Here is a 115343-nt window from a genome sequence, read left to right as displayed (position 1 = left end):
TAATGCTTTTATTCGGAAAATCAACTACATAGATTTGATATTTTGATTTCATCTGTGGTTAAAAAAACAAGGCGACTACGCTATATTTGCGCAGTCGCCTAATTTTTTTATGAGTTTGAGCTCTATTTCGAAGCAGTCGCTTTAAGCAGTTCGGAAGTCTTTTGTGCATTGTTGATCACTTCCAGGGTCTTCTTGATCTCCTTGTCGTTTTTCAGTGTCTGGGCGATTTCACCCTTCTGGAAATAGTAACGTTTGGCAATCTCGATTTCCAGCATATTGCGGATATCAGTTGAGAATTTATTCAAAGATTTATCCAAATCGTGAGTGAGCTTTGCTTCCAGAGCCTTGAATTCCGGTTCGGCACTTTCGTAATATCCTTCAAATTTAGCTACCTCTTTCAATTCTTTCAATGCTTTATCACTTTGACGATCGTAGGTGAAGTTTTTAGACTTTACAAAGGCCTTAAAATCGTTGAAGTCAGCATCCGTTAGAGCAAATTTGCCTGCGATATCAATTTTATCGTGTTTTCTAACGTATTGCGTTGCGTAGTCAAACAACAGGTAATCGCTTTCGAGGTAGTACACAATGTTCGGTATTTGAACCTCCTCGGTCGTCACATCGGGGGTGATACCGCCACCGTCACGAACCGGGCGTCTGTTTTTTGTATAGAAAACCGTGGTGAGGCTATCCGGGGTTTTACCTACACTGCCATCGGGATTCCGGTTGCTGTAATCAATCGCCTGCACACATCGTCCGCTTGGGGTGTAGTATTTAGCGGTTGTTACCTTTATGCTTCCATTATAGCTGATCGGACGTGTCGTTTGCACCAGACCCTTGCCGAATGTGCGACTGCCAATAATCACGGCACGATCCAGGTCCTGAAGTGCTCCGGATACAATCTCTGATGCGGAGGCCGAACCACGGTTGACCATTACGGCTATAGGAATTTGGGTGTCCAATGGTTCGGCGGGTGTTTTATAGACGCGATCCCATTGTTTTACTTTGCCTTTTGTGGAAACAACCTCCACTCCTTTCGGTACAAAGTAGTTAATCACTTTGATAGCTTCCTCCATGATGCCACCGCCATTGCCGCGCAGGTCAATGATGAGAGAAGTAATTTTTTTATTGTTTTTCAAATCCAGAAATGCGCTTTTAAACTCTTCTCCGGTTTTGTCGGTAAAACTGCTGATGAGAATGTAGCCGGTATTATTTCCGACCACGGTGTAATAGGGGACAGAGCTGACCGTAATTTTAGAACGGGTAACTGTTACTTCTTTCGGTTTATTTTCGTCTCTTTGGTATTTAATTTTGATGATGGTGTTGGGTTGGCCTTTTAACCATTCGCTAACTTCGTTGATGGCTTTACCTTTTACGCTTTTCCCATCAATCTCCAGAACAACATCTCCGGCTTTCAATCCGGCTTTGGCAGCAGGCATATTTTCATAAGGCTCAGAGATGATGATATTGCCATTGCGTGAACCAATGATTGAGCCGATGCCGCCATATTCCCCGGTTGTGATGAATTTAAAGTCCTCCATTTCATCCTCGGGGATGTAGTTGGTGTATGGGTCAAGGCTCCCCAGCATGGCGTTGATGCCTGTGCGGATCACTTTCTCCGGCTTGATAGAATCCACATAAAACAGGTCAAGCTGTTTATAGATACTATAGAAAACGTCCAGATTTTTAGTGTTGTCGAAATTGTGTTTTTCGTCGCAATAACCTGAAACGGCGATATTGGATAGGAGCAGGGTGGCTGCAATAACTGCATTTCTGCCTAATCTAAATCTTTTCATAAAGTAATGGTGTAATGGTTGTTTCTTTATTCAGTCAAAATCGAGGCTAAAATTAGAGAGAGTTTTTTGTTAAAACAATATTTTGCTCCGGGATACTTTGCCGGATTTTCTTTTTTTATATAAAGAAACGGGATAGAACGGTCAGGTATGAAAAAGTGAGCTCTGTTATGGGTGGTGTGGCTTACTTTATCACTTAGGAAAAGTATTTTCCTAAGTTTCGTGTAATTATTCCGAAAAACAAGACATAAATCAAAATTGTAAGCCACGAATTAACTTCGTTGATCTTCGATTCACAAATTGAGTTTGCTCCGAAAAGTTATTTTTGCCACGAATCCACGAATATCACATTTATACTACGCTGAAGATTAACAATCTGAAAACTGAAATTTCGCGAATCTCCGAAAAACTTCGTTTTCGGAGTGGACTCAAATTAATTTAGAGAGGCTAGCTTGCTGAAATCATGAATAAATAAAGACCGAATACCACAAATGCTTTTTCAAAACCGAAAAAGAAAAGATACTTTCTTATTCGTGGATTGCCTTCGTCGAACTACGATTCGTGGCAAAGATACGCACAAAGCGTTATAGATCTAAAAAAGGGAGCCTGCAGAGACTCCCTTGTGTATCTTTAATTTGGGTATTAGTTGTTGCCCAGAGTGATTTGGGAGACGCGGTCTTTGATTGCGTCCCAACGTTCCGCGTCCATTTTTGCACCAATAACTTCGATAACGTTGCCCGAAAGTAATGATCCGATTTGACCGCAAACCTGTAACGGATGATTATGGATTAGTCCGTAAAGGAAACCAGCAGCATAGAGGTCCCCGGCTCCGGTTGTGTCGAGGCATGAAGCTTCGATGGCCTGAGCAGTAGCGATTTCTTCTCCCCGTTTAATTAATGAGCCTTTCGCTCCGACTTTCACAACTGCAATTTCGCAGAGTTCACCGAGTATTTCCAATGCTTCTTCCGGTTCTTTACCGGTAAAGGCATAGGCTTCTTCCTCATTGGCAAAAACGATGTCGGTATATTCCGTCAATAATTCGCGGAAGAAATCAAGATTAGCTTCAACCACATTGTAGCTTGCCATATCAAGAGCGATTTTGCAACCTGCCGCTTTAGCCAGTTTGCATGCTTTGCGGATCAGTTCCGGATTTTGGATCAGATATCCTTCTATATGGAAGTATTGATAGTTTTCGAATATTTCAGGTTTAATATCGTCGACCTCCAGGGTGGCGGCAGCTCCCAGGTAGGTGCCGAAGGTACGTTCACCATCCGGAGTGATCATGGCCATTGCACATCCCGATGCCATGTCGTTTTCGAGCAAATGAGGAATAACATTGTTCTTTTTTAATTCCTCTGCATATAGTTTGCCGTAATGATCGGGGCCTGTTTTACCGATAAAACCAGAATAAATACCCAGCTGAGCTAAGCCGCAAATTGTGTTTGCTGCCGATCCACCGGAGGCATGTTTGCTTTCAAATGACTTTATTTCGTCGATAATTGAAAATAATTTCGCTTCATCGATTAATTGCATACTGCCTTTGGGAAGACCCATAACGTTCAGAGAATCATCTGATTTAAGTTGTGTAAGCACGTCCACAAGGGCATTGCCCATTCCAAGTACTCTCATTTTTTTGTGATTTTATTGTGCAAAGATATTGCATAATTGCGAATAACCTATTACTTTTGCACTGCATTTTCAAAGGAGGTGCATCACTCTTCAGTAGCTCAGTCGGTTAGAGCATCTGACTGTTAATCAGAGGGTCGTAGGTTCAAGTCCTACCTGAAGAGCAAAAGTTTTATTGGTTATACACTCTTCAGTAGCTCAGTCGGTTAGAGCATCTGACTGTTAATCAGAGGGTCGTAGGTTCAAGTCCTACCTGAAGAGCAAAAGTTTTATTGGTTATACACACTCTTCAGTAGCTCAGTCGGTTAGAGCATCTGACTGTTAATCAGAGGGTCGTAGGTTCAAGTCCTACCTGAAGAGCAAAAGTTTTATTGGTTATACACTCTTCAATAGCTCAGTCGGTTAGAGCATCTGACTGTTAATCAGAGGGTCGTAGGTTCAAGTCCTACTTGAAGAGCAAAATAAGGTCATCGAAGTTTCGGTGGCCTTTTTTTGTTTGTGTTCAGTTGTTATTTGTTTTTTGCCGTGGATTGAAATAAAAAAACGTCTGGCTCATCATTGAGCCAGACGTTAATATGATATTCTGTAAATAAATCAGAGTTTAGTGGTTCTGTTTATCAGATAATGGTCGAAAATAACCATGGCGGCCATTGCTTCTACGATGGGTACTGCGCGGGGCAGCACGCAGGAGTCGTGACGACCTTTGGCTTTTAAAGTGATTTCGTTGCCTTCATTATCTACTGTTTCCACATTTCTCAATAGGGTAGCAATGGGTTTGAATGCTACACGGAAGTAGATGTCCTCTCCGTTGGAGATTCCCCCCTGGATACCTCCGGAATGGTTGGTGCGCGTGCGGATGGTGCCGTTGTCATTGTAGAATGCATCGTTCATCTCAGAGCCACGAAGCCCGACTCCGGCAAATCCCATTCCGTATTCGAATCCTTTTACCGCATTTATGCTTAGCATGGCATTCCCCAAAGCTGCATGTAGTTTGTCAAAAACCGGAGCTCCCAGTCCTACGGGCGTACCTTTGATTACACACGAAATTACACCGCCGATCGTGTCGCCTTCTGCTTTCATCTGGTGGATGAGCTCAATCATCTTTTCTGCCACTTCCGCGTCCGGACAGCGAACGGGGGTGTTTTCTATGGTTGAAAGGTCGTAATCTTGGTACGAGCCTGTCAGGGCTACGGACCCCACTTGTGACGTGTAAGCGATAATTTCGATACCTAGTTGTTTGAGAGCCAGCTTGGCAATTGCACCTGCTACAACGCGGGAGATGGTTTCGCGGGCAGATGAGCGGCCACCGCCACGATGGTCCCGATTGCCGTATTTGGAGGCATAAGTGAAGTCAGCGTGAGATGGTCTGTATAGCTCTTTCAGATTATCATAGTCTGAAGAGTGCTGGTTTTCATTATAGATGACGAAACCGATTGGGGTGCCGGTTGTCTTGCCGTCATAGATTCCCGAAAGGAACGAAACTTCGTCATTTTCTTTGCGGGGGGTGGTGATTTTGGATTGGCCGGGTTTGCGGCGGTCTAGCTCGCTTTGGATAAAAGCCATGTCTATTTCTATTCCGGAAGGAACTCCGTCGATTACACCGCCGATGCCTTTACCGTGTGATTCACCAAAAGAGGTTAGTTTGAAAATATTTCCGAATGAATTCATTGGGTCTGATTGTGCTTGTTAGTTTGAGTCAAGTGAATTACAGTAGAATACCTAATGTAAAAACACCCAATATGATCACGCAAAATTACTCAAAAACGATTGTATCGCCAAATTAGCCTTCGAACTCTGCTTTAAGCTGCTCCAGTATTTCGAATACAGCCGGGCAGGTCTGTGCATTACGGATGGTCAATTGATGGATTTGAAAAAACTTCTTCCGGTCGGTATGCGGATATTCGCGACAAGCCTTGGGTCGGTTTTCGTAAATGCTGCAATAATTATCCGGCATCAGAAAAGGGCAGGGCATTGATTTAAAAACATAATCGTTGTCCTCATCTATTCTAAGGTAGGAGGCAACGACTTCATGTGGCTTTAGCCGAAGAGCAGAAGCAATTTTTTCAATATCCCGGTCGGTAATGCGGGGGCCAAGGCAACGGCAACAATTGGCACATTCCAGGCAGTTTGTCTCTTCGAAAACCTCTTCATGAATGTCATGAATCGTGTCATCCAAATCCCGGAGCTGGTTCTTCTTCAGTCCTTTGAAAAAGAGCTTAAACTGCTTTTCCTGTTTTTTAGCTTTTTCCGCCAGTTGGCTCAAATCTGTCATGCTTTGAAATTTGTTGCAAAAATAGTCCATTCAGGGTGAATATTCTTTGTTGTTCGAAATAAACAATATTAATAGCGCTCTTATTTGTTCGGGAATTTGTTATATTTTTGTGGCTCTTATCGTAAATTAGGGTAAATGTAGACACGCATGTCTGTTTTGTCTTTTTGTTGAGTTAACAACTTGAAAATAAGAATTACCCAACTTGCGATTTTGAGTAGTAAACCATAAAAATCAGACCCGAAAAATTAAGAGATTTATGCTTGATTATATTTCCGGAGAAATTGTAGAACTTACGCCCGCAAGTGTGGTTGTTGACTGTAACGGCCTGGGGTATTTTATTAATATATCGCTCAATACTTATCAAAATATGTCGGTAGGCCATCGTATAAAACTTTACGTTTACGAGGCCATTCGTGAAGATGCGCATCTGCTTTATGGCTTCCGGGATAAGCATGAGCGGGAGATTTTTCTTCTGCTGATCTCCGTTTCGGGGGTCGGGACCAATACTGCAAGGGTGATTCTTTCCTCGATGACCGTAGCGGAACTGGAATCAACCATTGCATCCGGTAATTCCAAACTGCTTAAAACAGTGAAAGGTATCGGTGCTAAAACAGCAGAACGTATTATTGTTGACCTGAAAGACAAAATAAAAGCCTCGGGAGACTCGTTAATTATGGGTGCATTGGCTCATTCCGAAACGGAAAATGAAGCAGTTGCTGCATTAATCATGCTAGGCTTTATGCAGGCTGCATCGGCTAAAGTGGTACGCAAGCTGCTCTCTGAATCGCCTCAAATGACGGTGGAACAGGTGATTAAGTCAGCTCTTAAGTTACTGTAATTTGTTCATTCAAAAACTTCTATGTTTTGAAAAATAAAATCCAACCTCTTTTATCTCTTGCTCTGGTTGCACTGGCAGGCGGATTTATCAGTGTATTTGCAAAGACCGGAGGGGAAAAACAAATACCCAATCAGACGGTAAAATCAACAAGCCAGGATTCTACCGCAAAATCGCGCTACCCGGTTGCGCAGCTTGCACCTGCTTCTGCGACTGAGTATCGCCAAAAGAACCCGATTGATCTTCCTAATCCCAAAAATGTTAATACCTCAGTTGAATTTGATACGGATACACGTAATTATATCATTCGGACCAGGATGGGGGATGTGGATATAGCGACTCCGATTTTGCTGACTGAAAAAGAGTATATGAACCAGACTTTTTATCAGTCCCTGCAGTCATATTACAAGTCCAAAAATGCAGAGGCTCTGTCTAAGGGAAAAGACAATCTCGGATTTTTGAATGTGAAAATCGGTCTCGGCCCTGCAGATAAATTATTTGGCCCCGGAGGAATTGATATTCGTACACAGGGATCTGCCGAGATCGGGCTTGGGATTAAGCGTAACGTAATTGACAACCCTTCATTGCCGGAGCGTTCCCGCAAACGTACATACTTTGATTTCGACGAGAAGGTACAGTTGAATGTCAATGCCAAAGTAGGTGATAAAGTGAACTTTAACCTGAACTATGATACGGAGGCAACGTTTGATTTTGACTCTAAGAAAATCAAACTTCAGTATCAGGGAAAAGAGGATGAGATTATTAAAAACATTGAAGCCGGGAATGTTAGTATGCCGGCTACCGGTTCATTGATAAAAGGTTCTCAGGCGCTGTTTGGGGTCAAATCCACATTGCAGTTTGGAAAACTTAAGGCTACAGCTATTCTGGCTCAACAAGAATCCCAGTCAAAAACGGTCAATGCAAAAGGAGGAGTTCAGACGACTTCATTTGAAATTAAAATTGATCAGTATGACGAAAATCGCCACTTCTTTCTTTCTCACTACTTCCGGGATAATTACGATAAGTGGATGAGCAAATTGCCATATATTTCTTCCGGAATGGTTATTAACCGGATGGAGGTATGGGTGACAAATAAAAGAGGTAATTATGATCAGGCCCGTAATATTATAGGTTTTACCGATTTAGGGGAACATAATGCCAAGGATTTGTCTGATAATAAATGGACACCCGGAAGTAAAGAAGTTCCTGATAATGAGTCAAACTCATTATATAAAACAATTACTTCCTGGACAGATCTACGTGAAATCAGCAAAGCAAGCCAGATATTGGAAGGCCAGATTGTGGGAGGAAAGGATTATGAGAAAATCGAGAGTGCACGCAAGCTTGAATCTTCGGAATATACCTACAATAGCCAGTTGGGATATGTTTCCCTGAAATCGGCGCTTCAACCGGATGAAGTATTGTGTGTGGCTTACGAATATACCATGAATGGTACTGTTTATCAGGTGGGGGAATTTTCGTCGGATAATACAACTGCCGGTAAAACATTGTATGCTAAGTTGTTGAAAAACACCTCGTTCTCGCCGGATTCAAAAATGTGGAATTTGATGATGAAAAACGTGTATGCACTCAATGCTTACCAGATTCAGAAAGATAAATTCCGTATGGATATTGTTTACCAAAGCGATTCTACCGGTAACTACGTGAACTATTTGCCTGAAAGTAAGAATGGAAAACAAGTCCTGCTGAAAACCATGAATCTGGACCGTCTTGATTCTAAAAATGAGAATTATCCTGACGGATTCTTTGACTATGTTGAGGGATTTACCGTTAATTCACAAACCGGACGCATTTACTTTCCTGTTGTAGAGCCATTTGGCGCCCACCTTGCGAAACAGTTTACTGACGCTAACAAGGCGAGTAAATATGTTTTCCAAGAACTCTATGATTCAACTAAAACGGTTGCCCAACAACTTGCCGAAAAGAATAAGTTTTTGTTGAAAGGAGAATATAAATCCTCATCAGGTTCGGAAATCAGACTGAATGCAATGAATGTGCCGCGGGGATCGGTAAAAGTAACAGCCGGGGGAGCAGCGTTGACTGAAAATGTCGATTATACGGTAGATTATGCGATGGGTGTGGTGACCATTCTCAATAGTAATATATTGGAATCAGGAACTCCGGTGAGTGTATCGCTTGAGAATCAATCCACATTTAGCATGCAGCGCAAAACGTTGACAGGGTTGAATCTGAATTATGAGTTCAATCCGAATTTCACCGTGGGTGGTACGATTATGCACTTATCTGAAAAGCCATTGACACAAAAAGTCAATATGGGTGAGGAGTCAATCAGCAATACAATATGGGGCTTCAATACTTCGTACCGTAAGCAATTCCAGTGGTTGACAGATCTTGTAAACAAAGTTCCTTTTATCAATGCAAAGGCACCGTCTTATCTTACTGTTAATGCAGAATTTGCGAAGTTAAATCCCGGTCATGCTAAAGAACTGGGAAACCAGGGAACTTCTTATCTGGATGACTTTGAGGCGACACAGACAGGATACAGTTTGCGTGAATATTATCCCTGGACGATTGCTTCAACACCTTCGGAATTTGCTGAGTCAAAATTGTCAAACGACATAAGCTACGGGAAAAACCGGGCTCTTCTGGCCTGGTATCAGATTGATGGGATCTTTACGCGGACCAGCTCATCTTTGATGCCGGCTCACATTAAGGCAGATAAAGAGCAACGTCAGAATAACTTTGTTCGAGAAGTAACTGAACAGGAGATTTTCCCGAATAAATCAAGGGTGTATGGCGAAACATCAATAATACCGGTGCTTAACGTTGCCTATTATCCAAAAGAAAGAGGCCCTTACAACCTGGATGTCAATCCAACAAGTTATTCATCCGGTATCAACCCCGATGGTACTTTAAGGGACCCGGCCAAACGCTGGGGGGGGGTGATGCGTAAACTTGATATTACAGACTTTGAAAGCTCTAATATCGAATATATTGAGTTTTGGATGATGGATCCATTTGTAAATGAATCCGATGCTCAAAAGGGAAGTAATGGAGAATTGGTATTCAATCTCGGGGAGGTTTCTGAAGATATCCTCAAGGATGGGAAAAAGTCTTTTGAAAATGGCTTTACAGGCGATAAAAGCATTGTCGATTCTACAAATTGGGGGTACATCTCAAAAAGACAATCTCTGACTTATGCTTTTGATAACACTACCGGACTTCGGAAGTTACAAGACATCGGATTGGATGGGCTTTCAACAACAGAAGAAAAATCGTTTTCGACCTATGCCAGTTATTTAGCTTCCTTAAAAGGTTACCTGACTGATGCTGCGTACGAGAAGATTAATAATGACCCGGCCGGAGATAATTATCACTATTTCCGAGGTTCTGATTTTGACAAGGATAAAGTAAGCATTCTAAATCGTTACAAACGCTATAACGGTACAGAGGGAAACTCAACAGCATCATCAGATTCTCCCGAGAAATATGATGTGGCAGCAAAGAATGTACCAGATGTTGAGGATATTAATCAGGATAATACTTTGAATGAATATGAACGCTACTTTGAATATCGCGTTCAAATCAACCACAAGGACACAACTATCGGTAACAACTTTATAACAGATAAACGAGTTGCTTTGGTTAATAATAAACCTGTAACCTGGTATCAGTTTAAAATTCCGGTCCATGATTATAATAAAGCAATAAATAATATCAAGGATTTTAAGACCATACGTTTTATGCGTATGTATCTTACCGGTTTCCAGGATTCTGTAATTCTTCGTTTTGCAACTTTAGAATTAATTCGCGGAGAATGGCGTGCTTATACTCAAACCCTGAATAAACAAAATGCGGCATCAAGCAATGGGTCGCTGGTACTTTCGGCAGTCAATATCGAAGAAAATGCAAACCGAAAACCGGTGGCTTATGTATTACCTCCGGGTATTAGCCGTGTGATTGACCCAAGTCAACCTCAGTTGACCCAATTAAATGAACAGGCACTTTCGTTGAAAATTACTGATTTGGGCGCCAGTGATGCGCGTGCTGTTTACAAAGGTTCAGGCATAGATCTTCGCCAGTATAAGCGTCTGCAAATGTACTCTCATGCGGAGAAAATCGCTGAAGATGATAAGACACCTAAATCGGGAGATCTTTCCGTTTTTATTAGATTAGGTTCTGACTATAAAAATAACTATTATGAATATGAGATTCCTCTCACACTGACTGAATGGGGGGAATATCTTGCAAATTCGACAAAAAGTCGTTTAGAAGTTTGGCCGGTTACGAATATGTTTGATTTTCCGCTTTCTGTTTTGACCGATACTAAGACGAAAAGAAACACAGAAAAAAACAGAGCCGGCACAAACGTGACCTTTATTACACCATATACATTGTCCGATCCGGATAACCCTGCAAACAAGATTACGGTTGTGGGAAGCCCTTCTTTGTCAGATGTCAAGACTATTATGATCGGGGTGCGTAATAATTCTACTAATTCAAAATCTGCTGAGATATGGGTGAATGAATTGCGAGTAACCGGATTTAATGAAGATGGCGGATGGGCATTAACCGGTAACGCCAATCTTGCAATATCTGACATTGCCAGCTTGAATGTGAGCGGATTGAAACAGACAGCAGGCTTCGGTTCTATAGAACAGTCTGTATCAGAACGACTGACCGAAGATTATCAACAAATGAACGTAGCCGCAAATGTTGAGTTGGGGCGTTTAGTTCCTGAAAAAGTAAAACTCAAAGCACCGCTTTTTTATTCATATTCAGAACAGGTAACCAGCCCGAAATATAGTGCGACTGATCAGGATTTATTATTGCAAAATGTTCTGAATACCTACAATACACAGGAAAAGAGAGATTCAATCAAAGATCTTTCCCAAACCTTGGTTAAGGTCAGAAGCTTCAGTGTATCAAGCCTGAAATTCGATATTCAGAGTAAAAAACCGATGCCATATGACCCGGCGAACTTTAGTGTAGGATACGCATATAACGAAAGTAATAAGCACAATCCGACTACTGCGTGGGAGATTAGCCGTGACTATCGCGGAATGTTTACCTATAACTATTCTCCAATGTTGAAGGCCTGGGAGCCATTTAATAAGGTGAAGGCAAAATCGCTTAAAGTAGTAAAGGATTTTGGTATTAACTTTTTGCCAAATAACTTCGGATTCAATACGAATATTACACGCAATTACTATGAAATGTTGTCGCGTGATTTGAATAATCCCACAACAGGAAAACTAGAAATATCGGATCCGTTATTATCCTGGAAAAAAGATTTCTTGTGGGATCGCCAATTTAGTCTGCGATGGGATTTTACCAAACAGATCAAATTCAATATTAATGCGGCAACGAATGCCCGTATTGATGAGCCGAATGTTCCTGTGAACCGTCGTCTGTTCCCTGAGCGATACGAGGACTGGAAAGATACAGTCAATATGAACTTGCGGAAGTTAGGTCGTCCTCTGACATATTCTCAAACGGCGAATTTAACATGGACTTTACCTCTAAGTAAAATCGGATTCCTCGACTGGACTACCGCAGATGTGAAATATAATTCATCATATAACTGGGACAGAGGTGCATATATCGATGCAAATACCGAGTATGGAAATACCATCCGTAACCAGATGCAGATAGGTTTTGATAGCCGGTTAAACCTGGAACAGCTGTATAATAAGTTCAAGTTTCTGAAAGATGCGAACAGGAAATTTTCCTCCCTGCAGCAGAGTCAGGGAATGCCGCGAAGAAATGATGTTATGGCAAAGAAGGAATTCAAGCAGACCATTTCCCTACGCAAGGATACGACCCTGACAATTTACCACAACCTGAACAGCCGCAATGTAAAAGTAATTGCCCGAAAAGCGGATAATAGCTTGTATGAGGTGAGTTATAAGGTAATTGACAATAATAAGATCGTCATCAACAGCAGAGGCGCCTTATCATTGCAGTTAACGGTTACTCCGGGCCCGAGAATGGAAGATTCTCCAATCTATGAAATTGGGCAATACATTGCCCGTGGATTAATGTCAGTGAGAAATATATCTATCGGTTATCGTAGGATAAATGCCATGTCATTACCATCATTCCAACCTGAAGTCGGTGCGTTCTTTGGACAAGGAAGGGAGGCGGGCTTAATGGCTCCGGGATTAGATTTTGCTTTTGGTCTGACAGATAAAAGTTATATTGAAAGAGCTAACAATAAAGGCTGGTTGTTAGGTGTAGGTAATGATTCAACCAAATTAGTAACTCCTGCTACTTATAACATCAACGACGAATTGCAGATTCGGGCAAATGTTGAACCTATTCGCGGATTGAAGATAGAGCTAAATGCAACCCGGAATACTAACAACAATAAGCAGATTCAGTTTATGTATGAGGGAATGCCTGAAATATTTACCGGTAGTTTTACAATGACTACCATTGCAATCTCGACTTCCCTGAGATCTGTAAATGCGAAGAGGGGATATCAATCAGATGCATTTGATCAATTTGTAAAGAACGTACAGACCATCACCGGTCGGATTGAAGGTAAGTATCAGGGTGTGATTTATCCAAATAGCGGTTTTAACAAGGATAATATGACCTATCCAACATACTATGATTCAAAATACGGCGGTGTAAATTCAAGTTCTGCTGATGTCTTGATTCCTGCATTTATAGCCGCTTATACCGGAAAAGATGCTAATAACATCGAGCTATCAGCTTTCCCATCATTGAAAAGCCTTTTGCCTAACTGGCGTATTACTTATGACGGGTTGAACCAGTTGCCGTTTATCAAAAGTGCATTGAAGGCGTTGAGTCTGAATCACGCATACCGTTGTACATACAGTGTCGGATCGTATTCTTCGTTTACTAACTGGATTGCCGGAATAGGTGCAGGAGATGACCTTGGATTTATACGTGATGTTCTGACCGGAAATCCGATTCCGTCATCACCATACGACATTAGTTCGGTAGCGATAACGGAAAGTTACAGCCCGCTTATCGGTGTGGATGCGACTTTGAAGAATAACATGTCTATTCATGGTGAATACAAAGACTCACGAAATGTAGCTTTGAATATTTCATCCAACCAGATTGTCGAATCACTTGCTGATGAGTTTGTGGTAGGGCTTGGATATAAAATAGCAGATTTCAAGATCTTTGAATCGAATGAGAAAAGTAAGTCGAACTTCAAGAATGACCTTAATCTACGCGGGGATATTTCCTACCGACTCAATCAGGCATTAATCCGTAAGATTGCTGATAATTTTACCCAACCTACCAGTGGAACAAGTAACATTACGGTAAAACTTTCGGCTGATTATGCAATGAGCAAAGCTCTGACATTACGGGCTTTCCTGGATAAGCAGATAAATAAACCATTGGTTTCATCGTCGTCTTATCCGGTTTCAAATACCAATTTTGGTATCAGCATGAAGTTTACATTGACAAGATAAACAACAATGAAATAATGGTAAAACGGCAGGTTGGAACATTTCAATCTGCCGTTTATATTTTAGGGAGATGGCATGTGATATTTTGCCAAATGGATTACATTTCGAATGAAAATAGTGAAAAATGGCTGCAAAAAAGTCAATTCCAGATTATATAGCGGAAATGCTCTACTTTTGTATTCAAATTGACAAACCAAAGTGCTATGGCCAAAAGAGATGAAAAGGAAATAAAGGAGTTAGGCGTATTGCTGCTTGAAATAGGAGCTTTGCTGATGAGTAACGGAGCGAGTACGGCTAGGATTCGAATAATCGTGAATCGAATTGCTGAAGCATATGGGTATTCGATGGATTTGTTTATCACACACCGGGCTCTTACGATAAATCTCCATGACGAAGAAGATGAAAACCTTTATCACGGACTCAAAAGAACCTCACCGCATGGCGTAAACTTCAGGATTGTTTCCGGTATTAGCCGAATGAGCTGGCGGGTTGTTGAAGATGGCTGGACGCTTCAACAGATACGACAGGAAATTGATCGTTTGGTTGCATTACCTCATTATCCGCGTCTGCTGATATTGGCATTGGTAGCATTGGCCGGAAGTGCTTTTTGTCGTTTGGCCGGTGGAAATGCGATTGAGATGATGATTACTTATCTTGCAACCTTTACCGGACTTTTTATCCGCCAGGAAGCCCATAAACTGAAATTCAACTTATACCTGTGCGTATTTGCCGGAGCTGCAACAGCATCGTTGGTTGCCGGATTTTTTACCCAACTGAATATGGATTTTACAGTGGAACACGCCCTGGCTACCAGTGTTCTTTTCCTTATTCCCGGAGTGCCGTTTATCAATACTTTTACCGACCTGTTTGACGGAAATACACTGAATGGCATTCTGCGCTGGACCCACGGTCTGATTCTGGCATTTATGATTGCGCTTGGCATGTTGTTTTCAATCTACATTTATCACATTTAAGCTATGGAATGGTTTACTATTATAGAAAAAGCTTTCTGGGCGGGAGCTGCAGCAATAGGATTCGGGGTTTTGTTTAATGTGCCGGTTCGCACCCTGTTTTTTGTATTTGTGCTTGGTGTATGTGGCAGCTTTGTGAAATTTACCATGATTGAATCGGGAAGCAATGTGGTTATTGCTGCTTTTGCCGGAGCGACAGTGGTGGGGTTTCTGAGTATCTGGACTTCGTTGAGCAAACATGCTCCTCCGCTTGTTTTTTCAATACCGGCAGTTATCCCGATGGTGCCGGGGATTTTTGCCTATCGGACGATGATCGGTTTAATCAATCTGACTGCAACAGCAGACGCTAACTATATGCAAGTGCTCGCAGAGACGTGCAACAACGGTGCCAAAGCGTCATTTATACTGATGAGTTTGTCTGTGGGGGTAGGTATTCCTCATTTGATTACCCGGAAAGATTCTGCAAAGGAAATGGTCATTGAGACCAAACGTCGTATCGTTGTTAAAGCAAAAAAGAAAAGAAGATAACCTTGAAATAAAGAGACGAATATGCGTATCTATAAAGCTGTTGTAGCCTTTGTTGGCGTTTTAATATTACATAGTACCATGGATGTAAAAGCAGGAACAAATCCAGAAGACATTAGAATAAGCAGACGGGATGCGATTTTGAAAAATATTGTCCCTCCGGCAATTTCTGAATACTCAGCCTCAATTTTATCTTTCGGAGCAAAGGGGGATTCACTGACAGACTGCAAGCCTGCTTTTGATAAAGCGATGAAAGCAGCTCAGAAGCGAAACGGCATGAGATTGGTCGTTCCCGCAGGAACCTATTTCCTTAACGGCCCGATTCATCTGGTGAGTAACGTGTGTATTGAGTTGCAAAAGGGGGCACGTTTGAAGTTCACCTCTGAGGCTGCCCGGTATTTGCCGGTGGTGCTTACCAGTTGGGAAGGTACTTTGCTTTATAACTACAGTCCTTTTATTTATGGTTATAAACTTGAAAATATCTCGATAATCGGCGAAGGAACCATTGATGGAAATGCTGCTGAAACTTTCAATACATGGAAAAGCAAACAGGACGAAGCTCAAATGCTCAGCCGTGATATGAATCACAATGGAACACCATTGAAGGAGCGTATTTTTGGCAGGAATCACTACCTTAGACCTCAGTTGATACAGCTATTTGAATGCAGGAATATTCTGATTGAAGGAGTGAAAATAACCAATTCGCCTTTTTGGTGCGTGCATTTGCTGAAATCGGAGAATATCACCGTTCGCGGGGTTCGTTACGATGCCAAAAACATCAACAATGATGGAATTGACCCGGAGTATTCCCGCAATATTCTTATCGAAAATGTTGAGTTTGATAACGGAGATGACAATATTGCAATAAAGTCTGGCCGGGACCACGAAGGCCGTTCTACAGCTATGCCTTCGGAAAATATTATCATCCGTAATTGTAAGTTTAAGGGATTGCATGGAGTGGTAATCGGTAGTGAAATGTCAGCCGGTGTGCGCAATGTATTTGTGGAAGATTGCACCTACGGCGGTTATTGCAAACGGGGCATTTACCTGAAATCAAATCCTGACCGAGGTGGTTTTATCACCGATATATTTATGAATAATGTCACCTTTGATAAGGTTGAAGATTGCTTCTTTATAACCTCTTATTATCATGGGGAGGGAAAAGGATATGCAACGGACATTCATAATGTCTTCGTCAATGGAATGAAGTGTCGGGAGGCTACCAATGCCGGGTTGGTCATTCAGGGGTATCCGGAGAAAAAGGTGACAGATATCTATTTCAAGAATGTCAATATAGAGAAAGCGCCCATTGGAGTCAGTTTTACAAATACGGACAATGTCGTAATGAGCGATGTAAATATTGGAGGAGTCGTCAATATTCCTTGTTCGGCCAAATAAAGAAGAACCAAACAGCAATGAGCCTGTTTGGTTTTTCTTTTTCAAATACTTCCATCAAATGCTTTTCGCAGGTTATTGATGTCGAGCTTCTTCATTTCAAACATCGCACTCATTACCCGGTCGGTCTTTTCGGAGTCAGGGTGGCTCATCAGCGTTGCCATTTCAGATGGGACAATTTGCCAGGATAATCCATATTTATCCTTGAGCCAACCGCATTGCTGAGCTTCGGGGTCACCACCTTCGGAGAGTTTTTCCCAGTAATAATCAATCTCTTCTGCCGTATCGCAATTGACGATAAATGAAACAGCTTCGTTAAACTTGAATATAGGTCCGCCGTTGAGCGCTGAAAAGGATTGCCCCATAATGGAAAACTCCACCATCATGACCGAACCGGCAGGTTTGTGATGATATTCAAAACCGAGCTCGCCATAACGGGAGATTTCACCCATCTGGGAATCGGGGAAGATAGAAGTATAGAATTTCGCAGCCTCTTCTGCCTGGTCATCAAACCATAGATTGGTAGTGATTCTGGACTTTATCATATCGGGTGTTTTAAAAGTGATTACTCTAAAAACATTGTCCGTCATCCATTAGTTTAACGAGAGCTCTTTGTGCAATAAAAAAAGCCTGACAGAAAAATTCCATCAGGCTATATCGTCTATGCTAATCAGGCAAACAATCAGAACTTTTTGAATCCCATGATTTCGCGAACTTCTGCTACCGTTTTGCTGGCACTCTCGCGGGCTTTTTCTGCACCCATTTTTACCACCTTACGCAGGTATTCTTCATCCTTCTGTATTTCAAGGATGCGTTCGCGGATAGGTGCGGTTACAGCCACGATATCTTCAGCCAGTTGTTTTTTCAGGTCTCCGTAACGAATTTCGCAGTTGTTGTATTTTTCTTCGAAGAAAGCTACAGTGTCGGGGCTTGAAACCACTTTGAGGATGGTAAAGAGGTTTTCCACCGGCTCTGCTTTCACGCTATTGGGTTCGGTTGGACCCTGGTCGGTCACCGCTTTCATCACCTTTTTGCGGATAGCAGTCGGTTCATCGAAGAGATAAACGCCGTTGCCTTCCGATTTACCCATTTTACCACTACCGTCAAGTCCCGGAATTTTGATTAGCTCCGAGCCGAAGTTGTAAGCTGAGGGTTCCGGGAAATATTCCACATTATACATCGTATTGAAGCGACGGGCAAATTTGCGCGTCATTTCAAGGTGCTGTTCCTGGTCTTTACCTACGGGCACTTTGTTTGCTTTGTGAAGCAGGATGTCGGCAGCCATCAGGGTAGGATAGGTCAGCAATCCTGCATTTACGTTTTCGGGTTGCTTGCGCACTTTTTCTTTAAAAGAAGAGGTTCTTTCGAGCTCACCGATATAAACGTGCATGTTCAGTAGCAGATAAAGTTCGGTCACTTCAGGTACATCGCTCTGAACGAAGATGGTAGAGACTTCCGGGTCAAGTCCGGCAGCAAGATATTCTGATAAAACCTGACGCACATTGCTGTGTAGGTGCGCAGGGTCAGGGTGAGTAGTCAATGAGTGATAATCAGCGATAAAGAAGTAGCAATTGTTTTCGTGCTGCATCTTGATAAAGTTGCGCAACGCTCCGAAATAATTGCCCAGGTGGAGGTTTCCGGTCGAACGGATACCGCTTACTACTGTTTCCATGCGTTATATTGTTCTGTGTTTTTTATTTTGGATGCAAAAGTAGTAATTAATATCGAGAAACATAAGGGAATAAGCCCATGAGGGGGAGAGGTAGTGTGAAAAACCGCTGTACTCTCATCCCTGTATTTCCTTTTTATTGCACGATGTAAAGGTTAAATGCAAAAAAGGTTGTATTTTTGCACGGATTATATTCAAATGTGCAATAGTAATAGAGTTATGCCGATATCCCGTACCCGAGATTTGCTGGTAGATGTGGCCAGACAGTTGTTTGCCCGCATTGGAGTTGAAAATACTACCATGAACGACATAGCCGTGGCCTCCCAAAAAGGACGTCGCACTCTTTACACCTATTTTAAAAGCAAAAATGAGGTGTACATGGCCGTTGTCGAGACCGAATTGCAACAGTTGATTCAGTCGCTTGAAGAGGTTGCCAACCGCAACATCCGTCCAGATCAGAAGCTGACCGCTTTTATCTTCACACGGCTCGAAGCGGTAAAAGAGACCGTTTTCCGCAACGGAACCCTTCGCGCAGATTTCTTCCGGGACATCTGGCGCGTAGAGAAAGTGCGGAAACAGTTTGATATCAAGGAAATAGAGCTGTTGCGTAAGATTCTGACAGATGGAGTAAACGAAGGCGTTTTCGAAATTCCTGATGTTGAGTCGATGGTAATGGTGCTCCACTATTCTTTAAAAGGATTGGATGTGCCTTACATCCGGGGTGTCTTTAACGAAGGAGGCATCGAACGTTCGCAACTGAAAGAAGATATAATCAAGCTACTATTTAAAGGATTACTTAAATAAACCTACACAAAAACTATGTTTATAAATGCGACCGGGGCGTATGTCCCAGCCGAAAGAGTCCATAATGACTATTTTCTCAATGTAAACGGCCTTACCGACGAATGGATTCTCCAGCGTACAGGTATTTCTACCCGTTCCAAAGCTGCTGCTGATGAAAATACCAACACAATGGGTATTGCAGCAGTTAAAAATGCTCTCCCTAATCTTCCTTATAATGTTGAAGAAGTCGATTTAATTATCGGCGCATCTTATTCTCCTTACGATACAGTTGCCACTTTGGCGCACGTAGCGCAGAAGGAGTTCGGTATTGCCAATGCAAAAGGCTTTTATCTTTCATCGGCCTGCTCTTCATTTGTAAATGCGGTTGAAGTTGCGGAGTGTTTCTTTGCGGCAGGCAAGGCTACCAAGGCCCTCATCATCGCGTCGGAACACAATACTGCTTATTCTAACGAAGCAGACCCGCAATCGGGACACCTTTGGGGTGATGCAGCTGTTGCCGTATTTGTTTCAAAGGATAAAATGAAAGACGGTGAAGCTGAAATCATCGATGTTTTCTCCCGCAGTCTGGGTACTGTAGGCAAAAGCACTGAAGGCGTATATCTTCGTCCCCGCACCGAAGGACTGGTTATGCCTGACGGACGTGACGTCTTCATCAATGCAACCAAGTACATGTGCGAAGCACTAAATACTATGACTGCTAATCACGGAAAAACCACCGATGATTTGACCTATATCATTACCCATCAGGCTAACAAACGCATCGTAGCGAATGTGGCCAACCATTTGAATGTATCGTTGGATAAATTCATCAATAATATTCATGAATTGGGGAATACCGGTTCGCCGAGCGCAATGATTGTCGTTTCCCAGAATTGGGATAAATTCAAGCAAGGAGACCTGCTTGGTTTGACCGTATTCGGAGGGGGATATTCCAGCGGCGGTTTGCTTATTCAATTCTGATTCATTTACTTTGCACGAAATTTCGTTCAAAAAACTATACATTTCTAATCCTAAAAATTTTTCACAATGAAATTGTTAGAAGGAAAAGTAGCCATTGTAACCGGTGCTGCACGCGGTATTGGTAAAGCAATCGCTCTTAAATTTGCTCAGGAAGGCTGTAATGTAGCTTTCACCGATTTGGCTATCGACGAAAACGCTAAAGCTACTGAAGCTGAATTAATCGCTTTGGGTGTTAAAGCTAAAGGTTTTGCTTCAAACGCTGCAAACTTCGAAGATACTCACAATGTGGTTGCTGAAATCCAGAAAGAATTCGGTCGTATCGACATTTTGGTAAACAATGCAGGTATCACCCGTGACGGTCTGATGATGCGTATGACTGAGCAGCAATGGGATATGGTAATCAACGTGAACCTGAAGTCTGCATTCAACTTCATCCACGCTTGTACTCCTATCATGATGAAACAAAAAACAGGTAGCATCATCAACATGAGCTCTGTAGTAGGTGTTCACGGTAACGCTGGTCAGGCTAACTACTCAGCTTCTAAAGCGGGTATGATTGGTTTGGCTCAGTCAACTGCTAAAGAATTGGGTTCTCGCGGTGTACGTGCCAACGCTATCGCTCCTGGCTTCATCATCACTGATATGACTCACCAGTTGTCAGAAGAAGTCCGCAAACAGTGGGAAGCCAGCATTCCTGTACGTCGTGGCGGTACCCCTGAAGATGTGGCAAACGTTTGTTTGTTCCTTGCTTCAGATATGTCATCTTACGTTACCGGCCAGACTATCCACTGTTGCGGCGGTATGTACATGTAATCTGTGTTTTACTAAAGCATTACATAAAAAAGTCGGATCCTATGCAGGGTTCGGCTTTTCTTTCAAATAACCCAATCAACCCATAAAGAAACAGCTCATGCAAGTTGTTTATGAAGACAACCACGTCATTGTGGTCAATAAAACCTGTTCCGAGATTGTCCAGGGTGACAAGACCGGAGATAAGCCACTCTCTGAAATCGTAAAAGAGTGGTTGAAGGAAAAATACAACAAACCCGGCAACGTTTTTTGCGGGGTGACGCACCGTCTGGACCGTCCGACAAGCGGACTGGTGCTTTTTGCCAAGACCAGCAAGGCATTGACCCGCCTCAATGAGATGTTTAAGACTCACGAGGTGAAGAAAACTTACTGGGCGATTGTAAAGAATTGTCCCAAAGAAACCGAAGCTGTTATCACGCACTACCTTGTGCGCAACGAGAAACAAAACAAATCCGTCGCTTACGATACGGAGAAAAAAGATTCGAAAAAAGCCATCCTACACTATAAGGTGATTGCCCGTTCGGATAACTACTTCCTGCTGGAAATAGACCTGAAGACCGGCCGCCACCACCAAATCCGTTGCCAGCTGGCCAAGTTGGGTTGTCCGATTAAAGGCGACTTGAAATACGGAGCAGAGCGTTCCAATCCAGATGGAGGTATCAGTCTGCATGCACGCCGGTTGAGTTTCATTCATCCGGTTTCAAAGGAATTGGTCGATGTTACAGCTCCTGTGCCGGAAGACCGGCTTTGGCAGTCGATGGAGAAGTTGGTAGGAGAGTCGTGAGTTTTATATCACAGAAACGTAACACAGAGAGCCACAGAGTTATTTACAGCTCTGTGGCTCTCTGTGTAAAAACCCTTTTTATTCTGATGCTAAATAATGATTTTTCCTGCTTGCTTAAATATGCCAATGCCACGAACATAATGGTCGAGAATGGCATTATTTAAATCACACCTTAATACCAAAGTTATGAATCAACCTTTGTCAGAAGCATTGAATAAATTGATGTCTTTATATCAATCACGTAAGCATCCGCTTGATTACCATAATCTCTATCAACTGGTGGTGATGGTCGTGTTATCCGCTCAGGATTCGGATAAACACATCAATCAGTTGGCGCCATCTTTTTTTGAAACATACCCTACGTTTGAAACTCTTTCCCTTGCCCAACCGGAAGATTTGCACAGTTACTTGAATTCGGTTCGTAATTTCGGGAACAAGTGTATTTGGCTGACTAAGATTGCGGCGATAGAAAAAGCTTTGGAGAATCTGCCATTAGACCTCCCGTCACTTGTTCAGTTACCCGGAATAGGCCGGAAGTCGGCAAATGTGATTCTTCGAGAAGCCGGGCGTCCAGCCGAAGGAATAATTGTCGATTTACATGTATTGCGTGTTGCGCCGAGAATCGGTATTGCTGAAGGTAGTCAACCTGAAAAGGTAGAGCAGCAATTAATGCGCCTCATTTCAAAGGAACGGTGGGGAGAGATTGGTATGGCAATCTCCTTTTTGGGGCGTGAAGTCTGCCGTCCAACCAATCCCAAATGTGAAGTTTGTGTGATGAATGCCGTCTGTTGTTTTTATAACGGAACCCATCCGGACAACAGAATTTTTTCGGACCCTTCTTTGTTTGATTAGCATCGAAGTTGTTTTATTTATTGTAAAACCAGAGAGCCACAGAGAAATAATAAATCTCTGTGGCTCTCTGTGTAATAACTCTGTTGTCCTCTGTGATACAAACAACCTATTTCTCCGCCCTGTAATAGAGCGTGGAGCAATTCTCCGGTCGGAAGATTTTACAGGCCGTTTCTTTCAGCTTATCGGGCGTGATGGCCTGGTATTTCAGCACCTCAGTATTGATATTTTCCGCCTGGGAAAAGAGTTCATAATAAGCCAGGTTGGTCGCTTTGTTGAGGTAGTGGATGTTGGAGAAGAGATCCTGCGACTCAAACTTGTTGATTACCTTCTGCACTTCGTATTCGCCGATCAATTCAGTTTTTAGCACCTCCAGTTCTTCCACCAATGCTTTTTCAGCCACTTCTAGCGAGATTCCCGGAGCCGGTTTTCCCGTTACAAAGAACAGTCCTTCTTCGATATCGCCCGTGATATGGGCATTTACCTCGGTAAAGAGTTTTTTCTCCATCACCAACCGCTGGAACAGGCGTGCGGAACGTCCACTGGCCAGGATATCCGACAGCAGGTCGCAGGCGTGATAGTCGGGCGATGTGCGGGCGGGCATGTGATAGGCTTTGGTGATCGAGTCGAGCGGAACGTTACGCGTCACTTCAAGGAAGCGAGGCTCGATTTGTGTCGGCTCTTTAGGTAAGTTGCGTACCGGTACGTTACGCCGTTCAATCGGACCGAACCATTTTTTGGTCAATGCCTTTGCCTCTTCCCAATCAATGTTTCCCGTCACAGAAAGAATAGCGTTGTTGGGAGCATAATAGGAGAAGAAGAACTCTTTTACATCCTCGAGGGTCGCCTTTTCGATATGCGAAACCTCCTTGCCGATGGTTGACCAACGGTAAGGGTGAGCCTGATAAGCCAGCGGGCGAATCAACAGTGAAATATCGCCGTAAGGCTGGTTGAGATTGCGTTGTTTGAACTCTTCAATGACCACACTTTTCTGCACATCGAGGCTTTTCTGTGAAAAGTCGAGGCTCAGCATCCGGTCTGACTCCAACCAAAAGGCCAATTCCACGTTCTGCTTCGGCACCACATCGTAATAGTTGGTGCAGTCGTTGCTCGTCCAGGCGTTGTTCTCGCCACCTGCATCCTGCAACGGGCTATCGAAGTCGGGGATATTGACGCTACCACCAAACATCAGGTGTTCGAACAGGTGCGCGAAACCGGTCTTTTCCGGATTCTCGTCTTTCGAACCTACGTTGTAGATCAGGTTCAGAGCCACCATTTGCGTGCTGTCGTCTTTGGAGTGCAGCAGTCGCAGTCCGTTATCGAGCGTATGTCTGTTGATTTCTATCATAATAGAGGGCGACCCATAAATCCCCAGTACCGATAGCTATCGGGAGGGGACTTTGGATGGGTAAGGTTATAGATTTTACACCGTAAGTGCTTGTTGTTTGTCGGTCTTAACTCCCTCCCTTTCGGGGAGGGTAGGGGGGGCTTTTTACTGGATCACCGTAATCTTCATCTTCACGTCTTCCTCCGGACGGTCACCTGAACCGGTTTTCACGTTTTGGATTTTCTCCACGATGTCGAGTCCTTCGACCACTTCACCGAAAACAGTATAGTCGTTATCCAGAAAAGGAGTACCACCGACGGTAGTGTAAGCCGTACGTTGCTCTTCGGTGAATTTGAACGGATAGGCTTTGGCCTCAGCGCCTGACTTGGCGATCAGTTCGTCCTGAAGTTTCATCAATCCTTCCTGGTCGCGGTTTTTGCGGAAAGACATAATTTTATTTTTATGTTCAGCAGCCATACGATCGAAGATTTTCTTTTGCAAACCCTGGTTCAGCTGAGTTTCGAGGCCGTTAAGTTGTCCGTCGCTCATCACATTTCCCCAAACGATATAGAATTGCGAACCGCTCGAACGTTTCTCCGGATTCACGGAGTCAGCCTGACGGGCAGCAGATAAAGCGCCGCGTTTGTGGAAATATTTCGGGTAAACAAATTCAGCCGGAATAGTATAGCTTGGTCCACCGGTTCCCAATGATTTGCCGGCAGGTGCATTTTTAGAATTCGGGTCACCGCCCTGGATCATAAAATCTTTGATGACGCGGTGGAAAAGAGTTTCGTTGAAATAACCCTCTTTGGCCAGCTTGATAAAGTTGTTGCGGTGTTGGGGAGTTTCGTTGTAAAGGTGTACTTTGATATTTCCCAAAGTGGTTTCGATAAGCACTAAAGTGCTGTCTTTCTGAGCATCCATGTTTTGAATCGTTGTTGTGAAAAGGATAAGTATTAAATAGAATATTTTCTTCATAAATCTCTCGGAATTGGTAGTGCAAACTTACTACTTTTTAAGGAGTAAGGCAAATGGCGATTAGCATTGGTCCAACTTAATAAAGGCGTTTAAACGGTGATTAATCATCATTTAAACGCCCTCTGATTACTTTTCAACCGGCTTACCCTGACCGGTCCAGTCATTAAATCCGCGGTCCAGCTCAATAACTGCAAAGCCCTTTTCGGAAAGCTTTTGAGCTGCAATTTTGCTCCGGTGTCCGCTGCGGCAATAGACTGCTACCGGACTCTTCTTCTTCAATTTAAGAATCTGATTGTCAAAATCCGGATTCTTGACATCAATGTTTAACGCGCCTTTGATATGTCCGCTTTTGAATTCTTCAGGCGTACGGACATCGACCAGCTGTACCTTCTTTTGCTTGATAGCCTTTTCAAAGTCATTTACCGAAAGCGATTGAATTTTTCCATTCTGAGCCATTGCTGTTCCTAATCCGATAAACAGCATGAGCATACTAATCCATTTCTTCATTGCATTCTGATTTTAGTTGAATAATTGATATTCTATTAAAATAAATTGTATGCTATAACAAAGCAAGTTAGCGGATTGTTTTTAATGTGTCATGGGATAAATTCTTTTTCAGAAAACCTTTGTGCTAAACCAAACTGAAGTTGTATATGAAAGCAAAAGTAATACTGTTCTGCATTCTGGGTATAATTTCGTTTCTGACTGTAAATGCCCAAGGCCCCTCTGTAGATGCTTTACCTCCCTCACGTAAAGCGGATACCCTGACTATCGACTCACTTTTTACCGCCATTTTCCCGATAAACCTGTATGATGCGAGAAAAAGTCATATTTTGAGTCTTTTTAAAACCCCGTTTCATGAGAATATCACTGAACTCACAGATATACGGGTGCATACTTTTACACAAGGAAATAATGTTCTGAGGCTAAATTACATGCTGAATGACCAGGGATATGTACTTGATTCCTTAAGCCTTCATGATGATGTGGTGCGACTGGGGATGGGTTTCCGGATTGGTATGACCAGAGATATCTTTAATAAAATAGTTAGGGTAAATACGACTCAGGATGTTGTGGTTGTATTCAATGATTATCAAACCATGCGCTGTCTGTTTTTCTTCAAGGAGAATAAGTTGATACATATAATAATCTCTCCTGAACAATATGGTCGTTCAGTTTGGTGGTCGGAAATTTTGACAGATATTCATGGGGTGAATCAGGGTTTGTAGATATATTTATGTCAAAATGGCTGAAATGTATCCTTTTTTTGCCTTGGTATCTTATTTGTGGCTAGATAAGTGAAGGTGTGGTAATCAGGCGGTAGGCAGGATTGGAAAGGCCGCCATTCAAACCTCTTAAAGCAAGATAAAGAAAGGAGAACAAGATATGAATCTGAACAATTTCACGATTAAATCGCAGGATGCGATACAAAAAGCGGTTCAACTGGCTGCTGGTAAAAATCAGCAGGCGATTGAACCTGCTCACATTTTGAAAGGAATCATGACCGAAGGCGAAAGTGTGGTCAACTTCCTCTTCCAAAAGCTGGGCGTGAATATTGCCAATATACAGACAATTATTGACCGCCAGCTGGATTCTTATCCTAAAGTCTCGGGCGGAGAGCCCTATCTCAGCCGCGAGTCGAACGCCGTTTTGCAAAAAGCGATTGACCTATCCGGCCAAATGGGTGACCAATTCGTGTCGCTCGAGCATATCATTTTGGCGCTACTGATCGAGAAGAGTACTGTTGCCTCCATCCTGAAAGATGCCGGGGTAACGGAGAAAGAGCTTCGTGCCGCCATTGCTGACCTGCGTAAGGGAGAGAAAGTCAACTCTCAATCGGCTGAAGATACTTATAATTCCCTGAGCAAATATGCTATTAATCTGAATGAACGGGCACGTAGCGGTAAGCTCGATCCCGTGATTGGTCGCGATGAAGAGATTCGTCGTGTGCTGCAAATCCTGTCGCGCCGTACCAAAAACAATCCGATCTTAATCGGTGAGCCGGGTACAGGTAAGACAGCTATTGCCGAAGGGCTGGCACACCGTATTGTGCGGGGTGATGTCCCTGAAAACCTGAAGTCGAAGCAGATTTTCTCCCTAGATATGGGAGCGTTGATTGCCGGCGCTAAATACAAAGGTGAATTTGAAGAGCGCTTGAAATCGGTGGTTAACGAGGTGGTCAAAGCCGAAGGTGAGATTATTCTCTTTATTGATGAGATTCATACGTTGGTAGGTGCCGGAAAAAGCGAAGGAGCGATGGATGCCGCCAACATCCTGAAACCGGCACTGGCCCGTGGCGAACTGCGTGCCATTGGTGCAACTACACTGGATGAATACCAGAAATATTTTGAAAAAGATAAGGCGCTCGAGCGTCGTTTCCAGACCGTGATGGTGGAAGAGCCGGACGAACTGAGTTCCATCTCCATTCTGCGCGGACTGAAGGAGCGTTACGAGAATCACCATAAGGTGCGGATCAAAGACGAGGCGATTATCGCTGCCGTACAGCTTTCGCACCGCTATATTACTGACCGTTTCCTGCCGGATAAGGCGATCGACCTGATGGATGAAGCTGCAGCCAAGCTGCGTCTGGAGGTGGATTCCGTGCCGGAAGATCTGGACGAAATCACCCGCCGTATCAAGCAGCTGGAAATCGAACGGGAAGCGATCAAGCGAGAGAATGATCGGGAAAAACTGGACATTCTCAATAAAGAGATTGCCAACCTAAAAGAGGAAGAGAAGACTCTTAAGGCAAAATGGGAATCAGAACGTTCGCTAATCAACAGCATTCAGCAATCGAAAATCGAGATCGAAGATCTGAAGTTCCAGGCTGATCAGGCAGAACGCAACGGTGATTACGGTAAAGTTGCCGAAATCCGTTACGGTCGCCTCAAAGAGAAAGAGTCGGAGATTGTCAGAGCGCAGGACGAACTGCATCAGATGCAGGGCGCTGCTGCGATGGTGAAGGAAGAGGTGAGTGCCGATGATATTGCAGATATTGTTTCCCGCTGGACCGGAATTCCTGTGCATAAAATGCTGCAAAGCGAGCGCGAAAAACTGCTTCACCTCGAGGAGGAGCTGCACAAACGTGTAGTAGGGCAGGAGGAAGCCATCACCGCGGTGGCCGATGCTGTTCGACGCAGCCGTGCCGGGCTGCAGGATCCGCGCAGGCCTATCGGTTCGTTTATTTTCATGGGAACTACAGGGGTTGGTAAGACCGAACTGGCGAAGGCGCTGGCGGAATACCTTTTTGATGATGAGAATATGATGACCCGCATTGACATGAGCGAGTATCAGGAGAAATTCAGCGTGACGCGTCTGATCGGTTCACCTCCGGGATATGTAGGATATGATGAAGGCGGCCAGCTGACCGAAGCGATTCGTCGCAAACCTTATTCTGTCGTCTTGTTTGATGAGATCGAAAAGGCACATCCGGATGTCTTCAATACTTTGCTTCAGGTGCTGGATGATGGCCGCCTGACCGACAATAAAGGCCGGGTGGTGAACTTTAAAAATACGATCATCATCATGACTTCGAATATGGGTTCACCGATCATCCGCGAGAACTTTGAGAAGATCACCCACGACAACCGTGAGCAGATCATCGAACAAACGAAGTTGCAGGTGCTTGACTTGCTGAAACAAACGATTCGCCCCGAGTTTCTAAACCGCATCGACGAGGTGATTATGTTTACCCCGCTGGACGAATCGGAAATCGCCCACATCGTGGAGCTGCAACTGAAATCAGTAATAGACCTGCTCGCCGGCAACGGACTGACGCTGACCTACACTCCGGCTGCTTTGCAGTTTATCGCCACCGAGGGCTTCGATCCGCAGTTTGGGGCCCGTCCGGTGAAGCGGGTAATCCAGCGCTACGTGCTTAATGAGCTCTCGAAAGCTATCCTCTCCGGTTTGGTGGATAAAGCCAAACCGATCGAGATTGATGTTGAGGGTGGAGAGTTGATTTTTAGGTAAGATGAATTGATGCTACAGTAAACTTTTCCAAAGTTCTGAAACTTTGGAAAAGTTGATAACTTTAGAGAGGAATAAGAATATTTCCAATAGTAATTTTGGACAGTATAGAATTGTCCATAAGGAGGAATTTTGTGCATCAAGGAAAAGAAATGGCAGCAATTCATAATTGAATTGCAGCCATTTCTTTTTTTTACATATCAGTTTGAATATAAAGGATTCGTATATGAGTAATAGTAATAGTTTGACAGAAAATTATATTTTACCTGAATAGTCTTTGACGGTTTCTGATTCAAAATATTTGTCAGATCAAAAGATGTGAGATTGTAATATGTTGTTGTCCCCGTCTCCCCATTTTTATCAATCCTGTATTCCAGCTTTAAAGTATCGCTATTGGTTTGCTGTGCGTCATTATATATCAGTACAGGTGTATGATCTTTACTTGAACCCACATAATAAGAGTAAAGTGTCAGATAGATATTACTTCCCTGGGTAGAAATATAATGAGCTTCCATTCCAGCTAAAGGGTCTTTAGAGAAAACAGTGTCAGCAGCATCATTTTCAATTTCTGTAATATTCAAAAGGGGAAACTTGCTTGCATTTACCTCTGTTACTGTGTAATACGAACTGCTTACCTGATTGTCATAATTAACCGTAAAGGAGGCCATTAATCTGTCATTGACCTGATAGCTATTGAACTCGGTCGATTTAAACAGATATCCGTTATCTGACCTGAAATACTTAATGCCGTCAATTGCAATAACGCTACCGGTTAATCCCTGCATCGTCTGATAATTTCCTTTTCCTTCGAGACAGGAAGTCGCAATAAACAGTAATGATGAAAATAGTAATAGATTAATGGCTGAACGCAATACTTTCATAGTGGTTATATGTGTTTAAGAGATTAATGGCTATCGAAAACGGCTCTTAGTCCGGCCTGCAATGTTATATCTAAACGTTGCTGTTTGTGAATATTGTCGATGTTGCTGTTATTGTCAAAATAATAGGATAATGCCGGTTCAAGGTATAACCTCATTCGTTGGGATAGTTTGTAATTTGCACCGCCACCAATATAGGTTGACCATTGAAGCTTATTCTCGAGGTCGTGTTGCACTTTAGTGTAAACAACATTACCATCCTTCTGAACTCGGTCTCTCCATCGCCCACCAATATTCTTTTCGACCATTCCGCCTGTTTTAATATAGAATGAGAAACGTTCGTTTTCTGCAAATTTATAAGCGATACTCAACGGGAGACCCAGATAGTAAAGCTCCTGGATTTCATCTGTAAAGTAGAGAGAGGTGTTTGATGTCTGCGTACTTCTCAAATAGGTTCCGGTGATTCCGGTTTGTAGTGCAAACTTATTGCTGATCTCATTTTCCAACGAGATACCCAGGGAAATGGGCAAATCATGCACAACAGTCGTGTTAGATGTCTCTGTTGATGTTTGATTGTCAGAGATAATCGACATCAGTTGATCCATTTTTGCAGTAGTTCGAAGTGAAGAGAATTCACTTTTGCTCTGACTGCCTTCGGGACCGGTTAATGCTAGCTGTAATCCCAGACTGCTATGCAGGTCAGACGTGTTTTGATCTGTATTGGATGCCATTTCATTTCCGGCTTTGGCGAAATCGTCGATTTCACTTTGGGTTGCGACTTTGGTTGCAACAGCTTCTGGATTACCATTTTCAGCAACATTCGAATTATCCCGGACAGTTGGAGTGTTTGTCGCATTGTTATCGGTAAATTCTTCTTTAGCTATATTGAATTGAGTGTTAGCGCGATGTTTTTTTGTTACTGCAACTGCTTGATGGTTTGTTGTGAAATCTTGTTTCCCGGCTTTTTTGTCCTGTTTTTGAACGGCATTATTCGCCGCAAATATTATGTTTTCAGCCGCATTATGAAATATTGCTGTCTTAGATTTATCTGAAATAACCGATGCTGTTTGGTTCGGAGTTTTACCAATAAAAGTCAGATAGCCAATGGTTCCGACCAGAAATAGCCCCACAGCCGCCACAGCCACTCTTCCCCAAAGTGGAATTATGGGGCGCGACTTTCTCTTTGGCAATGCCTGTTCTATGGCATTCCAGCAGGAATCCGGAAGATCAGTCTCCAGATTAGCCAGCTTTTGGCTAAAGAGTTTGTCAATATGGTTGTCGTTTATCTTCATATTTATTTGCTAATCAAAACTGTTGCGATATAGGTATATCTTTTATCTGAATAAATATCCGGTTGGCTAAGCTTTACCAGTTTTATATAGTAATTTTCCAAAATAGTATCTGTCCTGAAAGCAGTTATCGTATTTAAAGTGAATGAGTGCTTAACATTTCCCTTTGTAAATGTAAAAGCAGCAACAGCATTTCCCTGCCAGATGCACATTGCCCCTACAGGACATCTTGAATCGTTGGGTACGGAGTCAAGTTTTAGTGAAATATTCTCACTCAGGTTTTTATAAGAAACTCCCTGCCAGATACATGTAGTGTCATTTACTCTCAGGTAGTTGGAGTTGATAACCTGCTCATTGTTCCGGCAACTATTCACAGATAGTATTAAGATTATCCATAATGCAATCAGCCCCTTTGATTTGAGTTTTGATTTCATAACCTGATTTCTTATAAAAGCTCGTTAATCCTTTTCTGTAAAAGCATTCGCGCCCGGGTTAACTGTGAGCGAGAGGTACTTTCCGTAATTCCGAGTATATCAGCGATTTCTTTGTGAGAATACCCCTCGATTGCGTACATGTTGAATACGGTTCTAAAACCGGGGGGGAGTTCACTGATTATTTTCATCAGATCTTCTGCTGAAAGCTCTTCAATGACTGTATTTTCTGTTTTTACATTTACCGAGATATTTGTGTCTATATCAAGAGCTTCACGGAGCAAATCATTACGTCTAAGGTATTCGAGAGAGGTATTCACGAAAATCTTTCTGACCCATCCCTCAAATGAACCGATAAACTGATAGGCATTCAGATTTGAAAACACCCGGATAAATCCCTCCTGAAGGAGATCTTTTGCCAATTCATATTCACCGGCATAACGAAAACAGACTGACATCATTTTTCGCGCATAGGTATCATATAGCTCTTTCTGAGCTTTACGATCTCCCTTAATGCACGATTCAATCAGTTGCTTTTCGTTTATCATCTTGTGATACAAAATTATAGATGCAGGGTTTTTCCTATTTGCTGCAAGTATCGGCAAAATAAATAAAAAATCGCGGTTTGGGCAATCATTTGATTATAATTGTTAAATACTTTCGTATAACCGAATGAGTAAGGATTTACCCTTCCTGTAAATAAAAAACTCCCGCAATCAAAGAAAGCAGGAGTCTGTATAAACGAAAATAATTTTCTTAGTTCAATTTGTGGATTACCAATCCTGAGCGAAGTTTAGGTTCAAACCAGGTAGTTTTAGGAGGCATGATGTTATCTGTATCGGCAATATCCATCAATTGTTTCATAGAAACCGGATAAAGAGCCAATGCTGCTTTCATCTCACCGCTGTCTACACGTTGTTGTAGCTCTCCTAATCCACGGATACCGCCTACGAAGTCCACACGTTTAGACGAGCGAAGATCTTTGATGTCGAGAACCTGATCCAGGATCAGGTTTGAAGATATAGTTACGTCCAGAACGCTGATAGGATCGTTATCGTTGTAAGTACCCTCTTTGGCAGTCAGTGAATACCATTTACCACCTACATACAGTGCAAAGTTGTGCAATGCATTAGGTTTATAGATTTCAGCACCTTTCTCTTCTACGATGAAGTTTTCAGAGATTTTAGCGATGAATTCTTCTTCGCTCAAACCGTTGAGGTCAGTAACCACGCGGTTGTAGTCGATGATATTCAACTGGTTGTCAGGGAAACAGACAGCAAGGAAGAAGTTGTATTCTTCGTCACCGGTATGGTTTGGGTTTTGTTTTGCTTTTTCAGCACCCACCAATGCAGCGGCCGCAGTACGGTGGTGGCCATCAGCGATATACAGGTAAGGGATACCGGCAAACAGTTCGGTGATGCGGGCAATCGTTGCATCGTCTTCGATTTTCCAGAAGTGGTGACCGAAACCATCAGGTGCAACGAAATCGTATTCAGCAGGACCCGCTACGGTAGCTTTTACGATTGCGTCTAATTCTTCCTGATATGGAAATGCGAAGAATACCGGCTCGATGTTTGCATTGTTGATGCGAACGTGGATCATACGGTCTTCTTCTTTATCACGACGGGTCAACTCGTGTTTTTTGATTTTGCCGCTCAGGTAGTCTTCTACGTTAGCGCAAACTACCAGTCCGTATTGAGTGCGGCCGTTCATGGTTTGAGCGTACACATAGTACATCTCTTTTTCGTCTTGTACCAACCAGCCTTCTTTCTGGAATTTAGCGAAGTTTTCTACCGCTTTATCGTAAACAGGCTGAGTGTGTTCGTCAGTTCCCGCCGGGAAGTCGATTTCAGGTTTGATGATGTGGTACAGCGATTTGTCGTTACCGGCAGCTTCTGCACGGGCTTCTTCTGAGTTTAACACATCATAAGGGCGTGAAGCCACTTCTTCTACCAATGCCTGAGGAGGACGTACTCCTTTAAATGGTTTGATTTTTGCCATTGTAGTTATATAGGTTTAATTAAACGCAAAGAGACGAAGACGCAACGGTCTTTCGTTTGTATTGTAAATTTATTTGCCGTGATTTATAAGCAAAACTGCTCTTTTTAAAAGCGGTGCAAAACTACAAAATATCTGAGAGATACCCAATTGCTGATGTAAATTTGCAGTAACTATCTCCCCTCCCTCCGTAGGGGCGGAGGAGGTTACTCCAATTCCACCACCGTAATGCCCGCTCCACCGAATTGCACATGTTCATCCCGGAATTTCTTCACACCATGTACTGTTTTCAGGTAATCGCGGATGATTTGACGCAAGGCACCTGTCCCCGTTCCATGCAGGATGCGGACTTGTGCCACACCTACCAATATTGCATCATCAATGAAATAGACCACGGCCTGCAACGCTTCATCGCCGCGCATCCCACGTACATCAATCTCCTGTTTGAAATTCATCTTTCGCTCATAGATGTCATCGGCAGTCTGTTGGCTGACGAAAGTCGATTTGGGAGTCTCTTTCTTAATCTGATTTTTGCTCATTTTTTCGAGTCGTTCAAGCTGAACGGTTGATTTGAGCATTCCAAATGCAACCAGCGCATTTTTACCACTGACTTCAAGTACTTCTCCAATGGTTGTTTGCCCTTTCAGACGGACAGCATCACCTGTCTCAATTATTTCCGGACGGAAGACTTTCTTCTGACCTTCAACCGGCTTCTGTGGTTTGCCCTGCTTCTTACGCTCTTCCCGCTCCTGAATCTTTTTGATTTTGCGGGCAATCATATCATCGTTGGCCGCCTCTTGTTCAGCCAGCTTCGCTTTGAATTCCTCCATCTCTTTGCGGGCGAGACGGGTAGATTCTTTTTCGGCCTGAGCCTCCTTGATTTTCCGAATGGTATTTTCTACCATGGCATTGGCTTCCGCCAAAATGCGTTCAGCATCGGCTTTAGCTTTTGCCATCAGCTCTTTGCGCTGGGCAGCTATTTTATTGAGGTCTTCCTCGTATCGTTCCGACAATTCTTCCAGTTTTTTCTCTTTCTGGCGAATGGTCTGGCGTTTGCTTTCCCAATAACGTTTGTCACGCACAATATCCTGGAGGTATTTGTCCATATCGATGTAGTCTGAACCCACTTTTTCCGAAGCATCGGCAATCACATCCTCCGGCAATCCGATTTTGCGTGCAATCTCCACGGCAAATGAGCTTCCCGGATTTCCAATGGAAAGCTTAAACAGTGGTTGCATCAGGTGGCGGTCATAGAGCATGGCGCCGTTGATGATTCCTTCGTGGTCTTCGGCAAAATGCTTCAGATTCTGATAATGGGTGGTGATGACGCCGTATGACATATTGCGGTTGAAGCGGTCCAGCAGGGCTTCGGCAATTGCACCACCAATCTGAGGTTCGGTACCGCCCCCGAATTCGTCAATCAACAGGATTGAGTTTTCGTTGCAACGGCGCACGAAGTGCTTCATGTTGGTGAGGTGCGAGCTGTAGGTACTCAGGTCGTTTTCAATGGACTGTTCGTCACCGATATCGATAAAGATATCGTGGAAAATACCGGTTCGTGAACTCTCATAAACCGGAATAAGCAATCCGCTCTGCAACATGTATTGCAGTAATCCCACTGTTTTGAGACACACCGACTTGCCACCTGCATTCGGCCCGGAAATCAGTAGAATACGATTCTTTTCATCCAGTTCAATATCGAGCGGAACGACCGATTTATTCTGTTTCTTATGAGATAAGTAGAGTAGGGGGTGAATGGCCCGTTGCCAGTCAATCTGGCGTTTGTTCTCGAAGGTTGGCAGGATACCGTTAATTTCAATGGAGAATGAAGCCTTCGCCCGGGTAAAGTCTATTTCACCTAAATAATCGTATGAGCCGAGGATGTCTTCGGCAAAGGGGCGTATTTCGTCTGCCATTCTCACCAGAATGCGGATGACCTCCCGACGCTCTTCGCCTTCGAGTTCGCGGATTCGGTTGTTGGCTTCCACCACTTCTGCAGGTTCGATGAAAACCGTTTTACCGCTGGCAGACTCATCGTGAACGATTCCTTTGATTTTCCGCTTGTAAGCGGGTGCTACCGGAATCATCAGTCGGCCATCGCGCATGGTTGGGGCCTGGTCTTTTTCCACAATACCTTCAGCCTGAGCCGCACGCATTATGGATTGTAAACTGCGAGAGATAGAGCTCGAAGTATGGATAATTTCCCGGCGGATACGAGCCAGTTCGGGCGAAGCATTGTCTTTTACACGACCGAACTTATCCAGAATTTTATCTATGGAAATAAGAATCTGCGGAAATAGCATGACGTTAGCCGTCATTTCTGTCAGATACGGATATCTGGCTTCTCCTTCCTTCTCGTTTTTGAAAAAGCGGGCAATGTCGCGTATGGTCTCCAGCGAACGACGCAGGTCAAACAGCTCCGGCTCGTCGAGGAAAGTTCCCTCCACACGAATGCGTTTCAGTGGAATGCGGACATCAAAAAAGTAGTTGGCGGGAAATTCGTCCTCCAGTTGCAGGATACGCACCATCTCTTCTGTGCATCCGAGGCGGGTTTTCACCTCTTCGTAGTGGATGGAAAAATCCATCTCATGCACTTTGTCTTTGCCCAGCAGACTGAGGCATTTATCGGATATCAATTGGCGGATTTTGTCAAATCCGATTTTCTCTTCGAAATTATTGGGATAAATCACTTATGATTGGGGATTATTTTCTGAAATGAAAGATTTGGGGTTCCTGGCGGATTCGAACCGGATATTAGTAGTCCAGTTAAATTACTGATATTTATTTCAAGAGTTCTTCTACTTCAGCGTTGAGAATAGGCAAATGGTTTATGATGATAGCCCAAATGTTTACAGGTTCTATACTGTCATAACCATGGATAATTTTATTTCGGGCATCTACAATCCGGCGGGCATTCGTAATTTTGATGTCCGGTTGTATTTTTAATAGTTGATTTATAGCTTCTCCGATAATCTCAAGGTTTCTTTCCACCGCATCCTGCAACATCTCATTTTTCAAATACGCCTGATATATCTTCGGTTCTCCGATGTATTTGTCAATATTGCTGATGCAAGACTGGATGTCGAACAAGTATTTTTTTACGGCATTAACCATAAATCAATTGTTTAGTCTGGTTTACTTCTTCGATAAAGTATGGATTTTTAAGTGAATTCTCAGTAACCAGGTCAATTTCCCGATGAAAAAGTTCTCTCAACGTGTCATAGAGAGACCACCAGAGTTCACCTTTCTCCAGAGGCTCAAGGTCATCCTGAAAAGTGACAAGGAAATCAATATCACTTTCAGGGTTAAATTTATCCGATAGAACGGAGCCGAATATATAAGCCTTAATCACTTTATGAGATTGAAAGACTGGCTTCAGTTTTTTGAGTTGAGTTTTGATTAATTTATCCATACCAGATATATTAAGTCCCTCCTTTGGAGGGATAGGGGAGGTCCCTTATTTTATATACTCCTGCATCTGACCAACAATCAGAGCGTTTGCCGCAATGATGCAATAGTTGGGCTCTTTGCGGAAACGAATCACCTGACCACCGGCCTCTTCAATAATGACCGTGGCAGCAGCTACGTCCCAGTCTTTGAGGTTCATTTCCCAGAATCCGTCAAAATATCCAGCCGCAATGCAGCAAAGGTCATAAGCTGCTGAGCCCAGGCGGCGAATGTCACGGCAATGCGGGAGAATGCGGGCGATGTTATCAGTGTTATTGTCCGGATTGGTTCCGTGGTCGTAAGGGAAACCGGTACAAAGCAGGGATTGGTGCAGTTCGGTTTTGTTGGAGACGTGGATGGGTTTTCCGTTGTGGAATACACCCTGGCCTTTTATTGCGTAGAAGAGTTCATCCATAAACGGTGCATATACAACGCCCATGATGCCTTTACCTCTGTATCTCAGGCCAATGGAGACCGAAAAGATAGGAATGCCCTGTGCAAAGTTGGTGGTGCCATCTACAGGGTCGATTACCCAGCAAAAGTCAGAGACCATTTCGTTCAGTCCGCTCTCTTCGGCCAGGACCTGATGGTCGGGGTAAGCGTGGCGGATTTGCTCGACGATGTACTCTTCGCTCAGTTTGTCGGCGATGGTAAGCAGGTCGTAAGAGCTTGACTTAGTTTCGATGGAAAGCTCTTTTTTGCGGAAATATTCGAGATGTATTTTGCCAACCTCTTTTGCCCAGGTAATAGTCTGAGCGAGGCATTCATTGATGTCAAACTCTTTGTACATATTAAATCAGAATTAATTTGCTGAATGTCGCAAAGGTACGAATTTATTCAGCGTAATCAGGCTGTTTTACTCTTCTCCCTCCAGGTCGCAAATAGGAATCTGGCGGCGAAATGCTTCCTTGAACGAGATCAGGGAAACCGTACGCGAAAGCCCCAGTGGCTGCAGTTTGTCGTGGATGAGATTCAGCAGGTCGTTATTGTTTTTGGCATATATCTTGATGAAGAGGTCGTATTCGCCGGTAGTATAATGGCACTCAACCACTTCCGGTATGGTTTGCAGGGCTTCTACCACGTCATTGAAGTGGACGGGATCTTTGAGAAATAACCCCATATAGGAGCAGGTGTCATACCCGATTTTTGTAGCATCGATGATGTACTCCGACCCTTTGATGATGTTGAGTGAAGTCAGTTTTTGTACACGCTGGTGGATTGCGGCTCCGGATACGTTACATTCACGGGCGACTTCAAGGAAGGGGATACGGGCATTGCCTGCGATCAGCTTTAGGATTTTGATGTCCAGACTGTCTAATTGATGTTGTGCCATTGCGGATAAAGTGTGTGAGTTGAAATTACTGTCTTACAAAATTATCATTTTTCGGGGAGAATTGAGTCGAACTTTCTTCTTTTTGTTGTAATTTGTAGCCAGATTGTATGTCCTGGCTATAAATTGAAATAAAATCGTGCCGAAAATGATTCAGATAGAAACCTTAACGATAATAACAGATTGTTATCAGGAGTTTGTGGAACAGCTCTATATATCATCATTTCCACCGGAGGAGCGGCGGAATTTCAAAGATTTAATGCAATTGTGTCAGTCTGAATCACGGCAAACTTTTAATTTGATAGTGAAGGGTGGAAAGCCTGCCGGTTTCCTGATAAACTGGCATCTGGATGATTTCGTTTTTCTGGAGCATTTTGCTGTTGATCATCATTTGCGCGGACGCGGGATAGGGAAGGAGTCGATACGACTTTGGCTTTCCATGCAACAGCTGCCGGTTGTGTTAGAGGTGGAGCCTCCGGTTCATGCCGATCAGAAAAGACGGATTCAGTTTTATGAGCAATTGGGATTTTGTCTATATGATGTGGATTATTGGCAGCCTCCATATTCTCCGGAGAAAAGCGCTGTCCGCTTACTTTTGATGGGATATGGTGATATTGATGTAGTTGATGTGCTTGATCATATTACAGCGAAATTAAAGCGGTTTGTCTATCGTTGAATTCTGCTAAGATATTTTAATGTGATTTTAAGGTTGGTTTTAAGTTCTGTTTAATGTTGGTGTTGTAATCTTTGTAACCTGAAGATGCAGCAATCTTCATCTCTTCAATGCGAAGAACAACAAACAACAGCAAAATACAAACCAAACTTTTGGAATCTCTGTGAAGAGTCAGATCCTCTGCCTGAACAAGGCAGAGGATTTCAAAGGTTTCTCTCTTCTTCCCTTTTTACATAAACAACAATCTTTTTTATCTGAATTCAAGTTTGGAAACTTCATTAAAGTTCTCTTTACTGTGTTAATGTCGTAGGGTTACGTTGGTGATTGATAAACCAAAATCGGATTTGAATGTTTTAGTACCCGTGAGTTTTTTCTTATCAATGATGGGATCAGCATAATCGGATTCACGAAATATGCGTAAAGATATTTAGCAATCGTTATCAGGCCTGATGAAAAGCCGTTTTTACAATCGGGGTTAAATCGCTATCTTTGCGCACTGATTTTTAAAACAGCACTTTTGCACTAAAATATGTATCATACTATCACTAAATCATACGACAATCTTAAAGCTGCACATCGTCAATGGCGCCATTGCGGGCATTGTGCATTTGCACATGGCGAAAACTGGCGCATCGACATCTCCTTTCGTGCAAAAGAGTTGGACCATCAGCATTTTGTTTATGATTTTGGAGCATTGCGTCCGCTTAAAGCACAACTGGAATACTATTTTGATCACACCCTGTTGATTGATGAGGACGATCCGGAGCGTGCTTTCTTTGAGGATATGCATGCCCGTAAGTTGGCCGATGTGCGCATTGTGCCTTCTTGTGGGGCTGAAGGATTGGCTGAGTTTGTTTTCGGACTTGCCGATAAGTTTATCCGGGAAGAGACCGGTGGACGTGTTTTCTGCTCAAAGGTTGTTGTATATGAAGATTCCAAAAACAGTGCCGCATATGAAGGATTTACAGAGTAACAGCTCTGCTTCATTGCCGGTTTACGAGACCTTTTACGCTTTTCAGGGAGAGGGTACACACATTGGTCGTGCTGCATTTTTTATCCGGACTATCGGTTGCCCGGTGCAATGTAGTTGGTGTGACTCTATCGGAACCTGGCACAAAGATCATCTTCCCTCAAAAATAGAAAAGATTCCTGTAGTCGAACTGGCCCAGATGGCGCGCATGAGTGGTGCTTCGTTTGCCGTAATCACGGGTGGCGAGCCTGCGATTTATGATTTGACAGCGTTGACTACCGCATTACATGATCAGGGATTGCAGACCCATATAGAGACCAGCGGCGCCTATTCTATCCGTGGAGATTTCGACTGGATAACCGTGAGTCCGAAGTGGAATATGCTTCCGTTGGCTGAGAATGTACAGAAAGCCAGCGAGATAAAGATTATCATGGAAAATGCTGATTCGGCGGAAGAGTGGTGGAATGAGATTGGTGAATATTGTCTTCCTAATGAGGTTCGATTATCAGCTCCTGATATTTGGTTGCAGCCTGAGGCAAACAGCCTGAGCGTTGAATTATTGGATGGTATTACCCGTGCTGTAAAGTCGCATCCCCGTCGTTACAGGGCCGGAGTGCAGTTGCACAAGGTGTATAACTGTGATATGCTCGACCCGAATAGTAAAGCGCCGATAAGTTTGAAATGAAAGATATTAAGGGTATTAAGAAATTAAGATAATTAGCTGGTAGTCAGATCGGACTATGTGCTGATATTGCACGCAGTTTCATTGACTGAAGAATATATAGAAGTGTCATTATTTTCGGATAGTGGCGCTTTATTTTTTTTGTATTTAAAAGGAGTAAGGGGCAAGAGGGTGATAAAAACAAAAAAGCGCTGGAAAAATTCCAACGCTTTTTGAGGTTCCTGGCGGATTCGAACCGCCGTAAACGGTTTTGCAGACCGGTGCCTAACCACTCGGCCAAGGAACCATTTCGTGATTGCGAGTGCAAAGATAGAGCTAAATTTGATATTTGCAAAGCCGAAATGCATATTTTTTATATGAAAGCCCGTCTGGTAGGGCTTTTTCTCTTGTTGTCAATGAATTACGCGGGTGAGAAAATTCTGTTTTTTTTCACCGTTTCATATCTCTGATATCGCATTTCCATTTATCCCAACATCTTTTGCAGCAGGTCAACGGCCTTTTCTACCGAATTAATCTGGGATAATACCATTGAGCGCTTTCCGTTTTTATCCCGTAACTGGCAAATTTTGTGGTTTTCGGTCATAAAGGCCAAGACTTTACCAAACGCTTCCGATTGATAGTAGGGGGAATCATTGTCCGAAACGAAATAGGCAAAGGCTCGTTCGTTTTTCAATACCAGCTTTTCGATACCCAGGCGTTTGGCCAGACGACGCAGACGAACGATGCGTATCAGCTCTTTTCCCTGTTGAGGAACGCGACCGAAGCGGTCTTCGAGGCGGGCAATGAATGCCTGGATTTCGCTCTCTTCCTCCATGCTGTCCAGTTCGCGGTAAAGCGAGATGCGTTCTGAGTCATTCGGGATGTACTCATTCGGGAAGAGCAGTTCCATATCCGACTCAATCACCGTGTCGGTGACAAAGAAACGCTCCTTGCCGTGACGCACCTCTTCGGCTTCCACCTCCTCATACAGGTCGCTGAACTCTTCGTTTCGGAGTTCCGTGACGGCTTCCTGAAGAATTTTCTGGTATGTCTCATATCCGAGGTCGGCGATGAATCCGCTTTGCTCGGCACCCAGCATATTCCCAGCCCCGCGGATGTCGAGATCCTGCATGGCGATGTGGATGCCGCTACCCAGCTCGGAGAAGTTTTCGATGGCTTGCAGGCGTCGTCTTGATTCCGCCGAAAGCATGTGTAACGGTGGGGCAAAGAGGTAACAGAAGGCTTTTTTATTGCTTCGACCTACGCGTCCGCGCAACTGGTGCAGGTCGCTCAGTCCGAAGTTTTGCGCATTATTGACAATAATCGTGTTGGCATTCGGAATATCCAGACCCGATTCGATGATGGAGGTCGCAATCAGTACGTCGAATTCATAATTGGCAAAATCAAGAATGATTTGTTCCAATGTATGCGGGTCCATCTGGCCGTGACCCACAACGATGCGCGCATCCGGTACGAGCCGTCTGATGGTATTTTCCAAATCATAAATGCTGCTGATGCGGTTGTTGAGGACAAAGATTTGGCCGTTGCGGCTCATCTCAAACTGGATGGCTTCTTTTAATATCTCCTCATTGAAGGCGTGAACCTCCGTCTGGATTGGGTAACGGTTGGGTGGGGGAGTCTGGATAACCGATAAGTCGCGCGCTCCCATCAGGGAAAACTGCAACGTCCGTGGAATCGGGGTTGCTGTCATGGTTAGCGTGTCTACGTTGATCTTCAGCTGGCGCAGTTTCTCCTTCACTGATACGCCGAATTTCTGCTCTTCGTCCACAATCAGCAGCCCCAGGTCTTTGAACTGGATGTCCTTGCTGATGAGCCGGTGAGTTCCCACTAATATGTCAATTTTACCTTCGTGCAGGTCTTTGATGATTTGCCTGATATCTTTTGCGGTACGGGCACGACTGACGTAATCGACCCGGCAAGGGAATTCCTTCAGGCGTTCGCTGAAGGTTTTATAGTGTTGCAATGCCAAAACGGTAGTCGGTACCAGTATAGCAACTTGTTTACTGTCGGATACCGCCTTGAAAGCCGCACGCACAGCCACTTCCGTTTTTCCAAAACCTACATCGCCGCAAATCAGACGGTCCATCGGACGCATGCTTTCCATATCCCGCTTGACGTCGGCGGTTGATTTCAGCTGGTCAGGGGTGTCTTCGTAGATAAACGATGCCTCCAGCTCCTGCTGCATATAGGTGTCGTGCGAAAAACTGAATCCTTTCTCCTCCCGGCGTTCGGCATAGAGCTTGATGAGGTCACGTGCAATGTCTTTAACTTTGGCCTTGGTACGGTCCTTCATCTTCTCCCAGGCACCCGTACCCAGTTTGTTTACGCGGGGTGGTTCGCCCTCTTTTCCGCGGTATTTGGAGAGTTTGTGCAGTGAATGGATGCTTACGAAGAGGATATCCTCATTCTGAAAAATGAGTTTGATAACCTCCTGCATCCTTCCGTTGATTTCGGTACGGATAAGGCCGCCGAATTTACCCACACCGTGGTCGATGTGCACGATGTAATCTCCGTTTTCAAACTGATTCAGTTCTTTGATGGAGAGGGCAATCTTTCCTGAGCGGGCTTTATCAGACTTCAGGTTGTATTTATGGAAACGGTCAAAAATCTGGTGGTCGGTCAGACAGGCAATTTTCAGGTCATGGTCGATGAATCCTTCGTGGAGTGTCTTCAGTACCGGGATGAATGGGATGTTGTCGCCCCGTTCCTCGAAGATGGATTCCAGACGCTGGGTTTGCTTAATGCTGTCACTGAGGATGTACAGTTTATAGCTGTCGGCCAGTACGCTGTGGCAAAACTCCGCCACGAGGTCGAAATTCTTGTGGAAAGGAGGTTGAATGTTGCTGTCGAATGTCAGTACGGATGGAGCTTGTGCCAGTGTTTTGGCACCGAAATCAATTCGGCGGAAACGAAGCAGGTCCCGGGCGAAGGTTTTCGGGTCGACCAGCTTTTTCGTCAGTTGCTCATCGTAATCTTCCGATTGGATGGCCTGCGGGGAGATGCCTTCCGCTACGATGCCTTCGACACGTCCCTGTATCCAGGCGAGGTCCTGCACGCCCAGGATGCAATTTTCAGGCAGAAATTCCATCAGGGAGACACCTTCCATTTCGTCACTTTCCAGATTCGGAATAATGAAAATCTCCATCAGCTTCTCTTTGGAAAGCTGGCTTTCGACATCAAACGTCCGGATACTTTCCACCTCATCACCGAAGAAGTCGATGCGGTAGGGGAATTCATGTGAAAAGGAAAATACGTCCAGAATACTACCGCGCACAGCATATTGCCCCGGTTCATAGACATATTCTACCCGTTCGAATCCGTATTCGTATAGCACATCTGCCACGAAGACGGAGTCAACCGACTCATTTTGGGCAATCCGCAACGTCTTCGAGCTGAGTGTCGTATCCGAAACTACCTTTTCGGCCAAAGCATCCGGATAGGTCACGATAACAGATGCACCGTTTGCCTGGCGCAAGCGGTTGAGCGCTTCAGTGCGCAGAATGGCGTTGGCGTGGTCGATTTGTCCGTATTTAATTGCTCTTTTATAAGAAGATGGGAAGAAAAAGACATCGCTTTCCCCACAAATCTGGGTCATGTCGTGATAAAGATAACCCGCCTCTTCGGCATCGTTCATCACCACCATGTATAGTTGGTTGGTGGTCTTTGTAAGTGATGAGAAGATAATTCCCACTAATGAGCCCTTTATACCTTCGAGGCGAATCACCTGCGATTTGTCATCATTAACTAATGAGGCTAATGCTTTTAAGTTCCGATGGTTAGGGTATAACTCAAATAACTCGGTAAGTTCCAAAATGAATTGATTTAGTCTGTCGATAGCTGCAAAATTAGCTTTTTTCAGATTATTAATAGCCGCTTCGTCCGCCCAAATCAATTTATATTGTTATTTTTGACCTGATTTTAAAATGAGTATGAGCGATAGCATTGTAATTATTCCTACCTATAACGAGCTCGAGAATATTGAGAATATTATTCGTGCCGTATTCAGTCAAAGCCACCCTTTCGATTTATTGATTATAGATGACGGTTCTCCCGACGGAACGGCCAATGTTGTGAAAAAGCTTCAGGGCGAATTTACTGACCGCCTTTTCATTATTGAGCGTAAAGGAAAACTGGGGCTGGGTACCGCTTACATTTGTGGATTCAAATGGGCGATTGAAAAGAAGTATGAATACATTTTCGAGATGGACGCCGACTTCTCTCACAATCCGAATGATCTGATAAAGCTTCATGACGCATGTAAAGATGGTGCTGATGTCGCTATCGGTTCACGTTACATTACCGGTGTGAATGTGGTCAACTGGCCGATCGGACGAGTGTTGATGTCTTATTTTGCTTCTAAATATGTTCGTTACGTAACCGGTCTTCAAATCGCTGATACCACTGCCGGATTTAAATGCTACCGCCGCAAGGTGTTGGAGACTATCAATCTGGATAAAATCCACTTCAAAGGCTACGCTTTCCAGATTGAAATGAAATTTACCGCTTTCAAATGCGGATTTACCCTGAAAGAGGTGCCTATCATTTTTATCAACCGCGAATTGGGTGTTTCCAAGATGAACGGCGGTATTTTCAGTGAAGCTGTTTTAGGCGTTTTGAAGCTCAAATGGTGGAGCCTGTTTAAGAAATATCCTCAGAAATAATTAGAGCCTGTTTGAATTTTACCGAAACATTTTTCATAAAGGAGAAGAGCCTCCTTTCTTTGCTCCTTTTTTAGTCTCTTTTGGGCATATTTTTCACTTTTCTTTCTTGATTTAGCCCGCTAAATCTGCGAAATAAAAGCCAAAAATCTACCTCAAAATAGTCCTAAAAAAGTATCGCAATAAAATTTAAACAGGCTCTTAGTTACATTATATTGCCACTTTGCAGAATAGCTTAGTGGCATTTTTTTTACTTAGTAATATAAATACATGCTTATATAATGTGTAATTATTATACCTTTGTGGCAAATTTAGAAACATCACTTTTCAAAACCAACTTTAGATGAAAATAGTCATAGTAGGAGGCGTGGCCGGAGGAGCTTCTGCGGCAGCCAGACTTCGGCGTATGAATGAGACCGCCGAGATAATCATGTTTGAAAAAGGGAATTATATTTCGTATGCCAATTGCGGATTGCCTTATTACATTGGTGATACGATTAATGAGCGTGAAAAGCTTTTTCTCCAGACTCCGGAATCGTTTGGTAAGCGCTTCAATATGGAAGTTCGCGTAAATAGCGAAGTGCTCAGCATTGACCGTGAAGCCAAAACCGTATCGGTGGTTAATCATGATAATGAAGAGGTTTACACCGAAACTTATGATAAACTAATTCTTTCACCGGGAGCCGAACCGGTGCGTCCGCCGTTGCGGGGTATTGACCTGAACGGTATTCTGACTCTGCGTAATGTACCTGATACCGACCGCATCAAAAACTACATTCGTGATAATAAGGTGAAAAACGCTGTGGTGGTTGGAGCCGGATTTATCGGACTGGAAATGGCGGAAAATCTGCACCAGTTGGGGATTAAGGTGTCAATCGTGGAGATGGCTCCGCAGGTGATGACACCGATTGATTTCCCGATGGCGGCTATCGTACACCACCACCTGAGTTCGCATGGTGTGGAGCTGTTTCTCAATGAAGCGGTGGAAGCATTCGAGCCTGCCGGAAAAGGGCTGAAAGTAATGCTGAAAAGTAAAAAGGAGCTGACTGCCGACCTGGTGATTCTATCCATCGGTGTCCGTCCCGAAACCAAACTGGCCAGGGAATCCGACCTGAAACTGGGCGAAACACAGGGCATCTGGGTAAATGAATATATGCAGACTTCCGATGCTGACATCTATGCGGTAGGGGATGCTGTGGAAACCATCAACCCGATTACCGGAAAAGCGTCACTGCCTTATCTGGCCGGACCAGCCAATAAGCAGGCCCGTATCTGTGCGGATAACTTGTTGTACGGTAATAAGCACAAATTCAACGGTTCTATTTCGACAGCAATCGCTAAGGTATTTGACCTGACTGTAGCCGCTACCGGTGCATCGGCAAAACTTCTGAAAAAGAACAATATTCCTTATATTGAATCGACTACTCACTCGGCTTCTCATGCCGGTTATTATCCCGGAGCGATTCCAATGAGTGTCAAGATTACCTTCAGTCCGACTGACGGAAAGTTGTTTGGTGCACAGATTGTGGGACACGATGGGGTGGATAAACGCATTGATATGGTGGCTACCCTGTTGGGTAAAAGCGGTACCATCTATGACTTGATGGAGATTGAGCACGCTTATGCTCCTCCTTATTCATCAGCCAAAGACCCGGTGAATATGGCTGGTTTTACCGCTGAAAATATTCTGTCTGGTCGAATGCAGATTTGCCATTGGGATGAAATCGAGAATGAGAAAAAAGCAGGCAGCATCTTGCTTGATGTACGTACAAAAGCCGAAAATGAGTTGGGTAGCATTCCCGGTTCGGTAAATATTCCTCTGGATGAACTTCGTACCCATCTGGATAAACTGTCAAAGACTCAGCGCATCGTGATTTACTGTGCAGTGGGTCTGCGTGGTTATATCGCAACAAGAATCCTTTTGCAAAATGGATTTACAAATGTGGTAAATCTTTCAGGAGGATATAAGACCTACGATGCTGCGGTTACGACACCGGAAACCGCCGAGCATCAGGAACCGGAAGTGGATACCGATACCCAGCAGGAGATAAAGCATGCTAAAACTATCAAGGTGGATGCTTGTGGCCTGCAATGTCCGGGTCCGATTATGAAACTGAAATCTACTTTCGATGAGCTTCATGTCGGGGAAAGAGCGGAAATTCTGGCTACAGACCAGGGCTTCTTGAAGGATTCTCAGTCCTGGGCGAATATTACCGGCAACAAGGTAATTGCATTGGAGCAAAAAAGCGGTATCATCCGTGCTGTGATTGAAAAGGCAATGCCGAAATCGAAAGAGGCGACTAAAGCGGCTAATGATGGTAAGACGATGATTGTATTCAGTAATGACCTGGATAAGGCGCTGGCTACGTTTATTATTGCCAATGGTGCGGCATCGACAGGTAAAAAGGTTTCGCTCTTCTTTACCTTCTGGGGATTGAGCGTAATCCGCAAACAGGCACCGGTGAAGAAAACATTGATAGAGAAGATGTTTGGCATGATGTTGCCGGGAAGCAGCAAAGCGTTAGGGCTTTCCCAAATGCAAATGGCCGGAATAGGTCCGAGAATGATTCGCTGGGTGATGAAAAGCAAACAGGTAGAAAGTCTTGAAACGCTTATGCAGCAGGCGATAGCTAATGGTGTGGAACTGATTGCCTGCCAGATGTCGATGGACGTGATGGGCATCAAGGCTGAGGAACTGATTGACGGGGTTCAGATTGGTGGTGTGGCTACCTATCTGGAACGTGCTGAAGATTCTAATGTCAACCTGTTTATCTAAACAACAGGCTCATTGATAAATATTCAAAAGGAGAATGGCAGTTCGTCATTCTCCTTTTGCTTTTCAAACCATACTCATTCCTTGCCTGAAATTGATTACCTTTGTGTTCGCTTAAACAATTGTCGAACATAAATTCATTTTACGATGGGTGCATTTTCATTTAACCATAATAATATCAATGTTTTTGACCTGGAGAAAAGTCTGAAGTTTTACAATGAAGCTCTGGGTCTGACCGAAGTAAGACGCAAAGAGGCGGCTGATGGCAGTTATATCATCGTATTCCTTTCTGATGGAAATACAGCGCACAAACTTGAATTGACCTGGTTGCGCGACTGGGAGAAACCATACGAGTTGGGAGACAATGAATTTCATTTGGCTCTAACAACCGAAGACTACGAAGCAGCGTTGAAAAAACACAGGGAGATGGATTGTGTATGCTTTATCAATGAAGCGATGGGCATCTATTTTATCGAAGACCCCGATGGATACTGGGTGGAGATTGTTCCGGCAAAGAGATAATTGCATTTATTTGAAATATCGCGGATTGTATATTCACATTTTCCGTGTTAAATCTAAACTTTGTGTAGGGGGGCAAAAATCAAAGGTGTTGATAAAAATAACTTCGTTCTATTTTTTTAAAGTGAGCGAATCTTCGCACTGTCATCCCGTGCTTGACACGGGATCTCAAAACCGCAGAATATTCCATTTTGCTCGTAACAGAGTCATTATCTGACTGAGAGATCCCGCATCAAGTGCGGGATGACAACGCTATCTTTTGTGCAAAACACATCCATTGGAGGTTTTGGGAACGAAAATACATTTACAAACATCAACATTTTTGACACCCCACCTGTCAGGTTTGCGCTCTTTTAGACCATCTTTTTTTCAGTCTGTAAATCCTTTACTTCATGTCAGGAACGCTGATTCTTTCCATTATTGCCATCTATTTTGCCGTTTTGCTCACCACCTCAGTTATAGTAGGGAAAAAGGGGAGCAACCGGACCTTCTTTTCCGGAGATAAAGAGTCGCCGTGGTACATTGTGGCTTTCGGGATGATTGGTACTTCGCTGTCGGGTGTGACGTTTATTTCCGTTCCGGGGATGGTTCGCAACATCGACATGACTTATATGCAGACGGTGTTGGGTTTTTTTGTGGGCTACCTGTTGATTGCCAATGTCTTATTACCACTTTACTACCGGCTGAACCTGACTTCCATATACGGTTATCTGTTCCAGCGAATTGGTTTCAGGGCCTATAAGACGGGAGCTTCTTTTTTTCTGTTGTCACGTACTATCGGGGCGGCGGTAAGGCTCTATCTGGTGGCGTTGATATTGCAGACCTTTGTGTTTGATCCGTGGGGAATCCCGTTTGTGGTCAATGTGGCGATTACATTGTTACTGATTTTCCTTTACACATTTCGTAGCGGAATCAAGACAATTATCTGGACCGATACTTTTCAGGCAATCTGTATGGTGACGATGCTGGTGTTGTTGATTCGCCAGATTTCCACCCATCTCGATTTGGATTTTACCGGGGTAATAAATACCGTTAAAGACCATGCCCATTCGCGAATCTTTGTGTTTGATGACTGGCAATCCAAACAGAATTTCTTCAAACAGTTTTTCAGCGGGATATTTATCACCATCGTTATGACCGGTCTTGACCAGGATATGATGCAGAAGAACCTCACCTGTAAAAGCCTGAAAGAGGCCAAAAAGAACATGTATTGCTACGGATTTGCTTTTATTCCGGTCAATCTCTTATTCCTGACCCTGGGCGTTTTGCTGCTGGTATTGGCTCAACAAACCGGAACTGTTTTGCCCGAATCGGGTGATGGAATCCTGCCGATGTTTGCCACAAACGGCATGTTGGGAACTCCGGTTTTGATTTTCTTTACCATCGGTATAATTGCGGCATCGTTTGCCAGTGCGGATTCCGCGATTACGGCGCTGACCACTTCATTCTGTATTGATATCCTTAATGTAGAGAAGTATCATGCCGAAAAAGCAAAGAAAATCCGTATCCGTTCGCACCTATTCATTACAGCGCTGGTAGTTGTTATTATTTTGATTTTTAAAGAACTGAATAGCAAAAGTGTGATTGATGCCATTTACACGATTGCTTCTTACACCTACGGGCCATTGCTGGGCTTGTATGTGTTCGGATTATTTACCCGGAGGGATACGCGCGACCGCTTTACGCCGTACATTTGCGTGATTTCTCCATTTATTACCTATCTGATTGATACATTGGTGACGGCATATACCGGATACAAATTCGGTTACGAGTTGCTGATGATTAACGGATTAATTACATTCACTGGACTAATGTTATTTTCTTATGATTATCAAAGACGCACAATTCTTAGTTAGTAATACCGATGTGAGAAAATGCCCCGAAGGCACAATGCCGGAATTTGCCTTTATCGGGCGTTCCAACGTGGGAAAATCATCGCTTATTAATATGCTGACCAACCGAAAAGGTTTGGCCATGACATCATCCACACCGGGTAAAACCATGCTGGTTAACCACTTCATTATCAATAATGACTGGTATCTGGTGGACCTTCCGGGATATGGTTATGCCCGCCGCGGGAAAGAGGGGCGCGAGCAGATTCGGACCGTTATCGAGAATTACATTCAGGAACGTATGCAACTGACCTGCTTATTCGTGCTGATTGATTCCCGTCTCGAACCGCAACAGATTGACCTCGAATTCATTGAGTGGCTGGGAGAGAACGGTGTTCCATTCTGCATTATATTTACCAAAATCGATAAAATCGGTAAGGGTAAACTGACCTCAAACCGCCATCTGTTTGAGCAAAAATTGCTCGAAAACTGGGAAGAGCTTCCTCTGATGTTCGAAACATCTTCAGAGCATCGTTTGGGCAAAGAAGAGGTGTTGGGATACATCGAATCGGTTATCCGGGAGGTAAGGAAATAGGACTCCTAGCGCTAAATATTTTAAGAATAACCAGCTTGTATTGTGAATAACTGTATCGCTATAACTTGCTGGGTTAAATAGGATTAAATGTTAAGTGTTTCTTGTACATTTAATTTGGATGGAGAGAAAAATGCTTTACCTTTGTAATGTTTTTCATGGTATTAGATTTAAGGTTAACAAAAAGGTTGAGGTTGTCGGGATGACAACCTTTTCTCGTTTATAGAGGTTCCTGTTTTTTTTAATACATTACTTCTCATTTTGCTCCTTTCGCTCCGTTTATTTGCTCACCTGATTCAAATTTGCTAATTTCAGCACTCCAACATTTTACAGTGGAAATTATGAATAAAATCAACGTTTGTATTATGGCTGCAACCTTAGCCGTTACGGCTTGTAACGGAAATAAAAACGGTGATGGCGAAATCATCGGCAAGAATAGTCCCAAAATCGAAAATGGGTTAATGACCCCTGAAGTCCTGAACAGCTTCGGACGAATTACCGATTTGCAGGTATCACCCGACGGCAGAAAGCTCCTGTATGGTGTTTCCTACATCAGTATTCATAAAAACAAGAGCAACCGCGAGCTTTTTACCATCAATGCAGATGGCAGTGAAAAGATGCAAATCACCGAAAGTCCCAAAAGTGAAAATAATGCCCGCTGGATAGATGGCGGAAAAAAGATTGCCTTCCTTTCGGCGGAAAGCGGCTCTTCCCAAATCTGGGAGATGAATGCCGACGGCAACGACCGCAAGCAAATCAGCGAATACGAAAAGGATATAGATGCCTTTATCTATTCACCCGATGGGAAAAAGGTGCTTTTTATCAGCCAGGTGAAGTACGGCGAACGCGCTTCCGATATTTATCCTGACCTGCCTGAAGCCAAAGGGCGTGTGATTGATGATCTGATGTACAAGCATTGGGATGAATGGGTGGAAACGATTCCCCATCCTTTCGTGGCTGATATTGTGGATGGTAAACTGACAAATATCACCGACATCATGGCCGGTGAACCATACGAATGCCCCACCAAACCCGATGCCGATATCGCCAACCTCTGTTGGAGCCCCAATAGCAAATCGGTTGCCTATTCTTCCCGTAAAAAGAAGGGTAAAGATTACGCCATTTCCACCAATACCGACATTTACCTGTACCATCTGGAATCAAAAAAGACCGAAAACCTCACCGAAGGGATGATGGGTTACGATACCAATCCGCAGTTTTCGCCAGATGGGAAAAGCATTGCCTGGATTAGTATGGAGCGAGACGGTTACGAGTCGGATAAGAAGCGTCTGATGGTGATGGAGCTGGCTACCCGTGCAAAAAGTGACCTGACCTCGGCATTTGATTACAATTGTGATGCCTTTGAGTGGACACCGGATGGCAAAGCTTTCTGGATGATTGCCTGTAAACTGGGCGTCACGCATATTTTCCATGTCGATGGGGCAAATTGCGCGATTCGTCAGGTAACCATAGGACAATATGACTTTGAGGAGGTGAAACAGGCGAATGGTACGCTGGTGGCGTTGCGCCATTCGATGTCGAAGCCCAATGAGGTATATTCTGTGGATCCGGCAACCGGTGTAACTAAAGAATTGAGCTTTGAGAATAAGGAGATTCTCGACCAACTTACGATGGGCAAAGTGGAGGAGCGATGGATTACGACTACCGATAATCAAAAGATGCTGACCTGGGTGATTTATCCACCTCATTTTGACCCGAAAAAGAAATATCCGGCCATTCTCTATTGCCAGGGAGGGCCGCAAAGTACCGTGAGTCAGTTATTCTCTTACCGATGGAATATGCAATTGATGGCAGCCAACGGTTATATTGTGGTTGCGCCTAATCGCCGCGGATTACCTGGTTTCGGTCAGGAATGGAACGAACAAATCAGCGGGGATTACGGTGGCCAAAACATGAAGGATTACCTATCTGCCATTGATGCTGTGGCTAATGAGCCGTTTGTCAATAAAGATAAGCTTGGTGCGGTCGGAGCTAGCTACGGAGGATTTTCTGTTTACTGGTTAGCGGGACACCACAACAAACGTTTCAAAGCCTTTATCGCACATGCCGGTATTTTCAATCTGGAACAGCAGTATCTTGAGACTGAGGAGTCGTGGTTTGCCAACTGGGATTTGGGCGGTCCGTTCTGGGATAAAAATAATGCTACGGCCCAGCGTTCGTTTGCCAATTCTCCCCATAAGTTTGTGGATAAATGGGATACGCCGATTCTGGTTACTGTAGGTGAGTTGGATTATCGTATTCTTGCCTCACAGGGTATGGCGGCGTTTAATGCAGCTAAACTGCGTGGAATCCCGGCGGAAATGCTCGTCTTCCCGGATGAAAACCATTGGATTACGAAGCCGCAAAACAGCGTGCTGTGGCAGCGGGTATTTTTCCGCTGGTTGGATAAGTGGTTGAAGTAAGGCTCCTCCCGACCTCCCCGAGGAGAAGGCGACGTGCAAGTATTACCGGATTCCGTTTCAGTTGATGTCATTTAATAACTCCGACTATGAAAAGCCTCATTCTGACTATTGCAATTTGCTTTGTAGCTCTTTGTTCCTGCCATAAAGAGGAACCAGTGCTCACCGGTTCTGATTATCTGATCTTTGGTCACTATTATGGAGAGTGTTTTGGTGAGCGATGCATTGAAATATACAAGCTCGAAGAAAAACAGGTTTCAGAAGATACGTTGGATAGATACCCCGGAAGTTCCGCTTTCTATCAAGGACAATATGTGAAGCTTTCACAGCAAAAGTTTGATTCGGTAAAAGATCTGATTGATTATTTTCCAAAAGTTTTACTGAGCGAGAAAGATAAGGTAATTGGAATGCCGGATGCAGGAGATTGGGGTGGTCTGTACATCGAATACAAAGTCAAAGACGTTCGTCGGTTTTGGTTGATTGACCAAATGAAGAGTAACGTGCCGTCAGTTTATCACCAATTTATTGATAAGGTCAACGAGAAAATAAGGATACTTGAATAGCTCAAAAAATAACGGTCAGCATTTGAATTCGAATGCTGACCGTTATTTTTTACGCCAACTTATGCTTCTGATAACTGGCAATCGATATTTTCCAATAATAAAGAATGGCAATGAAGCAGGCGATGGCGCTGAATCCGAATGCTGCACCCAGACTGGCCATGGCTGCAATTTTCCCGGCCAGGAGCATGCCAGCACCTACGCCAGTGTCGAAAGCGGTGTAGTAAGTCGAATTGGCAGTCCCACGTTGGTGGTGGGTGGCCATATTGATGAAGATGGTTTGGAAGGCCGGATAAGCGACTCCGTATCCCACACCCAAAACAAACGCGACTACATAGTACACGACTGGTATTTTCCACAATGCAAATAAAGTCAGACCAACTGTGAGTAACATTAATCCCAGCATTGACGCTTTGTGCAGTTCGCCCCGGTCAATCATCTTTCCGCTGAATGCACGTGCTCCGGCGATACCGATAGCAAGCATCACATAGAAAAGTCCGGGATTGGAGGCATTCATCTCTTTGCTGTACATGGCGGCAAACGACAGTATCATTCCGTAAGAGACGGTGACTAACAACAGATTGATTCCAACAGGAATTCCTTTCAGCATCAGGAAGCGGTCGAGCGATAAGGCTGCATGATGACGGATACGGGGCCTGATTGGAGCTTTGATGAATTGGGCAAATACCATTCCGATAAATCCGGTGATGATGGCCGAATAAAAGAGTATGCTAAAGTCGAAATGCTGGTAGAGGAATATTCCCGCTACCGGACCGATGGCCATGGAGATATTGAACGCCAGTCCGTAGAATCCGATTCCTTGTCCCCGTTGTTCAGAAGGCATAATATCAATGGCAAGTGTATTTCCAGCCGTGGTGATAATACCCCATGTGAGTCCGTGCAGGAAACGCAATACGATGAGGAACAGGATCGTTCCCGCCACCAGATAACCAAGACAGAATCCCACAAACAACAGATACGAAATCATATAGACCGTCTTGCGGGAGAAGCTATCGACCAGATAACCTGAAAACGGACGGATGACCAGCGCGGCAATCACGTAACAGGAAACAACGAGTCCGATGGTGGAATTATCGGTATGAAAGCGTTCGGATAAGTAAAATGGGAGTGTGGGCATCAACAGGTAGAAGGAGAAGCCCATCAGGAAGTTTGCCACACAGGCGAAGGAGAAGTTGCGGGTCCAAAGCCCCGTCTTTGCAGTGCTGTTTTCGTTCATAAACTTGAATTATGTTGCAAAGGTAGGGATAATCGGGCTTTTAAGAAAAATCAATCTATTCGCATTCTGGATTTATCAACGCATACCGGTATTCATCCCAAATCTGATCGTTTTTCCATATCGATTTCCGGAAAATAGCTTCACGGGTAAATCCGCATTTCTCCAAAACCTTCATGGATGCCTGATTGTATTCGAATACACCGGTATAGATGCGGATGAGTCCCAGTGTTTCGAAGCCATATCGGGTTATTAAAGATAAAGCCTGACTGGCGATTCCTTTTTTCCAATAAGATTCTCCAATGAAATAACCAACCTCTGCCGATTTGCAGTAGATGTCGGTTCCTTGTACCAGTCCGATATTTCCGACATATTCCCCTTGATATTCGATGGCAAAATTCATTGTCGGTTGCTGGAACTGGCAGTAGCTGATAAATTTCTTTGCATCGGCCATTGAGTAGGGATGGGGGAATCCATCTCTGAGGTTACTGGCGATCTTTTCGTTATTGGCTAATTCGGATAGTCTTTGGGTGTCTTCGAGGTGGAATAGACGAAGAGAGACTGCATTTGTTTTCATTTGATCATTTATTTCTTGATTCAATGGTTTTATGTATAGTTGTTTTGATAGGTAGTATTATGCAAAAATAACAGGGAATGTGTGTTTAGCAATAGAAGTTGATTGATTATTTCTAAATAATAGCTATTGTAATTATTGTATTTGCAAATAACTTATGAGATCAAACGAAGCTTTGTGTAATTGCTTTAATGGTGACAAAAACAAACGAGAGTGTTCGCTTCATTCAGAAGTGAACACTCTCGTTTTTATTTTCAGATTACCTGTTTTTTACTTAACCGACTTCAAAAGTTGGCTATCGATAATCTTTTTCAGCTCTTCTTTAGGCATGTATCCTGTAGTAGCTGACGGTTTTCCTTTCATGGGAAAGAACAGCAGTGTGGGTAACGCCTGGACTCCCATGTCTCCGGCTAATTGGCGTTCTTTGTCGGAATTTACTTTGTAAACGATAATTTTGCCTTTATATTCCTGTGCCAATTCTTCCAGGATAGGAGAGAGTTTACGGCAAGGCCCGCACCAATCAGCATAGAAGTCCACGATACAAGGCTTTTTGCCCCGGTAGATCACAACATTGCTGTTGAGCTCGTAGTTGTAGATCTCTTTCAAAAACTGAGACTTGTCAATATGAATGACAGTTTGCTCACTCTGCTGGTTGGCAGATACGGCATCGCTCTTGTTTCCGGCCTGAGTGCATTGGCTGAAAAATAATCCAATAGCGGCGATCAATATTATTTTCTTCATGTTTCAAATCTGTTTGATCCGTATTTGTTGCTAATGTAATACATTTTGCATCAGACCGGTTATTGATTATGAATAATTATAGCTTTTCAAAAATGTAATCGGAATTCGGAGCATTTACATAGAAAATCCTGTTTCCGATATCCATTTGACCTAGCATAAAACGGTTGAATTAACCGTATTGTTCGATGATCTGTTTAAGTTGAGCGGCTGGCAATACACCTGATTGACGGAATACCGGTTGCCCGTCTTTAAACAGAATCAAAGTAGGGACAGATTGAATTCTATACGCCATAGATACAGCCTGGTTTTGATCCACATCCACTTTTAGGATTTGAGCAGAATCTCCGACCATCCGTTTCACCTCCTCAAGGATTGGTTTCATCATTTTACATGGTTGACACCATTCGGCATAAAAGTCCACTAATACGGGTTTACCTGAGTTGATTGCTTCTTGAAACTTATTCATAATTATTTCTCCTCGGTTTTTTTGTTGTTATTTGAATCTGATTTATTGGTAATATCACAACTGCCACCGTAACAGCCACATCCGAGGAAAAGACCGGAGACCATCCAGCCTATCATGGCTCCCCATACGGTAGAGAGAAACCAATCCTGTCGTATGGCGCATGAACCGGAGGTGCATCCGTCGAATTTCCAGTAAAGAAATCCTGCGATTGCTCCGATTGCTGTGTAGAATAACTTATTGGTGAATAACTTTTTCATATGTCATTATTTATTTTTGTTTTGGCCACATATGGAACTCGCATATGATGTTATACTCTTTGATGAGCATTAGTTCTTGCTCGTTTCATAGGATATAAATATATAAACTATTGTTTATGTAAATGAGCAAATTTTTTTATGTCTTCTTGCATTCGGAGATGCAACGGATGATGTCCATAACCTTCTCATGCTCCAATGAATAGTACATGTTGCGGCCTTCTCTTCTGAGTTTGAGGATTCCTTTGGCATGCATATCGGTCAGGTGATGAGAAATCAATGGCTGTGTGCATTGCAAAGCGCTGCAAATATCAGAAACGTTCATCTCCTGATTTTTGGACAATACGGTCAGAATCATCAGACGGTTTGCGTTTGATAATGCTTTCAGTATATAGGCTACACGTTCAAGTTCTTCTTTGCAAATACAGGGATCCATACTTTTGTTTTGAATTACACTGCAAATATATAAATGTATATTGATGTACGATGTATTTTGGCGGTTAAATAATGTTGTAGGGTGGTTTGTGTTTTATAATCGGTTGATAGCTAAGAGGTTTATTTGGAGCTGTAATTTGATTATTCAGGATAATATTTATAAATAAATTTCAGGGACTAAATTCGGGGCTGAATGAAAAAATCATTTACCTTTGTGGCGAAAACTTTAGGGGTGCCCCTTAAAAGGCTGAGATTATACCCTTCGAACCTGAACAGGATAATACCTGCGTAAGGAAAAAGTTGAGGACTTCCTGTATCTTCTCATTTTTCAGATTCGTTCCCCTAAAGTTTATTGTATCACCTTTTAATTCATACTGTTATGAAGGTATATGTAAACAATGAACCGCGGGAGATTACCGAACAAACCTTCCTTATTTCTCTATTATCCGAACTTAATTTGTCCGAAACAAAGGGCATTGCTGTGGCTGTGAACGATGAAATCGTTTTTCGTCAAAACTGGCCTTTCGTTACTCTTCAGGAAAACGATAAACTGACTGTTATTCGCGCCACGCAGGGGGGGTGAGACGATTTACCATTTAGCAGATTTACTATTTACAATTTAAAGGGAATATAAAGAGAAAAGCTCTGCTGGTTCTTCGTCCTTTTGTCTAATCTCTTGACATATTTCCTCCTTTAACTTCAAAATAACAATCACAATGAAACCATTAGTTATAGCCGGGAAGACTTTCGGCTCAAGATTATTCACCGGTACCGGAAAATTCAGTTCGTCACAAATCATGGAAGAGGCGTTAGTTGCTTCGGGAAGTGAGTTGGTAACCGTAGCACTCAAACGAGTTGATACCGGTAACGAACAGGATGATATTCTCTCACACCTTAATCATCCACAGATCAATCTGTTGCCGAATACTTCCGGTGTGCGAAATGCCAAAGAGGCAGTCTTTGCAGCCCGTATGGCGCGTGAAGCGCTGGGAACCAACTGGGTGAAACTGGAAATTCACCCCGATCCGAAATACCTGTTACCTGATCCTATTGAAACACTTAAAGCTACTGAAGAGCTGGCTAAAGAGGGTTTTGTGGTTATGCCGTATATTCATGCCGATCCTGTTTTGTGTAAGCGACTGGAAGATGCCGGTGCAGCCGTGGTAATGCCATTGGGCGCTCCGATTGGAACCAATAAAGGATTGCGCACGATTGATTTTCTCGAAATCATTATCGAGCAAAGTAATGTACCGGTAGTGGTGGATGCAGGAATTGGTGCACCTTCCCATGCTGCCTGGGCGATGGAAATGGGTGCTGATGCCGTTCTGGTCAATACTGCCATTGCTGTGGCCGGTAATCCGGTGGAGATGGCCAAAGCCTTTCGCATGGCGGTAGAGTGTGGCCGTATGGCTTACGAGGCCCGATTGGCGAAGCAGCTGAAACATGCTGAAGCGAGTAGTCCGTTGACTTCATTTTTGGGGTAAAGACCTCCCCTGTTCCTGCAAAGGAGGGGAGAAAGTGGGTTTTCGAAACTATAGATGTTTAATTGACTCTGCCCAATATAATGTGTTTGTGTAAAACTCCCTTCCCTTCGGGGAGGGCAGGGGTGGGGTCTCAATTTTATATATTATGTCATTCAAAGAACTATTCGATACTTACCAATGGGAGGATGTCGAAAAAAGCATAACAGCCAAAACAGCCCGCGATGTAGAAATTGCGTTGGCTAAAGATCGGTGCGACCTTGAGGATTTCAAAGCTTTGATATCTCCGGCGGCACTACCGTATCTGGAACAGATGGCGCAAAAAAGTCATCAAAACACTTTGCGCCGCTTCGGTAAAACGATGCAGCTCTATGTACCGCTTTATCTGTCGAATAAATGCCACAATTCGTGCGTCTATTGCGGATTTAGTGTGAAGAATAAAATCCATCGCCGGGTATTGACCGACAGTGAAATCATGCAAGAGGTGGAGGTCATCAAAGGAATGGGTTTCGAACATCTGTTGCTGGTGACGGGGGAATCTCCCCGTGAAGTGGGTGTTGATTATCTGAAGAATGCCATTCGACTATTACGGCCTCATTTTGCCCAGATTACCTGCGAAGTACAACCGATGGACCAGGCCGATTACGAGACATTGGCAGCCGAAGGAATGCACGGGGTGTATGTGTATCAGGAGACTTTTAACAAAGACCGTTACCCGGAATATCATCCTGCCGGTAAAAAGGCGGATTTCTATTATCGCCTCGAAACGCCTGAACGTCTGGGACACGCGGGTGTGCATAAAGTAGGGTTGGGCGCATTAATCGGACTGGAAGAGTGGCGCACGGAATTATTTTTCCTGGCAATGCATTTGAATTATCTTGAAAAGAAATTCTGGCAAACGAAATACTCTATTTCATTTCCACGCATGCGTCCGTTTACCGGAGGTTTTCAGCCGAATGTGATTATGTCTGACCGTGAATTGGTGCAGGCGATTTGCGCCTTCCGCCTGTTTGATAATGAAGTGGAACTTTCCATTTCTACCCGGGAGAGCGCTGCTTTCCGGGATAATCTGGTGAAGCTTGGGGTTACCGCCATGAGTGCAGGATCGAAAACGAATCCCGGCGGTTATGCTGTTTCTCCTGAAACATTGGAACAGTTTAATATTAATGATGACCGTACTCCGGTTGAAATCTGCGAGATGCTTCGCTCCAAAGGTTACGAAGCTGTATGGAAGGATTGGGACATCTCCATGATTGCACTTGAATCATGATGGAAGGGGATACGGAACGTTATTCGCGCCATCTGTTGCTGCCGGAAATCGGGGAGGCAGGTCAACGAAAACTGCATGGGGCATCGGTGTTGGTGATAGGTTGCGGCGGATTGGGTTGTCCTGCACTTCAATATCTGACAGCAGTGGGAGTGGGCCGAATCGGGATAGTGGATGCCGATGTGGTAAGTGTAAGTAATCTTCAACGCCAGATTCTGTTTGGAACGAAGGATGTCGGGAGATATAAGGTGGAAGTGGCGAAAGAGAAGCTTTCTGATCTGAATCCAAATATAACCTTTGATGTTTATCCTGAAATGCTGACGATGGATAATGCCGAAGATATTATTTCCCGATATGACCTTGTGTTGGATTGCTGTGATAATTTCCCGACCCGTTTTCTAATTGGAGATGTGACTGCCCGGTTGCAAAAGCCGTTGGTCTTTGGTTCGATTTACCAGTTTGAAGGACAGGTGTCGGTCTTTAATTATCAGCAAGGTCCTTCTTATCGGGATTTGTTCCCGGAAGCGCCGGATGGTGTTCGCCCTGCTTCTGACGTTGGAGTCCTGGGCGTTTTGCCTGGTGTTGTTGGTGCAATACAAGCTACAGAAGTTGTAAAAATAATTACCGGAGCGGGAGAAGTACTTTCGGGCAAACTCCTGATGTATGATGCGTTGAAAATGAACTTACAGGTTTTTCGGATCAAAGCCTGAAAATATTCTCTATAATAAGGTTATATGATAAAGAAGAGCTGGTCGATTGGACTTGCTCTTCTTTTGTTACAGGGGAAAACGAAATATGACAAGATTATTTTATTGCTCGCTCTTTAAAACCGCTCATTTTCAAGACTTATTTTGAAAAATAGCCGGGTCCTGATTATATTTTAAGTCCAGGGGCTTTGACGAAAGCAATTTGCTTCTAATTTTGTTAGAGATTTATACAGCTGATTACTTTGTCTATTCATGTATAGTACATTCAAATTTTCTTTTTCAATGACAAAATGCCACTTCAATAAAGGAAAACAGATGAGAACGCTACGAATTATTCTTCTAAGCTTAATATTTGCCGTCGGTTTAGGTACTTATGCCCAGACTGAACCGGAAGCTGCTCAGCCGGTCGTCACCGAACAAAACGCTCAACTGGCAGAAAAAACGGTAGATACCATTGTTCAGCCGGTTCCCGTTGTGCCGGAACCAAAGAAAAAGACCTGGCGCAAGAAACTGGTTTGGGCCAGCGATACGCTGACGACCAGCGACTATATGATGAGTATTGAACGCATCAATGACCGGTTAAATGATATTCTGGACAGTGCGCGTCTTGGCGTAGAAGTGGTGACTTTCGGTCGGAGAATTGATGACCTTACCAATGAAACGGAACGCATCCGACTTTATGTAAGCGAACGACAAACAGGAGTTCACATGAAGAACCTTTATTTGTATCATAATTTCCTGTCCAACCTTTACAGTCAGAATCAACGGACTCAACAAAATCTTAAGAATCTGTACAATCGTTTGTATCATTCCAAGTTAAGGCTGAAAGGGGCTATGACCGATTCTGTATTTAAGGCTTTATGTGCCGATTCATCGTTGCGGTGGAAGTTTAATGCCCGGATGGACCGTTTGCAAACCAAATGGTACACCAACGATAAACAGATAAGGGAGAAACTGAGAACACTTAATGCGTTGAAGTTAAATGCTTCCGAAAATTCGATTACCCTCTCCAATATGTTGAGTTCTCTTGAAACACGTATGGATAAGGCAAGTGAATTGCTTTGGGGAGAAGAGGTTAATTATTTATGGAAATCAGATAAATCATCTGACACAGACTCCAGAAAAACAGTTCAGTTTAGCCATAAACTGGACAGGGAATTCAAGGCAATCGGATATTATTTTTCCCAGACTTTATGGCAAAGAATATTTATTCTACTGATTACGTTGTTGCTTTTCGGATGGCTTTATTATTCACGGAATCTGTTGCATGAATGTCGGAATAACAACCGGAAACTGGCATTCCTTAATCTGAAGTATCTGAACAATAAACCTGTATCAGCTATTCTGGTGGTCGTTTTACTGATGATGCAGTTTTTCGATGCGTATGCACCAGTATCTTATCTGGCGATTGATTATTTGTTATTGATCATTGTCATTTCAGTCATTTTTAAAGATCAGTGGAAACGAGAGGTTTGGAAGGAGTGGCAGGCGATGCTGATTGTCGCATTGATCATTGTCATCACAAACCTTTTTGTGGAATCAACATTTATACAACGTTTCTGGCAATTGATGCTGTACGGTGTAATGATTGCGTATGTATCCCGATTTATCAAAAAACTAGATAAAAAGACCCTGTTCTACAACTGGATTAGATATGCCGCATTGACCAGTATTGCTTTAGCTTTTGTGGGAATAGTTGCCAACTTGTTTGGCCGGTTCTCCCTTTCTTGTTTGCTAGGCATTTCTTCCGTATTCGCTATTTTACAGGCAATTGCCCTGCCTGTGATGTATGATACGGTTCAGGAGATAGTTTTTCTACAAATCGAAAGTAGCCGGTTGCGTAAAGGAATTGACAGGCCGTTTGACCATCACATTGTAATCAGGAAGCTGAGATTACCATTAACATTTATCATCCTTATCTTGTGGTTTATCCTGCTTACCTCTAACCTGAATATTTATCCTGCAATCAGCAGCAGTGTGGATCAGTTTTTTAATGCTACACGTAATGTGGGAAGCGTATCTTTCAGATTAATCAGCATATTGCTCTTTTTTGCCATTATCTGGTTGGCGCATTTGTTGCAGCGTTTGATTAGTTATGCGTTGGGAGCTGTGGGCAGTGACCTTGACGATATCACCGAGGTCACTAAGGGACAGCACTCCCGCTTGTTGATGATTCGTTTGTTTGTGCTTTGTTCCGGTTATCTGTTGGCAATAGCGGCGTCGGGATTACCATTGGATAAAATTACTATTGTTTTGGGAGCATTGAGTGTTGGTATCGGTTTGGGATTACAGTCGATAGTGAATAACCTGATTTCCGGTATTATCCTGATTTTTGACGGTTCATTGCAGGTAGGGGATGAAATTGAAGTGAGCGGACAGTCCGGAAAAGTGAAAGAAATCGGACTACGGGCCAGTACCATCAATACGGCAGATGGAGCAGAAGTAATTATCCCTAATGGAATACTGACTTCTCAGAATATTGTTAACTGGACTTATACCAATGACCAACGCAGGGTGATGATAGAATTTTCTCTTTCTGGTGAAGAGCTGGATGCCAATGTGATTAATGAAATCATCAATGCCACTTTGGTAAATCAACCCCATGTCATTGGGAAAAAGAAACCGGTTATTCTATTTACCAAAGTCACTCCTGAAGCCTGTTGGCTGAAAGTTCATTTTTGGACTACGATTTCCAAACGGGAGCAGGTGAAAAGCGAAGCATTGCTTCATCTCAAGGATGGTTTTGCGTCAAAGGGAATGATGATGGAGTAAAAGGCTATTGTCTTGAATTTTCTACTAATTTTGCAAACGCCGGATTGAAATCGCTGAAGATGTGGATCCGGCGTTTAATGATTTGGGAATATATAAACCACAATACTCAATAATATGGAACAAAAAGTTGTGCTTATCACCGGAGGAAGTGCCGGAATAGGACTTGCTACGGCTGAAAGCCTGATGAATAAAGGTGTAAAAGTATATGCAGCTTCCCGTCGGGGAGGTGAGCCAAGAAAAGCAGTGAACGGCGCAGGAGAGTTGGTTCATGTTAAAATGGACGTAAACAATCCGGAAGAGATCGAAAGTGCAGTAGCTCAGATAATCAGTGAAAACAACCGCTTAGATGCAGTAATCTGTAACGCTGGTAACGGAATTGCCGGAGCCATCGAAGATACTTCAGAAGAGGAGATGCGTTATCAGTTAGAGACAAACTTCTTTGGTGCTGTAAAAACCATTCAGGCTTGTCTTCCTGTATTTCGTAAACAGGGTTATGGCAGAATCATTACCACTTCATCGGTTGCTGCCATTGTGCCTATTCCTTTCCAGGCATTTTATTCTGCTGGTAAATCCGCTTTGTTGGTATTCATGCAAGCCTTATCTATGGAGTTGAAACCGTTTAATATCCAGTGCTGTACTGTATTGCCGGGGGATACTAAAACAGAATTTACAGCTGCACGTAAATATACCGCTGCCTCTCAGCTATCAGATTCGGTATATACCAAATCAATGAAAACAGCTGTTGGTATTATGGAAAAAGATGAACAAAACGGAATGAATCCCGTAGATGTAGCTTCTAAAATTGTGAACCAGATATTTGCAAAACGGATGAACCCGGTAGTCGTTCCCGGTGTTCAGTATCAGTTTATTTGCTTCCTTTACAACCGACTGCCTGTGAAGTTCAGACTTTGGGTTGTCAATAAGTTATATAGTTGATCTTTTGTAATGATTTAGAGAGACAATCATATAGCTAAAAAGCTCCTTATTGCCTTTGTGGTAATAAGGAGCTTTTTTATCTTTTAGACGGTTTTCTTTCTATGAATCTTTTAGTCTGTTCATTCCATACCCAAATCTGAGGATGACAGTAAATGCAATCATCGAAAAAGCCTGATGAATCCGGAGGGTTTACGATTATCATGTAACTATCTTTCCTGTATTCATAACCTAATTCTGAAGTTGGACCGTCATATACTTTTCCCGTTTGAAGATCAACGATAGCACTACTCTTGCAAGGTGATCCGCATCCCCAAAATACGAAGCAATAATGACCGGCGAAGTTAACTCCTTTTGCCTGGTAAGTCTCGCTGATTCTGGTCTTATATCTCCGTGCTGTAATATTACTTTTGAAATTGATCTGAGCTTTAATACCTTTGAATGAGGATTTCACTTTAAAGTCCCTAAATGAGATATAAGGCTCAAAACGGGTTGCTGTGTAATTTATCTTTGTCCGGTCAATAGTTGTATCGCCCAGTATAATTACCTGATTGCTCTTCCAGATGGTATCCGTGTCATTCGTACGTCTGTCCGGTATTTCGGGGAAAATTGATATTGAAATACCAATAAGACAGAGTGAAAATAATATATTGTATTTCATGAGATTATCGAATTGGTGTCCAGTTTTGATCTGCATTTCTTTTTACAGGTCCGATATTCCCAAGGTCAATCGTAACGGCATTATCGGAATCCTTAAAATCATTTATATCCCAGACCAGACATATAGCGATCAATAAATCTTTTCTTACATCAGAATTAGCGTTGATATAATATTCGTCTCCTTTGAAAACCTTAATTCTGTTTTTACGTATTTCAGCAATCTGTTCTTCTTTATTGAATATTGCCAACTTAAGTCCTTGCTGGTGATGAATTTCGTATATACCTTCTGGAATTTTTAGTACAAAGTAATCATATAGCAGAGATTTTCCTTCAATGGTAAGATTAGAACCACTTTCGTACTCGATTTCATATGTTGGATGAAACAAGGTTATGTTCTTTGTTATTCTAAATTTCTCGATATTGAAAAGATCTGCTACCTTGATCTTTTTTTGAAAGGAGAATAATATTGATTCCGCTCTGCAGATAAGAGATTCATCTTCTCTGATGTCATATTTATCAGTCAAGAAAGAGAATTTCTTTTGGTAATTGTGAGATTCATACTTATTCGGTTTTGATGCTATTTTCTTTTCCTGAAATGCTCCAACTCTTTCAGATATGAATCGTAATCAGCACTTTTTGTTCCATTTTTTACAGCCAGTTCCTCGTAAAGGATTGCTTCCTTCTCCTTGTGTAAATCATACAGGATATGAGCGTAACAGTCTGCGTATTTGCTATTTTCTGGACTTGCCTTAATGCATAATTCTGCCCAACCGAGTGCCAATTTCAACGCTTTTTTGTCTTTGTATTTCATGTAATTTGAATAAACAAACAGACTTGCCGAATGATATTCATCTGCTGGTATATCTGAATTAGCAAAGTATATTTGGGCTTTCAGGAGAAAGTCTTTCCAGCTATCTTTATCTGCTTTTCGATATTCATAATAAGCCATAGCATTATAGAAATCGTTACTTTCTTTGTTTTGTTTAAATATCTCAGGAGCTATTTCTTTGAACCAGTAATATTTAGCCGAATCAGATTGGTATTTATCCATCATTTGTACAATCATTTGCACGACATCTTTCTTTCCGATCTTTGCTTCTGTTTTTTGTAGGTTATTTATATAGAAATGAAACATAGGTGATTCAATATTATTATCCCAACTTCTGAATAAGTTCCACGTATCAATAGAGTATTTCTGTTCATCACTTATCCGGTTATAATATTGATCCAAGAGTTTACGCGGATTTTCCATTGACATTGTAAGTCGGAAATATTGAAATAATGTAGCCGGATTCAGGTCTCCATTGGCTATTTTGTCCTGATATGCTTTCAGGTTTTTAGTGCTATCCAGAGCTACTTTGCCCAAATCGATAAACCACGAAAAACCTCCCATCAACTGGCCAATTGCCCGGTGGATAATTTCTCCTTTTTCATTTAGGTATATAAAGTCGGGTGTTCCTTTAACATTGAATTGCTTACAGATTTCTTTATTGCTTTTAGATTGGATATAGACGCTCATACAAACAAAGTGTTCATGATAATATTCACTCACTTCTTTTTGAGAGAATACATCCTGCTTCATCGAATGTTTCTTATTCTTTTCGTTCCGATCGAAATAGAGCAATAATTTTTTGTGTTTTTGTTTGGCAATGGATAATGCAGCATCCAAAGTCGTGTCGTTGATAAAACTGATGGTGCTGTTTTGTGAAAAAGCAGAAATAGAGAATAACAACAAAAGAGTAAAAAGTAGGTGTCTCATAATAATAGCTATAAGCGGAATGATAATTATTCTGTCATGGTAGATTGGGTATTGGACAGAAAGTTGAATGATTGGACATTGTAAATCCTGGAGATTTAGCAACTTAATCGGTCACGCCCGGGTACAATGAAATACTAAAGGCATGACCGATAAGAAGCAAATAGATATTGATGTTTTTACTTTCGTTTGTTGAGGATGACCCCAATACGCTCGCTCAGGTCTTTGTAGTGGATACGAGTCATGGCATCGGAGCCAGAGGCAGAAGCTGCATCGATTTTGCTTTTGAGGGATGCCAGATGTACTTTTACGATTGAGGGAACGTCTGTTTTGGCGACACTCTCGTTGATCATGGGAGTTCCGCCAATCTCATTTGTCGTTGTGAATACGGCATTGAACAGCTCGTTGACATAAGCCTTTTGCAGACTACGGCGATAATAATCCACCGGTTTACGGGTAGAGAGCTCTTCGTAGATGCATTTCTCCAGATCAGTCAGGTATTCATTTACCGAATAGGCTTTAGATGAAGAACCGGACATCTCAGACAAGCGGGTCAGCAAGGATGCACGTACCAGACTGGAGATATAATATCCGGCGCTGTTGCTGAAGTCGCGGTTCGTAGATGATGAGACCTTATTACTAAAAGACGGATTAGCGATCCAGTTGGGCGTATGGAAGAAATTACGGTTGAGGAAGTCGATAGCCTCTTTTGATTTATCTTTAGGCATATTGCCATACACATCTCCTTTTTGTTCGATGCTTTTGATATTGATATATTGACCACCGATGTTGTTGATGACATGACCGATATAGGTGAAATACTGTCCTTTCAGTACGCTGTACATATCGGTCAGGTTTTTATATTGGTCTGCCTCTTCTTTTGTCCATTCAGGAAGGCGCACAATAATTTGTTTCAGGTTACGAATACCATATTCATCAGCTTTCATATTGTCATCTCCAAGGTCTTCGGTAAGACAACGGGTGTCGGACCACATTTCACCACTTCCAAACCACAACCGTTTGTTGGTTGCCAGACTGTCAATGACGATCTTATTCAGGATCTTGCGCTCCTCTTCTTCGTCTTTTGCATCAGGTATCGGTCTATAGCCCCATTGGATGGCCCACATGTCGTAGTCGCCGATACGGGGGAAGAGACCGGCACGACCAACGTGATCTTCGGGTTGTGCAACATAGTTAAACCGGGCATAGTCCATGATGGATGGAGTATGACCGTATGCTTCTACCCATTTCCTATCGCGTAACTTTTCCACCGGAACGGTGCTACTTGAGCCCATGTTGTGGCGAAGTCCCAAGGTGTGTCCGATTTCGTGTGAAGAGACAAAGCGGATCAATTGTCCCATCAACTCTTCATCAAATTTCATTTTGCGGGCAGTCGTATCGCTCATAGCAGCCTGTATCATATACCAGTTGTGCAACAGGTTCATGATATTGTGATACCATCCGAGGTGGCTTTCGATGATTTCGCCACTGCGGGGGTCGTGTACGTGAGGTCCGTAAGCATTATTTATCGGTGAAGCAAAATAGCGGATTACCGAGTAGCGTGCATCTTCGAGACTCATGGTAGAGTCATTCTCCGGCCACTCTTTACCCAGGATGGCATTCTTAAATCCGGCACGTTCAAACGCTTTTTGCCAGTCGTTTATACCTTGTATAAGGTAAGGGCGCCACTGTTTGGGAACGGCGGGGTCGATATAGTAAACGATTGGCTTCTGTGGTTCCACCAATTCACCGCGTTTGAATTTTTCCATATCCTCCGGTTTGGGCTCAAGTCTCCAACGGGTGATGAATTTGGAGTTCTCCACCTTTTCCTGATGGTCAGAGTAAAAAGAATATTCATCGGCAAAGAAACCGACACGTGGGTCGAAGAGCCGTTTACGCATCGGTATTTTAGGCAATAGGATAAAAGAGGTGTTAAGCTCAACAGTGACGGCTCCGGTCTGGTAACCGCCCGGCACCATCATCATACGGTTGCCCATGGATGAGGTATTGGCGTTATAAGTTTTCAGTGTGCGTATCTCCGTATTGATCGGGTAAGTGGAGATGCGTTGGATGTAGGAGCGGTCACCCGCCAGGCCGGTGAGATTGTACATCTGTTTCACTTGTTGCGGGACAGAGATACTTTGGTTATCCCCATTAAAGAAGTCCGTTACATCAATCACGGCATTTCCTTTAGGAGAAAGCGTTTTGATTTCAAACGCGGCAATAATAGGGTCGGTATTGGAGTTTTTCACCGCCTTACTGATGGCATGGGTAGAGTCAGCTTTATTGATCAGGATTGAAACGCGCAGTAAAATCTTTTTATTGGGAGCTTTTTCCCAATACATGGTCTGTTCGTTGACCTCTTCCCCCGCATAGAAAGATACACCGGCCGGGGTCTTAGAGAAACGGGTGATGGCCAGTATTTCCCTTCCCAAGATGGAATCGGGAATCTCGAAGTACCACTTAGTATCGACTTTATGGACGGTAAGTAGCCCCTCCTGACTCACCGCTTTGGCGGTGATAATCTCTTTGAAAGGTTTGTAAAGTGGCTCTTTGACCTCTTTTTTCTTAGCCGTATCGGCAGCTGCAACCTGTTTTTTATGCTTTTTGCCAAATAAGGTGAAGTGCTTGCACGACTGGGTACCCAAAGCCAGAAGCAGCAGAAATAGAATTGATAATTTTCTCATGTGTGATTATTTAAGTGTGTCAGATTCTTTGGAACGTAATGCTTTAATGGTAAATGTTTAAACGAAATCGAATGAGAAAGGAATGGGAAAAGTAAGATATCTCCCGGATGCTGCAAATTTAACAAAATATACTAATCATCGAGAACGGAAAAAGGAAATAATATATTTCATTTCTCATTCCGTGAGCTAAAAAAACTTCATTCAATAATTCCGGGAATATTACACATTAATCAAATCTCACCTGACTCCGAATGTTTTCATTGTAAATTGGAGAAATGGTGGTTAAATGCAGGATGTGTCAATATCTGCATTTCTGTCCTATCTTTGCATATTGAAAACGTAAAACGATTCATAAATGAATTCATCAACCCTTCAAATAGACGAACAGGTAGATGCCTCCGACTTTGCCGACTTGTCGTTGGATATAGCCACTACGCTATTGGCTTCGGGTGCACATTGTGGACGTATCTCCAACAACCTGAACCGAATGGCAAAGCGTTGGCATTTTGATGTGCAGTTGCAACTCTCATTTATCGGTGTGGTCATGAATGTAACCAGCCAGACAGATCCGTTGCAGACAATCACCCGGTATCGCACCACACCGCCCCATTTTGTCCATCTGAGACTATTGACCGAATTCAGTCGCCTGACCTGGAAAGCAGCTGACGGTGATCTTTCGTTTCAAGAGGTAAAAGAGGAGACGGCACGCATCAAAAATATCAATCACTACAGCTATTTGTCAATTGCCGTGGCGGTGGGAATATCGTGTGCCTGCCTCTGTCTCTTGCTCGGAGGAAGTCTGATGGACGGAGTCATTGCCTGCGTGGCCGCTTGTGTCGGCTCCATCGTTCGAAACTTTATTTCGCAACATAAATTCAACCCCCTGATGTCATTTGTCATCGCGTCATTTGTCACAACCATGATCTCCGGCGCCAATATGATATTGGGATGGGGGACAGCGCCTGAGGCCGCACTCGCTACCTCCGTACTCTATCTGGTACCGGGCGTTCCGTTGATCAATTCATTGATAGACCTGATTGAAGGACATCTCTCTTCGGCCTGGAACCGGGCGCTTTTCGGCGCATCTATTCTGTTGTGTATCGCAGTGGGAATGATCCTGAGTATTTCATTATTGGGTATAAATAACTTTTAGCCATGACCGAACCGTTGATTTTACATATATTGCTTGACTTCGGACTCGCTTTTGTAGTCGGGTTTTGCTGGGGGATCCTCTTTGGTTCTCCTAAAAGCGTCTTATGGGTGGCCGGTCTGTTGGGAGCCCTTGGACATAGCCTTCGCTTCGTCATGTTACAGGCCGATCTTGGACTTATATCGGCCACAATGATAAGTTCCATTACCATCGGTCTGATCGGTATCTATTGCGCGCAAAAGGTGCATCATCCGCCGGTGGTTTTCACCATGCCTGCCTTTATCACTATGATTCCCGGACTATACGCTTACCGCACTATGCTGGGGTGTATCAAACTAACCGATCCGACTATCCTGCAACGCAATCCAGGGATCATCGGGGAGATTGGATACAACCTGATGCTGACCATGTCGTTGTTATTTACCCTTGCGATCGGGATTTCCATTGCTGCACTGTTGTTCAGAAGTAAGAGTGTCCGCGAAATCAACTTTGGGAAGAAACCGAAGAAAGAAGGTAAATGATATTGTTGGGAAATAGCCATGCTCATTAAAGAAAATCATTTTTAGGGTAATGTCATATCGGGAGTGTTCATAATCAGATGGTAGTAGCCTCACGAGAGGTGGTAGAAGAACAACGATAGCCGGTCGCAGCTTTACGATAGGTGGTAGTAGAATCACGACAACCGGTAGAAATATTACGAGAGGTGGTAGAAGAACTACGATAGCTGGTCGCAGCTTCGCGATAGGTGGTAGTAGAATTACGACAGCCGGTAGAAACATTACGAGAGGTGGTAGAAGAACTACGAGAGCCGGTCGCAGCTTCACGATAGGTGGTAGTAGAATTACGATAGGTGATAGTAGCTTCACGAGTGCCAGCAGAAGGATTCGGATAGATGATAGAATGGTAACTGTTTTTTATTATTTGAGTAAATGGGCCGGGGCAATATTACTTTTCTTTTGACCTTCAAACAGGGAAAATGACCGGAGATGAATTAATTATTTTGAGTCAGGGTTGCGTATTTCAACCGGATTTATGACCTTTGCGCCCCGAATTCAACAGGGATTAGTTACAATATTCTATCTATTCCGGGAATAATAGATATTAAAAGCATTCTCAACCACGCATATTCAATAAGCCTCCCGATTCCAAAATGTCATTTTGCTACCGGCCGACTTTACTGGTGTTTTACCCGAACTGACTATTTCTGAAATATAAGGAAATAGCAGCTATTACCGCTCTTTATTGAACATTGCTGGGATGTGATGCCATCTGAAACGATGCATTATCCTTTTTCAAATCAATAAATATTCAACAAAATGAAAAGACTAAAAACTCTACTCTTGGCATGCCTTGTCCTGAGCGTAGCCCTCTGTAATGCTGCGGAAAAGAAGCAAAACACTCCGGCCGTAGTAAAAAACAGCATCCACAAGATCGCCCGTGCCGATATTCAAACTCCCGACGATGCGATTCTGGAATTGAAAAACGGAAACAAACGTTTCTTGCAGAACAAGCCTGAGAACACTAACTACAAGGAACAAATTGAGCAAACCAAAGGGGGGCAGAAACCTCTTGCAGCTGTCCTTACTTGTATGGACTCGCGTGTACCGCCGGAAATTATCTTTGATCAGGGAATTGGTAATGTATTCTCTATCCGTGTGGCAGGAAACATCGAAGATGAAGATATCCTGGGCAGTATGGAATATGCCACTGAACATGCAGGTGCAAAAGTGATCGTGGTGTTGGGACACACGCATTGCGGTGCCGTAACCGGTGCTGTTCAGAATGTAAAACTGGGCAATCTGACTCACTTGCTGGAGCACATCCGGATTTCTTTGGCAAACAATGTGGCCGGTGATAAGGTTGTCGATGAAACGGCTAAAAACAATGTAAAGCAGACTATCAAAGAACTATACGAGAAGAGTGAGATCCTGCACGAGATGGTGGAGCAAGGTAAGCTCAAAATAGTTGGCGCTTTATACGATATCGAAACCGGAAAGGTTGCTTTTATGGAGTAATCACCTATAAGGTACTAATCTGAACATAAATCAACAGGCTGTCTCACGTTCATTTTGAGGCAGCCTGTTTTATTTAAGGATGAACGGGAAGTTTTAATCTTTTAAGTTCATCTTCAGTTGAATTGTTGTATGTATTAAAACAGAGTGTATCTCCTGAAAATATTTATGGTAAATGCAATTCAGATTTTTACTGAAAGGATACACTTAGTCATCAGCTGCCGTACATAGGAAATCATTTCCATTATTCGCCTTTTTTCTTAAGCCTGAGTAAAACGACTGTGTCATAAATAGTCATAGTCAGGCCCAGTGCGAAACAAACCCAGAATCCCCAAAGCCTGGTCTCGTTTACTATATTGAATCCATTTTTTGAAATAGAAAACATAATCAGGGCAATGATATTAATCAGGTGAAAAATGTTGTTGTAGTCTTTGCATTTTATGATTAGACTAATGATCCATAATATATATGCAATAGCCAGACTAACTCCTAATTGCCAGTAAAAAGACATTTCTATTAAATAACCGATTCCTGTATATTTCCCTTTAGGCCTGAGTAATATATTCAGGACTTTCGATTTGGCTGATAATTTTTCGGTTAGGGTTGAGTCATGATCAGAAGTATATGACTGGGTTACTATCATTGCAGAGTCGGTGTTTGCATCAGAAACTTTATCAATTATATGATCTGCAAGTTTATCTACCTGTAAGGCAACACCTGTTGAATCAGCGGGAATATTACTCGCTGGTTCAGCTTTCTTTTCAACACATCCTTGAGGGAAAAATGGGAGAAGAAAGGTCAATAGTAATGCTGTTTGCAGAAGAATAGAAATTCTTTTTTGTGTTTTCATAAATCTTTGGGCGTATGAAGTTTCAGAATTAATTTTCACTATAGATTGGCGATTTCAGTATTTCCCGTAGTCCCACCTGATTTGTAATGTCTTCAAGCAACCATTTGTTGTTTACGCGGATAAAATGGTAGAAGTCTTCAAACTCAGTAACCTTTTTCCTGACATTTTGAATTACCTCTTCCGTCTCTTCATCTATGGTATAATCCTGGATGGTTCCGAAAATATATGCAGTAAAGCGATCTTTGTTATTGTCGGTATAGTCTTCACAACCTAAGATCTTTACCTCCTCGATCCGAACATGGTTGAGCATGTTGATCTCTTTTCTGGATTTCATTTCATCCAATATCTCCTGTAGTTGAACTGTTAGTTCCGGAGTCAGTTCTGATATAATTCTTTCAAGCTCGTTCTTTTCCCAGGCTACCTGCATTTTATAAAACAGATCAGATGCCAGGGATTTCATATTTTCGACGTTCCAGAATGAATCAGTTTCACATATTTGCTCAAGTATTTGTGTGGTTTGACCTTCTTTTTTATGAACGGAATACATTCGGATGCAATATCTGACAATTAAGACCAGGAAGAGTCCAAGTATGGAATAACCACCGATCATAAACCAGGTCCAGTCTCCGCCACCTCGCAAATATCTCATGTAATAAAAACTACGGCTAAATCCACCGCCATATCCTCCATGAAAACCACTGAATCCGAATCCACCAACGCCACGAGCAAAAAGGGCATTTGTCGTGATTATCAAAAATAGAGTAAGAGAATAACGATTAGGTAAGTGGTTTATCATGAGGCTTTAAATTTGAATATAATCGATATTTATGCGATTACTTTAAATCAGTTCTCTATTCCGATAATAAGTGCTTATGGCTTATTCTAGTTTGATTGTAACTTCAGCGATTGAATTAACGCCCATGTTTTTGATTTTAGCTGGAATCCATTTGGTATTTTCAACAGTGTTCTTCGCTAAATTCAGCAGATAAAGACGATGTTTTAGGTTATAGCCGTGTTCATTTGTTTTTGAATCATTAAAAAGAAAACTGAAGCTTTTCACTTTAGCTACACCTGTTCTGTCAATATATATAGTTAGATAAATGGCAGCATTTGATTTTTGATCCCTTTTATATCGATAATCTTTCGGATATTTGACTTTACTGTTGAATACTCTTTGAAGAGCACTATGATTATATGATTCATCGATGGTATCTCCCGGAAAGTAAGCTTGTGTATCCCAGTCATCATTAAATCCTGTATTTTCAAAAATATTATCTGGATGTTTTGTGATATACAGACTATCAGCTTTGTATAAAAGAGAGTCTATGAAGTTTCGACCATATTTTTCATCAATTTTCTCCTTCATAAGCTCGCAATAACAATGGTCATTATAGAACTCATGTCTTATGTCTGGTAATATCTTATCTTGATATTTAATCTGATATTTCCTTAATAAACTATCCATCTCTTTTTCGGGTCTTAAAGGAATACAGAGAGGACCTCCAATATAATTGCAATATACAAGATTGTTATTCCGAATGTCTTCTTGGGCTAGCTTAAGTTGATTAATACATGCTGTATCAAAAGGATTTACCCTGTAAAGAATTGATATTTTGTTTCTGCTGTTACATGAAATAAATAGTATTGTAATGAAAATAAGTAGTAAAGGGTAAGCTTTCATACATTATTATGTTTTGTATGGAACAGATATTAGAATAATCAATGTCTGTTTTTATCGTATTAACTATCGGTTTTTTTATTGAGAATAGACCCAAAGGTACTGACTAAAATTAAATGTCAGTTTAGAATTGCATTTGTTTTGCCTCTCAGTTTATTCAGATTATGTCTGTTTTGATTAATGAATGGGTTTTTAGAAATAAAAACAGGCTTTAGTTCAGGTGATATGATATATCTTACTCCAAACTGATTTCAGAAACTAGTCAGGATAAAATAAGAGGTCATTTCTGATTGAACGCTGTTATAAGCTTAAGGGTAACCTTCTTCATCTGTTTAGTGTCACCCGAAGTGGCAAGATGCTGTTTTGCCTGATTGACCAGTTTGTTCTGTTTGAGTATAATAGTTGAACCCATCGTCACTCAGGGCGAAGCGTAATTGTTCGCCATTAGGAGTGTTATTGGAAAAAAATACAAAGAGATAACTGCTGAAGGGGGATTTTTTCTTGTCCTGTGCATTTACATTCATGCTCAAACCAAACAGTAAACAAACCAGAGTGATTCTGGTAGAAAAGCGGGTTGTCATGTGATAGTGTGTGTTTAAGTGTAATTTATACACAAAGATAGATGTTTATGTCTAAATATGAATTTCAGCGATTTATCTGCATCCATATTTACTCTGTTTTATTAAATGCCGGAGAGAATAAAACATAAAAAATCCGGCTTAAACATTCCCGGAATGTTTAAGCCGGAAGGAGCAGGTGCTTTATTGTTTAAATCTTCTTTCCGATGTAGAAGACATATCCGTAATACGCTTTGTATTTGTCGTACAAATTAGCCTCCTGCCGTTGGTAGGAGACTAGCTCTTCAGCTGTTTTATTTCCCGGATATTTATTGAGGAAAGCCTCCTGTGCTGCAACTTGCGGTGCATAGAAGTGATCTGTCCAGCAATTTTCAGGCAGGATGAAAGTGGCTACAGGGATATATCCCGATTTTTGCATCTGGGCGACTTTGTTGGGTATTGTATCTATTTCCGGATAAGCTTCTACCCAAAACCGCTCAATCTCTTCGGGGTGTTCTTCGGTAAACCAGGATGCTTCCGTAACTGCGATATATCCGCCTTTTTTCAGGAACCTTCGCCATTCATTTAATCCCCGTTCGAAGCCGATATTGTAGATGGCGCCTTCCGACCAGATTAAATCCAACTCTTCGTCCTGAAATGAAAGAGCACACATCGAACCTACGATTCCCTTTACTCTGTTTTGAAGATTGTGTTTAGCGGCATTGGCATTAAATAGGTCGATAAATGCCGGAAACAGGTCGATACCCGTAATCACTCCGGGTGCATGTTGTGCCAGTATCATTGTTTGGCCTCCGGTACCGCAGCCCAGGTCAGCAATACGGGAATCATCTGTCAGGTTATCAATAAAACCTATTGCATCAATCGTTACTTCAGGGCTTCCGGGTCCTTGCCGTTCCATTCCGGAGAAGTATTCGCAGATCAGATTGACGTCAAATTCATGAATGGATTTATTATCGTTACTCATGGTGAAAAGATTTATATCGTCAATTGGATAACCTCATATTGAATGATAAAGGTTGTTTTGTCACAATGCCTGTCATTCTAAACATTTGATGTTTACTCATAAAACACAAAAAGGGGGGCATTTGATTTTTTCTCAGGAAAAGAAAAACGGATAGCGGGGTAGAGGTAGATAGCTGAAAAACGGAGATGTCCCAAAAGCCGGAACTATTGAATTGAAAGCAAAGTGTTCGTATTCAGGTATCTATACCTTTGCTTCATTACATTCAATTCAGGCCTTTGGGACAACCTCTTGTTTTTTCAATTGGAATTAATAAACGGAAGAAAAGCCTTATTTCAACCAGATGCTTTTTTTAGGAGGGTTGCCGTATGACTCAAACATGTCCCCGTTTTCTTTCAGGACCTCTTTGAGTTCAGATACAGTGAATTCATATCCGTCAGCAATCGCTAATTCGACGAATTTTTCTTCTGACAATGCATTATCATACTTGATACGGTACTCTTTGTCACTTCCTCCTTTGATGAGTAAATCTTCTACACTTTGTTTTGACATATCGCGCTATTTATTTGTTGTTGTTTCATTGCAAAGATATGCATAATAACACAATGTGCAAATTTAATATAGCAAAATGCGTTATACAAGTGTTTTTATATTGACAAAGCGCATTGTTTTGTGTTGTTTGTGTGTGAAAATGATATATGGGTGTTTGTTGGTGGCAGAGAGATTTAATATCCTGTTATTCCAATCTTCAAAATGTCAGATTCACCAAACAAAACCTAAAAAACTACAAACAGGTAGCCTTTGATTGTGCCGTTTTGAAACAAAATGCCTATCTTGAGCTATCAATTAATCTTAAAGTCAAACCAAAACGACACTTTATGCGTCTATTATATATCAGTATTGTTCTCTTTTTTCTACTTCCCGTTTCCTTGCTGGCTGCTGATACGGAAGCCGTTGAAGGAAAAACAGCTTACCCTTTTTTAATTCATACTCCTGAAACTTCTTCTGTAGAAAAACAACCTGTTTTTATCTTTTTGCACGGACGTAGCCTGTGTGGCCACAACCTGGAAAGAGTGAAAAGATATGGCGTTTTGTATGCCATGGATAAAGGCACGGACGTTCCGGGTATTGTAGTGGCTCCTCAGGCACCCGGAGGTTGGGATGCCGATAAAGTGATGGAAGTGGTGGACTATGTATTGAAAAACAATCCGAATGCAGATGAATCACGTATCTATGTGTGCGGTATGAGCCTGGGCGGATATGGTACGATGGAGGTTGCAGGGAAATATCCCGACCGGATTGCTGCTGCGGTTGCTATCTGCGGTGGTGGTAATATCTCAGAGGCTGAAAATCTGGCCAAAGTTCCCATCGAGCTTTTTCATGGTACTGCTGACCGGATTGTTCCGATTTCTGAATCAAGAAAGATCATGAAGGCCATAAAGAATGTAGATGAAAATGCAAATGTCACCCTGACTGAGATTAAAGGAGGTACTCACGGTAGTGTGGAAAGATTGTTTCATCAGCCTGATATTTATGAATGGTTACTTCAACATACGAAGTCAAAATCCTGAAAAGAAGATATAACATAAAAAAAGCATCCCTGGTGGATGCTTTTTTTGTATAGAGAAGTCTCTATTTCACGGTTTCATCAATTTCGATAATCCCGAACGTATTATTATCCGGGTCAAGAAAATATCCTTGCCAGCATCGGTTGGGGACTGCAAACTTGGGCATAGCCACTTTTCCGCCTGCTGAAAGAATTATTTCTGCCGTCCGGTCAAAGTTTTCCACCTCGATGGAGCAGGTAAATGCATTTGTACCGCAAGCCTGTGGAGGTAGTTCAGCCGACCTTTTCAACATTCCACCGTATAAACCTGGTGTCTCGATATGATAATATTCAATGGGTGCATTTTCGATCTTAATGAACTTCCACTGAAAAACCTTTTCATAAAACTCCTTTTCCCGTTGAGGATTGGAGGATTGAATCTCAAAATATCCGATTGCATTCATATTGTTTTTGTTTTTGGTAAAACCAGATAGATAAACAACAGGAGTGGAAAAAGGTTTTGGAACCCGACCGGATCAATCGAATTCTATCCAGTCGGTTTTGTTATCTGAAGGGTTATTGAAAACGATAGTATATTCAAAGGCTGAATATTTTCCGGTACTCTTCTTCCAGGTAGGAGAGAGTTATTTCACTCTGGTACTTCCCGTGAATGCTCAATATCCTTTCGCTTAATTTAAAAGCATACTCAATCATCTGCTCATCCACACCTATAACAGTCAAAACCAGCGGGTCTATTGAGATGTCTTTACCTTCGTGAATAAAAAGTTTAGCTGATTCCGGTTCATGAAAATATACATATTCTTTTCCCATGACAGTAGTACTTTATCCTATACAAGTGAGGTTTTGGGGGTTACTCATGTTTAACAAACTGAAGTAACAGCCTGTTCTTGTAAAAGGTAATAAATGCGGAGTTATAACAAAGGTTATAGGACTCTGCAATTCCCCATCTCTGTAATGAAATAAAAGGTCATTCCCTGATATTTCCCTACCTTTGCACCCGATTTCAACAGCGTGCTATCATAGCCTGTTGTCTAAAGTCTTACATCTTCATTCTAAAAATCCGAAACAATGATCCTTGCATTATATCTGACCAATACATGTGATAAAAAACAGTTGATCCGTGCCATCATGCAGGAGAACCTCCTGGCAGATCACATCGATCTGACCGGCTTGCACGGTTTGTTGCACTCTACTATTACTATCGACAAATTAATTGATGATGAATACCGTCACGACCGTTTTCCGATACAGACGGAGGACAATGATAGCCTTGAATCCATGTCGAGCGGACAGCAAAAGAAAGCCCTGCTGAACTACTTGATTGAACAGAAGCCGGACTATCTGGTGCTCGACGATGTCTATAGTAATGTAGATAAAGCCACACAGGTTGCCATCCGGGAAAGGCTGACCAATCTCTCGGTTGATAGCCGCTTGATTCAGATTGTATTCCGGAAAGCCGATATACTGCCTGCCACGCAGATTGTGCTGAGTATGGATGGTGAAAATAGTATCATAAAGACAGAACGCTACTCTGATTTTATGCAGCATACGGCATCTGCATCGCAGTACGAACATCGCTTTCGTCTGCCGGAAGGTTATACGGGGAGTCATTGCGAAGCCGATCCTCTGATAGAACTGCGCAACGTATCGGTGCATTATCTCGATAAGCCGGTGCTCGACCGTGTAAACTGGAACATTCGCAAAGGAGAATTCTGGCAGCTGGTAGGACCTAACGGTGCAGGAAAGAGTACGCTGATCACGCTGATTACCGGTGATAATCCGCGTGGGTACGGACAGGATATGATGCTCTTCGGGATGAAAAAAGGTTCGGGGGAAACCATCTGGGATATCCGTAAGCAAATTGGTTACTATACACCAAATATGACCACCCGCTTTACCCGAAATGATTCGGTATTGAATATGATTATTTCCGGCTTCAATGATTCAATTGGTTTGTACGCTGAGCCGACAGATTACCAGATTTATATGGCTGAGCAGTGGCTTACCATGCTTGGGAATTCGTTCCGAAATAAGTCATTTCAGGATCTCTCTATCGGACAACAACGTATGGTGATGGTCGCCCGAGCGATGGTGAAACATCCGCCGCTTCTGATTCTGGATGAACCGACCATCGAACTGGATGAGGAAAACAGCCGCCTTTTTATTGATATGGTCAATGCCATCGCAGCAGAGAAGCAGGTCGCTATCATCTACATCTCACACCGGGATGAGGAGGATCTGAAGCCGTCTCATGTCTTTGAATTGGTGGCTTCGGAGAAAGGATATACCGGTGTGGTGAGGGGATAAGCTGTAAGTTGGTTATATCATAAAAAACATCCTGCTTTTGCTCATAATGATTGGGCTAAAGCAGGATGTTTTTATTTGGAGATTAAGACAGTATCTTGAACCAAGGGCTGAGCGCAGCGGGATTTGGAAGAAAAATGCGCCAGCATTGGCTCTTTATTGCAGATTAAGTTCTCCAAATGTAATCGTATTCTTTGAACCTGCTAGTCCATCAAATACAGTTTCATAATTATACTTTGATAGAAGTAAAGTATTGTCATTTTGTTTGTAGAAGAACCCCGGACACATTAATAATGCGGTTTTATAATCTCCTATCAATTCTTTAAAGTTTTCATTTCCATTTTTATCCAGTGTCATGCGAACTGTCTTAGCTTTTTTATAAGAAAATGATAACACTCCTGTTTGTATTAGATTGAATATAAATGTCATATTATCGTCCTTATCATATGACAAGAAATAACTTCCGGTTAAACTACCCAAATCCTGTACATATTCATATTTTGGGATTTTCTGAACCCATTTTACACTGCCATCTGCATTGAAAGTTAATACTGACAAATCATCATTGTAGTTATACGTTGTTATATTATCTCTGAATCTTATTATTTCTTGTTTGTATTTCTCGGCTACAACATCAAAACTTCCGTCTTTTCTAAAATGAATAGAATTTATTTTATAACCGAAATTGTTCTCAAAGTCCTTGCTTTTTAGGATTTTATCAAGGGACTTTTCTTGCGATTTCATATCCAACCCTTTAGTCAAAAAAGAAGGAGAAAATTCCTGAGAGTTGACCGATTTTAGTTTAGCTAATAATGGTTCTATGACAAATGAAAAACAACCGACCGCACTTGTCGTTCCGGGTCTAGCATAAAGACCTGCACAAATAACTTCTCCTTTTTCATTTACGGATAATTGTTCGCTGGTGATAAAATTGTCATCTTTCAATATCAAAGCAAGCGATTTTGGCTCACCTCCTCCTTTAGGATAACATACTGCCCAAATGCGGCTGTGTTCAAAATGTTTATTGACATCCTTTTCATTCTCGAAATTTCGCTGCAATCCATACAGATTACCCTCGTTGTCGATGTAATAATTACTTTCATAATTGACCCCTGATTCAGTTAAGGCTATTGACGGGCTGCTCCATTCTTTATGAAGTGTTTTATCTAAGACTTCTAAACCGAATATTTGACCTTTCTTCGATTTACAAGAATATCGTAGTAAAAAATGGTTATTGATATATTTGAAGTCAAAGTACTCCAGGGAGGCTTTTTCTCCTCCGGCCAATGCTTTGTAATCAATTTCAGTTATCTTATTTATATCATCGTTTGATTGTAGCTTATCCAGATTGTAGGTTTCATGAAATAAGAAAGACTTATTCAGTTTATTGTTGTAGTAACTGCTGAAAATATGCAAGGTATCATTGATAAAATAATGTCCTACAATATTTAATTGATATTCTTTTCTTTTCAATTGAATATCACAGAGCTCATTTTTACCGGTATTCTTGTTGTGTTTTACAATAAAGTTAGTCTCGTCAAAATTTACCTTCATGCCATGACCATAATAGTAGATATAATTACTGTCAGTTTTGAAGATTTCAACATTAAAAAGTAAACCTCTTTTGTGATATTGCTGCTCAATACCCCATTTGATGCTATCTTTCTGTGCATAAGCATTAACAAAGAAGCCTGCTGTTAGAAACAGAGATAAAAGAATGGATAATTTCCGTAGTTTAAATGTTTGTCTCATGTTGATTATTGTGTATGATTGATAATAGTCTAAAATACATATCCAGCTTTAAATGATACAGGAAATACAAGTCGTTGCCTGAAATCATTCGCAAGTGATTTGTCTATGATATTTGAATTGTATATATAGCTTACGCCATCTAATGAGTATTCTAAATTGAATCCGGCACCAATTTCTAAGTCATATGACAGGTGTCGCCCTTTAAACCATTGATAGCCTAAAGCAATATTGAACTCATATGATTCTACCTGATCCCCATGTCTGCGATAACGAAGAGGGATGCCGATATGTAAAGATTCAAAGCCATTACCATAAAACAATGGCTGTACATACAGACTGTAACCGCCCTTCAGTTCATTGTAAAGTGGATCTGTGGCAAATATAGGCTTTATGACCGGGTGAAAGAAATTCTGTGTTAGCAAACCGACACCACCCTGCAACGACAGATTATTATTAAACCTGTGTTCGAAGATTACCGGGATATTAGCTAAGAGCATCTGGGTAAAATCAGTTTTGATAATGTTCTTTGTTGCAGTTCTGCCTCCATCATCAAGATATTGCTCGATGTTATTCATCTGTGAAAATGCAGGAATACAATAGAATAATAGCAAATAAAGGATTATTTTCTTCATACAAATACGATTGAATTTATTTTCTGGGTTTTATTTGATTTTCGAATATATAACCGGGTTGAAACCTGAAAGCAAGGAGAAAACAATTAATCATCGGCAGTCCATGTCCGGATAGAGACTCATAAGATGTACCCGTGTACCTCACATCAGCGATGTTGTAATATGGGATCTGGTTCACATACGAAAAGGTTATGCCCATTTGAGTTGCGTATTTTTTAGAGCTAGGGTATTCGTCGATGAAGTTAAACGCAAGTCCAATTTGGTTCATCCACATTTTGGAATACGATTTAAAGCTATAGAAGGTCCCCAAGCTTCCCCAGGGAGAGCTTCCCAGATACAATTTGGGCTCCAAATGAAAAGAGACTCCAAGCTTTTTATTTGAAAAGTCAGGGTTCAATATGAAAGGGAAGTTAGGCTTATAAATCTCTTCAAGTTGTTTTTGACCAATAATGTCAGAAAAAGTATAGGGTAAGATTATTCCGGGACCTAATTCAAATCCCATGTTGTTATCAAACCTATGTTCCCAGATAATAGGCAAGTGTCCATCTAAAAGGGAGAATATGTTCGTTTTGAGTATGTTTTGAGAATTATCAGTGTAATACACCCTCTTGGGTACGTTTTTATTATTGAGGAGGTATTGTTGGTATATTGAATCACTGGTTTGAGCGAAAAAGGTTCCACTAAATAGTAATATACAGAGATAAATAATAGTAAACTTCATTGTTGATAATTGACAGTAATTGAATATAATCAAACAACTAATAATGTAACAGTTAGAGATTTGCTGATAGATCAATTCATCGGTTTGATTTAATAGGATGCTCAAAAATATATCCTACCTGAAATCTAAGATATAATCGGAAACAACTTACTTTGGGTAGCCCATGACTGGAAAGGTCTTCAGATTGTTTACCCATGTATTTCACATCCGAAACATCATTGAATGGTATTTGAGAGATATAAGAAAAAGCAAAAGTAGGTTGAATTGCAAATTTGTCAGTGTCAGCAATATAAGTGTATGCTAGTCCGACTTCATTGATGAATAGTTTCGAATATGATTTGAAACTGTAAAATGTACTTATACTATTGAAGTGTGATAATGCAGTAATCTGATGTTCGGTCTTATAATATATTTTAGGTTCTACCCGAAATGAGACGCCTAATTTTTTATTTTCAAAATTAGGATTTGTAACAAATGGAAAGAAATTGGGATATGCATCGCTTGACCCCTTTCCAAGTATATCAAAGAAAGTATATGGCAACAATATTCCGGGTCCGGCATCAACTCCAAAATGATTATTAAACCGATACTCCCAAATAATCGGGAGGTGTCCGTCGGCAATAGATATGATATCAGTCTTTATTTCATTTTTAGAATCACCCGGATAATACGTTCTTTTAGCGACATTACTGTTGTGAAGGAGGTATTTTAAATAGGTTGAGTCATTAGATTGAGCAAAAAGACCAATAGAGAAAATGAATAAAAATATGATAGATGAAAATTTCATGCTTTATGATTGTTGATGTATTTTAAATGAGTGTCCATGATGTAGCTTGAACGAAATAAAACGCTTCGTTTAACTACAGATCACCACCTACAAGCAATAGTAAAGTTGTCTTGTCTCAATTGATCAGGATTTTTCTGGATAATGAAAGATCTTGATTCCCGATTTTATAATATAGAGCCCTTTTGGCAATATAATCACAAAAATGTGGAACCCACAGTGCTATTAAGTCTACGGAAGTTTGTCGTTTCATTGAAAGTAAATCTCCGGATTTATCCTTAAATGTGATAACAAATGCAAATATAGCCAATTCACCCTAAAATTCGGCTTACTTATCTTTTGAAAGCTTCATTTCATCACAACAAACAATCATCTTTTGTCTAAAACAGACCTAATTAGTATGTTAGAGACCCATTTTACGAAAAAAGAAAGGGAAATGATAGTGACAAAACGTTATTCAACGCAAAAAGAAAGGGAAATCATATTGACAAAATGGTTCTCAACATGTAAAATAGCATTTCGTCATACCAAATTCCGCTTTATGACGATCGAAAAGGCATTTTGTCATATCCTTTAGGGCTACTTTTTGCGCGAAATGACGTTTCGTCAATACAATGAGGGATGTTTTTGCTGGAAGATGATGGTTTGTCGGAGCATTTTCCATCATTTTAGAGGTGGAATTACTCTTCATTAGTGGAAAGATTGGCTTACGAAGGAGAGGAAAACAAAACATCCTGCTTTTGCCCGATAATAATTTCGGTAAAAGCAGGATGTTACTTTTATTGTCTTTGAGGTTCCTGTAAGGACGTTTAGCTGATGGTTTTGGCTTTCTTTCCCAGTAAGCTTTGGAAGACAGGTTCTTTTTTCACTACTATATAGAGATAGATTCCCAATAGCAAGGTGTCCGGTAAGACACGTATCCATTGATTTTGAATCGGAATAAGCAGACTGATCCCCCATAATGCAACGCTCAGTCCCATATACATCAGGATGCGGGTTAGTTGGTATGGCACTTTGTAATACTTCTGTCCGATAATGTAGGACGCGACCATCATTGCACCGTAACAGGTAAATGTAGCCCAGGCAGAGCCCATATAACCCAGGATAGGAATCAGCGTAAAGTTAAGTGCCAGTGTAACGATGGCGCCAAAGATAGAGAGAATGGCTCCGAAGCGTGTGTTATCGGTTAGTTTATACCAGATAGATAGATTGTAGAAAATTCCAAGGAACATATTGGCCAGCAAGAGGATCGGAACCACCTGCAGTCCGCTCCAGTATTTAGAGCCTACCATGTATTTTACTATGTTGATATAGAGCATCACCGCCAGGAAGATAAGAGAGCAGACAATGACAAAATATTTCATCACATCGGCATAAATATCTCTGGAATCCGACTCTTTGGCATGAGCGAAGAAGAAGGGTTCGGCTGCATATTTGAAGCCCTGAACAACAATGGTCATAAAAATGGATATTTTGTAACAAGCCGAATAGATACCCACTTGTGTAGAGGCAATATCGATTGGAGACAACCATTTCAGCAGGATACGGTCAAAGGTTTCGTTGATATTGCCCGCCAACCCGAAGATCAGCAACGGCAGGGCATAAGCCATCATCTTCTTCCATAACACACGGTCAAAAGGGATGTGCTTGTGGGGCAAAACAATGTACAATGACAGTAAGGTAAGTGCTGAAGAGATCAGGTTGGCAATAAAAATGTAGCCCACACCGACTGCCGGATTATAAACCAGAGGTAAAAAGGCGGTCAGTATGCCATGATTTTGCATGTATGGAAAGAGATACAGGAATATGATGTTGAACAGAAAGCAGGAGCCAACATTCAACATTTTAAGCATTGCAAAAAGTTTAGGTCGATTGAGTGCCCGTAACTTGGCAAAAGGAATTGTAGTAACGGCATCGATGGCAATCAGGAATGAGAACCAGACAATGTATTCGCTGTGATCGGGATAGCGGATGTGTACGGCAATCGGTTTGGCAAATATATTTATTAGTAACACAAACACGATGGCACAAAATACCAAAGATTTAAGCGCTGTTCCATAAACGGAGTCGTTATTTTCTGATTTCTTGTCGTAAAAACGGAAGAATGCCGTTTCCATCCCAAAGGTAAGTATCACAATCAAAAATGCGACATAGGCATACATTTCCCCTACGACACCATATTCTTTTGGTGCAAAAATCGTGGTCTGGATAGGAACCAGTAAATAAATAACCAGTCGTGATAAGACATTACTTCCACCGTAGAATACGGTCTGTCCTGCTAATTTCTTTAAATTTCCCATAGTGTGTATTTGGCCTGCAAAGATAGGCAACAATTTTATTTATTCCGGTTTTGATGCGAAACAACCATGAGTGTCAATATCCTTTTACTCTGTTGCGGAAGGTAATACTGATGGTTATTTATCGGTCTGAAATAGCATTGGGTAAATCTGCTGTTTCTTTTTTGCATAACACAAAAAAATCTGTTGAGTAAGCGATGTGAGCGCTTTCTCAACAGATTCCATGATTTAAGGCAGGTCTTTTATTAATGCCGTCAGCCGGCAGATTATCTCATTCCATACAGCTTCATTCTGAAATTCTTCACCTTCATCCCCACTTTGGTTACGGCATTAAATCCGGTACAAAGTTCCAGGTTCTTATTTTTCAGATACTCTTCGATGCCTATTACATCGTGAACCGTCAGCGAGTTCCACTGGTTAGGCAGGAAGCGTGCTTCGGACATGTAGTGCATGTCCTTGTTGGTCCAGAAGAGTTCTTTGGTCGTTTCAGCCGATGGTTTTGATGCCAGCATGAAACAGAACTCGGGAACATTAATACTGTCCTTCTCCGAGGTAAAGCAATCAAAGTCAGCCTCTACATACAAATGTTTGTACATCGGGGGAACCGCGATATTTTTAGTGAATGCTGAAAAATCAACAGGCGTTACAAAGTCATGTTCCTGCGGGATATTTATATTTCCGAGCAATACCCTGTTTTTCTGCGAAGTGTTATCGGGCAGAATGTGGTTATTCTCATACACCCAGTTGTTTACGGCAATGAAGTTATCGCGCAGGTGATTGATCTTCTGTTTCATTGCAGGGTTGGTGCACTCCACCTCCGACATATCCGGATTGATTTTGAACATGCGGTTTCCGCGCATGAAATAATCTTTAAACATGTACGACTCCATCACACGGCTGTAGGTCATGAACGAAATCTGGTGGATGTTGCGGAATTTTGTTGCCGTATCCATTACGCCATTCATCCAGTGTACCTGTTTCGGAATGTTCTTGAGATTGTATTGTTTAGCCAGAAAGCCCAACAGGGTAGGCGTGATATTATTATGACAGTTGATGGATTCAAAACGGTGAGGTTTCTTCAGCATCGGCGAATAAATCATAAACGGCACCCGGTAATCGTCAATGTCGTTGTTTGCGGGCACTGAACCGTGGTGGTGGTCGCCCGTAACGATAAAGATGGTGTTTTTGTAATCGGGACGGCGGCTGTATTTGCGGAAGAAATCGCGCAAAGCATCGTCGGCAAACATGACGCAACTCATCACCTGACGGTTCTTGTGAAGAGCCAGTTTGGTCTCTTTGTCAAGCGGCAGATTCTTTACTTTCTTATCAAACAGTTTCATGTACCGGGGTTGCGAGTCGAACAGGAACGGCGCATGCGTAGTGGCCGTCATATAGACATTCAGGTAAGGCTTTCTCTTCAACGAATCGAGCACCTCAAAGCTGCGGTTAAACACCGCATCGTCAGGATAACCCATTGACCAACCGCCTTCGCCTTCGGCCATCATTTTGTACTTTTTGCCAAAGTTGCGTAATACATAGTCTGTTTTCTGCATCCGGATAAATCCTCCCATGTTGTCATAATCCAATTGATAGCCCACCATGAAATAGGAATAATAACCGTTTTGTTTCAATATGGAAATCAGCGATTCGTGATCGGGCATGATGCTGTTGTTGGAGAAACCGCGATTACCAAAAGGCAGCGATGCCAATGTGGCCGGAAAGACACCGAAAGTAGCCGTGGCGTTGCTCAGGTGATTGTCCCAGCAAAGACTACGTTTGGAGAGTTCGTCCAGAAACGGCGTGAAGCTGGTCAATGGAGCATTGCGACCGCTAAAAGTGCGTGAAAGGCTTTCTACCACCACCATTACAATATTCGGGCGCTCTTTGCCCAGGTTGAAGTAAGGGCTCAGCACATCCACATCTTTGTTTTCGTGCATGAGCGGATAGCTTTTATCGGTAAACTTAAACGGGCGGTTAGCCTGGAAATAGGCAAATTCCCCCTGCATCTCTTTCACCGACGCATTGTGATGTTTGCGTAAATCACTGAAGTATTTAATCGCATCGGCTGTCCAGTAACTGGCTTTGTTACAGGTCAGGTAATATTGAGCAGTCTGCTCGAAACTGGAAGAAGATGGGACGATAAAACTGATCAGTAACAGGGGGGCGAGGATGAAAAACAACATCACCCGTTGTACAGTACGATTAAACGCAATGCGACGGAAAATGAACCGGTAAGCCCCGAAGTATAAAAGAGTCAACAGGATAAACGGAAGAAAAGAGATGGGTTTGCCTGCATAAGTTTTCACTGTGATAATCTGCTCGGCAGAGTCACGGGTGAAAAACTCGTGGTCAAACGGAACGGAACGATCTATAAATACGTAAAGCAAGGCAATGCAGCAGATAATAAAGGCAACGTTTAAAACATGCATCACTATTCCGGCTGCCCGTTTACTGAGGTATGATGTTAAAAACCAGAATAGTAAAACAATGCTACTGAAAACACCCCAGGTAAGGTAATCGTACCAAAGTCCATTTATTTCGGATAGCAAAACATGTTTGGTGGAAAAAAATTTCAACGATGCGTCAAAATATTCGTAACCTCTGATTGCGATTAAGCAGATTAACAACGAAAGGGAATAATGAAGGAAATGGGATTTGTGTTTCTCTGTAAACATCTCTTTTAATGGTTTAGCGAATACAAAGGTAAAGTTTTTTGAGCAGTTATAAATGAATAAAGCCGTTTCATAGATAGAGACGGCGTTAAAGATATTGTAGTCTGCGATTGTATCGGGGCAAATCAGCAATAAAACTGGATTATAAAAGAATCATATTCAATAAAATCGGGCAACCATCAGTGATTGGAGAGGTGGTAGCAGGAATCATTTTGGGTCCTTCCATCCTGGGAATGAGGTTTCCGGGGTACACTGAATTCCTGTTACGCAACAGAAGTTATCGTGGCGCCTTTTTTGCAGGAGTGATTATGCCTTCGAAGTTTAGCTTTCGCAAAATACTCATCGAGAAGGTAGAATATGTGGCGCTGGGGCTAATGCTGCCCTTGTTCTTCTATTGAGGCTTTTCAAATCCATACTTGAGTCCGCTCCGAAAACGAAGTTTTTCGGAAATTCGTGAAATATCAATATTGCAAATGCTTGTTATTTAGCATTTTGGAATTATTTAATTCGTGTATTCGTGGCAAGAAAGACTTTTCGGAGCAGACTCATACTTAACCTTTCAGAACCCCTACTTAAGCCTTCAGAACGTTCACTGAAGCTTTCAGAACCCTTACTTAAGTCTTCAGAATGTTCACTGAAGCCTTCAGAACCCTTACTTAAGCCTTCAGAATGATCACTGAAGCTTTCAGAACCCTTACTGAAGCCTTCAGAATGTTCACTGAAGCTTTCAGAACCCTTATTTAAGTCTTCAGAACGTTCACTGAAGGTAGTGTTCAGGTGTGTTCAGGTAGTGTTCACGCAACTGTGTCGGTAGTGTTCACGCAACTGTGTCTAAGATTATTTTTCGGAGGAGAGGAAGCTTTCAGAACCCTTACTTAAGTCTTCAGAATGTTCACTGAAGCCTTTCGAAGGGTAGTGATGAGGGTAAGATGCTATCTGAGATGCAATTACTATTTATCATCAAAATAGATACTTCCGCCTATAAATTCCCGGAGGATCGAGTTGAAGGGAACTTTCGAGACATCCAGAGGCTTGAAGAAGGTCAACAGATTCAACAATCGCTCTTTGGTATCAAAAAACGGACTTACATTTATTGAATTGCTTGGGTATTCAAGGCTATTCTACTATAACAATTAAATAAATGGTTTTGCTATCCGGCTTTGCATGGTAAGATTTGTTGTTTTGGTAAATGCCTCTCAGACTATTAAAACTCAAAAGGATTGAATGAAAATATCCTGCTTTTTTCCTTGTTTATCAGGATTAAAGCAGGATATTTTATGGGGGATACCGGATTTAGTACTTCATCCGTTTCGTATTGACAAAAAGCGTATTAATTCTTTACCGGCCTAATTTCGTAAGTCACGCCCGGTTGCGTGCTGAAAGTATTGAGGAAATATTTACCGTCAATAGATTGTTTTGAAGTAACACCGGAGATTTCCACGGGGATGTCGGTCCGGATTGTGCATGGATTGCCTTTTACCGATTTCACGGTCGCTTTTGCGAGCTTATGATTACTCCATGAGATATTCACCTCAAAGTTGCCGCGGGCTTTCAGTCCGGTAATTTCTCCTTCAGGCCATGCTTTAGGCAATGCAGGTAACAGATGTATTTCGCCCAAATGACTCTGTAACAACATCTCGGAAATACCGGCAGTAGCAGCAAAGTTACCGTCAATCTGGAAAGGCGGGTGTGCATCGAAGAAATTCGGATAAGTTCCACCTGTACCGCCCTTCGTCGGGTCAACATAATTCAGGATCTCGCGAATCATCTTGTAGGCATGGTCACCATCGAGCAGGCGGGCTGCAAAGTTGATTTTCCAGCCTTTACTCCAACCTGTCCCACCATCACCGCGCAACTCGAATGTGCGGTTAGCTGCCTGAGCCAGCTCCGGTGTTTTGAGCGGACTGATGTCGCGTCCCGGATGCAATCCGAACAGATGCGAGGTATGGCGATGGTGCGGATCTTCCTCCTGGTAGTCACGCATCCATTCCTGTAATTGTCCGCGTGAACCGATTCTGTACGGCAGCAATTTGTTGCGTTTCGCTATCACCTGCTGACGGAAATCTTTATCCATATTCAATGTCTCTGACGCTTCAATCACATTGGTGAACAGGTCGCGGATAATCTCAATATCCATGTAGGAGCCTTCCGTCATGGAATATTTTTCATTTTTACCGGTTACAAAAACATTTTCAGGCGAATTGGAGGGCGAAGTAATCAGGTAGCCGTCTTTCTCTACCAGCCAGTCAAAGCAGAAGAGTGCCGCCTCTTTCATTACCGGATATGCTTCTTTGCGCAGGAACTCTTTATCGCCGGTAAACGCGTAATGTTCCCACAGATGCTGGCTCAGCCAGTTGGCGCCCATATACCAGTTTGCCCATTGCGGGTCTCCATCGCCTTTGTTGCCAACCGGATTGGTCATTCCCCAGATATCGGAGTTGTGATGAGCAACCCATCCGCGGGCTTTGTAAAACTCTTTCGCTGTCTCTTTTCCGTTTACCGAGAGATTCTGAATCCATTTGAGCAGCGGCGTGTGCATTTCCGACAGGTTGGTTACTTCGGCAGGCCAGTAGTTCATCTCGGTATTGATATTGATGGTATAGTTTGAACTCCATGGCGCACGGAACTCCTTGTTCCAGATGCCCTGCAGGTTGGCAGGCGTACCACCGGGGCGCGAACTTGATATCAGCAAATAGCGTCCGTATTGATAAAACAACTGCTCCAGTCCCGGATCGTAGTTGCCATACGAATAGAGTTTCAAGCGAAAGTCAGATGGTAGTATGTCGTTGACCCGATTGTTTGTGGTGTCGGTCAGTGTTAATGATACGCGGTCAAAGTATTTTTTATAATCGGAAATGTGGCGGGTTTTTAAATCGTCGTATGATTTGGCAAGCGCAGATTTCAGTTGGCGTTGCGCAATTGCTTTTTCGTCTTTTCCCTGGGTGTCGGGGTATTTAAACATTCCGTTATAGCTGGTGGCAGCTGCCAGATAAAGGGTCACTGCATTGGCATCTTTTACATGAATGCCTTCATTGTCAGCCGAGACGTTGCCTGCTTCGGGAACCGCCTTCAGAATGGTTTGGAAACGCATGCCTGTATGTCCGAGAGAGTCTTTTTGCAAAAGAGGGTTCCTGCCGGGCTTGTTGTAATAGCTTGGGTCGAGGCGTATTGGAGCCGTCCCGCTCAATATTAACTGGTCATTTCCGGATGAAACAATTTTACTTTCAATGCGACTCTTCAGTTTCAGGTCCAGGCTAATCATTTCCGGTTTGCTGGCAGTGATGCGGATAATAAGCACACTGTCGGCTGCTGTACTAAAGACTTCGCGGGTATATTGTACTCCCTTTATTTCGAAACGGGTAGTGGCTGTTGCATTGCTCAGATTCAGGTCGCGATAATAGTTATTAGCGGAACCTCCTGATGCAAAACTTTGTTTGATTTCCAAATCGCCCATCGGCAGAAAGCATTCGGAAAAGTACCCCTGCATCTTCCGGCAAAGAGCTGTCGCAGTTTTATAATCTTCTTTCGCCAATGCGTCACGGATGGGTTGCAGGTATTTCGGTGCATCAGGATTGATGTTTTTCTTTTGCGGCCCGCCCGACCAGAGTGTTCCTTCGTTGAGTTGAATCAGTTCGTCTTCAACGCCGCCGAATATCATGGCGCCAATACGGCCATTGCCAACAGGCAGGGCTTCCACCCACTCTTTGGCTGGCTTTTCATACCAGAGTCTCAGATTGTTTTGGGCAAATGCCACGGAAGAGACCGCCAAACAAAACAGGACGGTCACACGTGTTTTTAAGTTCATAGCATAGATGTGTTTTTTGTGTGATAGAAAGATGGGTAAAGTTATTTCAGAACCACGAAAAAATAAGCGCAAATGTCAATTTTCTCTATGCAAAGGTTTGCGCTGTGGGTATTGCACGGTGTGTTTGGTTGGTTTTGTTACTTCTGTTACTTCTGTTCCTGATTAATTATGATGCAATATTTTCGTTAGCAGGAAAAGTCTTTCACATTCAACGTTATTGTCCAAAACTCTTTCGATATTCACTTGGCGTTTTTCCCACCATTTTCTTGAATAACCGGTTGAAATAGGAGACGTTTTCAAATGAAAGCGTATAGGCGATGTCTTTCATGGTCTGGTTTTTAACAACCATAAGGAGTTGAGCTTTCTCAATCTTCTTCCGGTTGATATAATCTATCGGAGTCTGCCGGAGCTCTTGGCGAAACAGCCGGATAAAGTGATCTTCCGACAGGCAGCAGATAGAAGCCAGTTGCCTGACCGTGATTTTCTGGTCTATATTTTCACGAATAAACCGTAGTGTTTTGATAATCCGGCTGTCTTGTGATAGGTTGAGGGGAATGGCTGTTGTAAAGAACCGGGCCAGTAGCTGTCTGATAATTCCATCCGTTTCCAGTTGTGCATGCAGAGACTGATGTCTGTTTTCGGCGATGCTCTGATACAGATTATCCGAATCATTATAAGAATCAGGATCATAACGTTTCAATTCACGACCGGGATTAATGTCAAGCAACCGTTGGATCAATGTCGCATCCAGCGGGTGAGAGCTGGTCTCCACCGGAAATTGCATCTGGTCAAACCAACTGATGTTTTTCGTGAGATCCTCATATACATGCACATAGTAGAGAGAAAACTCACCGTCACAATGATCGCTGTGTGTGGTAAATGGCGGAATCAGGTAAAGATGTCCGGGGGTAAGTCTGTATTTCTTCCCCGAAATATTCAGTTCTGCATTTCCCTCATTAACCAGGTAAAGCCTGAAGAACGGACTGTTGATGTTGTCCCAGTTCCAGTCGGCAAAATGTCTGGCAAAACCAACATTCAGCAGGATCATATTAAAATCATCGGGTGTCTTCATGGGTATGAGTATCGGAATAATACTTGTGTAAACAATCTCAAAGGTATTGAAATACCTGATATTCTGAAATATTAAGAGGATATAATGTCGGAATAGTAGTATAATCTTATCGGGATTGTGCAAACACTCTGGTTGATTCGGATACTATCTTTGCACTTTAGTCAAATCAGTTATAATTAATTTGTCATGAAACTACACACAAAAAGCCTTATTCTATTATTCTCGCTTTTTTCTCTGGGGCACCTGACTTCATTGGCTCAGGATGCTAATGAACCTATGGCCACCGGGAAATTTCAGCCGACTTGGGAATCTCTGGGACAATACAAAGTACCTGCATGGTTTCGCAATGCCAAATTCGGGATATGGGCACACTGGGGCCCGCAGTGCGAACCCGAAGAAGGCGACTGGTACGCGCGTGCCATGTATAATGAGGGCAGTCGCGAATACAAGGCTCATCTGGCCAAATACGGACACCCTTCTGAATTTGGATTCAAAGATGTATGCAATGCGTGGAAAGCCGATCAATGGGATCCGGAGACTCTGGTAAAGCTTTACAAGAAAGCAGGAGCCCGATATTTCTTTGCAATGGCCAACCACCACGACAATTTCGATATGTGGGACAGCAAATATCAGCCCTGGAACTCGGTTGCCATTGGCCCGAAGAAGAATATCATCGACGGCTGGGCAAAAGCGGCACGTAAGAACGGACTCTACTTTGGCGCAAGTATCCACGCATCTCATGCCTGGACCTGGTATGAAACTGCCCAACGCTCCGATAAGGAAGGTCCTAAAGCCGGAGTTCCTTATGATGGTAAACTGACCAAAGCCGATGGGAAGGGTAAATGGTGGGACGGACTCGACCCGCAGGATTTGTACGCGCAAAACCATCCTTTGAGCAAAGGCAGTGATAATATTGGTTCTATTCACGGACAATGGGAGTGGGGTAATGGCGCTTCAGTGCCTTCAGCCGCTTATTGCAACAAGTTCTACGACCGCACTGTTGATTTGATCAACAAGTACAATCCCGATTTGCTCTATTTTGACGATACGGCTTTGCCTCTCTGGCCGGTAAGTAATGCGGGACTAAAGATTGCTGCCCATTTTTACAACCATAATATGCAGACTCACAATGGCAATCAGAACGGAGTTATCTTTGGTAAAATACTGACTCCAGAACAGAAAAAAGCCATCGTATGGGATGTGGAGCGTGGTGCACCGGATAAGATACAGGAACTTCCCTGGCAGACCTGTACCTGCATAGGCGAATGGCACTATCGTCGTTCGGTCTATGATCAGAACCGTTACAAATCAGCTAAGACCGTGATTCAGATGTTGGCGGATATCGTGAGTAAAAACGGTAACCTGTTGCTCAATATCCCTGTTCGTGGCAATGGAACCATCGACGATAAGGAGGTGAAAGTGGTGGAAGAGATCGGCCAATGGATGGCGGTCAACAGTGAAGGGATTTATGACACACGTCCCTGGAAGATTTTCGGCGAGGGTCCCTCTGCTGACAATTCTAATCCGATCAATGCGCAGGGCTTTAACGAAGGCCGGGTAAAGTATTCGGCAAAAGATATTCGCTTTACCACTAAAAACGGAGCACTTTATGCCATCGTATTGAGTTGGCCTGAAGATGGTAAGGTGGTGATCAAATCTTTGTCGAAAAACAACCCGTTACATCCGGATAAAATAAAATCAGTAGAGCTGCTCGGAAGCGGCAAAGTCCGATATACAAGAGATGAAGAAGGTTTGGCCGTTACGCTTCCGGCTCAAAAGGGCAACGATATCGCGGTGGTTTTGAAGATCAGATGATCTCGTTGATTCATTATTTGCAATTTCAAACGGTTTTAAGATAAAAAGAGGGTGTCCTAAGAGAAAATATTTGGACATCCTCTTTTTCATGAAATGCATAGTGCTGTTATCTTCCCGTGGCTTGTAGATACTTCAATTTCTTACACATATAGTCGGTACAGGCATCCACGTAACGATCTTTGGACTGCTGGAGGCTTGCCTGAGCCGAGAGCAGATCGGACAAAGAAACAGTGCCCGCCTTGTAACTATCAGCATTAAGACGATGATTCTCGGTCGCCTGGTCAACAGCCACCTGTGCGATACCGATTTGCTTGTAACCCTCTTTCATATCCTGCCAGGTCTGCTGTATCTGGAGCAGCATCTGCTCATTGGCATTGGTCTGATTATTTATAGCGATCTGCTCATCCAGTTTTCGCTTCTTTATAGCATGCGAACCGCCCCACCAGTCGGAAACCGGCACCTTCAGCGAAGCAAAAGCAATACCGTAATGACGTTCATAGCCCAGCATATTTTCCGTGGCATAAGAGACGCCTACTCCGGCTTCGGGGAGTAATTCCCCCTGCTTGATACGGACCTGGAGGCGCGATGCTTCGACGCTCTTCTGTAAAAGCCGGGATTCCGTACGGTGAGCTACTGCCTCCTGCGGATTGACAGCATAGGTCTCGGGAGATGAAATGAGCCGGAAGTCCGATTCGGCATAATCGATCTCCAAGGTGGAGTCGTAAGGCATACCGGCATACTGACAAAGAGCCATTTTGCAAATGCGGATCCCGTTTTCCACTTTCAGTCGGCTGCCGGACAGCTCATTGCGTTTCAGTTTCACATTCAGCACATCATTCATCGGTGAAACGCCCGCTTTGTAAGCCAGATCGACATCCTTCTGCAGATTCTGCAACAGCAGTTCCACCTGGTTGATGGTCTTCAGCTTTTCCTCCAGCGAAACGATCTGCCAGAAGTATTGCTCCGTCTGAAGAGTCACCTCATTGACCGATAGCGCCGTGGATAGCTTTTGGGCTTCCACTCCTATATTCGCCAACTTATTGCCATTGACAATGCGCCCTCCGGCAAAAAGTGGCTGCGTGGCCGAGACCATCGCAACGCTCCCGTTTTTCAGCATCGCAATATTGGCATCAGGGAAGTAGGCAAACTGCGTAGCCGTAGCCAGATTGGCCGGATTACCATCGTACACCGGAAGATTTCCTCCTTTGATAGTCATCTCCATCAGGGCTTTGGAGCTGGAAAAGGTATTGGTCGAGGCACTTACCGATGGGAAATATTTGGTAAAAGCCTCTTTCTTTGTCTGCTCAGCCGCCTGAACCGATAAGGCCCCGTTGCGAATGGCCACATTGTTTTTCAGCGCCTGTTCCTTACACCGTTCAAGAGTTATTTTCTGGGAAAATACCGTTCCCGCAAAGCTTCCCGTCATCAGGAAGCAGATCATATATCTTGTGAGTTGTCTCATTTTCATGTCCTATTTTCTTAGAATTAAAGCGTCGCATTTACGGAATATTCCCCAGTAAACTAACGGAAGTACAGTCACAATAAAAAACATCGATCCCAGTGTGCCGAAGAAAATCACAGTACCCATCGGAGCCCACAGGGCACTCTTACTGATGATCATGGGGACCACTCCCATAGATGCCGCTGCCGAAGTAAGGAAGATCGGTCTCATCCGTCGTTTACCAGCCTCAAAGGCCGCATCCTTAGCCGTCAGTTTGTGTTTAAGGCGAATCTCTTCTGCATAATCGAACATAATGATCCCATTGCGCACGATAATCCCCATCAGACTTACAAAACCCAGTATGGCCGTCATCCCCAGCTCGGTGTTCATCACCATCAGTCCGATGGCTGCTCCAAACAGACTTAGGACGGTAGATCCCAGTACGATTAGCGCCATATTGATCTTTTTGAAATGAAAAACCAGAATCATAAAGATCACGAAGATGGCGATGATCAATCCGCCTGCAATCTGCGGCTTAGCCTCTTCATCCGCCTCATGAGCGCCTCCGTAGTTTTTCTCCACAGAAGCCGGCAACGAGATCTGATCCACAGTCGCCTGTACTTTTTTGAAAATTTCGCCTGTATTATACCCCCGCTTCACCTCGGCTTGCACAGAAAGTGTGCGGACTCCATTACGGCGAACGATCTGCCCGTCTGTCCAGTCGGGGCGAATCTTTGCCACCTGGCGCAGAGGAACTGACACCATCGGATTGATCGAAGTGATATGTTCGTTTCCAATATCGGAAAACTTCGGTTCATTGTCCTTCCAGTCGGCTTTCAGCTTGACTGCAACAGGATAATCGCCTTCCCAGAGTGTGGTAATGGGGAGTCCGTTGAAGCGGATGGCCAGATTGCCAGCGATGAGCGAACGGGTAAGTCCGAGACGGTTGGCCTCCACATTGTCAATATCGACCTCAGCCCCCGGAAGCATCTGTTCGTAATTGGTACGGATGTAAACAAGTTCATTGATTTTGCGCAACTGGCGGATCACCGAATCGGCAGAGCTTTTGAGCTGTGCTATATTATCGCCGGATAGTCGTACCTCAATCGGAGCGCTTACCGCCTGAAAGTCCATCTGCTTAAATTTCACATAAGCTTTCGGATAGTGATAAGCATAGGCATTGGTGTATTTATCCAGAAGTTCCTCTGTGCTTTCTTCCGATGAAGTATTGACAATAAACTGAGCATAGTTCTTGCCGGGAAGATTCGGCGCATAAGTAGTATGGAAACGGGGCGAACTGGTTCCCACAAACTTCGTAATCGCAGTCACCTCCGACTCTTTGCGTAATGTTTTTTCGAGATCATTGCAAATGGAAACGGTTTGCTGAAGGGAGCTTCCCTGCGGCAGATAAATCTCTACGGCAAACTGATCCCGTTCGGCTACCGGCCAAAGCCGCTGTTTGCTTTGCGAAATAACCAGTCCACCTATTACTACGCACAAGGCCGAAATCATCAATGTTACCCGGGGATGGCGAAATACCAACGCAAGCAACTGATCATACAATGCCTGTATTTTATCGAGAAAGCTAGGTTTGTCGCTACCCTTTTCTTTTTTCAACTGAATAAATCCCTTACGGATAAACAGGTACTGCATGTACGGAATGAGCAACATGGCCACTGCCAGCGAGACAAAGAGCGTGATCAGGATGGTCCATGGGAAAAACAGGACGAAGTCGTTCATTTGTCCGCTCATCGTAATCAGAAATGGAAAGAAGGTGATGCTAATGGCCAGTGTGGCAGAGAAGATCGCCTTGAAATATTCCCGCGCACTGCTGATGGCGGCATACCAGCGTGACATCCCGTGATCGAGTTTTTCCATATAACTGTCCACGATCACAATGGAGTTGTCCACAATCATTCCGAGTACCACGATCAGGGCTGCCAGTGTTACCGTATTCAGCTCAATGCCAAAAGCAAACATAATTCCCATGGAGATAAACACGCTGATCGGGATGGTAGTCGCCGCTACTGTAGCCACACGCAACGGCAACAAGGCAATCGTAACCAGAATCACCGCCAGAATCGCAATCCCCATTTCCCGAAGGAAATTATTGACAGAGGTGTTAACCACCTTAGGCTGATCGGCAATTCGCTTCATTGTAACACTTTGCGGCAATTCCGCCTGGAACTTCTTCAATACCTCATCCACCTCTTTGCCATATGCGATAATATTATTCCCCTGCTGCATCTCCATCGAGAGGATCAGGCATTTATTGCCATTGGTCTCAACGTAACTATCTGGATTGGGGTATCCACGAACGATACGGGCAACATCTTTCAACCGGATCAGATTACCCTTCGGATCGGAATAAACTATCTGATTGGCAATATCCTGCTCTTTCCGGTACGTATCGGGAATGTGTATCGGAGCCACCAGCTGACTGTTATCGACCGATCCGCTCACCGATGTTATCCCATGCGAATAAAAATTAGCAAACAACGAAGAAGAGCTAATACCGTAGGCAGCAAGCTTCTCTTTATCAAGATAAATACTAATTTGCTCACGCTGCAAACCGTAATGACGCAGATTTGACACGGACTTGATCCGACGTAGGCGACTTTCGAGCTCATCCAGATAGTTTTCAAGTTGATGATAGGTTTTATCTTTCGATTCAAGAGAAATCAGTAACGCAGAAGTATCGCCAAAATCATCATTGGCGATCAATGCCAGAACACCTGACGGCAGTTCCGCCCGAAACTGGGACAGGCCGTGCTTGAATTTAGACCAGAATTCATCCTTATCCTTTACATTATCATTGAGTTCTACATACACATACACGATGCCGTCGCGTGACTGGGAATAGGTCTTTTCCTTTTTTATTTCCTTATAACTGAAGAGAAAACGTTCCAGCGGCTTGGCCAATTGCTCCTCAACCTCAGCCGAGGTAGCGCCGGGATATACCCCCACCACCAAACCCTGACGAATGGTAAACGACGGGAACTCCTGCTTCGGCATTTTGATCAGGGCAAATACCCCGAATATCAGGAGTATGGCAGTAATCAGCAATACGATCTGACGGTGCCGCATAGCCAGTTCGACTACGCTTATTTTAGCTCTGCTCATAATGCCTTGATTTTGCTATCGTCACCAATTTTTTGCCAACCCTCTACGATCACCTGATCGCCCGGACGCAGACCGTCCGTGACTGTTACTCCATTATCGGTGAGTTCGCCGGTCTCTATCATTTGACGCTCGGCCTTTCCGTTCCGGGCCAGCCATACATATTTCTGACCACTGTCACTCACCTGTATCGCCTGATTGGGCAATACCAATCCTGCGGCCTTAGCTTCTGTATCCAACAGCACCTTACAGACCATGCCCGGCATCAGTTGAGGATCGGCTTGATTAATTCTGATTTTCACATCGTAGGTATGCGACAGGGGATTGGCCACGACACCTTTCAGGTCAATAACACCGCCGAAAGAACGATTATCCAGGGCTGCTATCGTGATCTGAGCCTTTTGGCCGATACGAGTCATGGCAATTTCATTCTCAGGAACTGTCACTTTCACCTTCAGCTGTCCCATCTGCAACAGCGTCAGAACCGACTGTGACGGCATTACATTCATGCCCGGTTCGATTGACCTTTCACCGATCACTCCATCAAAAGGTGCATAGAGGCAGGCATCTTTAAGATTCTTGCGGGCAATGCTTTCGGATGACCGGGCTTTCTCCAGATTAGTCTGCATCTCTATGTATTTGATATCAGGCAGACTATTGTTGTCATGCAACAGGGTCAGCCTTTTGTTGGCATCCTCTGCCTGACGAAGCATGGCTACCGCAGCATCATGCGCACTCTTCAGAGAACTCTTATCCAGGATGGCCAGCAACTGGCCTTTGCGCACCCGTTGTCCCTCGCTCACCAACACCCGCTGCACATTGCCGGCTACTTCGAAGCTAAGCGCCGAAGCCGACGACTCTTCCACCGTACCGACGTAATCTTTTACACCCGATGCGTCCGTCTGCTGCACCTGCTGAGTTTTCACCGTCACCACCTCGCTGGTGATTGTTGTTTCACTTTTTGATTTGCTGCAACTGACCAGCGCTACTATCCCCAGCGTGGTCAGCACACATTTCAAGACTCTTCTCTTTGACATACTATTTTAGTTGATTTATTTAGTACTTACAAATACGTTGCAAATTTGGCGTTCCATCCGTCATTACAAAAGGTCTTGCAGGCTGCATTTATGGTCTATTTTTCGCTTTTTACGCCATTTGGAATACCAACAACACTATTTATTTGTAAATTTATCCACTCAACACAGAATATATGGATGACTCATTAATGAGGTTCTGCGATTTTCTGGAATCGCATCCTACCGACTTTATTACAGACGGGTTGGTCCTTTCGGATAACCTCCGGACCATACCCTTCCCCTACTACCCGAGCCGGACTGATTGCATTGCATTTGCCTTATGCGTAGAGGGAAGCGCCGAGATCGAGATTAACCTCAATTATTATAAAATTATCCCCAATACGGTGTGCGTCATTTTACCGGATCATCTGATCAGGGTGATTAGCATGAGTGAGGATATTTCCCTGCGTTTCTTTGCAATCTCGGAAAGCTTTATGAATTCAATTCAACTGAATCTGAGGGCTGACTTTTCCATCTATCTTTTTCTCAGAGATCATCCGGTAGTCAATATGGCAGAGGATGAAAAGGAATTGATCCTTCAGTACTATGAAATGATCCATTCCAAGAAATATATCGAAAATCCCGTTACGCGTGAGTTTGTGGTAAATAATCTGTTTCTGGCCATGCTCTACGAAATGATGGCTCTTGTTCAGTCCAGGTATTTACCATCAGGCATCCGGAAATCCCACAAAGAAGAGATCTTCGCCACCTTCAAGATGCTGATATTCGAACACTTCCGGGAAGAACGCGGACTCAACTTCTATGCCGATAAATTATGCCTTACTCCTAAATATCTTTCGACTTTATGTAAATCACTAACCGGTAAAACAGCAGCCGAATGGATCGAAGATGTGGTCATACTCGAAGCTAAGGCTTTACTGAAAACACCGGGCATGAATATTCAGATCGTATCAGACAGGCTCAACTTCCCCGATCAGTCTTTTTTCGGAAAATACTTTAAGCGACTGACCGGGATAACTCCGGGAGAATACAAGGTTACGTAAAAGGACAGAAGTAAATAAGCAATAATTAATTAACCTTTTATTGTAGGGGACTGGATGTTGGCGTAATTTTGCACCCTGAAAATAAAAAGGGATTGTTGATGAAGAAGAGTTTGTTGCCGCTGGCGTTGGGGACCTTTGGCTTGGGGATTTCGGAGTTTGTCATGATGGGGATTTTACCCTTTGTAGCCAGAGATCTGGGTGTCTCAATACCTGAAGCCGGTCATTTGATTTCTGCGTATGCTCTTGGTGTAAGTGTCGGTGCGCCAGTCATGCTCCTTGGCGCCAGAAAGTTTCCGCTTAAGAAAGTTCTCTTTTTGCTCATTTTTATATATGCGTTGGGAAATACCTTAACCGGCTTATCGGGTAGTTATTCGATGATGCTGGCCATGCGTTTTGTCTCCGGGTTGCCTCACGGGGCATTCTTTGGGGTCGGATCTATCGTTGCTAGGCGCATTGCACAAGAAGGAAAAAGCGCTCAAGCTTTGGCTTTTATGATTTCCGGTATGACAGTCGCCAACCTGCCTGGGTGTACCTCTGGGGGCTTATATAACCAATCATTTTACGTGGCGAATCATCTTTTACGGGACAGGCGCCTGGGGTGTTATTAATCTTTTGGCACTGGTGAAATTTCTACCTTCACAGTCTCCGGTTCCGGATACAGGACTCAAAGGTCAGTTTCGTTTTATGAAGAATATCGAGCCCTGGCTGATACTGATTGCCACGGGATTAGGCAGTGGCGGTGTTTTTTGCTATTATAGCTACATCGCTCCGTTGATGACCGGACTATCCGGATTTTCAGCAGGAGATATGACCTGGATTATGGTTTTGAGCGGTTGCAGCATGGTGGTGGGTAATCTGATAGGTGGTAGATTATCCGATCGTTTCAGAAGTTCGGCTGTTGCCAGTATAGGCTATGCCATCGCAGGATTGGCATTAATGATGATATTCTTTTATGCCACTCATTCCATGGTTTCACTTTCCATGATGTGTATTTCTTCGTTTTGCCTGTTTGGAGTTTCGTCAGCGGTTCAGCTGTTGATATTGCAAAATGCACAAGGTGGTGAAATGATGGGAGCCGCATTTATCCAGATTGCCTTTAATATGGGGAATGCATTGGGCGCTTACAGTGGCGGCCTTCCTATCGATGCCGGGATGAGTGTGAATTATTCTGCCATTATTGGCACCGCTTTTTTATTTGTCGCCGCGCTCTCTGTTTTTGTTTTTATGCGAAAACAGCAAATGGAAGAGCGACTGGAATATGCAACCGTCTGAATGCTTATTTTATAATTAATAAAGTGCCCTTCGAACGTTTATAGGCACTGAAAAATGGTCGGGAGGTTGACTCCCTCGCATTTTTCAGCGCCTCCAATACATTTTTCAGCACCGCTCTCGCGTTTTTCAGTGCCTCCATTGCATTTCGGAGTGCCGCTGTCCCATTTTACAGTGCTTCTCTCGCATTTTTCAGTGACTCCCAAGCGCTTTTCAGTGCCGATGGCTCATTTTTTAGTGCCGCAGAACGTTTTTCAGGCATTTTGGGGCACTTTAAGCCACTCTCTTATGTGTAGGCTTTTAAAACTCGAATTTCTCCATCTTCATGTTGGCAAATTCATTGAGTACAGCAATATTCTTGATGAAATGTGCGCTTTTAGCATGTTTGTTAAGTGTTTCGCTATCTTTCCACGTTTCGCAAAACATCAAGACATTAGGACGTGTGGCACTTTCAAAAATGTCGTATGCAATACAACCTTCTTCCTGAATTGATAAAGCAGTCAGTTCTTTCGCAGCTTCCAATACTTTGGTACGGTTTGCCTCTTCTACCGAGATAAATACATTAAGTCGAATCATAATAATTATAATTGGGGATGAATGAGTGCAAATGTAACTTTATTTCTTCCATCCGACAAGCTGATGTGGCAAGCGATCAGCGGCTTTATGCCGCTTGACGCGTAATATGTGCAGATTGTCTACATCAAATGCAGTGGACATGACTGATGTGGTAGCACACTGGTTTTAACCCTGTACAAAGTTTATTCCTCCCGAAACACAATTCCAATACCTTCCTCTTCCAGTAACCTGATGGACTTTGAGCAGATATTACGGGTGCAAATCAGTGATACCTTCACATCTACAGATGTGTTTTTGATTTGTCGGGCTGTTTCGATTATTTTCTCCGCATCCTTACGGATAATCCGGCTTTTGATCAGTCTGACGATACCCAGATGTTGCTCGCCCAATGCTTCGAGCTTTATGCGGGAGGGTAGGTTGTAGTGTGATGGAGTTGTGTTCATGATGATGTAATTTATGGGTCGGATTTTACCCTGCGAGAAAGCTATAAAAGCGATTCTTCCGTTTTAGTCAGGAAGTCATTAACCGCTTTCTTTATATCAATCCCGGAACGTTCTGCCAGGACAATCAGCCACCAGATGTTTTCCCCGAGTTTGTGCTCCAGCTCAGCCTGTGCGTTTTCTTTCGGCCAGCGACCCTGTTGCGACATAATGTTGCGTCCAACCAATCCAGCGTCGGTAAGGAATGCCAGGGCATCTTCCTCTATCGTCCACTCGCTACCGTGATATTGCACTTCCTGTTGGTGATATTGTTTCCGCAGTTCCAGTGAACGACGGATGATTTCTTCAAAGTCGGTTTTATTCATTGGGTGTTTTGTTAATATACTCATTGTAAATGATATCGGGGTCTTGCTGTGTCAGATACCTGAAATGAATTCTGATTTGTCCGTTTCCCTTTTCTAATTCGCTGAGTTTTGTATCCCCATTTATCGAAAGATATTTAGGGTCCCTCCATTGTTGTGCAACAACTGCAATTTCCTTTTTGAGGTTAATGACCAACCAGGTCGCTTTTCCTCCTTGTATTTGTGCGAGATATCCCTTATTCTTGATTTTTTGCAACAACTTCGCCAGTGTAGTATCCCTTTTTAGTTCGAAAATTGTCTTGTGTGACTCACAATCATCGCCCATACAAACGCTATCACGGTTGATTTGTATTGAAATAAGATCTTTGGATATTCTTTTGTTTGGAAAAAGCAGTTGTCTGAGTTTCATCAAATTCGATTTTCGAGATAATTTATTTTTGAATTCGACAGCTACTAGCTGTATTTGTTCTATACAAGGGTTGCTATTTTGCTTGATTCGTCGCACACATGTCAGCGTTAAAACAACAGAACCATCTACAACTCCCCCCGTTCAAACTTCCCGATCATCTCCCCCGCAATACTCACTGCAGAAGGATAATCCGGTAGATTATCCCGGGAGAACCACGCAGCTTCGGCAATTTCGTGTTCGTCGATCACGATTGGTTGATTTTCATCCGCTTCGGCGGTAAAGCCCACCATCATCGAGCCCGATAGGGGCCAGGGCTGACTTTTGTAGTAACGGATATTCTTCACATCCAGACCGATCTCTTCCTTCACCTCGCGGATAACAGTCTCTTCCAGTGTTTCGCCCACATCGGCATATCCGGCAATCAGGGCATATCTGCCCGCGACGAAATTGACGTTGCGGGCCAGCAGGATTTTATCTCCGCAGGTGATGGCAACGATGATAGCCGGTGATATTTTTGGGAAAAAGAGCGCTTTACATTCCGGACACTGTAGGGCACGTTCGTCAGCCTTATGTATCGTCTTGTGACCACACCGGCCACAAAATCGATGCTCTGCATACCAATTGCGCAGGTGATACCCCACTAAGCCGGTAAACGCCATCTCTTTACGGCTGGCTGTCCGGAAGAAGCTGATTTCATGGAAAGTAACCGAAGTGTCATCGGTTTTGGGCTTGTCCCATACCAGAAAGCAGGATACATCGTTGAGGGAAAAAAGAAAAGTGGAATGGGTAGAGTCTGATAAGTTGGGGAAATCTTTCTTTCTGGGGATTTCCAGTTCGTCACCGTTGGTTTTGAGTAACAAGGTGTTGTCTTTGTAATGAAGGATAAGGTCCTGATCATTCATCACTTCGCCCGGTTGGTAATGATTGTCGAACCGGTGGGGGAATATGTCTTGTATCATACTATTCGCTGAATTAACACAAGTGGTTACACCTGCGAGGTTTAATGATGCGAAGGTAGGAAAAAAGCCCTGAGAAGAGGTGATGTTCCTACCTTTTCCTTTCTATGAATGTAAGGAAAACCTAAACTTTTATTCAACCCAGGAGTGTCGTATTCCCCAAACAAAATCTAAAAAATAAAAACCGAAATCGGTTCACAACTGCTCTTTTATACAAATAAACTATCTTCACCATCGAAGTTAAAACAGCACACAAACAATTATAAACTCCATGAAACTATTAAAACTAACATTGCTTTCGGCGTTCGTCGTCAGCGTATGGACTGTCAATGCGCAAAAGTTGAAGAAAAACCAGTTCAACAATCCTTTGGTAGAGCAACGGGCAGATCCCTTTATGACCAAAGCGGCCGATGGCACCTATTACTTTATCGCAACTGTACCCGAGTATGATCGTATTGAGATACGTAAATCCAAAACGATCAATGGTATCAAAACGGCTCAGCCGGTAGTGATCTGGCGTAAGCATGACAAAGGCCCTATGGGTAACCACATCTGGGCGCCCGAACTGCACCGTATTGATGGAAAATGGTATGTCTATTTTGCCGCAGGCTCAGCAGAGAACAAGTGGTCCATTCACAAATATGCCTTGTCAAATCCTTCGGAAGACCCGACTAAAGGAGAGTGGAAAGAGGAAGGACAGATTGTGAGTAAAAAGGATATTTTCTCCCTCGATGCCACCACTTTCTCTCATAAAGGCCAACGCTACATGATCTGGGTAGACAGAGCCTCTGCCAACGGAGACAACACTGGCCTCTTTATCGCAAAAATGACCAGCCCGACAACGCTCGATGATAAACAGGTGGTGATCACGCAGCCTGATTATGAGTGGGAAATGCACAAATACAAAGTGAACGAAGGTCCTGCAGTCCTGGTTCGCAACGGAAAGGTGTTCGTTGCATTCTCGGCGAGCGCGACAGATGCTACTTACTGCATCGGTCTGCTTTGGGCTGAAGAAGGTGCAGACCTTCTGGACCCGGCTTCCTGGCACAAATTGGATAAACCGGTTTTCTTTACCAATGAAAAGCTTAAACGTTTCGGCCCGGGTCATAACAGCTTCACCGTGGCAGAGGATGGCAAAACCGATGTGATGATTTACCATGCCCGTGATTACAAGGAGATCAAAGGTGAATCATTATACGATCCAAATCGTCATACCCGCGCCAGAGTGTTGAGATGGATTAAGGACGGCATGCCTGATTTTGGTCAGGATCTGGATGACAATGAAATGGCACTGAAGCAAACTGTAAAAACGAAGAAATAATAGCTTTTCCGCTTTTATCTACAAATAATAAAAACAGGTTGTCTCATTCAATTGAGGTAACCTGTTTTTGTTATTGACTACCATATAATCCTAAAATGCAGTAGGCATGACTGATTTTGTAGCACACGGGTTTTAACCCTGTGCGAAAAAGACGTTAGTTCGGAACTGACATTTTGCTACTCACACTTTCTCAAAAAAGCGTCTTTTACGGGGATTGATCCTCTACGGACACTCTAGGGATGCTCCAGGGATCCTCTAAGGATGCTCTAAGAAGAGGGTGGGAGACCAGGATAGGTGAATTTTCTTTCAAAATAGACCAAATCGCTTTGATTTAATGTCAAAATGAGAATCAGATGAAAAAGGAATTTTCCGTTAATTTCATATTTGACATTTTGTTACTTCAATATATTGAAAATACCAGCTTTTTCCCACCTCTGATGCTCCACGTATCCTCCACGTATGGTCCACGTATGCTCTACCTATGCTCCAGGTATTTGTTGAAATGCCCAAATAAGAAGATTTACTTACCAGAATAATGGAAAAGGCCTCATAAGCTGTCAAAAAGATATTTGCTCAAATCGCAGTTTTCGAGCCTTATACACACGGACATATTCATCTTCTTGTTTGTTCTTCTGCAAACAAAGGAGTACTTTTGTGTGTTTATTGTGGAATCGCATAATCAGGCGATTAAATTTCCCAGATGACCGGGGTTTTCAAAAACAATTTTCATATAGAAAATCCGTGTTGCGCAGCATCCGTGTCATCTGTGTGCCAATTACTAACACACTCAGATTAACATAGGTAACAAACAAACTCATGATTCAAAAAACTCCCATTCAGGCTGTACTTGAAAAACGTATCCTCGTGCTCGACGGAGCTATGGGAACGATGATTCAACGCTACAAGCTAACCGAACAAGATTACCGGGGTACATTGGTGAGCGATGACCGCACCTACAAAGGCAATAACGACATGCTTTGTATCACCAAGCCGGAGGTAATCCGTGAGATCCACGCCCAGTATCTGGCGGGTGGAGCTGACATTATCGAAACCAACACCTTCAATGCAAACTCCGTTTCGATGGAGGATTACGGCATGCAGTCGTATGTCCGCGAGATGAACCTGGCGGCGGCTAAACTGGCTATTGAGGTGGCGAACGAGTTTACTCAACAGAATCCCGACAAACCCCGTTACGTGGCGGGTGCGGTGGGTCCGACCAACAAGACCTGCTCGATGTCGCCCGACGTAAACAACCCTGCTTACCGCGCCCTGTCGTTCGATCAACTGAGCGATTGTTATCAGGAGCAGATGGAGGCGTTGATTGACGGGGGAGTGGATGCTTTCCTGATTGAAACGATCTTCGATACATTGAATGCCAAAGCGGCGCTTTTTGCTGCTGAAAAGGCGATGGCGGTGAAAGGTAAAAAGCTGCCGATTATGCTTTCGGTAACGCTTTCCGACAAAGGCGGACGTACCTTGTCGGGCCAGACTATGGGCGCTTTCCTGGCCTCTGTGGAACATGCTGATATTCTTTCCGTGGGACTAAACTGTTCTTTCGGAGCACGCGATATGAAGCCTTTCGTAAAAGAGTTGGGCGAAATTTCCCCATACTACATCAGTGCCTATCCGAATGCCGGATTGCCTAACCGTTTCGGAGAATACGATGAAACACCGGATGTGATGGCGGTTCAGATTAAGGAGTATTTCGATGAAAACCTGGTCAACATCATTGGAGGTTGTTGTGGTACTACACCTGACCACATTGCTACTTACAGCGCAATGCTGCATGGTGCAGAGCCTCACAAACGTTCTCCAAAAACAGAACACATGCGTCTGTCGGGTCTCGAACTGCTGGAGGTTAAACCGGAAATGAACTTCATCAACGTAGGTGAACGTTGTAACGTGGCCGGTTCCCGCAAATTCCTCCGTCTGATTAAGGAAGGTCAATACGAAGAAGCGCTCTCTATTGCCCGTAAGCAGGTGGAAGACGGTGCTCAGATCATCGACGTGAACATGGACGAGGGTATGCTCGATGGTGTGAAAGAAATGACCACTTTCCTCAATCTGCTGGCTTCTGAACCGGAAATCTACCGCGTGCCTGTGATGATTGACTCGTCTAAATGGGAGGTAATCGAAGCGGGTCTTAAATGCCTTCAGGGAAAATGTGTGGTGAACTCCATCAGTCTGAAAGAAGGCGAAGAGCAATTCCTTGAATATGCTACAAAACTGAATCAATACGGAGCCGCTACGGTGGTGATGGCTTTTGACGAAAAAGGACAAGCCGATACTTTCGAGCGCCGCAAAGAGATTTGCTCACGCGCTTACCGCCTGTTGGTAGATAAAGTAGGCTTCAATCCGAATAATATCATCTTCGACCCGAACGTGCTGGCAGTAGCCACCGGTATCGAAGAACATGCGACTTACGGTCTTGACTTTATCAAAGCGACCGAATGGATCAAGCAAAACCTGCTGGGTGCGAAAGTGAGCGGTGGACTGAGTAACCTGTCGTTCTCATTCCGCGGTAACAACTACATCCGTGAGGCGATGCACTCGGTGTTCCTCTACCACGCCATCAAGGTGGGTATGGACATGGCGATTGTCAATCCATCTGAAGCGGTAACCTATGAAGATATTCCGAAAGATGTACTGGAGCGTATCGAAGATGTTATCTTCAACCGTCGTCCGGATGCCACCGAACGCCTCATCGAAACTGCCGAATCGGTCAAAGCGATGGCTACCGGTGAGAAGGAAACCGTAGTGGACGAGTGGCGTACCTATCCGTTGGAAGACCGTCTGGTACACGCTTTGCAAAAAGGTATCGGCGACTACATGGAAGAGGACTTGGCAGAAGCGATGCAGGTGTACCCGCGTGCCCTTGATATTATCGACCAACCGTTGATGAAAGGGATGAACAAGGTGGGAGAGCTTTTTGGTGAAGGTAAAATGTTCCTGCCTCAGGTGGTGAAGACTGCCCGCACCATGAAGAAAGCGGTATCTATCCTTCAACCTGCCATCGAAGCGGAAAAACAAGCCGGAGCATCCTCTAAAGCCGGTCTGGTACTTCTGGCTACAGTAAAAGGTGACGTTCACGATATCGGTAAAAATATCGTTGGCGTGGTATTGTCCTGCAACAACTACGAAGTGGTTGACCTGGGCGTAATGACCCCACTCGAAGAGATTATCCGTGTCGCTAAAGAAATCAAGCCTGACTTTATCGGTTTGAGCGGATTGATTACTCCGTCACTGGACGAAATGTGCAAGGTAGCTAAAGCGATGGAGGAAGAAGGCTTTGAAATGCCATTGCTAATCGGTGGCGCTACCACTTCTAAAATCCATACGGCGGTAAAAATCGCTCCGAACTACAGCGCACCGGTCATTTACTCGAAAGATGCATCGCAAACTCCGGGTAAACTGGCGCAGTGGATGAATCATGATACGCGTGATGCGTTCGTGAAGCAGCTGAATGAAGAGTATGATATGCTTCGCAATAGCATCGTAATGGAGAAAAAGACGATTTCTTACGAAGAGGCTAAAGCGAAAGCGCTCAAACCGGATTTCATCAACCATACTCCTGAAAAACCAAATGTGATGGGACGTCAGGTGATTAATATCCCTGTAAAGGAGCTGCTACCGTATATCCACTGGAAATTCTTCTTTGGAGCATGGCGTCTGGGGGGTAAGTTTGCTGAAGTGGCTGACCTGCACGGTTGCGATTCTTGTCGTGCCAACTGGTTGGTTTCTTTCCCGGTGGAAGACCGTCCGAAGGCATCGGAGGCTATGCAGCTTTACAAAGATGCACTTCGTATGCTCGATATGCTTTGTGCCGATGAATATGCTTTTGTAAGTGCGGTGTTTGGCTTGTACGAAGCCAATGCAGAACATAATAAGATTTACATTAAAACAGATAAAGGCGATTATACCTTCCCGGTAATCCGTCAGCAAGAGGTAGGCGACAATGCAAATTACCTTGCACTTTCTGACTTCCTGGCTCCGGTATCGTCAGGGGTAACTGACTATGTGGGTGGTTTTGCCGTAACGGTAGGGCCGGTGATTGAAGGCTACATCGAGAAGTTCAAAAAAGAGGGAGACGACTACAAAGCGATGTTGCTGCAATTCCTTTCGGACCGTCTGGCTGAAGGAGGAACCGAGTACCTGCACCAGAAAATCCGCAAGGAGTACTGGGGTTATGCTGCCGATGAGACGCTTGATATCGAAGAGTTATTCAAGGTACACTTCCGCGGTATCCGTCCTGCCGTTGGTTATCCGTCCTTGCCTGACCAGTCTGTCAACTTCAAACTGAACGAAATCCTCGACATGAGCGAAGTGGGCATACGCATGACAGAAAACGGTGCGATGTCTCCGTCTGCTACCGTAAGCGGTTTGCTCTTTGCTCACCCTGAATCACGCTACTTCAATATTGGCCGTATCGGTGAAGACCAATTGGCTGATTATGCAGCCCTCACCGGCCGCACTATGGAAGAGGTGAAGCATTGGTTGAGATTCTGATTTATTTTATTCACCGGGTGACTCGGAGTCACCCGGTGAATTGCAAATACACTAAGTGATAATGTAAACAGCTCCGAGTCATTCTGATTCGGGGCTGTTGTACTTTATGTATGACAACACTTCTTTATTCTTTAATGAACATTTTCATAACTATACCTTCCTGAGTCTCAATGTGTAAAAAGTATATTCCTGTAGGAAGTGAACTAATATTGATAGAATTATTATGAACTGATTCAGTAGTAACTAATTCTCCATTTAAGTTTGTTATTCTTGTAGTAACTTCGGTTGTTAATCCTTTTATGTATATATAGTTAGATGCAGGATTGGGGTAAATGGAAATGAATTTGGAATTAACCTCCTTTACTGCGCTGGTAGATTGTTTGAAGAAATAATAAGTGCCACTAACATCATTGAAAAAAATCGTATAAGTTCCGGCTGTATAAGGAATATTAGCACCATCTTGACTTCCGATGCCATATGGGAAATCTGCACATCCCCAGTTGGTTGACCAGTCATTATTAGCTCTAAATTTTACACCTTGATCTACGATGCAGTTGGATGCAAATGTGTAGTTTGTATACCAGACATGGTTATACAAAGGTCCAACCGGATTCATCGTTACCTCATTCATCCAATTCGACATATCTCCAATTAGTCCAATTGTAGAATACCAAGTTGGGATATATGAGGTTAATTGTTTTATACTAAGTGTGTTGGATATGGAGTTTAATGTTATTATATACAGCCCATCAGCAGGTACTTGGAAATTTGAAGATAGAAGATAGTTATGAATAGGATTATTTATTCCTGGAATTCCATCGTTTCCCCATTGCTCTAACCAATCAAGATTACCTCCAATCAATTTGAACTGATTCGTAGAAAGAAAATATCCGGTATATGTAAATATGCCATTCCCATTTGCATCATATTGATTTCCGGTTACTATACTCATTGGATAATAGGAGGCTCCCAGTCCCTTAGATGAATTATTCCATTTTCCGTCTCCCATCCCTATAATATAGTAGAATTTGGGTGTTATCTCTTTGTAAGAGTACATTTGAGTTGAGAATCGTGATAAGAAAATGCTCCCATTAATGTCAGAACAGTCTGCTATCATTTTTCCGGAAATGTTATCTTTTAAGAAAATACAATCAGCAAATTGCATTTGTCCCCAACAATCAGATCCATTATTAGTGGCAATAAAACCTATCACTTTTCCTTTCCTGGTAAAAACATGACCGAAATATGACGATGGTGAAGTTATTTTTCCTGTATTATCAATTGATATATAGAAATTTCCAGAATAATCAGAGTTACTGATAGAACCACTCCAATATCCAGCCAGAGTTCCGATATCAGGAATTTTTACCATATACGCTAGTTCTTCTCCACTAAAACCTGATATTGAGTCCAGCGTGAAAAATTGCCCTGTATTTGTGTACAAGGAATTGTCTACTGTCAGATTTATTGTGACTTGTCCAGAGGGAGTAACGGTATATGTTCCGACATTCGTTCCATTATTAACTATATTGTATCCGCCGAATTCGGTTATTATTCCCTTTTCATCAAAGATCATGTAAATTTCTTCTTCCGAACTGCTTGAAGCCGGAATGTACCATGCTCCAGCTAAAGATGCATTGGAATATTCCGCAAATAAATTTGCACTAAATAATAGCGCAATTAATACTGTCAATAGCGAAAATCTTGTTTTCATGATAAAGCTGTCAGAGTTTACCGTGCTGACTCCGCACTTAATAGTTCTGGTTTAGGTCAATAAATAGAATCAAATTGAAAAGATAATTAGTAAATTAAGTTCTGGTTTAGGTTGTCTTAGTCGTGCAGTCGGAAAAGGTCAACAAAAAATCTCATTTCTGCTGTGTGCTATTTAGAATCTCTCATTCATATTATATAAACAAATGAGTCGGAATAAATACAAAGACATTTGATGAGTTTAACTTAATATTGATTTGTGGTCATTTTGATAATGCGAAACATGGGAATCTTTAGAACAGTGGTATTACAGACGGCCTCATGTAAGTCTAGTAGAATAGCTTTAGTGACCTATTTCACTAGTGTCCCATAAAAATTGGGACGAATTAAAAATCAAATAAATTTGGCTCATTAAGCCTAAAACGCTCTTTGTCATTTTGAAATTTAGTTTTGTCGAAGAGGTCTCGAAGATGAGTTTTATCAG

The 115343-nt window shown here is 43.1% G+C and carries 93 protein-coding genes, 5 tRNA genes, 2 pseudogenes and 1 riboswitch; of the genes and pseudogenes, 43 read left to right on the top strand and 57 right to left on the bottom strand.

Annotation, left to right across the window (positions count from 1 at the left end; all coding sequences use genetic code 11):
- Positions 1-122: 122 nt before the first annotated feature.
- Complete coding sequence (locus MLE17_RS16460) at positions 123-1793, bottom strand: S41 family peptidase (protein WP_243349815.1); 1671 nt, start codon at positions 1791-1793, stop codon at positions 123-125.
- 639 nt (positions 1794-2432) lie between these two features.
- Positions 2433-3419 (bottom strand): adenosine kinase, encoded by a 987-nt coding sequence (locus tag MLE17_RS16455; RefSeq protein ID WP_243349814.1) that lies wholly within the window; start codon positions 3417-3419, stop codon positions 2433-2435.
- Between the two features lie 87 nt (positions 3420-3506).
- Between MLE17_RS16455 and MLE17_RS16450 the strand changes: the two genes are divergently transcribed.
- The 4 genes from MLE17_RS16450 (at position 3507) to MLE17_RS16435 (ending at position 3873) form a co-directional block, all read left to right on the top strand.
- A tRNA-Asn gene (locus MLE17_RS16450) sits at positions 3507-3580 on the top strand.
- Positions 3581-3603: 23 nt separating this feature from the next.
- Positions 3604-3677 (top strand) — tRNA-Asn (locus MLE17_RS16445).
- A 25-nt stretch (positions 3678-3702) separates the two neighbouring features.
- Positions 3703-3776: transfer RNA gene (locus tag MLE17_RS16440), tRNA-Asn, on the top strand.
- 23 nt (positions 3777-3799) lie between these two features.
- Positions 3800-3873: transfer RNA gene (locus MLE17_RS16435), tRNA-Asn, on the top strand.
- Between the two features lie 137 nt (positions 3874-4010).
- On the opposite strand, the gene aroC is transcribed toward MLE17_RS16435, so the two are convergent.
- Together aroC and MLE17_RS16425 are read right to left on the bottom strand one after the other, a co-directional pair.
- Positions 4011-5084: a chorismate synthase gene (gene aroC / locus MLE17_RS16430; RefSeq protein ID WP_243349813.1), complete on the bottom strand. Its 1074-nt coding sequence runs from the start codon at positions 5082-5084 to the stop codon at positions 4011-4013.
- A 112-nt stretch (positions 5085-5196) separates the two neighbouring features.
- Entirely contained in the window at positions 5197-5688 is a 492-nt protein-coding gene (locus MLE17_RS16425) for a YkgJ family cysteine cluster protein (protein WP_243349812.1), read from the bottom strand.
- Positions 5689-5944: 256 nt separating this feature from the next.
- On the opposite strand from MLE17_RS16425, the gene ruvA reads away from it, so the two are divergent.
- The 5 genes from ruvA to MLE17_RS16400 all read left to right on the top strand — a co-directional run bounded on the left by ruvA (position 5945) and on the right by MLE17_RS16400 (position 16853).
- On the top strand, positions 5945-6526 hold the full coding sequence (ruvA, locus tag MLE17_RS16420; RefSeq protein ID WP_243349811.1) for a Holliday junction branch migration protein RuvA: 582 nt from the start codon (positions 5945-5947) through the stop codon (positions 6524-6526).
- A 26-nt stretch (positions 6527-6552) separates the two neighbouring features.
- Entirely contained in the window at positions 6553-13962 is a 7410-nt protein-coding gene (gene sprA / locus MLE17_RS16415; RefSeq protein WP_243349810.1) for a cell surface protein SprA, read from the top strand.
- Between the two features lie 200 nt (positions 13963-14162).
- A complete protein-coding gene (locus tag MLE17_RS16410; RefSeq protein ID WP_243349809.1) occupies positions 14163-14933 on the top strand; it encodes a threonine/serine exporter ThrE family protein in 771 nt (256 codons plus the stop codon).
- Between the two features lie 3 nt (positions 14934-14936).
- Entirely contained in the window at positions 14937-15458 is a 522-nt protein-coding gene (locus MLE17_RS16405) for a threonine/serine exporter family protein (RefSeq protein ID WP_243349808.1), read from the top strand.
- Between the two features lie 21 nt (positions 15459-15479).
- Positions 15480-16853 (top strand): glycoside hydrolase family 28 protein, encoded by a 1374-nt coding sequence (locus MLE17_RS16400; RefSeq protein WP_243349807.1) that lies wholly within the window; start codon positions 15480-15482, stop codon positions 16851-16853.
- Between the two features lie 41 nt (positions 16854-16894).
- Here the strand turns inward: MLE17_RS16400 and MLE17_RS16395 are convergent, their stop codons facing one another.
- Together MLE17_RS16395 and trpS are read right to left on the bottom strand one after the other, a co-directional pair.
- Positions 16895-17395, bottom strand: coding sequence for a VOC family protein (locus MLE17_RS16395; RefSeq protein ID WP_243349806.1), 501 nt, complete (start codon positions 17393-17395; stop codon positions 16895-16897).
- 137 nt (positions 17396-17532) lie between these two features.
- On the bottom strand, positions 17533-18522 hold the full coding sequence (gene trpS, locus MLE17_RS16390; protein WP_243349805.1) for a tryptophan--tRNA ligase: 990 nt from the start codon (positions 18520-18522) through the stop codon (positions 17533-17535).
- 216 nt (positions 18523-18738) lie between these two features.
- Here trpS and MLE17_RS16385 point away from each other — a divergent pair, with 216 nt between their 5' ends.
- From MLE17_RS16385 to MLE17_RS16365, 5 genes are all read left to right on the top strand, one after another.
- Positions 18739-19323, top strand: a complete 585-nt coding sequence (locus MLE17_RS16385; RefSeq protein ID WP_243349804.1) for a TetR/AcrR family transcriptional regulator — start codon at positions 18739-18741, stop codon at positions 19321-19323.
- Positions 19324-19338: 15 nt separating this feature from the next.
- Entirely contained in the window at positions 19339-20283 is a 945-nt protein-coding gene (locus tag MLE17_RS16380; RefSeq protein ID WP_243349803.1) for a 3-oxoacyl-ACP synthase III family protein, read from the top strand.
- Between the two features lie 66 nt (positions 20284-20349).
- A complete protein-coding gene (fabG, locus tag MLE17_RS16375; protein ID WP_243349802.1) occupies positions 20350-21096 on the top strand; it encodes a 3-oxoacyl-[acyl-carrier-protein] reductase in 747 nt (248 codons plus the stop codon).
- Between the two features lie 97 nt (positions 21097-21193).
- The gene (locus MLE17_RS16370) at positions 21194-21877 is read left to right on the top strand and encodes an RluA family pseudouridine synthase (protein WP_243349801.1); all 684 of its coding nucleotides are present in this window, start codon (positions 21194-21196) and stop codon (positions 21875-21877) included.
- A gap of 150 nt (positions 21878-22027) precedes the next feature.
- Entirely contained in the window at positions 22028-22729 is a 702-nt protein-coding gene (locus MLE17_RS16365; RefSeq protein ID WP_243349800.1) for an endonuclease III domain-containing protein, read from the top strand.
- Between the two features lie 106 nt (positions 22730-22835).
- Here the strand turns inward: MLE17_RS16365 and MLE17_RS16360 are convergent, their stop codons facing one another.
- From MLE17_RS16360 to MLE17_RS16350, 3 genes are all read right to left on the bottom strand, one after another.
- Positions 22836-24074: a M16 family metallopeptidase gene (locus tag MLE17_RS16360; protein WP_243349799.1), complete on the bottom strand. Its 1239-nt coding sequence runs from the start codon at positions 24072-24074 to the stop codon at positions 22836-22838.
- A gap of 144 nt (positions 24075-24218) precedes the next feature.
- The gene (locus MLE17_RS16355; RefSeq protein WP_243349798.1) at positions 24219-25031 is read right to left on the bottom strand and encodes a peptidylprolyl isomerase; all 813 of its coding nucleotides are present in this window, start codon (positions 25029-25031) and stop codon (positions 24219-24221) included.
- A gap of 126 nt (positions 25032-25157) precedes the next feature.
- Entirely contained in the window at positions 25158-25538 is a 381-nt protein-coding gene (locus MLE17_RS16350) for a rhodanese-like domain-containing protein (RefSeq protein ID WP_243349797.1), read from the bottom strand.
- 146 nt (positions 25539-25684) lie between these two features.
- Here MLE17_RS16350 and MLE17_RS16345 point away from each other — a divergent pair, with 146 nt between their 5' ends.
- Complete coding sequence (locus MLE17_RS16345; RefSeq protein WP_243349796.1) at positions 25685-26260, top strand: hypothetical protein; 576 nt, start codon at positions 25685-25687, stop codon at positions 26258-26260.
- Positions 26261-26417: 157 nt separating this feature from the next.
- On the top strand, positions 26418-29003 hold the full coding sequence (gene clpB / locus MLE17_RS16340; RefSeq protein WP_243349795.1) for an ATP-dependent chaperone ClpB: 2586 nt from the start codon (positions 26418-26420) through the stop codon (positions 29001-29003).
- Between the two features lie 197 nt (positions 29004-29200).
- On the opposite strand, the gene MLE17_RS16335 is transcribed toward clpB, so the two are convergent.
- From MLE17_RS16335 to MLE17_RS16290, 10 genes are all read right to left on the bottom strand, one after another.
- Positions 29201-29881 carry a hypothetical protein gene (locus tag MLE17_RS16335; protein WP_243349794.1) on the bottom strand — a complete coding sequence of 227 codons (681 nt, stop codon included), beginning with the start codon at positions 29879-29881 and terminating at the stop codon, positions 29201-29203.
- Positions 29882-29904: 23 nt separating this feature from the next.
- Positions 29905-31170, bottom strand: coding sequence for a PorT family protein (locus MLE17_RS16330; RefSeq protein ID WP_243349793.1), 1266 nt, complete (start codon positions 31168-31170; stop codon positions 29905-29907).
- A gap of 2 nt (positions 31171-31172) precedes the next feature.
- Positions 31173-31601 (bottom strand): hypothetical protein, encoded by a 429-nt coding sequence (locus MLE17_RS16325; RefSeq protein WP_243349792.1) that lies wholly within the window; start codon positions 31599-31601, stop codon positions 31173-31175.
- A gap of 11 nt (positions 31602-31612) precedes the next feature.
- Entirely contained in the window at positions 31613-32143 is a 531-nt protein-coding gene (locus MLE17_RS16320) for an RNA polymerase sigma factor (RefSeq protein ID WP_243349827.1), read from the bottom strand.
- Positions 32144-32354: 211 nt separating this feature from the next.
- On the bottom strand, positions 32355-33599 hold the full coding sequence (locus MLE17_RS16315) for a DUF1015 domain-containing protein (RefSeq protein WP_243349791.1): 1245 nt from the start codon (positions 33597-33599) through the stop codon (positions 32355-32357).
- Positions 33600-33802: 203 nt separating this feature from the next.
- Positions 33803-36286 (bottom strand): endonuclease MutS2, encoded by a 2484-nt coding sequence (locus MLE17_RS16310; protein ID WP_243349790.1) that lies wholly within the window; start codon positions 36284-36286, stop codon positions 33803-33805.
- 91 nt (positions 36287-36377) lie between these two features.
- Entirely contained in the window at positions 36378-36710 is a 333-nt protein-coding gene (locus tag MLE17_RS16305; protein ID WP_243349789.1) for a DUF86 domain-containing protein, read from the bottom strand.
- A complete protein-coding gene (locus MLE17_RS16300) occupies positions 36703-37008 on the bottom strand; it encodes a nucleotidyltransferase family protein (protein ID WP_243349788.1) in 306 nt (101 codons plus the stop codon). Before MLE17_RS16300 ends, MLE17_RS16305 begins: the two co-directional genes overlap by 8 nt.
- 45 nt (positions 37009-37053) lie before the next feature.
- Positions 37054-37833, bottom strand: coding sequence for an inositol monophosphatase family protein (locus tag MLE17_RS16295; protein WP_243349787.1), 780 nt, complete (start codon positions 37831-37833; stop codon positions 37054-37056).
- A gap of 66 nt (positions 37834-37899) precedes the next feature.
- Positions 37900-38376: an Lrp/AsnC family transcriptional regulator gene (locus MLE17_RS16290; protein WP_243349786.1), complete on the bottom strand. Its 477-nt coding sequence runs from the start codon at positions 38374-38376 to the stop codon at positions 37900-37902.
- Positions 38377-38521: 145 nt separating this feature from the next.
- Here MLE17_RS16290 and MLE17_RS16285 point away from each other — a divergent pair, with 145 nt between their 5' ends.
- The 3 genes from MLE17_RS16285 (at position 38522) to MLE17_RS16275 (ending at position 40701) form a co-directional block, all read left to right on the top strand.
- Entirely contained in the window at positions 38522-39049 is a 528-nt protein-coding gene (locus MLE17_RS16285; protein ID WP_243349785.1) for a GNAT family N-acetyltransferase, read from the top strand.
- A 526-nt stretch (positions 39050-39575) separates the two neighbouring features.
- Positions 39576-40019, top strand: a complete 444-nt coding sequence (locus tag MLE17_RS16280; protein ID WP_243349784.1) for a 6-pyruvoyl trahydropterin synthase family protein — start codon at positions 39576-39578, stop codon at positions 40017-40019.
- A complete protein-coding gene (locus MLE17_RS16275) occupies positions 40000-40701 on the top strand; it encodes a 7-carboxy-7-deazaguanine synthase QueE (RefSeq protein WP_243349783.1) in 702 nt (233 codons plus the stop codon). The genes MLE17_RS16280 and MLE17_RS16275 overlap by 20 nt, the downstream gene beginning before the upstream one ends.
- 212 nt (positions 40702-40913) lie before the next feature.
- Here the strand turns inward: MLE17_RS16275 and MLE17_RS16270 are convergent.
- Together MLE17_RS16270 and mfd are read right to left on the bottom strand one after the other, a co-directional pair.
- Positions 40914-40984: transfer RNA gene (locus MLE17_RS16270), tRNA-Cys, on the bottom strand.
- A 177-nt stretch (positions 40985-41161) separates the two neighbouring features.
- On the bottom strand, positions 41162-44509 hold the full coding sequence (mfd, locus tag MLE17_RS16265) for a transcription-repair coupling factor (protein ID WP_243349826.1): 3348 nt from the start codon (positions 44507-44509) through the stop codon (positions 41162-41164).
- Positions 44510-44627: 118 nt separating this feature from the next.
- On the opposite strand from mfd, the gene MLE17_RS16260 reads away from it, so the two are divergent.
- From MLE17_RS16260 to MLE17_RS16230, 7 genes are all read left to right on the top strand, one after another.
- The gene (locus MLE17_RS16260; protein ID WP_243349782.1) at positions 44628-45359 is read left to right on the top strand and encodes a polyprenol monophosphomannose synthase; all 732 of its coding nucleotides are present in this window, start codon (positions 44628-44630) and stop codon (positions 45357-45359) included.
- A 340-nt stretch (positions 45360-45699) separates the two neighbouring features.
- Positions 45700-48132 carry an FAD-dependent oxidoreductase gene (locus MLE17_RS16255; protein ID WP_243349781.1) on the top strand — a complete coding sequence of 811 codons (2433 nt, stop codon included), beginning with the start codon at positions 45700-45702 and terminating at the stop codon, positions 48130-48132.
- 144 nt (positions 48133-48276) lie between these two features.
- Positions 48277-48651, top strand: coding sequence for a VOC family protein (locus MLE17_RS16250; RefSeq protein ID WP_243349780.1), 375 nt, complete (start codon positions 48277-48279; stop codon positions 48649-48651).
- A gap of 389 nt (positions 48652-49040) precedes the next feature.
- Positions 49041-50504, top strand: coding sequence for a sodium:solute symporter (locus tag MLE17_RS16245; protein WP_243349779.1), 1464 nt, complete (start codon positions 49041-49043; stop codon positions 50502-50504).
- Complete coding sequence (yihA, locus tag MLE17_RS16240; protein WP_243349778.1) at positions 50473-51075, top strand: ribosome biogenesis GTP-binding protein YihA/YsxC; 603 nt, start codon at positions 50473-50475, stop codon at positions 51073-51075. The genes MLE17_RS16245 and yihA overlap by 32 nt, the downstream gene beginning before the upstream one ends.
- 338 nt (positions 51076-51413) lie before the next feature.
- The gene (locus MLE17_RS16235) at positions 51414-53495 is read left to right on the top strand and encodes a S9 family peptidase (RefSeq protein WP_243349777.1); all 2082 of its coding nucleotides are present in this window, start codon (positions 51414-51416) and stop codon (positions 53493-53495) included.
- 86 nt (positions 53496-53581) lie between these two features.
- Positions 53582-54055 (top strand): hypothetical protein, encoded by a 474-nt coding sequence (locus MLE17_RS16230; protein WP_243349776.1) that lies wholly within the window; start codon positions 53582-53584, stop codon positions 54053-54055.
- Positions 54056-54104: 49 nt separating this feature from the next.
- Here the strand turns inward: MLE17_RS16230 and MLE17_RS16225 are convergent, their stop codons facing one another.
- From MLE17_RS16225 to MLE17_RS16200, 6 genes are all read right to left on the bottom strand, one after another.
- Complete coding sequence (locus tag MLE17_RS16225; protein WP_243349775.1) at positions 54105-55289, bottom strand: MFS transporter; 1185 nt, start codon at positions 55287-55289, stop codon at positions 54105-54107.
- A 55-nt stretch (positions 55290-55344) separates the two neighbouring features.
- Complete coding sequence (locus MLE17_RS16220) at positions 55345-55863, bottom strand: GNAT family N-acetyltransferase (protein ID WP_243349774.1); 519 nt, start codon at positions 55861-55863, stop codon at positions 55345-55347.
- Between the two features lie 267 nt (positions 55864-56130).
- Positions 56131-56601 carry a thioredoxin gene (gene trxA, locus MLE17_RS16215; protein WP_243349773.1) on the bottom strand — a complete coding sequence of 157 codons (471 nt, stop codon included), beginning with the start codon at positions 56599-56601 and terminating at the stop codon, positions 56131-56133.
- A 169-nt stretch (positions 56602-56770) separates the two neighbouring features.
- Positions 56771-57067, bottom strand: a complete 297-nt coding sequence (gene trxA, locus MLE17_RS16210) for a thioredoxin (RefSeq protein WP_243349772.1) — start codon at positions 57065-57067, stop codon at positions 56771-56773.
- 2 nt (positions 57068-57069) lie between these two features.
- Positions 57070-57324, bottom strand: coding sequence for a hypothetical protein (locus tag MLE17_RS16205; RefSeq protein WP_243349771.1), 255 nt, complete (start codon positions 57322-57324; stop codon positions 57070-57072).
- 136 nt (positions 57325-57460) lie between these two features.
- Positions 57461-57757: an ArsR/SmtB family transcription factor gene (locus tag MLE17_RS16200; protein WP_243349770.1), complete on the bottom strand. Its 297-nt coding sequence runs from the start codon at positions 57755-57757 to the stop codon at positions 57461-57463.
- A 217-nt stretch (positions 57758-57974) separates the two neighbouring features.
- Positions 57975-58069, top strand: a riboswitch (TPP riboswitch).
- A gap of 66 nt (positions 58070-58135) precedes the next feature.
- On the opposite strand from MLE17_RS16200, the gene thiS reads away from it, so the two are divergent.
- The 6 genes from thiS (at position 58136) to MLE17_RS16170 (ending at position 64919) form a co-directional block, all read left to right on the top strand.
- Positions 58136-58339, top strand: a complete 204-nt coding sequence (thiS, locus tag MLE17_RS16195) for a sulfur carrier protein ThiS (RefSeq protein WP_243349769.1) — start codon at positions 58136-58138, stop codon at positions 58337-58339.
- A gap of 133 nt (positions 58340-58472) precedes the next feature.
- Positions 58473-59240 (top strand): thiazole synthase, encoded by a 768-nt coding sequence (locus MLE17_RS16190; RefSeq protein WP_243349768.1) that lies wholly within the window; start codon positions 58473-58475, stop codon positions 59238-59240.
- A 145-nt stretch (positions 59241-59385) separates the two neighbouring features.
- Positions 59386-60507, top strand: coding sequence for a 2-iminoacetate synthase ThiH (gene thiH / locus MLE17_RS16185; RefSeq protein ID WP_243349767.1), 1122 nt, complete (start codon positions 59386-59388; stop codon positions 60505-60507).
- Positions 60504-61214, top strand: coding sequence for a HesA/MoeB/ThiF family protein (locus MLE17_RS16180; protein ID WP_243349766.1), 711 nt, complete (start codon positions 60504-60506; stop codon positions 61212-61214). Before thiH ends, MLE17_RS16180 begins: the two co-directional genes overlap by 4 nt.
- A 312-nt stretch (positions 61215-61526) precedes the next feature.
- On the top strand, positions 61527-63983 hold the full coding sequence (locus tag MLE17_RS16175) for a mechanosensitive ion channel family protein (RefSeq protein ID WP_243349765.1): 2457 nt from the start codon (positions 61527-61529) through the stop codon (positions 63981-63983).
- 114 nt (positions 63984-64097) lie between these two features.
- A complete protein-coding gene (locus MLE17_RS16170) occupies positions 64098-64919 on the top strand; it encodes an SDR family oxidoreductase (protein WP_243349764.1) in 822 nt (273 codons plus the stop codon).
- Between the two features lie 76 nt (positions 64920-64995).
- Here MLE17_RS16170 and MLE17_RS16165 read toward each other — a convergent pair whose 3' ends face one another.
- The 4 genes from MLE17_RS16165 to MLE17_RS16150 all read right to left on the bottom strand — a co-directional run bounded on the left by MLE17_RS16165 (position 64996) and on the right by MLE17_RS16150 (position 70019).
- On the bottom strand, positions 64996-65577 hold the full coding sequence (locus MLE17_RS16165; RefSeq protein WP_243349763.1) for a hypothetical protein: 582 nt from the start codon (positions 65575-65577) through the stop codon (positions 64996-64998).
- A gap of 4 nt (positions 65578-65581) precedes the next feature.
- Positions 65582-66100: a hypothetical protein gene (locus tag MLE17_RS16160; protein WP_243349762.1), complete on the bottom strand. Its 519-nt coding sequence runs from the start codon at positions 66098-66100 to the stop codon at positions 65582-65584.
- Between the two features lie 53 nt (positions 66101-66153).
- Positions 66154-67335 (bottom strand): thioredoxin fold domain-containing protein, encoded by a 1182-nt coding sequence (locus MLE17_RS16155; RefSeq protein ID WP_243349761.1) that lies wholly within the window; start codon positions 67333-67335, stop codon positions 66154-66156.
- A gap of 176 nt (positions 67336-67511) precedes the next feature.
- Entirely contained in the window at positions 67512-70019 is a 2508-nt protein-coding gene (locus MLE17_RS16150) for a zinc-dependent metalloprotease (protein WP_243349760.1), read from the bottom strand.
- A 355-nt stretch (positions 70020-70374) separates the two neighbouring features.
- On the opposite strand from MLE17_RS16150, the gene MLE17_RS16145 reads away from it, so the two are divergent.
- The 3 genes from MLE17_RS16145 to MLE17_RS16135 all read left to right on the top strand — a co-directional run bounded on the left by MLE17_RS16145 (position 70375) and on the right by MLE17_RS16135 (position 73184).
- A complete protein-coding gene (locus MLE17_RS16145; RefSeq protein WP_243349759.1) occupies positions 70375-71172 on the top strand; it encodes a threonine/serine exporter ThrE family protein in 798 nt (265 codons plus the stop codon).
- Positions 71173-71174: 2 nt separating this feature from the next.
- Positions 71175-71690 carry a threonine/serine exporter family protein gene (locus tag MLE17_RS16140; protein ID WP_243349758.1) on the top strand — a complete coding sequence of 172 codons (516 nt, stop codon included), beginning with the start codon at positions 71175-71177 and terminating at the stop codon, positions 71688-71690.
- A 795-nt stretch (positions 71691-72485) separates the two neighbouring features.
- Complete coding sequence (locus MLE17_RS16135) at positions 72486-73184, top strand: carbonic anhydrase (RefSeq protein ID WP_243349757.1); 699 nt, start codon at positions 72486-72488, stop codon at positions 73182-73184.
- Positions 73185-73425: 241 nt separating this feature from the next.
- On the opposite strand, the gene MLE17_RS16130 is transcribed toward MLE17_RS16135, so the two are convergent.
- From MLE17_RS16130 to MLE17_RS16105, 6 genes are all read right to left on the bottom strand, one after another.
- Positions 73426-74031, bottom strand: coding sequence for a hypothetical protein (locus tag MLE17_RS16130; RefSeq protein ID WP_243349756.1), 606 nt, complete (start codon positions 74029-74031; stop codon positions 73426-73428).
- A gap of 28 nt (positions 74032-74059) precedes the next feature.
- Entirely contained in the window at positions 74060-74827 is a 768-nt protein-coding gene (locus MLE17_RS16125) for a Tim44 domain-containing protein (protein ID WP_243349755.1), read from the bottom strand.
- Positions 74828-74908: 81 nt separating this feature from the next.
- On the bottom strand, positions 74909-75712 hold the full coding sequence (locus MLE17_RS16120; RefSeq protein WP_243349754.1) for a hypothetical protein: 804 nt from the start codon (positions 75710-75712) through the stop codon (positions 74909-74911).
- Positions 75713-76047: 335 nt separating this feature from the next.
- Positions 76048-76290, bottom strand: a complete 243-nt coding sequence (locus MLE17_RS16115; RefSeq protein ID WP_243349753.1) for a hypothetical protein — start codon at positions 76288-76290, stop codon at positions 76048-76050.
- Positions 76291-76477: 187 nt separating this feature from the next.
- The gene (locus tag MLE17_RS16110) at positions 76478-77251 is read right to left on the bottom strand and encodes a class I SAM-dependent methyltransferase (protein ID WP_243349752.1); all 774 of its coding nucleotides are present in this window, start codon (positions 77249-77251) and stop codon (positions 76478-76480) included.
- 327 nt (positions 77252-77578) lie between these two features.
- Positions 77579-77800 carry a Nif11-like leader peptide family natural product precursor gene (locus MLE17_RS16105; RefSeq protein ID WP_243349751.1) on the bottom strand — a complete coding sequence of 74 codons (222 nt, stop codon included), beginning with the start codon at positions 77798-77800 and terminating at the stop codon, positions 77579-77581.
- A 326-nt stretch (positions 77801-78126) separates the two neighbouring features.
- Between MLE17_RS16105 and MLE17_RS16100 the strand changes: the two genes are divergently transcribed.
- Positions 78127-78819 (top strand): prolyl oligopeptidase family serine peptidase, encoded by a 693-nt coding sequence (locus MLE17_RS16100; protein ID WP_243349750.1) that lies wholly within the window; start codon positions 78127-78129, stop codon positions 78817-78819.
- A gap of 61 nt (positions 78820-78880) precedes the next feature.
- Here MLE17_RS16100 and MLE17_RS16095 read toward each other — a convergent pair whose 3' ends face one another.
- Positions 78881-79258: a VOC family protein gene (locus MLE17_RS16095; RefSeq protein ID WP_243349749.1), complete on the bottom strand. Its 378-nt coding sequence runs from the start codon at positions 79256-79258 to the stop codon at positions 78881-78883.
- Positions 79259-79391: 133 nt separating this feature from the next.
- A complete protein-coding gene (locus tag MLE17_RS16090; protein WP_243349748.1) occupies positions 79392-79625 on the bottom strand; it encodes a hypothetical protein in 234 nt (77 codons plus the stop codon).
- Between the two features lie 258 nt (positions 79626-79883).
- Here MLE17_RS16090 and MLE17_RS16085 point away from each other — a divergent pair, with 258 nt between their 5' ends.
- Positions 79884-81122 (top strand): ATP-binding cassette domain-containing protein, encoded by a 1239-nt coding sequence (locus MLE17_RS16085; protein WP_243349747.1) that lies wholly within the window; start codon positions 79884-79886, stop codon positions 81120-81122.
- A 153-nt stretch (positions 81123-81275) separates the two neighbouring features.
- On the opposite strand, the gene MLE17_RS16080 is transcribed toward MLE17_RS16085, so the two are convergent.
- The 6 genes from MLE17_RS16080 to MLE17_RS16055 all read right to left on the bottom strand — a co-directional run bounded on the left by MLE17_RS16080 (position 81276) and on the right by MLE17_RS16055 (position 89980).
- Entirely contained in the window at positions 81276-82871 is a 1596-nt protein-coding gene (locus tag MLE17_RS16080; protein WP_243349746.1) for a hypothetical protein, read from the bottom strand.
- A 29-nt stretch (positions 82872-82900) separates the two neighbouring features.
- Entirely contained in the window at positions 82901-83503 is a 603-nt protein-coding gene (locus MLE17_RS16075) for a hypothetical protein (RefSeq protein ID WP_243349745.1), read from the bottom strand.
- 16 nt (positions 83504-83519) lie between these two features.
- Positions 83520-84224 carry a hypothetical protein gene (locus MLE17_RS16070; RefSeq protein ID WP_243349744.1) on the bottom strand — a complete coding sequence of 235 codons (705 nt, stop codon included), beginning with the start codon at positions 84222-84224 and terminating at the stop codon, positions 83520-83522.
- Between the two features lie 76 nt (positions 84225-84300).
- A complete protein-coding gene (locus tag MLE17_RS16065; RefSeq protein ID WP_243349743.1) occupies positions 84301-85011 on the bottom strand; it encodes a hypothetical protein in 711 nt (236 codons plus the stop codon).
- 806 nt (positions 85012-85817) lie between these two features.
- Positions 85818-87308, bottom strand: coding sequence for a lipopolysaccharide biosynthesis protein (locus tag MLE17_RS16060; protein WP_243349742.1), 1491 nt, complete (start codon positions 87306-87308; stop codon positions 85818-85820).
- 263 nt (positions 87309-87571) lie between these two features.
- On the bottom strand, positions 87572-89980 hold the full coding sequence (locus tag MLE17_RS16055) for an LTA synthase family protein (RefSeq protein ID WP_243349741.1): 2409 nt from the start codon (positions 89978-89980) through the stop codon (positions 87572-87574).
- 179 nt (positions 89981-90159) lie between these two features.
- Here MLE17_RS16055 and MLE17_RS16050 point away from each other — a divergent pair, with 179 nt between their 5' ends.
- Positions 90160-90375 carry a hypothetical protein gene (locus MLE17_RS16050; RefSeq protein ID WP_243349828.1) on the top strand — a complete coding sequence of 72 codons (216 nt, stop codon included), beginning with the start codon at positions 90160-90162 and terminating at the stop codon, positions 90373-90375.
- Between the two features lie 932 nt (positions 90376-91307).
- On the opposite strand, the gene MLE17_RS16045 is transcribed toward MLE17_RS16050, so the two are convergent.
- Together MLE17_RS16045 and MLE17_RS16040 are read right to left on the bottom strand one after the other, a co-directional pair.
- Positions 91308-93782: a glycosyl hydrolase family 95 catalytic domain-containing protein gene (locus MLE17_RS16045; protein ID WP_243349740.1), complete on the bottom strand. Its 2475-nt coding sequence runs from the start codon at positions 93780-93782 to the stop codon at positions 91308-91310.
- Between the two features lie 214 nt (positions 93783-93996).
- On the bottom strand, positions 93997-94854 hold the full coding sequence (locus MLE17_RS16040) for an AraC family transcriptional regulator (RefSeq protein ID WP_243349739.1): 858 nt from the start codon (positions 94852-94854) through the stop codon (positions 93997-93999).
- Between the two features lie 186 nt (positions 94855-95040).
- Here MLE17_RS16040 and MLE17_RS16035 point away from each other — a divergent pair, with 186 nt between their 5' ends.
- Positions 95041-96669 carry an alpha-L-fucosidase gene (locus MLE17_RS16035; protein WP_262920348.1) on the top strand — a complete coding sequence of 543 codons (1629 nt, stop codon included), beginning with the start codon at positions 95041-95043 and terminating at the stop codon, positions 96667-96669.
- 106 nt (positions 96670-96775) lie between these two features.
- On the opposite strand, the gene MLE17_RS16030 is transcribed toward MLE17_RS16035, so the two are convergent.
- From MLE17_RS16030 to MLE17_RS16020, 3 genes are read right to left on the bottom strand one after another with little or no spacing between them, the layout of a single operon-like run.
- Complete coding sequence (locus MLE17_RS16030; protein ID WP_243349738.1) at positions 96776-98131, bottom strand: TolC family protein; 1356 nt, start codon at positions 98129-98131, stop codon at positions 96776-96778.
- Positions 98132-98140: 9 nt separating this feature from the next.
- Positions 98141-101233, bottom strand: a complete 3093-nt coding sequence (locus MLE17_RS16025; RefSeq protein ID WP_243349737.1) for an efflux RND transporter permease subunit — start codon at positions 101231-101233, stop codon at positions 98141-98143.
- Positions 101230-102267: an efflux RND transporter periplasmic adaptor subunit gene (locus MLE17_RS16020; RefSeq protein WP_243349736.1), complete on the bottom strand. Its 1038-nt coding sequence runs from the start codon at positions 102265-102267 to the stop codon at positions 101230-101232. The genes MLE17_RS16025 and MLE17_RS16020 overlap by 4 nt, the downstream gene beginning before the upstream one ends.
- A gap of 173 nt (positions 102268-102440) precedes the next feature.
- On the opposite strand from MLE17_RS16020, the gene MLE17_RS16015 reads away from it, so the two are divergent.
- Both MLE17_RS16015 and MLE17_RS16010 read left to right on the top strand, forming a co-directional pair.
- Positions 102441-103310: a helix-turn-helix domain-containing protein gene (locus MLE17_RS16015; protein WP_243349735.1), complete on the top strand. Its 870-nt coding sequence runs from the start codon at positions 102441-102443 to the stop codon at positions 103308-103310.
- Positions 103311-103408: 98 nt separating this feature from the next.
- Positions 103409-104582, top strand: a pseudogene (locus tag MLE17_RS16010) (MFS transporter).
- A gap of 297 nt (positions 104583-104879) precedes the next feature.
- Here the strand turns inward: MLE17_RS16010 and MLE17_RS16005 are convergent.
- The 5 genes from MLE17_RS16005 to nudC all read right to left on the bottom strand — a co-directional run bounded on the left by MLE17_RS16005 (position 104880) and on the right by nudC (position 107325).
- Entirely contained in the window at positions 104880-105155 is a 276-nt protein-coding gene (locus tag MLE17_RS16005; protein WP_243349734.1) for a putative quinol monooxygenase, read from the bottom strand.
- A 182-nt stretch (positions 105156-105337) separates the two neighbouring features.
- Positions 105338-105598, bottom strand: coding sequence for a hypothetical protein (locus MLE17_RS16000; RefSeq protein ID WP_243349733.1), 261 nt, complete (start codon positions 105596-105598; stop codon positions 105338-105340).
- Positions 105599-105639: 41 nt separating this feature from the next.
- Positions 105640-105960, bottom strand: a complete 321-nt coding sequence (locus MLE17_RS15995) for a MazG-like protein (RefSeq protein ID WP_243349732.1) — start codon at positions 105958-105960, stop codon at positions 105640-105642.
- On the bottom strand, positions 105953-106366 hold the full coding sequence (locus MLE17_RS15990) for a hypothetical protein (protein WP_243349731.1): 414 nt from the start codon (positions 106364-106366) through the stop codon (positions 105953-105955). Before MLE17_RS15990 ends, MLE17_RS15995 begins: the two co-directional genes overlap by 8 nt.
- Before the next feature lie 125 nt (positions 106367-106491).
- Positions 106492-107325, bottom strand: coding sequence for an NAD(+) diphosphatase (gene nudC, locus MLE17_RS15985; protein ID WP_243349730.1), 834 nt, complete (start codon positions 107323-107325; stop codon positions 106492-106494).
- A gap of 268 nt (positions 107326-107593) precedes the next feature.
- Here nudC and MLE17_RS15980 point away from each other — a divergent pair, with 268 nt between their 5' ends.
- Together MLE17_RS15980 and metH are read left to right on the top strand one after the other, a co-directional pair.
- The gene (locus MLE17_RS15980) at positions 107594-108643 is read left to right on the top strand and encodes a family 43 glycosylhydrolase (protein WP_243349729.1); all 1050 of its coding nucleotides are present in this window, start codon (positions 107594-107596) and stop codon (positions 108641-108643) included.
- Positions 108644-109462: 819 nt separating this feature from the next.
- Positions 109463-113149, top strand: a complete 3687-nt coding sequence (gene metH, locus MLE17_RS15975) for a methionine synthase (RefSeq protein ID WP_410795636.1) — start codon at positions 109463-109465, stop codon at positions 113147-113149.
- Between the two features lie 124 nt (positions 113150-113273).
- Here the strand turns inward: metH and MLE17_RS15970 are convergent, their stop codons facing one another.
- Both MLE17_RS15970 and MLE17_RS15965 read right to left on the bottom strand, forming a co-directional pair.
- The gene (locus MLE17_RS15970) at positions 113274-114863 is read right to left on the bottom strand and encodes a T9SS type A sorting domain-containing protein (protein WP_243349727.1); all 1590 of its coding nucleotides are present in this window, start codon (positions 114861-114863) and stop codon (positions 113274-113276) included.
- A 382-nt stretch (positions 114864-115245) separates the two neighbouring features.
- Positions 115246-115343, bottom strand: a pseudogene (locus MLE17_RS15965) (IS4 family transposase); the annotation flags it as partial.

The sequence above is a fragment of the Parabacteroides sp. FAFU027 genome, from assembly GCF_022808675.1.
Classification (GTDB): domain Bacteria; phylum Bacteroidota; class Bacteroidia; order Bacteroidales; family UBA7332; genus CAXXIC01.
This window is presented reverse-complemented; position numbering and strand designations above follow the sequence as displayed.

Bases quoted from the DNA above. Each gene is read 5' to 3' on its own strand.
- MLE17_RS16220 (WP_243349774.1), bottom strand. From the start codon at position 55,863: ATGAAAACAAATGCAGTCTCTCTTCGTCTATTCCACCTCGAAGACACC.
- MLE17_RS16150 (WP_243349760.1), bottom strand. From the start codon at position 70,019: ATGAGAAAATTATCAATTCTATTTCTGCTGCTTCTGGCTTTGGGTACC.
- MLE17_RS16145 (WP_243349759.1), top strand. From the start codon at position 70,375: ATGAATTCATCAACCCTTCAAATAGACGAACAGGTAGATGCCTCCGAC.
- MLE17_RS16175 (WP_243349765.1), top strand. From the start codon at position 61,527: ATGAGAACGCTACGAATTATTCTTCTAAGCTTAATATTTGCCGTCGGT.
- MLE17_RS16095 (WP_243349749.1), bottom strand. From the start codon at position 79,258: ATGAATGCAATCGGATATTTTGAGATTCAATCCTCCAATCCTCAACGG.
- MLE17_RS16425 (WP_243349812.1), bottom strand. From the start codon at position 5,688: ATGACAGATTTGAGCCAACTGGCGGAAAAAGCTAAAAAACAGGAAAAG.
- MLE17_RS16030 (WP_243349738.1), bottom strand. From the start codon at position 98,131: ATGAGACAACTCACAAGATATATGATCTGCTTCCTGATGACGGGAAGC.
- clpB (WP_243349795.1), top strand. From the start codon at position 26,418: ATGAATCTGAACAATTTCACGATTAAATCGCAGGATGCGATACAAAAA.
- MLE17_RS16380 (WP_243349803.1), top strand. From the start codon at position 19,339: ATGTTTATAAATGCGACCGGGGCGTATGTCCCAGCCGAAAGAGTCCAT.
- MLE17_RS16230 (WP_243349776.1), top strand. From the start codon at position 53,582: ATGAAAAGCCTCATTCTGACTATTGCAATTTGCTTTGTAGCTCTTTGT.
- MLE17_RS16325 (WP_243349792.1), bottom strand. From the start codon at position 31,601: ATGAAATCAAAACTCAAATCAAAGGGGCTGATTGCATTATGGATAATC.
- MLE17_RS16235 (WP_243349777.1), top strand. From the start codon at position 51,414: ATGAATAAAATCAACGTTTGTATTATGGCTGCAACCTTAGCCGTTACG.
- trxA (WP_243349773.1), bottom strand. From the start codon at position 56,601: ATGAAGAAAATAATATTGATCGCCGCTATTGGATTATTTTTCAGCCAA.
- MLE17_RS16205 (WP_243349771.1), bottom strand. From the start codon at position 57,324: ATGAAAAAGTTATTCACCAATAAGTTATTCTACACAGCAATCGGAGCA.
- MLE17_RS16360 (WP_243349799.1), bottom strand. From the start codon at position 24,074: ATGATAGAAATCAACAGACATACGCTCGATAACGGACTGCGACTGCTG.
- MLE17_RS16275 (WP_243349783.1), top strand. From the start codon at position 40,000: ATGAAGGATTTACAGAGTAACAGCTCTGCTTCATTGCCGGTTTACGAG.
- MLE17_RS16200 (WP_243349770.1), bottom strand. From the start codon at position 57,757: ATGGATCCCTGTATTTGCAAAGAAGAACTTGAACGTGTAGCCTATATA.
- MLE17_RS16135 (WP_243349757.1), top strand. From the start codon at position 72,486: ATGAAAAGACTAAAAACTCTACTCTTGGCATGCCTTGTCCTGAGCGTA.
- MLE17_RS16115 (WP_243349753.1), bottom strand. From the start codon at position 76,290: ATGACAACCCGCTTTTCTACCAGAATCACTCTGGTTTGTTTACTGTTT.
- MLE17_RS16255 (WP_243349781.1), top strand. From the start codon at position 45,700: ATGAAAATAGTCATAGTAGGAGGCGTGGCCGGAGGAGCTTCTGCGGCA.
- MLE17_RS16000 (WP_243349733.1), bottom strand. From the start codon at position 105,598: ATGAACACAACTCCATCACACTACAACCTACCCTCCCGCATAAAGCTC.
- MLE17_RS16410 (WP_243349809.1), top strand. From the start codon at position 14,163: ATGGCCAAAAGAGATGAAAAGGAAATAAAGGAGTTAGGCGTATTGCTG.
- MLE17_RS16090 (WP_243349748.1), bottom strand. From the start codon at position 79,625: ATGGGAAAAGAATATGTATATTTTCATGAACCGGAATCAGCTAAACTT.
- MLE17_RS16180 (WP_243349766.1), top strand. From the start codon at position 60,504: ATGATGGAAGGGGATACGGAACGTTATTCGCGCCATCTGTTGCTGCCG.
- MLE17_RS16035 (WP_262920348.1), top strand. From the start codon at position 95,041: ATGAAACTACACACAAAAAGCCTTATTCTATTATTCTCGCTTTTTTCT.
- MLE17_RS16105 (WP_243349751.1), bottom strand. From the start codon at position 77,800: ATGTCAAAACAAAGTGTAGAAGATTTACTCATCAAAGGAGGAAGTGAC.
- MLE17_RS16070 (WP_243349744.1), bottom strand. From the start codon at position 84,224: ATGAAGTTTACTATTATTTATCTCTGTATATTACTATTTAGTGGAACC.
- MLE17_RS16085 (WP_243349747.1), top strand. From the start codon at position 79,884: ATGATCCTTGCATTATATCTGACCAATACATGTGATAAAAAACAGTTG.
- MLE17_RS16245 (WP_243349779.1), top strand. From the start codon at position 49,041: ATGTCAGGAACGCTGATTCTTTCCATTATTGCCATCTATTTTGCCGTT.
- thiH (WP_243349767.1), top strand. From the start codon at position 59,386: ATGTCATTCAAAGAACTATTCGATACTTACCAATGGGAGGATGTCGAA.
- MLE17_RS16225 (WP_243349775.1), bottom strand. From the start codon at position 55,289: ATGAACGAAAACAGCACTGCAAAGACGGGGCTTTGGACCCGCAACTTC.
- MLE17_RS16330 (WP_243349793.1), bottom strand. From the start codon at position 31,170: ATGAAGATAAACGACAACCATATTGACAAACTCTTTAGCCAAAAGCTG.
- MLE17_RS16460 (WP_243349815.1), bottom strand. From the start codon at position 1,793: ATGAAAAGATTTAGATTAGGCAGAAATGCAGTTATTGCAGCCACCCTG.
- MLE17_RS16355 (WP_243349798.1), bottom strand. From the start codon at position 25,031: ATGAAGAAAATATTCTATTTAATACTTATCCTTTTCACAACAACGATT.
- MLE17_RS16040 (WP_243349739.1), bottom strand. From the start codon at position 94,854: ATGAAGACACCCGATGATTTTAATATGATCCTGCTGAATGTTGGTTTT.
- MLE17_RS16370 (WP_243349801.1), top strand. From the start codon at position 21,194: ATGCAAGTTGTTTATGAAGACAACCACGTCATTGTGGTCAATAAAACC.
- MLE17_RS16305 (WP_243349789.1), bottom strand. From the start codon at position 36,710: ATGGTTAATGCCGTAAAAAAATACTTGTTCGACATCCAGTCTTGCATC.
- MLE17_RS15970 (WP_243349727.1), bottom strand. From the start codon at position 114,863: ATGAAAACAAGATTTTCGCTATTGACAGTATTAATTGCGCTATTATTT.
- MLE17_RS16285 (WP_243349785.1), top strand. From the start codon at position 38,522: ATGATTCAGATAGAAACCTTAACGATAATAACAGATTGTTATCAGGAG.
- MLE17_RS16250 (WP_243349780.1), top strand. From the start codon at position 48,277: ATGGGTGCATTTTCATTTAACCATAATAATATCAATGTTTTTGACCTG.
- MLE17_RS16075 (WP_243349745.1), bottom strand. From the start codon at position 83,503: ATGAAGAAAATAATCCTTTATTTGCTATTATTCTATTGTATTCCTGCA.
- MLE17_RS16455 (WP_243349814.1), bottom strand. From the start codon at position 3,419: ATGAGAGTACTTGGAATGGGCAATGCCCTTGTGGACGTGCTTACACAA.
- MLE17_RS16100 (WP_243349750.1), top strand. From the start codon at position 78,127: ATGCGTCTATTATATATCAGTATTGTTCTCTTTTTTCTACTTCCCGTT.
- MLE17_RS16060 (WP_243349742.1), bottom strand. From the start codon at position 87,308: ATGGGAAATTTAAAGAAATTAGCAGGACAGACCGTATTCTACGGTGGA.
- MLE17_RS16045 (WP_243349740.1), bottom strand. From the start codon at position 93,782: ATGAACTTAAAAACACGTGTGACCGTCCTGTTTTGTTTGGCGGTCTCT.
- fabG (WP_243349802.1), top strand. From the start codon at position 20,350: ATGAAATTGTTAGAAGGAAAAGTAGCCATTGTAACCGGTGCTGCACGC.
- MLE17_RS16350 (WP_243349797.1), bottom strand. From the start codon at position 25,538: ATGAAGAAATGGATTAGTATGCTCATGCTGTTTATCGGATTAGGAACA.
- MLE17_RS16300 (WP_243349788.1), bottom strand. From the start codon at position 37,008: ATGGATAAATTAATCAAAACTCAACTCAAAAAACTGAAGCCAGTCTTT.
- MLE17_RS16055 (WP_243349741.1), bottom strand. From the start codon at position 89,980: ATGTTTACAGAGAAACACAAATCCCATTTCCTTCATTATTCCCTTTCG.
- yihA (WP_243349778.1), top strand. From the start codon at position 50,473: ATGATTATCAAAGACGCACAATTCTTAGTTAGTAATACCGATGTGAGA.
- MLE17_RS16015 (WP_243349735.1), top strand. From the start codon at position 102,441: ATGGATGACTCATTAATGAGGTTCTGCGATTTTCTGGAATCGCATCCT.
- MLE17_RS16385 (WP_243349804.1), top strand. From the start codon at position 18,739: ATGCCGATATCCCGTACCCGAGATTTGCTGGTAGATGTGGCCAGACAG.
- MLE17_RS16335 (WP_243349794.1), bottom strand. From the start codon at position 29,881: ATGAAAGTATTGCGTTCAGCCATTAATCTATTACTATTTTCATCATTA.
- MLE17_RS16130 (WP_243349756.1), bottom strand. From the start codon at position 74,031: ATGAAAACACAAAAAAGAATTTCTATTCTTCTGCAAACAGCATTACTA.
- MLE17_RS16140 (WP_243349758.1), top strand. From the start codon at position 71,175: ATGACCGAACCGTTGATTTTACATATATTGCTTGACTTCGGACTCGCT.
- MLE17_RS16365 (WP_243349800.1), top strand. From the start codon at position 22,028: ATGGCATTATTTAAATCACACCTTAATACCAAAGTTATGAATCAACCT.
- nudC (WP_243349730.1), bottom strand. From the start codon at position 107,325: ATGATACAAGACATATTCCCCCACCGGTTCGACAATCATTACCAACCG.
- MLE17_RS16280 (WP_243349784.1), top strand. From the start codon at position 39,576: ATGTATCATACTATCACTAAATCATACGACAATCTTAAAGCTGCACAT.
- trxA (WP_243349772.1), bottom strand. From the start codon at position 57,067: ATGAATAAGTTTCAAGAAGCAATCAACTCAGGTAAACCCGTATTAGTG.
- MLE17_RS16400 (WP_243349807.1), top strand. From the start codon at position 15,480: ATGCGTATCTATAAAGCTGTTGTAGCCTTTGTTGGCGTTTTAATATTA.
- MLE17_RS16345 (WP_243349796.1), top strand. From the start codon at position 25,685: ATGAAAGCAAAAGTAATACTGTTCTGCATTCTGGGTATAATTTCGTTT.
- MLE17_RS16025 (WP_243349737.1), bottom strand. From the start codon at position 101,233: ATGAGCAGAGCTAAAATAAGCGTAGTCGAACTGGCTATGCGGCACCGT.
- aroC (WP_243349813.1), bottom strand. From the start codon at position 5,084: ATGAATTCATTCGGAAATATTTTCAAACTAACCTCTTTTGGTGAATCA.
- MLE17_RS15995 (WP_243349732.1), bottom strand. From the start codon at position 105,960: ATGAATAAAACCGACTTTGAAGAAATCATCCGTCGTTCACTGGAACTG.
- MLE17_RS16395 (WP_243349806.1), bottom strand. From the start codon at position 17,395: ATGATAAAGTCCAGAATCACTACCAATCTATGGTTTGATGACCAGGCA.
- MLE17_RS15980 (WP_243349729.1), top strand. From the start codon at position 107,594: ATGAAACTATTAAAACTAACATTGCTTTCGGCGTTCGTCGTCAGCGTA.
- MLE17_RS16125 (WP_243349755.1), bottom strand. From the start codon at position 74,827: ATGATAAACCACTTACCTAATCGTTATTCTCTTACTCTATTTTTGATA.
- ruvA (WP_243349811.1), top strand. From the start codon at position 5,945: ATGCTTGATTATATTTCCGGAGAAATTGTAGAACTTACGCCCGCAAGT.
- MLE17_RS16155 (WP_243349761.1), bottom strand. From the start codon at position 67,335: ATGAGACACCTACTTTTTACTCTTTTGTTGTTATTCTCTATTTCTGCT.
- MLE17_RS16190 (WP_243349768.1), top strand. From the start codon at position 58,473: ATGAAACCATTAGTTATAGCCGGGAAGACTTTCGGCTCAAGATTATTC.
- MLE17_RS16110 (WP_243349752.1), bottom strand. From the start codon at position 77,251: ATGAGTAACGATAATAAATCCATTCATGAATTTGACGTCAATCTGATC.
- MLE17_RS16080 (WP_243349746.1), bottom strand. From the start codon at position 82,871: ATGAGACAAACATTTAAACTACGGAAATTATCCATTCTTTTATCTCTG.
- thiS (WP_243349769.1), top strand. From the start codon at position 58,136: ATGAAGGTATATGTAAACAATGAACCGCGGGAGATTACCGAACAAACC.
- MLE17_RS15990 (WP_243349731.1), bottom strand. From the start codon at position 106,366: ATGAAACTCAGACAACTGCTTTTTCCAAACAAAAGAATATCCAAAGAT.
- MLE17_RS16165 (WP_243349763.1), bottom strand. From the start codon at position 65,577: ATGAAATACAATATATTATTTTCACTCTGTCTTATTGGTATTTCAATA.
- MLE17_RS16065 (WP_243349743.1), bottom strand. From the start codon at position 85,011: ATGAAATTTTCATCTATCATATTTTTATTCATTTTCTCTATTGGTCTT.
- MLE17_RS16005 (WP_243349734.1), bottom strand. From the start codon at position 105,155: ATGATTCGACTTAATGTATTTATCTCGGTAGAAGAGGCAAACCGTACC.
- MLE17_RS16170 (WP_243349764.1), top strand. From the start codon at position 64,098: ATGGAACAAAAAGTTGTGCTTATCACCGGAGGAAGTGCCGGAATAGGA.
- MLE17_RS16020 (WP_243349736.1), bottom strand. From the start codon at position 102,267: ATGTCAAAGAGAAGAGTCTTGAAATGTGTGCTGACCACGCTGGGGATA.
- trpS (WP_243349805.1), bottom strand. From the start codon at position 18,522: ATGGAAACAGTAGTAAGCGGTATCCGTTCGACCGGAAACCTCCACCTG.
- MLE17_RS16260 (WP_243349782.1), top strand. From the start codon at position 44,628: ATGAGCGATAGCATTGTAATTATTCCTACCTATAACGAGCTCGAGAAT.
- MLE17_RS16405 (WP_243349808.1), top strand. From the start codon at position 14,937: ATGGAATGGTTTACTATTATAGAAAAAGCTTTCTGGGCGGGAGCTGCA.
- MLE17_RS16290 (WP_243349786.1), bottom strand. From the start codon at position 38,376: ATGGCACAACATCAATTAGACAGTCTGGACATCAAAATCCTAAAGCTG.
- MLE17_RS16120 (WP_243349754.1), bottom strand. From the start codon at position 75,712: ATGAAAGCTTACCCTTTACTACTTATTTTCATTACAATACTATTTATT.
- MLE17_RS16295 (WP_243349787.1), bottom strand. From the start codon at position 37,833: ATGTACAAAGAGTTTGACATCAATGAATGCCTCGCTCAGACTATTACC.
- MLE17_RS16315 (WP_243349791.1), bottom strand. From the start codon at position 33,599: ATGGCAAAAATCAAACCATTTAAAGGAGTACGTCCTCCTCAGGCATTG.